Raw genomic sequence first — 108,329 nt, forward strand, 5'->3', positions numbered from 1 at the left:
ACGGATAAAAGGTACTCCGGGGATAACAGGCTGATACCGCCCAAGAGTTCATATCGACGGCGGTGTTTGGCACCTCGATGTCGGCTCATCACATCCTGGGGCTGAAGCCGGTCCCAAGGGTATGGCTGTTCGCCATTTAAAGTGGTACGCGAGCTGGGTTTAGAACGTCGTGAGACAGTTCGGTCCCTATCTGCCGTGGACGTTTGAGATTTGAGAGGGGCTGCTCCTAGTACGAGAGGACCGGAGTGGACGAACCTCTGGTGTTCCGGTTGTCACGCCAGTGGCATTGCCGGGTAGCTATGTTCGGAAGAGATAACCGCTGAAAGCATCTAAGCGGGAAACTTGCCTCAAGATGAGATCTCACTGGAGCCTTGAGCTCCCTGAAGGGCCGTCGAAGACTACGACGTTGATAGGTGGGGTGTGTAAGCGCTGTGAGGCGTTGAGCTAACCCATACTAATTGCCCGTGAGGCTTGACCATATAACACCCAAACAATTTGCTGTTTGTGTGCTCGATGGTTGAAGTCGACAACAAACCGAAAATTTGCCAGAACACGCAAAACCAGACATCACATACCCAATATGGAGAGGCGACTCAACACCGACTCTCCAACCGAATTGCTTGACGACCATAGAGCGTTGGAACCACCTGATCCCATCCCGAACTCAGTAGTGAAACGATGCATCGCCGATGGTAGTGTGGGGCTTCCCCATGTGAGAGTAGGTCATCGTCAAGCACCTATCCCAAACCCCCGACCCGCATATGCAGGTCGGGGGTTTGCCTTTTAGTGAAAGCCTTAGATTTTGATCTAAGGTTTAGACTCCAAGTGATGAAAGTCCTGGAGTCGCCCGCAAGCGGTTGAGTTTGAAAAGAAATTTTCGAAACTGCTTGACGAAAGATGAGGCTGCTGTAGAATGCGCGCCTCGGTTGAGACGAAAGACTTAACCAACTGTTCTTTAACAACTGAATCAAGCAATTCGTGTGGGTGCTTGTGAGGTAAGACTGATAGTCAACTGATTATCAGCATCACAAAGCAACACTCGTTAATTCGAGAGTTAACTCTTTTAAGTAAGAGATTTGCGATTGCTGAGCCAAGTTTAGGGTTTTCTCAAAACCCAAGCAGTATTGAACTGAAGAGTTTGATCATGGCTCAGATTGAACGCTGGCGGCAGGCCTAACACATGCAAGTCGAGCGGATGAGTGGAGCTTGCTCCATGATTCAGCGGCGGACGGGTGAGTAATGCCTAGGAATCTGCCTGGTAGTGGGGGACAACGTTTCGAAAGGAACGCTAATACCGCATACGTCCTACGGGAGAAAGCAGGGGACCTTCGGGCCTTGCGCTATCAGATGAGCCTAGGTCGGATTAGCTAGTAGGTGAGGTAATGGCTCACCTAGGCGACGATCCGTAACTGGTCTGAGAGGATGATCAGTCACACTGGAACTGAGACACGGTCCAGACTCCTACGGGAGGCAGCAGTGGGGAATATTGGACAATGGGCGAAAGCCTGATCCAGCCATGCCGCGTGTGTGAAGAAGGTCTTCGGATTGTAAAGCACTTTAAGTTGGGAGGAAGGGCAGTAAGTTAATACCTTGCTGTTTTGACGTTACCAACAGAATAAGCACCGGCTAACTCTGTGCCAGCAGCCGCGGTAATACAGAGGGTGCAAGCGTTAATCGGAATTACTGGGCGTAAAGCGCGCGTAGGTGGTTTGTTAAGTTGGATGTGAAAGCCCCGGGCTCAACCTGGGAACTGCATCCAAAACTGGCAAGCTAGAGTACGGTAGAGGGTGGTGGAATTTCCTGTGTAGCGGTGAAATGCGTAGATATAGGAAGGAACACCAGTGGCGAAGGCGACCACCTGGACTGATACTGACACTGAGGTGCGAAAGCGTGGGGAGCAAACAGGATTAGATACCCTGGTAGTCCACGCCGTAAACGATGTCAACTAGCCGTTGGAATCCTTGAGATTTTAGTGGCGCAGCTAACGCATTAAGTTGACCGCCTGGGGAGTACGGCCGCAAGGTTAAAACTCAAATGAATTGACGGGGGCCCGCACAAGCGGTGGAGCATGTGGTTTAATTCGAAGCAACGCGAAGAACCTTACCTGGCCTTGACATGCTGAGAACTTTCCAGAGATGGATTGGTGCCTTCGGGAACTCAGACACAGGTGCTGCATGGCTGTCGTCAGCTCGTGTCGTGAGATGTTGGGTTAAGTCCCGTAACGAGCGCAACCCTTGTCCTTAGTTACCAGCGGGTCATGCCGGGAACTCTAAGGAGACTGCCGGTGACAAACCGGAGGAAGGTGGGGATGACGTCAAGTCATCATGGCCCTTACGGCCAGGGCTACACACGTGCTACAATGGTCGGTACAAAGGGTTGCCAAGCCGCGAGGTGGAGCTAATCCCATAAAACCGATCGTAGTCCGGATCGCAGTCTGCAACTCGACTGCGTGAAGTCGGAATCGCTAGTAATCGTGAATCAGAATGTCACGGTGAATACGTTCCCGGGCCTTGTACACACCGCCCGTCACACCATGGGAGTGGGTTGCACCAGAAGTAGCTAGTCTAACCGCAAGGGGGACGGTTACCACGGTGTGATTCATGACTGGGGTGAAGTCGTAACAAGGTAGCCGTAGGGGAACCTGCGGCTGGATCACCTCCTTAATCGACGACATCAGCTTCCTTGTAAGCTCCCACACGAATTGCTTGATTCATTGCGAAAGACGATTGGGTCTGTAGCTCAGTTGGTTAGAGCGCACCCCTGATAAGGGTGAGGTCGGCAGTTCGAATCTGCCCAGACCCACCAATTGTTGTGGGGTTTGGCCTTGGTAGAATATGGGGCCATAGCTCAGCTGGGAGAGCGCCTGCCTTGCACGCAGGAGGTCAGCGGTTCGATCCCGCTTGGCTCCACCACCGACAGCCCGTTTAGAGTTCAGAAATGAGCGTTCCAGGTGTGACCTGCTGAATGTTGATTTCTGGTCTTTGATCAGTACGAAAATCGTTCTTTAAAAATTTGGGTATGTGATAGAAGTGACTGATTGACTGCTTTCACTGGCAGTTGATCAATCAAGGTAAAATTTGCGTTGTTCTCAAGTGCAAATTTTCGGCGAATGTCGTCTTCACGTTCGAGGCCGTAACCAGATTGCTTGGGGTTATATGGTCAAGTGAAGAAGCGCATACGGTGGATGCCTTGGCAGTCAGAGGCGATGAAAGACGTGGTAGCCTGCGATAAGCTTCGGGGAGTCGGCAAACAGACTTTGATCCGGAGATCTCTGAATGGGGGAACCCACCCAGCACAAGCTGGGTATCCTGCACTGAATACATAGGTGTAGGAGGCGAACCAGGGGAACTGAAACATCTAAGTACCCTGAGGAATAGAAATCAACCGAGATTCCCTTAGTAGTGGCGAGCGAACGGGGACTAGCCCTTAAGCTTCTTTGATTTTAGCGGAACGCTCTGGAAAGTGCGGCCATAGTGGGTGATAGCCCTGTACGCGAAAGGATCTTAGAAGTGAAATCGAGTAGGACGGAGCACGAGAAACTTTGTCTGAATATGGGGGGACCATCCTCCAAGGCTAAATACTACTGACTGACCGATAGTGAACCAGTACCGTGAGGGAAAGGCGAAAAGAACCCCGGAGAGGGGAGTGAAATAGAACCTGAAACCGTATGCGTACAAGCAGTGGGAGCCTACTTGTTAGGTGACTGCGTACCTTTTGTATAATGGGTCAGCGACTTATATTCAGTGGCGAGCTTAACCGAATAGGGGAGGCGTAGCGAAAGCGAGTCTTAATAGGGCGTTTAGTCGCTGGGTATAGACCCGAAACCGGGCGATCTATCCATGGGCAGGTTGAAGGTTAGGTAACACTGACTGGAGGACCGAACCGACTACCGTTGAAAAGTTAGCGGATGACCTGTGGATCGGAGTGAAAGGCTAATCAAGCTCGGAGATAGCTGGTTCTCCTCGAAAGCTATTTAGGTAGCGCCTCGTGTATCACTGCTGGGGGTAGAGCACTGTTTCGGCTAGGGGGTCATCCCGACTTACCAAACCGATGCAAACTCCGAATACCAGCAAGTGTCAGCACGGGAGACACACGGCGGGTGCTAACGTCCGTCGTGAAAAGGGAAACAACCCAGACCGTCAGCTAAGGTCCCAAAGTTATGGTTAAGTGGGAAACGATGTGGGAAGGCTTAGACAGCTAGGAGGTTGGCTTAGAAGCAGCCACCCTTTAAAGAAAGCGTAATAGCTCACTAGTCGAGTCGGCCTGCGCGGAAGATGTAACGGGGCTCAAACCATACACCGAAGCTACGGGTTCAACGTAAGTTGAGCGGTAGAGGAGCGTTCTGTAAGCCTGTGAAGGTGAGTTGAGAAGCTTGCTGGAGGTATCAGAAGTGCGAATGCTGACATGAGTAACGACAATGCGAGTGAAAAACTCGCACGCCGAAAGACCAAGGTTTCCTGCGCAACGTTAATCGACGCAGGGTGAGTCGGCCCCTAAGGCGAGGCAGAAATGCGTAGTCGATGGGAAACGGGTTAATATTCCCGTACTTCTAGTTACTGCGATGGAGGGACGGAGAAGGCTAGGCCAGCACGGCGTTGGTTGTCCGTGTTTAAGGTGGTAGGCAGAGTGCTTAGGTAAATCCGGGCGCTTAATGCCGAGAGCTGATGACGAGTTGTCTTTTAGACGACGAAGTGGTTGATGCCATGCTTCCAGGAAAAGCTTCTAAGCTTCAGGTAACTAGGAACCGTACCCCAAACCGACACAGGTGGTTAGGTAGAGAATACCAAGGCGCTTGAGAGAACTCGGGTGAAGGAACTAGGCAAAATGGCACCGTAACTTCGGGAGAAGGTGCGCCGGTGAGGGTGAAGCATTTACTGCGTAAGCCCATGCCGGTCGAAGATACCAGGCCGCTGCGACTGTTTATTAAAAACACAGCACTCTGCAAACACGAAAGTGGACGTATAGGGTGTGACGCCTGCCCGGTGCCGGAAGGTTAATTGATGGGGTTAGCTAACGCGAAGCTCTTGATCGAAGCCCCGGTAAACGGCGGCCGTAACTATAACGGTCCTAAGGTAGCGAAATTCCTTGTCGGGTAAGTTCCGACCTGCACGAATGGCGTAACGATGGCGGCGCTGTCTCCACCCGAGACTCAGTGAAATTGAAATCGCTGTGAAGATGCAGTGTATCCGCGGCTAGACGGAAAGACCCCGTGAACCTTTACTATAGCTTTGCACTGGACTTTGAGCTTGCTTGTGTAGGATAGGTGGGAGGCTTTGAAGCGTGGACGCCAGTTCGCGTGGAGCCATCCTTGAAATACCACCCTGGCAACCTTGAGGTTCTAACTCTGGTCCGTTATCCGGATCGAGGACAGTGTATGGTGGGTAGTTTGACTGGGGCGGTCTCCTCCTAAAGAGTAACGGAGGAGTACGAAGGTGCGCTCAGACCGGTCGGAAATCGGTCGTAGAGTATAAAGGCAAAAGCGCGCTTGACTGCGAGACAGACACGTCGAGCAGGTACGAAAGTAGGTCTTAGTGATCCGGTGGTTCTGTATGGAAGGGCCATCGCTCAACGGATAAAAGGTACTCCGGGGATAACAGGCTGATACCGCCCAAGAGTTCATATCGACGGCGGTGTTTGGCACCTCGATGTCGGCTCATCACATCCTGGGGCTGAAGCCGGTCCCAAGGGTATGGCTGTTCGCCATTTAAAGTGGTACGCGAGCTGGGTTTAGAACGTCGTGAGACAGTTCGGTCCCTATCTGCCGTGGACGTTTGAGATTTGAGAGGGGCTGCTCCTAGTACGAGAGGACCGGAGTGGACGAACCTCTGGTGTTCCGGTTGTCACGCCAGTGGCATTGCCGGGTAGCTATGTTCGGAAGAGATAACCGCTGAAAGCATCTAAGCGGGAAACTTGCCTCAAGATGAGATCTCACTGGAGCCTTGAGCTCCCTGAAGGGCCGTCGAAGACTACGACGTTGATAGGTGGGGTGTGTAAGCGCTGTGAGGCGTTGAGCTAACCCATACTAATTGCCCGTGAGGCTTGACCATATAACACCCAAACAATTTGCTGTTTGTGTGCTCGATGGTTGAAGTCGACAACAAACCGAAAATTTGCCAGAACACGCAAAACCAGACATCACATACCCAATATGGAGAGGCGACTCAACACCGACTCTCCAACCGAATTGCTTGACGACCATAGAGCGTTGGAACCACCTGATCCCATCCCGAACTCAGTAGTGAAACGATGCATCGCCGATGGTAGTGTGGGGCTTCCCCATGTGAGAGTAGGTCATCGTCAAGCACCTATCCCAAACCCCCGACCCGCACACGCAGGTCGGGGGTTTGCTTTTGCGCGGCGGAAATAGCCAGTTGGCTTTGTAGGCAATGGCTTGGCGCATCGTTATCATGCGTGCCTTACTGCGCGGGGAGGCGGCATGCTGCCATTGTTAAGGCTTCTTCAAGATGGGCGCTTCCATTCGGGCGAGGCGCTCGGAGCTGCGCTCGGGGTCAGTCGTGCTGCGGTGTGGAAGCAGTTGCGCGCTCTTGAGGCCGAGCTCGGTCTGCCTATCCATAAGGTTCGGGGGCGCGGATATCGTCTGGAAAGCCCGCTGCGACTTCTGGATGAAAGCATCTTGGCGGCGAGTGGCGCGCGACCGCACTGGCCTGTAATGGTGTTGCATTCGGTCGATTCGACCAACTCCGAGGCCTTGCGGCGACTCGAGCGTCAGCTGCCGGCGCCTTTTGTCGTGTTGGCCGAGCAGCAGACTTCGGGTCGTGGGCGACGAGGGCGTACCTGGGTGAGCCCGTTTGCAGAGAACCTCTATTACAGTCTGGTGCTGCGGGTCGAGGGGGGCGTGCGGCAATTGGAAGGGCTCAGTCTGGTGGTGGGGTTGGCCCTGCTTCACGCTATCCGGGCTATGGGTGTGGTGGGGGCGGGTCTAAAGTGGCCTAACGACTTACTGGTGAATGGCCGCAAGCTTGCCGGAATCCTCCTGGAGCTGTCCGGTGACCCGGCGGATGTTTGCCATGTGGTTATAGGCATTGGCATCAACGTCAACATGCTACCGGGCGCCCTTCAGGTCATCGATCAGCCGTGGACTTCTATGCGAGCAGAGCTCGGGCACGGGGTCGATCGCAACGAGTTGGTTTCGCTGCTCAATGAGCGGCTGTCTATCTACCTCGAGCGGCATCGGAAGGAAGGTTTTTCAAGGTTGCTCGAAGAGTGGCAGAGCAATCATCTCTGGCAGGGGCGTGCAGCCATACTCACTGCCGGGGCGCAGCAGATCGAAGGCGTGGTTCAGGGCGTGGATTCGACCGGAGCGCTGCGTTTGTTGGTGGATGGAGTGGAGCGGCTCTTCAGTGGTGGTGAGCTCAGTTTGAGGTTGCGCAATGATTCTTGAGCTCGATTGTGGGAATAGCTTTATCAAGTGGCGGGTGATTCCCCGGGAGGGAGTGGGCGCTCTCTGTGGTGGGGTGGTGGGGGCTGATGTCGAGCTCTTGCAGGTCGTTCGCAGCAAGGTGTCGAGTCTGGACGCCTGTCGCTTGGTTAGCGTGCGTACCGATGAGGAAACGCTGCAACTGGTTGCCCCCCTGGAGTCGGCCTTCGCCATGGCGTGCAGCTGGGCGCGCCCGGCTGCGGAGCTGGCTGGGGTGCGCAATGGTTATGAGCAGCCCGAGCGGCTGGGGCTGGATCGCTGGCTGGCTTTGGTCGGGGCCTATCACCAGGCGAAGGGGGCCTGTCTGGTCCTCGATTTGGGAACCGCGGTGACCGCCGACTTTGTCGGGGGAGACGGTCAGCACCTGGGGGGGTTCATCTGTCCGGGGGTGCCTCTCATGCGCAATCAGTTGCGAACCCATACGCGGCGGATCCGTTATGACGATGCCGCGGCGGAGCGGGCTCTCCACGGGCTTGGCCCGGGACGTTCGACCGCGGAGGCGGTCGAACGTGGCTGCTCGCTGATGCTGCAGGGCTTCGTGCAGACCCAGTTGGCGCTTGCGCGCGAGTATTGGGGGGGGGCGTTCCGGGTCTTCCTCACGGGCGGGGATGCGGGGCTGGTGGCGGACCTGGTGCCTGATGCCAAGGTCGCACCCGACCTGGTGTTTACCGGCCTGGCTATCGCCTGTCCCCTGGATTGAGGTTGCGCATGCGCTGGATGTTTCTGTTGTTGCTGGTCCTGAACCTGTTCTATTACGTGTGGCATCAGCAGCAGGCGCCCATGCGGGCTAAAGAGGTGGCCCCCCTGGCGCTGGCGCGAGGCGGCGAGGGCGATATTCGCCTGTTGAGCGAGTCCGAGGTGTCGGTGCTGCGAAAGCCACCAGTCGCCGAGGTCAAGGCCGGGGAGGCGGTCTGTCTGTTTCTAGGCAGCTTCGAGCAGAGGGCGACGGCTGCAGTACTGGAACAGCGCCTGCTCAGTCTGGATATTCGCTCCAGCATCCAGGCCGTCGATGCCGCGGCTGGGGTCGACTATTGGGTATATTTGCCGCCCCTGGCGTCGCGGCAAGCCTCATTGCGGCAGCTGAAAGAGCTGCAAGCGCGGAAAATCGACAGCTACATCATCGCCGAAGGTGAATTGGCGAATGGCATCTCTCTAGGGATATTTCCACGGAGTGACTCGGCGGAGAGCGTGCTCCAGAGGTTGAGGGGGGCTGGATACGAGCCCTTGCTCAAGGAACTGTCGCGTGCTCACCGTAGTTATTGGGTGCGAATCGCCCCGGAGAGCAGGCGCCTGGCGGAGGAATCCTTGCTGGAGCGTTTGGCTTTTGATTTCAAAGGCTTAAAACATCAATTAATGCCGTGCGAAGGCGTTGCAAGGTCGAGAAAGATTGACTAGAATGGCGCCCGCTTCACAGGGTGGTACCAGCGATGGATCTGTGAGGCTGCTGTCGATGTAGCTAAGCTCAGGTTTTTAAATGAGAAAATGCTTGACAGTAGGGTGGCATGAAACGAGAATGCCGCCTCCTTTTGGAGGGATTCCCGAGTGGCCAAAGGGATCAGACTGTAAATCTGACGTCATCGACTTCGAAGGTTCGAATCCTTCTCCCTCCACCAGATTTAGCGTGAGCTGAAGGCTCCGCGGGTATAGTTCAGTGGTAGAACCTCAGCCTTCCAAGCTGATGATGCGGGTTCGATTCCCGCTACCCGCTCCAGGTCTTCAGTCGTTGTAAAGTGTTTCGCTCATGTAGCTCAGTTGGTAGAGCACACCCTTGGTAAGGGTGAGGTCAGCGGTTCAAATCCGCTCATGAGCTCCATTTAATAAAGGCAGATATGAAAGTATCTGCCTTTGTTTTAATGGGCAGTGTGACTTGCTCAATTCTTCGTTGGGAGACGGTCAAAATGGCTAAAGAGAAATTTGAACGTAACAAGCCGCACGTCAACGTCGGCACCATCGGTCACGTTGACCACGGTAAAACCACTCTGACCGCTGCTCTGACTCGCGTTTGCTCCGAAGTATTCGGCAGCGCCAAGGTCGACTTCGACAAGATCGACAGCGCTCCGGAAGAGAAGGCTCGTGGTATCACCATCAACACCGCGCACGTAGAGTACGATTCCAATATTCGTCACTACGCGCACGTTGACTGCCCGGGTCACGCTGACTATGTGAAGAACATGATCACCGGTGCTGCGCAGATGGACGGCGCTATCCTGGTTTGCTCCGCTGCCGACGGCCCGATGCCGCAGACTCGCGAGCACATCCTGCTGTCCCGCCAGGTAGGCGTTCCGTACATCGTCGTGTTCCTGAACAAGGCCGACATGGTTGACGACGCCGAACTGCTGGAACTGGTCGAGATGGAAGTTCGCGACCTGCTGTCCACCTACGACTTCCCGGGCGACGACACGCCGATCATCATCGGTTCCGCGCTGATGGCGCTGAACGGCGAAGACGCCAACGAGATGGGCACCACTGCCGTCAAGAAGCTGGTCGAGACTCTGGATACCTACATCCCTGAGCCGGTTCGCGCCATCGACAAGCCGTTCCTGATGCCGATCGAAGACGTGTTCTCCATCTCCGGTCGCGGTACCGTGGTAACCGGTCGTGTCGAGCGCGGCATCGTCAAGGTCCAGGAAGAAATCGAGATCGTTGGTCTGCGTGACACCACCAAGACCACCTGCACCGGTGTCGAGATGTTCCGCAAGCTGCTCGACGAAGGTCGCGCCGGTGAGAACTGTGGCGTCCTGCTGCGCGGCACCAAGCGTGACGACGTAGAGCGTGGTCAGGTTCTGGCCAAGCCGGGCACCATCAAGCCGCACACCAAGTTCGAAGCCGAAGTGTATGTGCTGTCCAAGGAAGAAGGTGGTCGTCACACCCCGTTCTTCAAGGGCTACCGTCCACAGTTCTACTTCCGCACCACCGACGTAACCGGTTCTTGCGAACTGCCGGAAGGCGTTGAGATGGTAATGCCGGGCGACAACGTGAAGATGGTTGTTACCCTGATCAAGCCGATCGCCATGGAAGACGGCCTGCGTTTCGCGATTCGCGAAGGTGGTCGTACCGTTGGTGCCGGCGTGGTTGCCAAGATCGTCGAGTAATCGGTTGATCTGTCTCTGTCAGGTCGGCATAATGGTCGGCCTGATTTTCCTCTAGGTCAGTAGCTCAATTGGCAGAGCGGCGGTCTCCAAAACCGCAGGTTGGGGGTTCGATTCCCTCCTGACCTGCCATATTCTCAGCGAATGTGGCGTGTCTTTCACAGGATCCTCGTAAATGATTGATAAGGCTGAGGCCAAAGGCTCGCGCTTCGATCTGCTCAAGTGGCTGGTTGTAGTCGCTCTGGTCGTGGTGGGTGTTGTCGGTAATCAGTACTTCTCTGCCGAGCCGATTCTGTATCGTGTTCTGGTGTTGCTGGCTTTGGCAGGTGTCGCGGGCGCAGTTGCGCTGCAGACGGCCAAGGGGCAGGCGTTCACTGGGCTGGCGAAGGAAGCGCGCGTCGAAATTCGCAAGGTCGTCTGGCCGACTCGTCAGGAAACCACGCAGACCACGTTGATCGTGGTGGCTGTCGTCCTCGTGATGGCGCTTTTGCTGTGGGGCCTCGATTCGCTGCTGGGTTGGCTCGTTTCGTTGATTGTGGGTTAAAGGGTGTCCCGTGGCTAAGCGTTGGTACGTTGTGCATGCTTACTCGGGTTACGAGAAGCATGTGATGCGTTCTCTGATCGAGCGCGTCAAGCTCGCCGGCATGGAAGACGGTTTTGGCGAGATTCTGGTTCCTACCGAAGAAGTGGTAGAGATGCGTAATGGCCAGAAGCGCAAGAGCGAGCGCAAATTCTTCCCGGGCTATGTTCTGGTGCAGATGGACATGAACGAAGGGACTTGGCACTTGGTCAAGGATACCCCGCGTGTCATGGGCTTTATCGGTGGTACGGCCGACAAGCCGGCGCCTATTACCGATAAGGAAGCCGAAGCCATTCTGCGTCGTGTTGCCGACAGCGGTGACAAGCCGAAGCCGAAGACGTTGTTCGAGCCGGGCGAGATGATTCGTGTGATCGATGGGCCGTTCGCTGATTTCAGTGGCGTCGTCGAAGAAGTCAATTATGAGAAGAGCCGAATCCAGGTGGCGGTGACCATTTTCGGTCGCTCGACACCGGTCGAGCTGGAGTTCAGTCAGGTCGAAAAGGCATAACTGACACAAGCATCCCATACCCCGCAGTCCTGGGCTGCGGGGTTTTGTCGTCACTGGGATAAATATGTAATCACCGGGGAGCCGCGAGGCGTTAGAACCCGTAATTGGAGTAGCTCATGGCTAAGAAGATAACGGCTTATATCAAGCTGCAAGTAAAGGCTGCGCAGGCCAACCCGAGCCCGCCCGTAGGTCCGGCCCTCGGTCAGCATGGCGTGAACATCATGGAGTTCTGCAAGGCGTTCAACGCCAAGACCCAGGGCATGGAGCCCGGTCTGCCGACCCCGGTGATCATCACTGTTTACAGCGACCGCAGCTTCACCTTTGAAACCAAGAGCACCCCGGCTTCGGTTCTGCTGAAGAAGGCGGCAGGTCTGACCAGCGGTTCGGCGCGCCCGAACACCGTCAAGGTCGGTACCGTGACCCGTGCTCAGCTGGAAGAGATCGCCAAGACCAAAGAGGCTGATCTGACTGCCGCTGACCTGGATGCGGCCGTGCGTACCATCGCCGGTTCCGCTCGTAGCATGGGCCTGAACGTGGAGGGTGTGTAAGTGGCTAAGTTGACTAAGCGTCAAAAGGCGATCGCCGCAAAGGTCGAAGCCGGTAAGGTTTACAGCTTCGTCGAAGCCGCCGCTCTGCTCTCCGAGCTGTCGGCCGTCAAGTTCGCCGAATCCGTTGACGTCGCGGTGAACCTGGGCGTCGATCCGCGCAAATCGGATCAGGTCGTGCGTGGTGCCACCGTTCTGCCGAACGGTTCCGGTAAGAGCGTTCGCGTCGCCGTGTTCACCCAGGGCCCAGCGGCCGAAGCCGCTCTGGCTGCTGGCGCCGACCGCGTTGGCATGGACGACCTGGCTGCCGAAATGAAAGGCGGCGACCTGAACTACGACGTGGTCATCGCTTCTCCGGACGCCATGCGTGTCGTCGGTCAGCTGGGCCAGGTGCTCGGTCCGCGCGGCCTGATGCCGAACCCGAAGGTCGGTACCGTAACCCCGGACGTGGCCAATGCCGTGAAGAACGCCAAGGCCGGTCAGGTGCGCTTCCGTACCGACAAGAACGGCATCATCCATGGTTCCGTCGGCAAGGTCAGCTTCGAGCCCGAGAAGCTGAAGCAGAACGTCGAAGCCTTGATCGCCGACCTCAAGCGCCTGAAGCCGTCGACCTCCAAAGGTATCTACGTCAAGCGTGTGACCCTGAGCACCACCATGGGCCCGGGTCTGGTCATCGATCAGGCATCGCTGGACGCGTAATGAATTAGGCCGGCGGAAGCGATTCCGCCGGCCGGCAAGATTGGGGTCCCTGCCTGGCGGGGGCTGTCCAAGACCGTAGGCGGCGCGAGCCTTAAACCCGGGGAGCGATCTTCGGCAGCCTACGCAGATGGTGCTCCCGATTCGTACCGAATCAGACACCAAAACGCCGTCCGGCTTCGGCTGGACGAAACGGTAACATCCAGGAGTAAACCCGTGGCAATTAAACTCGAAGACAAGAAGGCCATCGTCGCTGAAGTCAACGAGGCTGCCAAAGCTGCCCTGTCCGCTGTCGTGGCCGATGCCCGTGGCGTGACCGTAGGTGCTATGACCGGACTCCGTAAAGAGGCCCGCGCATCTGGTGTGTACGTGAAAGTCGTACGTAACACCCTGCTGCGCCGCGCCGTTGAAGGCACTCAGTTCGACGTGCTCAACGACGTGTTCAAAGGCCCGACCCTGATTGCGTTCTCCAACGAGCATCCGGGCGCTGCTGCCCGCATCTTCAAGGAGTTCTCCAAGGGTCAGGACAAGTTCGAGATCAAGGCAGCTGCGTTCGAGGGTCAGTTCCTCGCAGCCAATCAGATCGACGTACTGGCAACCCTGCCGACTTACAACGAAGCGATTTCTCAGCTGATGAGCGTGATGCAAGGCGCTACCAGCAAGTTCGTTCGTACTTTGGCGGCTGTTCGCGACCAGAAAGAAGGCGCGGCTGCCTGATCCAGGCCGCCTAATCCCCTTTCACGCATATTTGTTTAATTTGATGGCCGCGAAGGCTGTCCCCCAATACAGGAATTAGAGTCATGGCTCTGACCAACGAAGACATCATCAACGCCGTATCCGAAATGTCCGTGATGCAGGTTGTTGAACTGATCAAGGCAATGGAAGAGAAGTTCGGCGTGACTGCCGCCGCCGCTGTTGCTGCTGGCCCGGCTGCCGGCGCCGCTGCCGCTGTAGAAGAGCAGACCGAGTTCAACATCATCCTGGCTTCCGCCGGCGAGAAGAAAGTGAACGTGATCAAGGTCGTTCGCGAGCTGACCGGTCTGGGTCTGAAAGAAGCCAAGGCAGTCGTTGACGGCGCCCCGGGCGTGGTCAAGGAAGGCGCTTCGAAAGAAGAAGCCGAAGCTGCCAAGAAGGCACTGGAAGAAGCTGGCGCCACTGTCGAGCTCAAGTAAGCGACGACTTTGCGTCTGCAGCCCAAGCGATTCGCGGAAGGCTGATGGCTGGTGGCTTTTGCCACCGGCCTTTTTCCGTTCTAGGTCGACTAATCAACGCTCGGCCTAGGCGGAAATTCCCACCCACGAGGGTGGCGCAAACCGAGGGTTTGCAAGATTTTCTGGCTGCTCCCGTCGGAGAGGCCAAATAAGCAGGTGACCAAGCTGGGGAACGCTGATGGCTTACTCATACACTGAGAAAAAACGTATCCGCAAGGACTTTAGCAAGTTGCCGGATGTCATGGATGTGCCTTATCTCCTGGCCATCCAGCTGGATTCGTATCGCGAATTCCTGCAGGCGGGAGCGACCAAGGACCAGTTTCGCGACATCGGCCTGCATGCGGCCTTCAAGTCCGTTTTCCCGATTATCAGCTATTCCGGCAATGCTGCTCTGGAGTATGTCGGTTATCGCCTGGGCGAGCCGGCCTTTGACGTCAAGGAATGCGTGCTGCGCGGCGTGACTTTCGCCGTACCGTTGCGGGTGAAGGTGCGCCTGATCATTTTCGACAAAGAATCGTCGAACAAAGCGATCAAGGACATCAAAGAGCAAGAAGTCTACATGGGGGAAATCCCCCTGATGACCGAGAACGGTACCTTCGTGATCAACGGTACCGAGCGCGTCATCGTTTCCCAGCTGCACCGCTCGCCGGGCGTGTTCTTCGACCACGACCGCGGCAAGACCCACAGCTCCGGCAAGCTGCTGTACTCCGCGCGGATCATTCCGTACCGCGGCTCCTGGTTGGATTTCGAGTTCGATCCGAAGGACGCCGTGTTCGTGCGTATCGACCGTCGCCGCAAGCTGCCGGCCTCGGTGCTGCTGCGCGCCCTGGGTTACAGCACCGAAGAGATGCTGGATGCCTTCTACGACACCAACGTCTTCCACGTGAAGGGCGAGGCCCTGAGCCTGGAGCTGGTGCCGCAGCGCCTGCGCGGCGAAGTCGCCGTGCTCGACATCAAGGACGGCAACGGCAAGGTCATCGTCGAGCAGGGCCGTCGTATCACCGCGCGCCATATCAACCAGCTGGACAAGGCTGGCATCAAAGAGCTGGACGTTCCGCTCGATTACCTGATCGGCCGCACCACGGCCAAGGCGATCGTGCACCCGGCTACCGGCGAGATCATCGCCGAGTGCAACACCGAGCTGACCCTGGACCTGCTGGTCAAGATCGCCAAGGCCCAGGTGGTGCGCATCGAGACCCTGTACACCAACGACATCGACTGCGGTCCGTTCATCTCCGATACCCTGAAGATCGATTCGACCACCAACCAGCTGGAAGCACTGGTCGAGATCTACCGCATGATGCGTCCTGGCGAGCCGCCAACCAAGGACGCCGCCGAGACGCTGTTCAACAACCTGTTCTTCAGCGCCGAGCGCTACGACCTGTCCGCCGTAGGTCGGATGAAGTTCAACCGTCGTATCGGTCGTACCGAGATCGAAGGTTCCGGCGTGCTGAGCCGCGAAGACATCGTCGAGGTCCTCAAGACCCTGGTCGACATCCGTAACGGCAAGGGCATCGTCGACGACATCGACCACCTGGGTAACCGCCGCGTGCGTTGCGTCGGCGAAATGGCCGAGAACCAGTTCCGCGTGGGCCTGGTGCGCGTCGAGCGTGCGGTCAAGGAACGCCTGTCGATGGCCGAAAGCGAAGGCCTGATGCCGCAGGACCTGATCAACGCCAAGCCGGTGGCGGCGGCGGTGAAGGAGTTCTTCGGTTCCAGCCAGCTCTCGCAGTTCATGGACCAGAACAACCCGCTCTCCGAGATCACCCACAAGCGCCGTGTCTCCGCACTCGGCCCGGGCGGTCTGACCCGCGAGCGCGCCGGCTTCGAGGTGCGCGACGTGCACCCGACCCACTACGGTCGCGTGTGCCCGATCGAGACCCCTGAAGGTCCGAACATCGGTCTGATCAACTCCCTGGCGGCCTATGCCCGCACCAACCAGTACGGCTTCCTCGAGAGCCCGTATCGGGTGGTCAAGGAAGGCCAGGTCACCGACGAGATCGTCTTCCTCTCGGCCATCGAAGAGGCCGATCACGTGATCGCCCAGGCGTCGGCCACCCTGAACGACAAGGGTGAGCTGATCGACGAACTGGTGGCCGTGCGTCACCTCAACGAGTTCACCGTCAAGGCGCCGGAAGACGTCACCCTGATGGACGTCTCGCCGAAGCAGGTGGTTTCGGTCGCGGCCTCGCTGATCCCGTTCCTCGAGCACGACGACGCCAACCGCGCCCTCATGGGTTCGAACATGCAGCGTCAGGCCGTGCCGACCCTGCGTTCGGACAAGCCGCTGGTCGGTACCGGCATGGAGCGCAACGTCGCCCGCGACTCGGGCGTCTGCGTGGTCGCGCGTCGCGGCGGGGTGATCGACTCGGTCGACGCCAGCCGCATCGTGGTACGGGTCAACGACGACGAAGTCGAAACCGGTGAAGCCGGGGTCGACATCTACAACCTGACCAAGTACACCCGTTCCAACCAGAACACCTGCATCAACCAGCGTCCGCTGGTGAGCAAGGGCGACAAGGTCGAGCGCAGCGACATCCTGGCCGACGGCCCGTCCACCGACATGGGTGAACTGGCCCTGGGCCAGAACATGCGCGTCGCGTTCATGCCGTGGAACGGCTACAACTTCGAGGACTCCATCCTCCTGTCGGAGCGCGTGGTCCAGGAAGACCGCTTCACCACCATCCACATCCAGGAACTGACCTGTGTGGCCCGTGACACCAAGCTCGGCCCGGAGGAGATCTCCGCGGATATCCCGAACGTCGGCGAGGCTGCACTGAACAAGCTGGACGAGGCCGGTATCGTCTACGTCGGCGCCGAGGTCGGCCCGGGCGACATCCTGGTCGGCAAGGTCACGCCGAAGGGCGAGACCCAGCTGACCCCGGAAGAGAAGCTGCTGCGGGCGATCTTCGGCGAGAAGGCCAGCGACGTGAAGGACACCTCCCTGCGCGTGCCGACCGGCACCAAGGGCACGGTGATCGACGTCCAGGTGTTCACCCGCGATGGCGTCGAGCGCGACTCCCGCGCCCTGGCCATCGAGAAGATGCAGCTGGACGAGATCCGCAAGGATCTGAACGAGGAGTTCCGCATCGTCGAGGGCGCGACCTTCGAGCGTCTGCGTGCGGCCCTGGTCGGCAAGGTCGCCGAGGGCGGCGCCGGCCTGAAGAAGGGCAGCGAGGTCACCGACGAGTTCCTCGACGGCCTCGAGCGCGGCCAGTGGTTCAAGCTGCGCATGAGCGACGATGCGCTGAACGAGCAGTTGGAGAAGGCTCAGGCCTACATCTCCGACCGCCGCCAGTTGCTCGACGACAAGTTCGAGGACAAGAAGCGCAAGCTGCAGCAGGGCGACGATCTGGCGCCGGGCGTGCTGAAGATCGTCAAGGTCTACCTGGCCATCCGCCGCCGCATCCAGCCGGGCGACAAGATGGCCGGTCGTCACGGTAACAAGGGTGTGGTCTCGGTGATCATGCCGGTCGAGGACATGCCGCACGATGCCAACGGCACGCCGGTGGACATCGTCCTCAACCCGCTGGGCGTACCGTCGCGTATGAACGTCGGGCAGATCCTCGAAACCCACCTGGGCCTCGCGGCCAAGGGCCTGGGCGAGAAGATCAACCGCATGCTCGAAGAGCAGCGCAAGGTCGCCGAACTGCGGCAGTTCATGCAGCAGATCTACAACGAGATCGGTGGGCGTCAGGAAAACCTGGACGAGCTGAGCGACCAGGAAGTGCTGAACCTGGCGAAGAACCTGCGCGGCGGTGTGCCGATGGCCACCCCGGTGTTCGACGGCGCCAAGGAAAGCGAGATCAAGGCGATGCTCAAGCTCGCCGATCTGCCGGAGAGCGGCCAGATGCGCCTGTTCGACGGCCGTACCGGTAACCAGTTCGAGCGTCCGACCACCGTCGGCTACATGTACATGCTGAAACTGAACCACCTGGTGGACGACAAGATGCACGCGCGTTCCACCGGTTCCTACAGCCTGGTGACCCAGCAGCCGCTGGGTGGTAAGGCGCAGTTCGGTGGTCAGCGCTTCGGGGAGATGGAGGTCTGGGCACTGGAAGCCTACGGCGCCGCCTACACCCTGCAGGAAATGCTGACCGTGAAGTCGGACGACGTGAACGGCCGGACCAAGATGTACAAGAACATCGTGGACGGCGATCACCGTATGGAGCCGGGCATGCCCGAGTCCTTCAACGTACTGATCAAAGAGATCCGTTCGCTCGGCATCGACATCGATCTGGAAACCGAATAACACGTGACGCGAATCGGGAGTGGGGCGGTGCTGCCCACTCCCTGCTCCGCCAGGAGGAAAGGCCTTGAAAGACCTACTGAATTTGCTGAAAAACCAGGGTCAGATCGAAGAGTTCGACGCCATCCGTATCGGGTTGGCCTCGCCTGAGATGATCCGTTCGTGGTCGTTCGGTGAAGTTAAAAAGCCGGAAACCATCAACTACCGTACCTTCAAGCCCGAGCGCGATGGTCTGTTCTGCGCCAAGATCTTTGGCCCGGTGAAGGACTATGAGTGCCTGTGCGGCAAGTACAAGCGCCTCAAGCATCGCGGCGTGATCTGCGAGAAGTGCGGCGTCGAAGTGGCCCTGGCCAAGGTGCGCCGCGAGCGCATGGCGCACATCGAACTGGCCTCGCCCTGTGCCCACATCTGGTTCCTCAAGTCGCTGCCGAGCCGCATCGGCCTGCTGATGGACATGACCCTGCGCGACATCGAGCGCGTGCTCTATTTCGAGAGCTACGTGGTGATCGACCCGGGCATGACCACCCTGGAGAAGGGCCAGCTGCTGAACGACGAGCAGTACTTCGAAGCCCTCGAAGAGTTCGGTGACGACTTCGACGCGCGCATGGGCGCCGAGGCCGTGCGCGAGCTGCTGCACGCCATCGACCTGGAGCACGAGATCGGTCGCCTGCGCGAAGAGATTCCGCAGACCAACTCGGAAACCAAGATCAAGAAGCTGTCCAAGCGCCTCAAGCTGATGGAAGCCTTCCAGGGCTCCGGCAACCTGCCGGAGTGGATGATCCTCACCGTGCTGCCGGTGCTGCCGCCGGACCTTCGTCCGCTGGTACCGCTGGACGGTGGGCGCTTCGCCACCTCCGACCTGAACGACCTGTACCGTCGGGTGATCAACCGTAACAACCGCCTCAAGCGCCTGCTCGATCTGTCCGCGCCGGACATCATCGTGCGCAACGAGAAGCGCATGCTGCAGGAAGCGGTCGACGCCCTGCTCGACAACGGCCGTCGCGGTCGCGCCATCACCGGCTCGAACAAGCGTCCGCTGAAGTCCCTGGCCGACATGATCAAGGGCAAGCAGGGCCGCTTCCGTCAGAACCTGCTGGGTAAGCGCGTGGACTACTCCGGTCGTTCCGTGATCACCGTGGGCCCGACCCTGCGCCTGCACCAGTGCGGCCTGCCGAAGAAGATGGCCCTGGAGCTGTTCAAGCCGTTCATCTTCGGCAAGCTGGAAATGCGCGGTCTGGCGACCACCATCAAGGCCGCCAAGAAGATGGTCGAGCGCGAGCTGCCGGAAGTCTGGGACGTGCTCGCCGAGGTGATCCGCGAACACCCCGTGCTGCTCAACCGTGCACCGACCCTGCACCGTCTGGGTATCCAGGCGTTCGAGCCGGTGCTCATCGAAGGCAAGGCGATCCAGCTGCACCCGCTGGTCTGCGCCGCGTACAACGCCGACTTCGACGGCGACCAGATGGCCGTGCACGTGCCGCTGACGCTGGAAGCCCAGCTGGAAGCGCGCGCGCTGATGATGTCGACCAACAACATCCTCTCGCCGGCCAACGGCGAGCCGATCATCGTGCCGTCCCAGGACGTGGTACTGGGTCTGTATTACATGACCCGTGAAGCCGTCAACGCCAAGGGCGAAGGCCGCGTGTTCGCCGACCTGCAGGAAGTCGACCGCGTGTTCCGCGCCGGCGAAGCCTCGCTGCATGCCCGCGTCAAGGTACGGATCAACGAGACCATCAAGGAGAAGGACGGCTCGATCACCCAGAACACCCGCATCGTCGACACCACCGTCGGCCGCGCGCTGCTGTTCCAGATCGTTCCGGCCGGCATGCCTTACGACGTGGTCAACCAGTCGATGAAGAAGAAGGCGATCTCCAAGCTGATCAACCAGTGCTACCGCACCGTTGGCTTGAAGGACACCGTGATCTTCGCCGACCAGCTGATGTACACCGGTTTCGCCTACTCGACCATTTCCGGTGTGTCGATCGGCGTCAACGACTTCGTCATCCCGGACGAGAAGGCGCGGATCATCGACGCCGCCACCGAGGAAGTGAAGGAGATCGAGAGCCAGTACGCCTCCGGCCTGGTGACCCAGGGCGAGAAGTACAACAAGGTGATCGACCTGTGGTCGAAGGCCAACGACGAAGTGTCGAAGGCGATGATGGGCAACCTGTCGAAAGAGAAGGTCATCGATCGCGACGGCAAGGAAGTCGAGCAGGAGTCCTTCAACTCCATGTACATGATGGCCGACTCCGGTGCGCGGGGTTCCGCTGCGCAGATCCGCCAGCTCGCCGGTATGCGTGGCCTGATGGCCAAGCCGGACGGCTCGATCATCGAGACGCCGATCACCGCGAACTTCCGTGAGGGTCTGTCGGTTCTGCAGTACTTCATCTCCACCCACGGTGCCCGTAAGGGTCTGGCGGATACCGCCCTGAAGACCGCGAACTCCGGTTACCTGACCCGTCGTCTGGTCGACGTGGCCCAGGACCTGGTGGTGACCGAGGTCGACTGCGGCACCGAGCAGGGTCTGTTGATGACCCCGCACATCGAAGGCGGCGACGTGGTCGAGCCCCTGGGTGAGCGCGTGCTGGGCCGAGTGATCGCCCGTGACGTGTTCAAGCCGGGCACCGACGACGTGATCGTCCCGGCCGGCACCCTGGTCGACGAGCAGTGGGTCGAGTTCATCGAGCTGAACAGCATCGACGAAGTGATCGTGCGTTCGCCGATCAGCTGCGAGACCCGCTACGGCATCTGCGCCAAGTGCTACGGTCGCGATCTGGCCCGTGGTCACCAGGTGAACATCGGTGAAGCGGTCGGTGTCATCGCCGCCCAGTCGATCGGTGAGCCGGGTACCCAGCTGACCATGCGTACCTTCCACATCGGTGGTGCGGCCAGCCGGACCTCCGCGGCCGACAGCGTCCAGGTGAAGAACGGCGGTGCCATCCGCCTGCACAACCTCAAGCACGTCGAGCGCCTGGACGGCGCGCTGGTCGCGGTATCGCGTTCCGGCGAGCTGGCGGTGGCCGACGAGTTCGGTCGCGAGCGCGAGCGCTACAAGCTGCCGTACGGTGCGGTGATCTCGGTCAAGGAAGGCGACAAGGTCGAGGCGGGCGCCATCGTCGCCAAGTGGGACCCGCACACCCACCCGATCGTCACCGAGATGATGGGTACCGTGACCTTCGTCGGCATGGAAGAAGGCATCACCATCAAGCGCCAGACCGACGAACTGACCGGTCTGACCAACATCGAGGTCCTCGATCCGAAGGATCGTCCGGCGTCCGGCAAGGACATCCGTCCGGCGGTCAAGCTGGTCGACGCCTCCGGCAAGGAGCTGCTGCTGCCGGGCACTGACGTGCCGGCGCAGTACTTCCTGCCGGCCAACGCCTTGGTGGGTGTGGCCGATGGTGGTCAGGTCAACGTGGGTGACGTCATCGCACGTATCCCGCAGGAAACCTCGAAGACCCGCGACATCACCGGTGGTCTGCCGCGCGTGGCCGACCTGTTCGAGGCGCGCCGGCCGAAAGAGCCGTCGATTCTCGCGGAGATCAGCGGCACCATCTCCTTCGGCAAGGAAACCAAGGGCAAGCGCCGCCTGGTGATCACGCCGACCGATGGCAGCGATCCGTACGAGGAGCTGATTCCGAAGTGGCGTCACCTCAACGTCTTCGAAGGCGAACAGGTGAACAAGGGCGAGGTCATCTCCGACGGCCCGAGCAACCCGCACGACATCCTGCGTCTGCTCGGCGTCAGCGCGCTGGCCAAGTACATCGTCAACGAGATCCAGGACGTTTACCGCCTGCAGGGCGTGAAGATCAACGACAAGCACATCGAGACCATCCTGCGCCAGATGCTGCGCAAGGTCGAAGTGTCCGAGTCGGGCGACTCCAGCTTCATCAAGGGCGATCAGGTCGAACTGACCCAGGTGCTGGAAGAGAACGAGCGCCTGTCGGGCGACGATCGCTTCATCGCCAAGTTCGACCGCGTGCTGCTGGGTATCACCAAGGCCTCGCTGTCCACCGAGTCGTTCATCTCGGCGGCATCGTTCCAGGAGACCACCCGTGTCCTCACCGAGGCCGCGGTCACCGGCAAGCGCGATTTCCTCCGCGGTCTGAAGGAAAACGTGGTGGTCGGTCGCTTGATCCCGGCCGGTACCGGTCTGGCCTATCACAGCGAGCGCAAGCGCAAGCGTGATGCCGACAAGCCGGTCCGTGTCAGCGCCAGTGAGGTGGAAGCCGCACTGACCGAGGCGCTGAACTCCAGCGGGAGCTAATCGAGGGGAGGGTCCCGTGACTCCGGTCGCGGGGCTTCGTCTTGACGAGGGGTGCCAGTCTCTTTAGACTCATGCACCCCTAAATTTGGCAGGGCGTCACGCCCTGCCATTTTGCTTTTTTAGGGCAATAGCGTCGAAAGACAACAGTGGAGCTTATAGATGGCAACGATCAACCAGCTGGTACGCCAGCCGCGCAAGCGTCTCGTCGAGAAATCCGACGTGCCTGCGCTGCAGAACTGCCCGCAGCGTCGTGGCGTGTGCACTCGCGTGTACACCACTACGCCGAAAAAACCTAACTCGGCACTGCGTAAAGTATGCCGCGTGCGTCTGACCAACGGTTTCGAGGTTTCCTCGTACATCGGCGGTGAAGGCCACAACCTGCAAGAGCACAGCGTGGTGCTGATCCGTGGCGGTCGTGTAAAGGACCTTCCGGGTGTGCGTTACCACACCGTGCGCGGTTCGCTGGATACCACCGGCGTTAAGGACCGTAAGCAGGGTCGTTCGAAGTACGGTACCAAGCGTCCGAAGTGATTCGGTAGCTGACAGATTTTCTATTTATTGAGTCGATAAGAGTAAGGTCGGGCGTAACTCGAATGTTGCAGTCCCGGGCTAACCTGAAGACCGTTTGAGGGCTTATCAATGCCAAGACGTCGTGTAGCAGCCAAGCGTGAGATCCTGGACGATCCGAAATACGGAAGCCAGATCCTCGCCAAGTTCATGAACCACGTGATGGAAAGCGGCAAGAAGGCCGTGGCCGAGCGCATCGTTTACGGTGCTCTGGACACTGTCAAAGCACGCAAGAACAGCGATCCCCTGGAGATCTTCGAGAAAGCTCTCGACGCCATCGCTCCGCTGGTCGAAGTAAAATCGCGCCGTGTTGGTGGTGCGACTTACCAGGTTCCGGTCGAAGTTCGCCCGTCCCGTCGTAACGCTCTGGCCATGCGCTGGCTGGTGGACTTCGCCCGTAAGCGTGGCGAGAAGTCCATGGCTCTGCGCCTGGCTGGCGAGTTGCTGGATGCCGCCGAAGGCAAGGGTGCTGCAGTCAAGAAGCGTGAAGACGTGCACCGCATGGCAGAAGCCAACAAGGCGTTCTCGCACTACCGCTTCTAATTCTGGCAACACTAATTTTGCGAGGGCTTTATGGCTCGTACCACAGCAATTAACCGCTACCGTAACATTGGTATCTGTGCCCACGTTGACGCGGGCAAGACCACCACTACCGAGCGGATCCTGTTTTACACAGGCCTCAGCCACAAGATGGGCGAAGTGCACGACGGCGCTGCCACCACCGACTGGATGGTGCAGGAGCAGGAGCGCGGTATCACCATCACCTCCGCTGCCGTGACCACCTTCTGGCAGGGTTCCCGTGGCCAGTACGACAAGTACCGCGTCAACGTCATCGATACCCCCGGCCACGTAGACTTCACCATCGAAGTAGAGCGCTCCCTGCGCGTACTCGACGGCGCCGTCGTAGTGTTCTGCGGCACTTCGGGCGTAGAGCCGCAGTCCGAAACCGTATGGCGTCAGGCCAACAAGTACGGCGTTCCACGTGTCGTTTACGTGAACAAGATGGACCGTGCGGGTGCCAACTTCCTGCGCGTTGTCGGTCAGATCAAGAACCGTCTGGGCCACACTCCGGTGCCGATCCAGTTGGCCATTGGTGCGGAAGATAACTTCCAGGGTCAGGTCGATCTGATCAAGATGAAGGCTATCTACTGGAACGATGACGACAAAGGCACCAGCTATCGTGAGGAGGAGATTCCTGCCGATATGCTGGCGCTGGCTGAAGAGTGGCGCTCGAACATGGTCGAGGCGGCTGCCGAAGCCAACGAAGAGCTGATGAACAAGTACCTTGAAGAAGGTGAGCTGACCGTCGAAGAGATCAAGGCAGGCCTGCGTGCGCGCACCCTGGCTAGCGAGATCGTTCCGGCTGTCTGCGGTTCTTCCTTCAAGAACAAGGGTGTTCCTCTGGTTCTCGATGCTGTCATCGACTTCCTGCCTGCTCCGACCGAGATCCCGGCGATCAAGGGTATTCATCCTGATCTCATCGAGAAGCCGAAAGAAGAGCTGGTTGATGCTGACTATGATGAGCGCCATGCAGACGACAGCGAGCCGTTCTCGGCCCTGGCGTTCAAGATTGCTACCGACCCGTTCGTTGGTACTCTGACTTTCGTGCGCGTCTACTCGGGGTTCCTGACCTCGGGCGACTCCGTGATCAACTCGGTCAAGGGCAAGAAAGAGCGCGTCGGTCGTATGGTGCAGATGCACGCTAACCAGCGTGAAGAGATCAAAGAAGTGCGCGCTGGTGACATCGCTGCTCTGATCGGCATGAAGGACGTCACTACTGGTGACACGCTGTGCAACGCTGACAAGCCGATCATCCTCGAGCGTATGGACTTCCCAGAGCCGGTTATCTCGGTAGCCGTAGAGCCGAAGACCAAGGCCGACCAGGAGAAGATGGGTATCGCACTGGGCAAGCTGGCCCAGGAGGACCCGTCGTTCCGCGTCAAGACCGACGAAGAAACCGGCCAGACCATCATCTCCGGTATGGGCGAGCTGCACCTGGACATCCTCGTTGACCGCATGAAGCGCGAGTTCAACGTCGAGGCCAACATCGGCAAGCCGCAGGTTTCCTACCGCGAGAAGATCACCAAGAACTGCGAGATCGAAGGCAAGTTCGTGCGCCAGTCCGGTGGTCGTGGTCAGTTCGGTCACTGCTGGATTCGCTTCGCGCCGGCTGACGAAGGTCAGGAGGGTCTGGTGTTCGTCAACGAGGTCGTGGGCGGTGTGGTTCCGAAGGAATACATCCCGGCCATCCAGAAGGGTATCGAGGAGCAGATGAAGAACGGCGTCGTCGCCGGCTATCCGCTGATCGGCCTGAAGGCGACCGTGTTCGATGGTTCCTACCATGACGTCGACTCCAACGAGATGGCGTTCAAGGTGGCGGCCTCCATGGCGACCAAGCAGCTGGCCCAGAAGGGCGGCGGCGTAGTGCTTGAGCCGATCATGAAGGTGGAAGTGGTAACCCCTGAGGACTACATGGGTGACGTGATGGGTGACCTGAACCGTCGTCGTGGTCTGATCCAGGGTATGGAGGACTCGGTGTCCGGCAAGGTTATCCGTGCCGAAGTGCCGCTGGGCGAGATGTTCGGTTATGCGACCGACGTCCGTTCCATGTCCCAGGGGCGCGCAAGCTACTCCATGGAATTCTCCAAGTACTCGGAAGCTCCGGCGAACATCGTCGAAGCCCTCGTTAAAAAACAAGGCTGATTCAGTCCTTTAGGCAAGAGGTTCACTGTCGTGGCTAAAGAAAAATTTGAACGTAACAAACCGCACGTCAACGTCGGCACCATCGGTCACGTTGACCACGGTAAAACCACTCTGACCGCTGCTCTGACTCGCGTTTGCTCCGAAGTATTCGGCAGCGCCAAGGTCGACTTCGACAAGATCGACAGCGCCCCGGAAGAGAAGGCTCGTGGTATCACCATCAACACCGCGCACGTAGAGTACGATTCCAACATTCGTCACTACGCGCACGTTGACTGCCCGGGTCACGCTGACTATGTGAAGAACATGATCACCGGTGCTGCGCAGATGGACGGCGCTATCCTGGTTTGCTCCGCTGCCGACGGCCCGATGCCGCAGACTCGCGAACACATCCTGCTGTCCCGCCAGGTAGGCGTTCCGTACATCGTCGTGTTCCTGAACAAGGCCGACATGGTCGACGACGCCGAACTGCTGGAACTGGTCGAGATGGAAGTTCGCGACCTGCTGTCCACCTACGACTTCCCGGGCGACGACACGCCGATCATCATCGGTTCCGCGCTGATGGCGCTGAACGGCGAAGACGCCAACGAGATGGGCACCACTGCCGTCAAGAAGCTGGTCGAGACTCTGGATACCTACATCCCTGAGCCGGTTCGCGCCATCGACAAGCCGTTCCTGATGCCGATCGAAGACGTGTTCTCCATCTCCGGTCGCGGTACCGTGGTAACCGGTCGTGTCGAGCGCGGCATCGTCAAGGTCCAGGAAGAAATCGAGATCGTCGGTCTGCGTGACACCACCAAGACCACCTGCACCGGTGTCGAGATGTTCCGCAAGCTGCTCGACGAAGGTCGTGCCGGTGAGAACTGTGGCGTCCTGCTGCGCGGCACCAAGCGTGACGACGTAGAGCGTGGTCAGGTTCTGGCCAAGCCGGGCACCATCAAGCCGCACACCAAGTTCGAAGCCGAAGTGTATGTGCTGTCCAAGGAAGAAGGTGGTCGTCACACCCCGTTCTTCAAGGGCTACCGTCCGCAGTTCTACTTCCGCACCACCGACGTAACCGGTTCTTGCGAGCTGCCGGAAGGCGTTGAGATGGTGATGCCGGGCGACAACGTGAAGATGGTTGTTACCCTGATCAAGCCGATCGCCATGGAAGACGGCCTGCGTTTCGCGATTCGCGAAGGCGGCCGTACCGTTGGTGCCGGCGTGGTTGCCAAGATCGTCGAGTAATCGGTTGATCTAGAAAAGCCCCCGCTTGCGGGGGCTTTTTTATTGGGTTGACACTCCTGGGGGGCGTCTATAGAATTGCGCCTCCTTTTAACGGGCGTATTGCGTCCGTTGGGAATAGCAGCTTGGAATCTGAGGTCAAAATGCAAAACCAACAAATCCGTATTCGGTTGAAGGCTTTTGACCATCGCCTGATCGATCAATCTACCCAGGAAATCGTGGAAACCGCGAAACGTACTGGTGCTCAGGTGCGTGGTCCGATTCCTCTGCCTACCCGCAAAGAGCGGTACACCGTACTGACTTCTCCGCACGTCAACAAAGATGCGCGGGATCAGTATGAAATTCGTACCCACAAGCGTGTTCTGGACATCGTCCAGCCGACGGATAAAACCGTCGACGCGCTGATGAAGCTCGATCTTGCGGCTGGCGTGGAAGTGCAGATCAGCCTCGGCTAAAACCCTGGGGTTTTAGTCGTGTAACGCTCTGAAATGGGCGGCCATAGCGGGTGAAAGCCCCGTACACTCATGAGGTTTACAACATGACTATTGGTGTAGTCGGTCGTAAGTGCGGCATGACCCGCATTTTCACCGAAGAAGGTGTCTCCATTCCGGTCACGGTCATCGAGATCGAGCCGAATCGCGTCACCCAGTTCAAGTCCGAGGAGTCCGATGGCTACCGTGCAGTGCAAGTCACTGTCGGCGAGCGCCGCGCCTCTCGTGTCAGCAAGGCTCAGGCCGGTCACTTCGCCAAGGCGAACGTCGCGGCGGGTCGTGGTGTTTGGGAATTCCGCCTGGAAGAGGGCGAGTACCAGGCCGGCGACCAGATCAACGCTGAAATTTTCCAAGCTGGTCAGCTGGTGGATGTCACCGGTCAGTCCAAGGGTAAAGGCTTTGCCGGTACCATCAAGCGTTGGAACTTCCGCGGCCAAGACAACACTCACGGTAACTCCGTGTCCCACCGCGTTCCGGGTTCCATTGGCCAGTGCCAGACTCCGGGTCGCGTCTTCAAGGGCAAGAAAATGTCCGGTCACATGGGTGCTGAGCGTGTGACTGTGCAGTCCCTCGAAGTTGTGCGCGTCGACGCTGAACGCAACCTGCTGCTGGTCAAGGGTGCCGTGCCTGGCGCTACTGGCGGCAACCTGGTTGTGCGTCCGGCAGCCAAGGCTCGCGGTTAAGGGGAAGCTGACATGCAATTAAATGTAAATGGCGCTCAGGCGATCGAAGTTTCCGAAGCGACCTTCGGTGGCGAGTTCAACGAGACCCTGGTTCACCAAGCAGTTGTGGCCTACATGGCTGGCGGCCGTCAGGGCAGCAAGCAGCAGAAGACCCGTTCCGACGTGTCTGGCGGCGGCAAGCGTCCATGGCGTCAGAAGGGCACCGGTCGTGCCCGTGCCGGTACCTCCCGTGGTCCGATCTGGCGTGGCGGTGGTGTGACCTTCGCGGCTCGCCCGCAGAATCACGACCAGAAGCTGAACAAGAAGATGTATCGCGCTGCGCTGCGTTCCATTCTTGCCGAGCTGGTACGTACCGATCGTCTGGTCGTGGTCGAGGACTTCTCCGTAGAGGCGCCGAAGACCAAGGCCTTGTTGAGCAAGCTGAACGGCATGGGTCTGAACGACGTTCTGATCGTGTCCGACGCTGTTGACCAGAATCTGTACCTGGCCGCACGCAACCTGCCGCATGTCGATGTTCGCGACGTGCAGGGTTCCGATCCGGTCAGTCTGATCGCGTACGAAAAGGTGCTGGTCACCGTTTCTGCCGTGAAGAAATTCGAGGAGCTGCTGGGATGAACCAGGAACGCGTATTCAAAGTGCTGCTTGGCCCGCACATCTCCGAGAAGGCCACACTTCTGGCTGACAAGAAAAGTCAGTTCGTTTTCAAGGTTGCAACCGATGCAACCAAGCTGGAAATCAAGAAGGCCGTCGAAAGCCTGTTCAGCGTGAAGGTCGAGCGCGTGACTACTCAGAACGTTCTGGGTAAGAGCAAGCGCACCGCTCGCGGTCTGGGCAAGCGTAACGACTGGAAGAAGGCGATTATCTCCCTTCAGCCGGGCCAAGATCTCGATTTCGCCAGCAGTGCTGAGTAAGGAAGGGGTGCATCATGGCAATCGTTAAATGCAAACCGACTTCCGCTGGCCGCCGTTTTGTGGTCAAGGTGGTCAACCAGGAGCTGCACAAAGGCGCTCCTTACGCTCCGCTGCTCGAGAAGAAGTCGAAGTCTGGCGGTCGTAACAACAATGGCCGTATCACCACCCGTCATATCGGTGGTGGCCACAAGCAGCATTACCGTCTGGTCGACTTCCGTCGCAACGACAAAGATGGCATTCCGGCCACTGTCGAGCGCATCGAGTACGATCCGAACCGTACTGCTCACATCGCTCTGCTGAAGTACGCCGACGGCGAGCGCCGCTACATCATCGCCCCGAAGGGCGTGAGTGCCGGCGATCAGCTGGTGTCCGGTGCAATGGCGCCGATCAAGGCCGGTAACAGCCTGCAGCTGCGCAACATTCCGGTGGGTTCGACCGTTCACGGTATCGAGCTGAAGCCGGGCAAGGGCGCTCAAATCGCACGTTCCGCTGGTGCTTCGGCTCAGCTGATCGCTCGTGAAGGCGTCTATGTAACCCTGCGTCTGCGCTCCGGCGAAATGCGCAAAGTGCTGGCCGAGTGCCGTGCGACCCTGGGCGAAGTCTCGAACACCGAGCACAGCCTGCGTTCGCTGGGTAAGGCCGGTGCCAAGCGCTGGCGTGGCGTTCGCCCGACCGTTCGTGGTGTTGCCATGAACCCGGTCGACCACCCGCACGGTGGTGGTGAAGGTCGTACCTCTGGTGGTCGTCATCCGGTGTCTCCATGGGGCTTCCCGACTAAGGGCGCGAAGACTCGTGGTAACAAGCGCACCGATAACATGATCGTCCGTCGTCGCAAGTAAATAGAGGGATACGACAGTGCCACGTTCTCTGAAAAAAGGTCCTTTTATTGATCTTCACCTACTGAAGAAGATCGAAGTGGCGGTGGAGAAGAACGATCGCAAGCCGGTGAAAACCTGGTCGCGCCGTTCCATGATCCTGCCGCAGATGGTCGGTCTGACCATCGCTGTGCATAACGGTCGCCAGCATGTCCCGGTTCTCGTGAACGAAGACATGGTCGGCCACAAACTGGGCGAGTTCGCCGCTACCCGCACCTACCGTGGGCATGTGGCTGACAAGAAAGCCAAGCGTTAAGGGGTAAGGAAAGATGGAAGTAGCCGCTAAGTTGTCGGGCGCTCGAATCTCCGCCCAGAAAGCCCGCTTGGTCGCCGACCAGATCCGCGGGAAGAAGGTGGGCGAAGCGCTCAACCTGTTGGCTTTCAGCAGTAAGAAAGCCGCGGAAATCATGAAGAAGGTGCTGGAGTCGGCCGTTGCCAACGCCGAGCACAACGAAGGCGCAGACGTTGATGACCTGAAGGTCAGCACCGTGTTCGTCAACGAAGGGCGTTCGCTGAAGCGCATCATGCCGCGTGCCAAAGGCCGCGCTGATCGCATCGTCAAGCGGTCTTGCCATATCACTGTCAAGGTTGCGGACAAGTAACGGAGTCGATCAGATGGGTCAGAAAGTACATCCCACTGGCATTCGCCTGGGAATCGTCAAGGATCACACCTCCGTCTGGTACGCAGACGGTCGGACTTATGCGGACTACCTGTTCGCTGATCTGAAGGTGCGTGAGTATCTCCAAGACAAACTAAAAAGCGCGTCCGTAAGCCGTATCGACATTGCTCGCCCGGCTCAAACCGCACGCATCACCATCCACACCGCCCGTCCCGGTATCGTGATCGGCAAGAAAGGTGAAGATGTTGAGAAGCTGCGCCAGGACCTGACCAAGCAAATGGGTGTGCCGGTACACATCAACATCGAAGAGATCCGCAAGCCGGAGCTCGACGCGATGCTGGTTGCCCAGAGCGTCGCCCAGCAGCTGGAGCGTCGTGTGATGTTCCGTCGCGCCATGAAGCGCGCCGTACAGAACGCCATGCGCATTGGTGCCAAGGGCATCAAGATCCAGGTAAGTGGTCGTCTCGGCGGTGCGGAAATCGCACGTACCGAGTGGTATCGCGAAGGTCGTGTGCCGCTGCACACCCTGCGTGCCGACATTGACTACAACACCTACGAAGCGCACACCACCTACGGTGTGATCGGTGTCAAGGTTTGGATCTTCAAGGGCGAGGTCATCGGTGGCCGCCAGGAAGAGCTGAAGCCGCAGGCGCCCGCTCCTCGTAAAAAAGCTGCCAAGTAAGGGGTACGCCAAATGTTGCAACCAAAGCGTACGAAGTTCCGCAAGCAGATGACCGGCCACAACCGTGGCCTGGCTCAGCGCGGTAGCAAGGTCAGCTTCGGCGAGTTCGCGCTGAAGTCTGTTGCCCGCGGTCGTCTCACCGCCCGCCAGATCGAGTCCGCTCGTCGTGCTCTGACTCGTCACGTTAAGCGTGGCGGCAAGATCTGGATTCGCGTGTTCCCGGACAAGCCGGTCACCAAGAAGCCTCTCGAAGTGCGGATGGGTAAAGGTAAGGGTGGCGTTGAATATTGGGTAGCCCAGATCCAGCCAGGCAAGGTCCTGTACGAGATCGAAGGCGTTTCCGAAGAGCTGGCGCGTGAGGCTTTCGCCCTGGCTGCTGCAAAGCTGCCGCTCGCCACCACCTTTGTTAAGCGGACGGTGATGTGATGAAAGCGAATGAGCTTCGTGAAAAATCAGCACAGCAGCTGAACGAGCAACTGCTCGGCCTGCTGCGCGACCAGTTCAATCTGCGCATGCAGAAGGCAACTGGCCAGTTGGGGCAGTCTCACCTGCTCTCGCAAGTTAAGCGCGACATCGCTCGTGTGAAAACTGTGCTCAACCAGCAGGCAGGTAAGTGATCATGGCTGAAGCCGAAAAAACAGTCCGTACGCTGACCGGCCGTGTTGTCAGCGACAAGATGGACAAGACCATCACCGTACTGATCGAGCGTCGCGTCAAGCACCCGATCTACGGCAAATACGTCAAGCGTTCGACCAAGCTGCACGCGCACGACGAGAACAATCAGTGCCACATCGGCGACAAGGTTTCCATCCGTGAAACCCGTCCGCTGGCCAAGACCAAGTCTTGGGCCCTGGTTGAAGTCCTCGAACGCGCAGTCGAAGTCTAAGGGCTAGGGGTCGGAGAAATTTTATGATTCAGACTCAATCCATGCTCGATGTGGCTGACAACAGTGGTGCACGCCGTGTCATGTGCATCAAGGTGCTGGGCGGCTCCCATCGTCGCTACGCCGGCATCGGCGACATCATCAAGGTCACCGTCAAGGAAGCAATTCCGCGCGGCAAAGTGAAGAAAGGTCAGGTCATGACCGCGGTCGTGGTTCGTACCCGTCATGGCGTTCGCCGTGCCGACGGTTCGATCATCCGCTTCGACGGCAACGCTGCTGTTCTGCTGAACAACAAGCAAGAGCCGATCGGTACCCGTATCTTCGGGCCCGTGACCCGTGAACTGCGTTCCGAGAAGTTCATGAAGATCGTCTCGCTCGCCCCTGAAGTGCTGTAAGGAGATCCGACATGCAAAAGATTCGTCGTGACGACGAGATCATCGTGATCGCCGGCAAAGACAAGGGTAAGCGCGGTAAGGTGCTGAAGGTTCTCGCTGACGACCGTCTGGTCGTTGGTGGGATCAACCTGGTCAAGCGCCATACCAAGCCGAACCCGATGTCGGGCGTTCAAGGCGGTATCGTCGAGAAGGAAGCGCCGCTGCACGCTTCTAACGTGGCCATTTTCAACAGCGAGACCAACAAGGCTGACCGCGTTGGTTTCAAGGTTGAAGACGGTAAGAAAATTCGTGTCTTCAAGTCGACCCAAAAAGCGGTTGATGCTTGAACACTGCTAGGTAGAAGACCATGGCACGACTAAAAGAGATTTATCGGAAAGAAATCGCGCCGAAGCTTAAGGAAGAACTTAAGCTCGCGAACGTGATGGAAGTTCCGCGTATCACCAAGATCACCCTGAACATGGGCCTGGGCGAAGCGATCGGCGACAAGAAAGTCATCGAGAACGCGGTTGCCGACCTGGAAAAGATCACCGGTCAGAAAGTCGTTGTGACTCATGCCCGTAAGTCGATTGCAGGCTTCAAGGTTCGTGAAGGCTGGCCGATCGGCGTCAAGGTAACCCTGCGCCGCGAGCGTATGTACGAGTTCCTGGATCGTCTGCTGTCCATCTCCCTGCCGCGCGTGCGTGACTTCCGCGGCCTGAATGCCAAGTCCTTCGACGGTCGTGGCAACTACAGCATGGGCGTGAAGGAGCAGATCATCTTCCCGGAAATCGATTACGACAAGATCGATGCGCTGCGTGGTCTGGACATCACCCTGACCACCACTGCCCGTACGGATGACGAGGGTCGCGCCCTGCTGCGTGCCTTCAAATTCCCGTTCCGCAACTGATTGGAGTTGGATCATGGCCAAAATGAGCATGAAGAACCGTGAGCTGAAGCGTCAGCAAACGGTAGCCAAGTACGCGAAGAAGCGTGCCGAGCTGAAGGCTATCATCGCCAACCCGAACTCCGCTCCGGAAGCGCGTTGGGAAGCCCAGGTAGCCCTGCAGAAGCAGCCGCGTGATGCCAGCGCCTCGCGCCTGCGCAACCGCTGCCGCGTTACCGGTCGTCCGCACGGCGTGTATCGCAAGTTCGGTCTGTCCCGTATCAAGCTGCGCGAAGCAGCCATGCGTGGCGATGTGCCGGGTCTGGTGAAAGCCAGCTGGTAAAAAGCGAAGCCGGCCTAGCGCCGGCTTTGTCTTTCTGTGAATCAGGCCCCTCTGGGGCTTGATTCATTTTTGAGCAGTCTCTAGAATGCTCGGCTCGCCTGAGCCTGGGCTGTATTTTGCCCGGAGCATTCGGTGACTCTTAGCCGAAAGGCTAATTCTTTTTGTATCAGGAGCGTCTAGCCCATGAGTATGCAGGACCCGTTAGCGGACATGCTAACTCGTATCCGTAATGCCCAGATGGCTGAAAAGTCCGTCGTAAGCATGCCGTCTTCCACGCTGAAGGTGGCTGTAGCCAAAGTTTTGAAAGACGAAGGTTATATTGCGGGTTATCAGATCAGCGGCGAAAGCAAGCCGCAGCTGTCCATCGAGCTGAAGTACTTCGAAGGCCGTCCGGTCATCGAGGAAGTGAAGCGCGTGAGCCGTCCAGGCCTTCGCCAGTACAAGTCCGTCGATGATCTGCCGAAGGTTCGTGGCGGTCTCGGCGTATCCATCGTCTCCACCAACAAGGGTGTGATGACGGATCGCGCTGCGCGCGCTGCCGGTGTCGGCGGCGAAGTGCTCTGCACTGTGTTCTAAGGGGGGATAGCCATGTCTCGCGTTGCTAAGAACCCCGTCAAGCTGCCCTCCGGTGTCGAGATCAAACTCGCCGGCCAGCAGCTTTCGGTAAAGGGTGCCAAGGGTACTCTGGAGCTGAAGGTCCACTCGTCTGTTGAAGTGATTCAGGAAGCCGATGAGCTGCGTTTCGCCGCGCGCAACGGCGACCAGCAGAATCGTGCAATGGCCGGTACCACCCGCGCCCTGGTCAACAACATGGTGATCGGTGTTAGCGCAGGCTTCGAGCGCAAGCTCCAGCTGGTCGGCGTCGGTTACAAGGCGCAAGCCAAGGGTCAGGTGCTGTCCCTGGCGCTGGGCTTCTCCCATCCGATCGACTATCAGTTGCCGGAAGGCGTGACCGCCGAAACCCCGAGCCAGACCGATATCCTGATCAAGGGTGTCGACAAGCAATTGGTTGGTCAGGTTGCCGCGGAAATTCGTGACTTCCGTCGTCCTGAACCTTACAAGGGCAAAGGTGTTCGTTACGCAGACGAAGTCGTCCGCCGTAAAGAAGCCAAGAAGAAGTAGGGCTAGCACATGACCGCCAAGAAAGAAACAAGACTGCGTCGCGCGCGCAAAGCACGCCTGAAAATGCACGAGCTCGAAGTCGTGCGTCTGTGCGTGTACCGCTCCTCGCAGCACATTTACGCCCAGGTCATTTCGGCCGACGGCAGCAAGGTTCTGGCTAGCGCCTCGACCTTGGACAAAGCACTGCGTGATGGCGCCACTGGCAACGTCGACGCGGCCACGAAAGTTGGTCAGCTGGTTGCTGAGCGTGCGAAAGCCGCTGGTGTGACTCAGGTCGCATTCGACCGTTCTGGCTTCAAGTACCACGGTCGCGTCAAGGCGCTGGCCGATGCTGCTCGTGAAGGCGGGCTGGAGTTCTAAGTTATGGCAAATAACGACCAAAAGCGCGACGAAGGCTATATCGAGAAGCTGGTACAGGTTAACCGCGTTGCCAAAACCGTTAAGGGTGGCCGTATCTTCACCTTCACCGCGTTGACCGTGGTGGGTGATGGCAAGGGTCGCGTCGGTTTCGGCCGTGGCAAGTCCCGTGAAGTGCCGGCCGCCATCCAGAAGGCGATGGAAGCCGCGCGTCGCAACATGATCCAGGTTGACCTGAACGGCACCACCCTGCAGTACGCCATGAAGGCCGCCCACGGCGCCTCCAAGGTGTACATGCAGCCGGCCTCCGAGGGTACCGGTATTATCGCCGGCGGCGCCATGCGTGCCGTGCTGGAAGTGGCGGGTGTGCAGAACGTTCTGGCCAAGTGCTACGGCTCGACCAACCAAGTGAACGTGGTGCATGCCACCTTCAAGGGTCTGAAGGCTATGCAGTCTCCGGAGTCTGTTGCGGCCAAGCGTGGCAAGAGCGTCGAGGAGATTCTCTAACCATGGCTAATACCGTAAAAGTCACGCTGATCAAGAGCGTGAACGGCCGTCTGGCCAACCACAAAGCTTGCGTCAAGGGCCTGGGCCTGCGCCGCATCAATCACACCGTTGAGGTTCTGGATACTCCGGAAAACCGCGGCATGATTAACAAGGCTTACTATCTGCTGCGCGTGGAGGGTTAATCCATGTACCTGAACGATTTGAGTCCTGCGCCGGGTTCCCGTCGCGAGAAGCACCGTCCGGGCCGTGGCATCGGTAGCGGCTTGGGCAAGACCGGTGGCCGCGGCCACAAGGGTCAGACCTCGCGCTCCGGCGGCACCATTGCTCCGGGTTTCGAAGGCGGCCAGCAGCCTCTGCACCGTCGTCTGCCCAAGTTCGGCTTCGTATCCCTGAAGGCTATGGACCGCGCGGAAGTGCGCACCTCCGAGCTGAACAAGATCGAAGGCGACGTCGTCACTCTGCAGGCGCTGAAGGATGCCAACCTGATTAACCAAAACGTGCAGCGTGTGAAAGTCATGCTGTCCGGTGAGGTTACTCGCGCGGTCACCCTTAAAGGTATCGCCGCCACCAAGGGTGCGCGCGCGGCTATCGAAGCAGCTGGCGGTAAGTTCGAGGACTAAATGGCTAAGCAAGGTGCTCTCTCAGCGCTCAGCAATGGCGGGTTATCCGAGCTCTGGGCTCGACTGCGCTTCCTGTTCATGGCGATCATCGTCTACCGGATCGGCGCACACATCCCAGTTCCGGGTATCAACCCCGACCGGCTGGCGGACCTGTTTCGACAGAATGAGGGGACCATTCTTAGCCTGTTCAACATGTTTTCCGGCGGCGCGCTGGAGCGGATGAGCATCTTTGCACTGGGGATCATGCCGTACATCTCGGCCTCGATCATCATGCAGCTGATGACCGCCGTCAGCCCGCAGCTGGAGCAGTTGAAGAAGGAAGGTGAGGCTGGTCGTCGCAAGATCAGTCAATACACCCGCTACGGCACTCTCGTCCTGGCATTCGTCCAGGCCATCGGCATGTCCGTGGGCCTGGCGAGTCAGGGCGTGGCGTTCTCGGTCGATTTCGGCTTCCACTTCGTTGCGGTCACCACCTTCGTGGCGGGCGCGATGTTCATGATGTGGCTGGGCGAGCAGATCACCGAACGCGGTGTTGGCAATGGCATCTCGATGCTGATTTTTGCCGGCATCGTGGCCGGTCTGCCGGCGGCGATCGGGCAGTCCTTCGAGTCTGCGCGTCAGGGCGATATCAACATTTTCGCGCTGATCGCCATCGGTTTGTTGGCAGTAGCGATCATCGGTTTCGTGGTGTTCATTGAGCGTGGCCAGCGTCGCATTGCGGTGCATTACGCCAAGCGTCAACAGGGTCGCAAGGTGTTCGCCGCGCAGACCAGCCACCTGCCGTTGAAGGTGAACATGGCGGGGGTCATCCCGGCTATTTTTGCCAGCAGCCTTCTGTTGTTCCCGGCCTCGCTGGGTTCCTGGTTCGGTCAGTCCGAGGGTATGGGCTGGCTGCAGGATATTTCGCAGGCTATCGCTCCTGGTCAGCCGTTGAACATTTTGCTGTTTAGTGCAGGGATCGTTTTCTTCTGCTTCTTCTATACGGCGCTGATGTTCAATCCGAAAGACGTAGCGGAAAACCTGAAGAAGTCCGGTGCCTTTATTCCGGGTATCCGTCCGGGCGAGCAGTCCGCACGCTATATCGATGGCGTGTTGACCCGTTTGACCATGTTCGGTGCTCTGTACATGACGGCCGTATGCTTGTTGCCCCAGTTCCTGGTGGTGGCGGCCAACGTACCGTTCTACCTTGGCGGGACCTCGTTGCTGATCGTGGTGGTGGTTGTGATGGACTTTATGTCGCAAGTACAATCGCACCTCGTTTCGCACCAGTACGAATCCCTGATGAAGAAAGCCAACCTGAAGGGCTACGGCAGCGGCATGCTCCGCTGATGTGTCCATAAGGTTCGAGGAGTTGGTGATGAAAGTTCGTGCATCGGTGAAAAAGCTGTGCCGCAACTGCAAGATTATTCGTCGCGACGGCGTCGTACGAGTGATCTGCAGCGCGGAGCCGCGTCACAAGCAGCGCCAAGGCTGAGTGTGAGTGAAGCGTGATAAGCCCGGCAGCTAGTGCGCTGCCGGGTTGATTATTTGTTTTTACAGCGTTAATATCTCGCGCCCTATTTCTTGGCTTCCGGGGCGTAGGTAGCTGTCAATTGGAGTTCCACTGAATGGCCCGTATTGCAGGCGTTAACATTCCGGATAACAAGCACACTGTTATCTCGCTGACCTACATCTTCGGTGTCGGTCGCACCACCGCGCAGAAAATCTGTGCAGCTGCCGGCGTGAATCCGGCGGTAAAGATCAAGGATCTCTCTGACGAGCAGATCGAGCAGCTGCGTGGCGAAGTTGCCAAGGTGAACACCGAGGGTGACCTGCGCCGCGAAGTGAACATGAAAATCAAGCGCTTGATGGACCTGGGTTGCTACCGCGGCCTGCGCCATCGCCGTGGTCTGCCGGTTCGCGGTCAGCGCACCAAGACCAACGCCCGCACCCGCAAGGGCCCGCGCAAGCCGATCCGCAAGTAATCGCATTGGCGAATCGACAGGAATTTAGTCATGGCAAAACCTGCTGCTCGTACTCGTAAGAAAGTCAAAAAGACAGTGGTTGATGGCATCGCCCACATCCATGCGTCTTTCAACAACACCATCGTGACCATCACCGACCGTCAGGGCAATGCCCTGTCCTGGGCTACTTCCGGTGGTTCGGGCTTCCGTGGCTCGCGCAAGAGCACCCCGTTCGCTGCCCAGGTGGCTGCCGAGCGTGCTGGTCAAGCTGCGCTGGAGTACGGCCTGAAGAACCTCGACGTGAACGTCAAGGGTCCCGGTCCGGGTCGTGAGTCCGCTGTCCGTGCTTTGAACGGCTGCGGTTACAAGATCGCCAGCATCACCGATGTGACGCCTATCCCGCATAACGGGTGCCGTCCTTCGAAGAAGCGTCGCGTGTAATCAGGAGACAGTGAGAAATGGCTCGTTACATTGGTCCCAAATGCAAACTGTCTCGTCGTGAAGGCACCGATCTGTTCCTGAAGAGCGGCGTTCGCGCTCTGGAATCGAAGTGCAACATCGAAGCAGCCCCGGGTATTCACGGCCAGCGCCGTAGCCGTCAGTCCGACTACGGCACCCAGCTGCGCGAAAAGCAGAAAGTTCGCCGTATCTACGGCGTGCTGGAGCGTCAGTTCAGCGGTTACTACAAGCAAGCTGCCAGCCAGAAGGGCGCCACCGGCGAAAACCTGCTGCAGCTGCTGGAGTGCCGTCTGGATAACGTGGTTTACCGTATGGGCTTTGGTGCTACCCGCGCCGAATCCCGTCAGCTGGTTTCGCACAAAGCGATCAGCGTCAACGGTCAGACTGTAAACGTCCCGTCCTACCAGGTTAAAGCTGGCGACGTCGTTGCTGTTCGCGAGAAGTCGAAGAATCAGCTGCGCATTGTTCAGGCTCTTGAGCTGTGCGCCCAGCGTGGCCGCGTTGAATGGGTAGAAGTGGACACTGAGAAGAAGTCCGGCGTGTTCAAAAGCGTTCCGGCTCGCAGTGACCTCTCCGCCGACATCAACGAAAGCCTGATTGTCGAGCTCTACTCCAAGTAAGGGCTAGAAAATAGGTGCATCCATGCAGATTTCGGTAAATGAGTTCCTGACCCCTCGTCACATTGATGTGCAGGTGGTCAGTCCGACCCGCGCCAAGATCACCCTCGAGCCTCTCGAGCGTGGTTTCGGCCATACCCTGGGCAACGCGCTGCGCCGCATCCTGTTGTCCTCCATGCCTGGCTGTGCAGTAGTCGAGGCCGAGATTGACGGTGTGCTCCATGAGTACAGCGCCATCGAAGGTGTGCAGGAAGATGTCATCGAGATCCTGCTCAATCTTAAAGGCCTGGCTGTCAAGCTGCACGGTCGCGACGAAGTGACGCTGACTCTGGCGAAGAAGGGCTCGGGTGTAGTGACCGCTGCCGATATTCAGCTGGATCACGATGTCGAAATCGTCAACGGCGACCACGTAATCGCCAACCTGGCTGCCAATGGCGCGTTGAACATGAAGCTCACCGTGGCCCGTGGCCGCGGTTACGAGCCGGCCGACGCGCGCCAGAGCGACGAAGACGAGAGCCGCAGCATCGGTCGCTTGCAGCTCGACGCTTCGTTCAGCCCGGTGCGCCGTGTGTCCTACGTGGTGGAAAACGCTCGTGTCGAGCAGCGTACCAACCTGGACAAGCTGGTTATCGACCTGGAAACCAACGGTACCCTGGATCCGGAAGAGGCTATCCGCCGTGCCGCGACCATTCTGCAGCAGCAGCTGGCCGCGTTCGTCGACCTCAAGGGTGACAGTGAGCCTGTGGTAGTCGAGCAGGAAGACGAGATCGATCCGATCCTGCTGCGCCCGGTCGACGACCTGGAGCTGACCGTACGTTCGGCCAACTGCCTCAAGGCAGAAAACATCTACTACATCGGCGATCTGATTCAGCGCACCGAAGTAGAGCTGTTGAAAACCCCGAACCTGGGCAAGAAATCCCTGACTGAGATCAAGGATGTTCTGGCTTCTCGCGGTCTGTCCCTCGGTATGCGCCTCGACAACTGGCCGCCGGCAAGTCTGAAGAAAGACGATAAGGCGACTGCCTGATCGTCATCATCACCGAACGTGAGTTTGGTAAGGAATTGAATCATGCGTCATCGTAAAAGTGGCCGTCACCTCAGCCGTACCAGCGCCCACCGCCAGGCCATGTTCCAGAACATGGCGGTTTCGCTGTTCGAGCACGAGCTGATCAAAACTACTCTGCCGAAAGCCAAAGAGCTGCGTCGCGTCGCCGAGCCGTTGATCACTCTGGCTAAAGTAGACAGCGTTGCCAACCGTCGTCTGGCCTTCGACCGTACCCGTTCGAAAGCCATCGTCGGCAAGCTGTTCAACGACCTGGGCAAGCGCTACGCCACCCGTCAGGGCGGTTACCTGCGCATCCTCAAGTGCGGTTTCCGTGCTGGCGACAACGCTCCGATGGCTTACGTTGAGTTGGTCGACCGTCCGGTCGCCGGCGCAGTGGAAGCAGCCGAGTAAGTTGCAGGTTGTGAGAAGAACCGGGCCTAGGCCCGGTTTTTTGTTTCTGCTGTGAATAATATTCCGCACGTCGCGTTTGATATTGTGTGCATGTGTCGGCTCGGGTAAGGTTCGTCTGTCTTCGATCCCGCCGTGACCCGGCTCTTATAAGAACAACTGCACATCATGTCCGAACCTACCGCTCTTAGTCTGCTTCCCCCCGTCGTTGTCCTGGTTCTCGCCATTTTCCTGCGTCGCCCCATTCTGGCACTGGTGCTCGGTGCGCTCAGTGGCTTGCTGCTGCTCGGCCCCCAGGCCGCCCTGGGCGGTTTTGCCGAGATCTCCCTCAAGGTCATGCAGGACGAAACCATCGGCTGGCTGATCCTGGTCTGTGGCAGCTTCGGCGCGCTGATCGCCCTGCTGGTGCGTACCGGTGGTGCGCTGGCCTTCGGTCGCGCCGCGCTGAAGCTGGCCAAGGGGCGCCGCTCCTCGTTGCTGATGACCTGCGTGCTGGGCCTGGTGATCTTCGTCGACGACTACCTCAATGCCCTCACCGTGGGCGAGACCATGAAGCGGGTCACCGACCGCTTCAAGGTCTCCCGTGAGATGCTCGCCTATGTGGTCGACTCCACTGCGGCGCCGGTCTGTGTGCTGGTACCGCTGTCCACCTGGGCGGTGTTCTTCGGCGGTCTGCTGGAAAGCAACGGTATCGCCGAAACCGGGCGGGGCATCGGTGTCTACATGGAGGCGATCCCCTATATGTTCTATGCCTGGCTGTCGGTCCTGCTTGTGGTGCTGGTGGCCGCCGGTCTGGTGCCGGCCATAGGGCCAATGCGCAAGGCCGAGATGCTCGCCCGCCATGGTTCGGCTGGCGCCATGCATGTCGGCGAGCTGAGCGTACAGGCCGTGGAGCAGGAGCTGGCACAGGCGGACAAGGAGGGCGGCAAGCTGCACAACTTCCTCGTGCCCTTGCTGTTGCTGGTCGGTTTCACCATCTACTTCGATATCGACGTGTGGATGGGCATGCTGGCGACCCTGGCCTTGGTCGTGCCCTTCTACCTGGTGCAGGGGCTGATGCCCCTGGACGAGATGCTCGAGCAGATGATGGAGGGCTTCAAGACCATGTTGCCGGCCATCGGAACGGTGATCGCGGCCTTTATCTTCAAGGATGTGTGCGACCAGCTGCTGCTGCCGCAGTATGTCGTCGAGTCGCTCAAGCCCTACATGACGGCGCAGCTGTTGCCGGCATTGGTGTTCGTGGCCATGGCGCTGCTGGCGTTCGCCACCGGCTCCTCCTGGGGCATCTTCGCCGTCACCATTCCTATCGTCATGCCGCTGGCCTATGCCCTGGATGCCAATATTCCGCTGGTGATCGGTGCCTTGCTCTCGGCTTCGGCCTTCGGCAGCCAGGCCTGCTTCTACAGCGACTCCACGGTGTTGGCTGCCCAGGGCTCGGGGTGCAACCTGATCAGCCATGCGCTGACCCAGTTGCCCTATACCCTGATCGCGGCGGGCCTGGCCTTTATCGGCTTCCTGCTGATCGCCTGAGGGCGTGAGGGATAACCGAGCGGGCCGTAAGGCCCGTTTTTTATGGGGACAACAAAAGAAATTCTCTATCGATCAATTGCTCTTAATGCATTGGTTCTGTTTCTGGGCTCGGTCTAGGCTGTTTCTATCGATGGCGCAGGCCAGTCGATTCGACCCGATTAGGGGGGGCAGCGCGTATGAGCCAGATGGCTGGCGGGCAAGCCGTGGCGGCGATCCGATCGCCGGCTTGGCGCCGCACGACTGTCGGCTGATCGAGACGCCGGCCCGGCGCTAGGCGCCCCGGTTCATCTATCACCACCCGGCCGTGAAATTGGGGCGGCTGATTGAATCTGAATAAGGAAGGTAGAGACGATATGACGACCGAAACCAAGTGCCCGTTCTCGGGCAGCGCTCTCAAGCACAGTGCCGGCGGTGGCACCTCGAACCGGCACTGGTGGCCGAACCAGCTGAATCTGCACCCCCTGCACCAGCACTCGTCACTGTCCAGCCCGTTGGACGAGGGCTTCAACTACGCCGAAGCATTCAAGAGCCTCGACCTGGATGCGGTGGTCAAGGACCTCACCGTGCTGATGACCGACTCCCAGGACTGGTGGCCGGCGGACTGGGGCCATTACGGCGGCCTGATGATTCGCATGGCCTGGCACGCCGCCGGCACCTACAGGGTGGCGGATGGTCGTGGCGGCGCGGGCACCGGCAACCAGCGCTTCGCGCCCCTGAACAGCTGGCCGGACAACGGCAACCTCGACAAGGCCCGTCGCCTGCTGTGGCCGATCAAGCAGAAGTACGGCAACAAGCTGTCCTGGGCCGACCTGATGATCCTCGCCGGCAACGTCGCCCTGGAATCCATGGGCTTCAAGACCTTCGGCTTCGCCGGCGGTCGTCCCGACATCTGGGCGCCGGAGGAGGACACCTACTGGGGGGCTGAGACCGAGTGGCTGGCCACCAGCGACAAGGCCAACAGCCGCTACTCCGGTGACCGCCAGCTGGACAACCCACTGGCGGCGGTGCAGATGGGCCTGATCTACGTGAACCCCGAAGGCCCGGACGGCAACCCCGATCCGGTGGCCTCGGGACGCGACGTGCGCGAGACCTTCGCCCGCATGGCGATGAACGACGAGGAGACCGTGGCGCTGGTGGCCGGCGGCCATACCTTCGGCAAGGCCCACGGCGCCGGCGATCCGGCCCTGGTCGGCGCCGAACCGGAAGGCGCGGATATCGCCGAGCAGGGCCTGGGCTGGATCAACAAGCTGGGCAGCGGCAAGGGCGCGGACACCACCACCAGCGGTATCGAGGGGGCCTGGAAGCCCAACCCGACCCAGTGGGACATGGGCTACCTCGACATGCTGTTCGGCTACGAGTGGGAGCTGACCAAGAGCCCGGCCGGCGCCCACCAGTGGACGCCGAAGAACTGCAAGGCGGAAGACCTGATTCCCGACGCCCACGATCCGTCGAAGAAGCACCCGCCGATGATGACCACCGCCGACCTGTCGCTGCGCATGGACCCGGCTTACGAGAAGATCGCCCGGCGCTTCCATCAGGACCCGCAGGCCTTCGCCGACGCTTTCGCCCGCGCCTGGTTCAAGCTGACCCATCGCGACATGGGGCCGCGCGCCCGTTACCTGGGCAAGCTGGTGCCCCAGGAAGAGCTGATCTGGCAGGACCCGATTCCGGCCCTCGACCACACCTTGGTCGATGCGCAGGACCTGTCTGCGCTCAAGGCCGAGGTGCTCGCCTCCGGCCTGTCGATCGCCGAGTTGGTGTCCACGGCCTGGGCCTCGGCCTCGACCTTCCGCGGCAGCGACAAGCGCGGCGGGGCCAACGGCGCGCGGATCCGCCTGGCGCCGCAGAAGGACTGGGCGGCCAACCAGCCGGCTCAGCTGGCCAGGGTCCTGGCGGCGCTGGAGCGCATCCAGAAGGACTTCAACGCCTCGGCCGCCGGTGGCAAGAAGATCTCCCTGGCCGACCTGATAGTGCTGGCCGGTTGCGCCGCGGTGGAGGCCGCCGCCCAGCAGGCCGGGCAGCAGGTGACGGTGCCCTTCAGTCCGGGGCGCATGGACGCCACGCAGGAGCAGACCGACATCGAGGCCTTCGCGGTGCTCGAGCCCAAGGCCGACGGCTTCCGCAACTACGCGATGCCGGGGCTGGAGGGTTTCACGGCCGAGTTGCTGGTCGACAAGGCCCAGCTGCTGACCCTGACCGCGCCGGAGATGACGGTGCTGGTCGGTGGCCTGCGCGCCCTCGACGCCAATGTCGGCAAGAGCCCGCACGGCGTGTTCACCCAGCGTCCGGGAGTCCTGAGCAACGACTACTTCGTCAATCTGCTCGACATGGGCACCCAGTGGCAGCGCTCGGCGGGGGATGCGAACGTGCTCGAAGGCCGCGCCCGCAAGAGCGGTGAGTTGAAGTGGACCGGCACCGTGGTCGATCTGCTGTTCGGCTCCAACTCCCAGCTGCGTGCCCTGGCCGAGGTCTATGCCCAGGGCGATGGCCAGGAGAAGTTCGTCCGAGACTTCGTCGCGGCCTGGACCAAGGTGATGAACCTGGATCGCTTCGACCTGGTGTAACGCTAGGCGCCTCGGTAAACGCCAAAGCCCCGGTCTTCCGGGGCTTTGGCGTGCTCGGTGGCGACCGGGTCAGGCCTCGGCGGCGGTCGCGGGCGTGCGCTCGCGCTGCAGCAGCGGACGGAGGAAGTGGCCGGTGTGCGACTGGGGCATCTCGGCCACCTCTTCCGGGGTGCCGGTGGCGATGATCATGCCGCCCTTGGAGCCCCCCTCGGGGCCGAGGTCGACCAGCCAGTCGGCGGTCTTGATCACGTCCAGGTTGTGCTCGATCACCACCACGGTGTTGCCGTGGTCGCGCAGGCGATGGAGCACGTCGAGCAGCTGCTGGATGTCGGCGAAGTGCAGGCCGGTGGTCGGTTCGTCGAGGATGTACAGGGTCTTGCCGGTGTCGCGCTTGGACAGCTCGCGTGACAGCTTGACCCGCTGCGCCTCGCCGCCGGACAGGGTGGTCGCGCTCTGTCCCAGCTTGATGTAGGACAGGCCGACGTCCATCAGGGTCTGCAGCTTGCGGGCGATGGCCGGCACCGCGTCGAAGAAGGCGCGGGCCTCCTCGATGGTCATGTCGAGCACCTCGGTGATGCTCTTGCCCTTGTACTTCACCTCCAGGGTCTCGCGGTTGTAGCGCTTGCCCTTGCACACGTCGCAGGGCACGTAGATGTCGGGCAGGAAGTGCATCTCCACCTTGATCACGCCGTCGCCCTGACAGGCCTCGCAGCGTCCGCCCTTGACGTTGAAGGAGAAGCGCCCCGGGCCGTAGCCGCGCGAGCGCGACTCCGGCACCCCGGCGAACAGCTCGCGGATCGGGGTGAACAGGCCGGTGTAGGTGGCCGGGTTGGAGCGCGGCGTGCGGCCGATCGGGCTCTGGTCGATGTCGACCACCTTGTCCAGGTGTTGCAGGCCGTCGAAGCCGTCGTGGGACGCGGCTTCCAGGGTGGTGGCGCCGTTCAGCGCGGTGGCCGCGAGGGGGAACAGGGTGTTGTTGATCAGGGTCGACTTGCCCGAGCCGGACACTCCGGTGACGCAGGTGAGCAGCCCGACCGGAATCTCCAGGTCGACGTTGCGCAGGTTGTTGCCGCGGGCGCCCTTGAGCTTGAGCAGCCTCTTGCGGTCGACGGGCGTGCGGGTTTCCGGGTAGCGGATGCGCTCGCGCCCCGAGAGGTATTTGCCGGTCAGCGAGTCCGGGTGGCTCATGACCTGGTCCGGGGTGCCCTCGGCGACTATCTGGCCGCCGTGCACGCCGGCGCCCGGGCCGATATCGACCACGTAGTCGGCCAGGCGGATGGCGTCTTCGTCGTGCTCCACCACTATGACCGTGTTGCCCAGGTTGCGCAGGTGGGTGAGGGTGCCGAGCAGACGCTCGTTGTCGCGCTGGTGCAGGCCGATGGACGGTTCGTCGAGGATGTACATCACCCCCACCAGGCCGGCGCCGATCTGGCTGGCCAGGCGGATGCGCTGGGCCTCGCCGCCGGACAGGGTGTCGGCGCTGCGGTCCAGGGTCAGGTAGTCGAGGCCGACGTTGACCAGGAACTGCAGGCGCTCGCGGATTTCCTTGAGGATCTTCTCGGCGATCTCGCCGCGGCGGCCGGAGAGATGCAGCTCGCCGAAGTAGTCGCAGGCCTCGCCCACCGGCAGGCCGGTGACCGCCGGCAGGGTGCGTTCGCCGATCCATACGTGGCGGGCCTCGCGGCGCAGGCGGGTGCCGCGGCAGTCCGGGCAGGGCTGGGTGCTGAGGAACTTGGCCAGTTCCTCGCGTACGCTGGCCGACTCGGTCTCGCGGTAGCGCCGCTCCAGGTTCGGCACTATGCCCTCGAAGGGGTGGGAGCGCTTGACGATATCGCCGCGGTCGTTGAGGTACTTGAAGTCGACGTTCTGCGCGCCGCTGCCGAACAGGATGACCTTCTGCTGCTCGGCGGCCAGCTCGTCGAAGGGAATCTCCAGGCTGAAGCCGAAATGCGCGGCCAGGGAGCCGAGCATCTGGAAGTAGTAGACGTTGCGCCGGTCCCAGCCGCGGATCGCGCCTTCGGCCAGGGTCAGCTCGCCGTTGATCAGGCGCTTGGCGTCGAAGAACTGCTTGACCCCCAGGCCGTCGCAGGTGGGGCAGGCGCCGGCCGGGTTATTGAAGGAGAACAGCTTGGGCTCCAGCTCGCTGATCGAGTGGCCGCAGTGGGGGCAGGCGAAGCGCGCGGAGAAGATGATCTCCTCGCCTTCTTCCCCGTCCATGGGCGCCACCAGGGCGATGCCGTCGGCCAGGCCGAGGGCGGTCTCGAAGGACTCGGCCAGGCGCTGCTGCAGGTCCTCGCGGACCTTGAAGCGATCCACCACCACGTCGATGGAGTGCTTCTTCTGCTTGTCCAGCTTGGGCAGCTCGTCCAGCTCAAAGAGCTTGCCGTCGACCCGGGCGCGGACGAAGCCCTGGGCGCGCAGTTCCTCGAACACCGACAGGTGCTCGCCCTTGCGCTCGCGTATGACCGGGGCCAGCAGCATCAGCTTGCGGCCCTCGGGCAGGGCCAGCACCTGGTCGACCATCTGGCTGACGGTCTGCGCCTCCAACGGCACGTCGTGGTCCGGGCAGCGCGGGATGCCGACGCGGGCATAGAGCAGGCGCAGGTAGTCGTAGATCTCGGTGATGGTGCCGACGGTGGAGCGCGGGTTGTGCGAGGTGGATTTCTGCTCGATGGAGATGGCCGGGGACAGGCCCTCGATGGTATCGACATCGGGCTTCTCCATCATCGACAGGAACTGCCGGGCGTAGGCCGACAGGGATTCGACGTAGCGGCGTTGGCCCTCGGCGTAGAGGGTGTCGAAGGCCAGGGAGGACTTGCCGGAGCCGGACAGGCCGGTGATCACGATCAGTTTGTCGCGCGGCAGGGTCAGGTCGATGTTCTTCAGGTTATGGGTACGTGCCCCACGGATCAGAATCTTGTCCACAAACAGCGGCCTCGCATGGCGGGCGGAAACCCGCGAGTATAGGGCCTGGCGTCGCCCTGCGGCAAAGTGCGCGCCTGTGCCGCGGACGGGATGGCTGCTAGAATCGCCGCCTTGTTTCGGTAGGGCTTTGGTAAATGCACGATTCGCACAGCGAGCGCATGAGTGGCGGCGAAACCCGCGCGGCCGGTGGTCTGGCGCTGGTGTTCGCCTTCCGCATGCTCGGCATGTTCATGGTGTTGCCGGTGCTGGCGACCTACGGCATGGAGCTGGCCGACAGCACGCCGGCGCTGATCGGCCTGGCCATCGGCGCCTACGGCCTGACCCAGGCGCTGCTGCAGATTCCCTTCGGCATGCTCAGCGACCGCATCGGCCGGCGCCCGGTGATCTATGCCGGGCTGCTGATCTTCGCCGCCGGCAGCGTGCTGGCGGCCAACGCCGACTCCATCTGGGGAGTGGTCGCCGGGCGCGTGCTGCAGGGCGCCGGCGCCATCTCCGCGGCGGTGATGGCGCTGCTCTCGGACCTGACCCGCGAGCAGCACCGGACCAAGGCCATGGCCATGATCGGCATGAGTATCGGCCTGTCCTTCGCCGTCGCCATGGTGGTCGGGCCGTTGCTGACCCGCGCCTTCGGCCTGTCCGGGCTGTTCTGGGCCACCGCGGCCATGGCCCTGCTGGGCATCCTGATAGTCGCCGGCCTGGTGCCGCGCACGGCCGGGCCGCTGCAGCACCGCGAGTCGGGGGTGGCCAAGCAGGCGCTGTGGCCGACGCTCAAGCACGCCGACCTGCTGCGTCTGGACTTCGGCATCCTGGCCCTGCATGCCATCCTCATGGCCAGTTTCGTCGCCCTGCCGCTGGCCCTGGTGGAGCAGGGTGGGCTGGCCAAGGAAGAGCACTGGTGGGTGTACCTGACCGCGCTGCTGATCGGTTTCTTCGGCATGGTGCCCTTCATCATCTACGGCGAGAAGAAGCGCCGGATGAAGCGGGTGCTGCTCGGTGCGGTGGCCGTGCTGCTGGCCTGCGAGCTGTACTTCTGGGCGTTCGGCGACAGCCTGCGCGCGCTGGTGCTGGGCACCGTGGTGTTCTTCACCGCCTTCAACCTGCTGGAGGCCTCGCTGCCCTCGCTGATCAGCAAGGTCGCCCCGGCCGGCGGCAAGGGCACGGCGATGGGGGTGTACTCCACCAGCCAGTTCCTCGGCGCGGCCCTGGGCGGCATCCTCGGTGGCTGGCTGTATCAGCACTACAGCCTGTCGGGTGTGTTCCTCGGCTGCGCCCTGCTGGCCCTGCTTTGGCTGGTCTTTGCTGTTACTATGCGCGAACCGCCTTATGTCACCAGCCTGCGCCTGCCGCTTTCAGCCGCGGCCTTGCAAGAAGCGGGGCTGGCCGAGCGATTACTGGCCGTGCCCGGAGTGGCGGATGCCGTGGTGGTGCGTGACGAGGCCGCCCTCTACATCAAACTGGATACCCAACAATTGGATCGCACGTCCCTGGAACGCCTGATCGAAGCGGCGCCGGCGACGTGCTGAAAGCCTAGGAGAACGTTATGGCCCGTGGGGTTAACAAAGTCATTCTGGTCGGCACCTGCGGACAGGACCCGGAAACCCGCTACCTGCCCAGCGGCAACGCGGTGACCAACCTGAGCCTGGCCACCAGCGAGCAGTGGACCGACAAGCAGACCGGACAGAAGGTCGAGAAGACCGAGTGGCACCGCGTGGCGCTGTTCGGCAAGGTCGCCGAGATCGCCGGCGAGTACCTGCGCAAGGGCTCCCAGGTGTACATCGAGGGCAAGCTGCAGACCCGCGAGTGGGAGAAGGACGGCGTCAAGCGCTACACCACCGAGGTCATCGTCGACATGCAGGGCACCATGCAGCTGCTCGGCGGCCGCCCGAGCGGCGACAGCGGCGACAACGCACCGCGTCAGCAGCGTCCGGCACCGCAGCGCGCCCCGCAGCAGCCGGCTTCGCGCCCGGCCCCGCAGCAGCCGGCCCAGCCGGCGGCGGACTTCGACAGCTTCGACGACGACATCCCCTTCTGATCGCCTGAGTTCAGCCTAAATCATGCGAATGCGCCTGATGCTGCTGGGGGGCGGTAACGCGCTGGGGCAGACCCTGATCCGCCTCGGCGCCGAGGAAGACATCGGCTTTCTCGCGCCGCGCCCGCCGGAAGGCGGCTGGGATGCCGCCAGCCTGACCCAGCTGCTCGACGACACCCGTCCCGACGCCCTGGTCAACCTGGCCTACTACTTCGACTGGTTCCAGGCCGGGGCGGTGGACGTCGCGCGTCTGGCCGCCCAGGAGCGGGCGGTCGAGCGCCTGGCCGAGCTCTGCCGGCATCACGACATCCGCCTGGTGCAGCCTTCCAGCTATCGGGTATTCGACGGCTCGCGGGTGACCGCCTACAGCGAGAAGGAAGACCCGCAGCCCCTGGGCGGTCGTGGCCAGGCCTTGCTGCGTCTGGAGCAGAGCGTGCGCGCGGTCTGCCCCAAGCATGTGTTGCTGCGCTTCGGCTGGTTGCTGGACGACAGTCCCCAGGGCCTGCTGGCGCGCTTCCTGGCCCGGGCCGAGGCGGGCGGCGAGCTGAGCCTCGCCGACGACAGGCGCGGCAACCCGACGCCGGTGGACGATGCCGCCCGGGTGATCCTCGCCGTGCTCAAGCAGCTCGATTGTCAATCGCCGCTGTGGGGCACCTACCACTACGGCGGCCATGAGGCGACCACCGCCCTGGCCCTGGGGCAGGCGGTGCTCGGCGAGGCGCGCAACTACCGCCACGACCTGGTGGAGGAAATCAGCCCCCAGGCCCATGCCGCGCGCCCCGATGCGGCCGAAGAGCCGCAGCATGCGGTGCTGGCCTGCAAGAAGATCCTCCATACCTTCGGCATCAAGCCGCGCGCCTGGCGCGCCGGGCTGCCGAGCCTGCTGGACCGCTACTACCGCCATGTCTGACGCGCCCATCCTGATCACCGGCGGTGCCGGCTTCATCGGCTCGCACCTGGTCGACGCCCTGCTCGCCCAAGGCCAGGCCGTACGGGTGCTGGACGACCTGTCGATGGGCAAGCGCAGCAATCTACCGCTGGACAATCCGCGTCTGCAGCTGATCGAAGGCGACGTGGCCGACGCCGCTCAGGTGAACGAGGCCGTGGCCGGCTGTCGCGCGGTGGCGCACCTGGCGGCGGTGGCCTCGGTACAGGCTTCGGTGGATGATCCGGTGAGCACCCACAGGAGCAACTTCGTCGGCACCCTCAACGTCTGCGAGGCCATGCGCGTGCACGGCGTCAAGCGCGTGCTGTTCGCCTCCAGTGCGGCGGTCTATGGCAATAACGGCGAAGGCCAGGCCATCGACGAGGACACGCCGAAGGCGCCGCTGACGCCCTACGCGGCGGACAAGCTGGCCAGCGAGCATTACCTGGACTTCTATCGGCGCCAGCATGGCCTGGAGCCGGCGATCTTCCGCTTCTTCAACATCTTCGGGCCGCGCCAGGACCCGTCCTCGCCCTATTCCGGGGTGATCAGCATCTTCACCCAGCGCGCCCAGCAGGGGCAGCCGATCACGGTGTTCGGCGATGGCGAGCAGACCCGCGACTTCTTCTACATCGCCGACCTGATCGCGGTGCTGCTGCAGGCGCTGTCCGCGCCTGCAGCCGTGCCGGGGGCGGTGAACGTCGGCTGGAACCAGGCCACCAGTCTCAACCAGCTACTGGCCGAGATCGGCGGGCTGTTCGGCGGCCTGCCGGCGGTCAGTCATGAGGCGCCGCGGGCTGGTGACATCCGCCACTCGCGGGCGGACAACCGGCGCTTGCAGGACGGTTACCGGCTGCCGCCGCCCACCCCGCTGCGCCTGGGGCTGCAGCGCCTGTTGGGCCTCGCCTGAGGCGTGCACTGAATAAAAAAGCCGGCGCAATGCCGGCTTTTTCGTGGGGGCAGGACTCAGAATCGGTAGCCCAGGCCGACCATATAGACCCAGGGATCGACTTCCACATCGACCTTGACCTTCTGTCCGGCAAAGGAGGTGGTGCCCGTGGTGTCGATGTCGATATAGCGCACCTGGCCGTTGATCAGCAGGTTTTCGCCGAGCATGTAGTCCATGCCCAGTTGGGCGGCCAGGCCCCAGGAGTCCTCCATGTCCAGGCCACGGAAGCCCTTGGTCTCGGCTTCGCTGCTCAGCTTGTCGTCGAAGAACCAGGTGTAGTTGATGCCCGCGCCTACATAGGGCTGGAAGCGCGAACCGCCGTCCAGCGGGTAATACACCAGGCTCAGGGTCGGCGGCAGCTGCTTGAGCTCGCCCAGCTTGCCGTTCAGGCCGGCGAAGGCGCCCGGCATGCCTTTCACGCCGACATCATGGGTGAAGGGCGTCGCCGCCAGCAGTTCGATGCCGAGGTGATCGTTCAGCATATAGGCGAAGTTCAGGCCCAGCTGGGTGTCGCTGTTGAGCGAGGCCTTGGTGCCGGCTACGTTGCTGTTCAGTGCACCCACCCAGATATCGCTGCTGTTCTCTTGCGGATCGACGGTGATGGCGCCGGCACGGACCAGGATATCGCCGGCCTGGTAGGCCTGGGCGAGGGGGGCGGCCACTGCCATGGCCAGGAGGGAGAGGGTGAGCAGGGACTTGCGCATGGTGGCTCCGGTCGAGTCATCGAGGGCTGTTGGTTGCGAATGATGTTAGGGAGCTAAGAAAATCGACACTTGATCCAGCTCAATAAAAGCCCCCGGCCTTCTGCGGCCTTTTGTCCGTTGCTTTCGCCCTATTCGCGGATGATAATGTTTCTCTTTTTGATCTGAGCCCTTTGGACGAGGACAGTCCCCATGCCCCCTCATACCCTTCGCGCGCTGGCCGCTGCCTTGCTGCTCGGCAGCACGCCGCTGTTGGCGGCGCCGTTGGACGCCGCGCTGGACGAAAGCCAGCGCCTGGCCGCCGAGGCCAAGGCCTCGCAGGCGCGCATCGAGCAATTGGATGACGCCAGCCGGGCGATGCTCGGCGAATACCGCAATGCCCTGCAGCAAGCCGAGGCGCTGAAGGGTTACAACGCCCAGCTGCGCGAGTTGGTGGCGGCCCAGCGCAAGGAACTGGCGGGCTATCAGCAGCAGCTGGATGGCATCGAGCGTACCCAGGAGGCGGTCACGCCGCAGATGCGCCGGATGGTCGAGGTGCTCGGCCAGTTCGTCGCCGCCGACCTGCCGTTCCTGCCCGAGGAACGCAGCGACCGCCTGGCCCAGCTGCAGGAGCTGCTGCCACGGGCCGACGTCAGCCTGGCGGAGAAGTACCGGCGCATCCTCGAGGCCTACCAGGTCGAGAGCGACTATGGCCGCACCCTGGAGGCCTGGCGCGGCGAATTGGCGAGCGAAGCCGGTGCCCGCAGCGTCGAGTTCCTCCGGCTCGGCCGCACCATGCTCTACTACCAGACCCTCGACGGTCACGAGAGCGGCTGGTGGAACCCGCAGAGCGGCAGCTGGCAGCTGCTCGACGGCGCTGCCCGGCGCCCGCTGCACCAGGCCATCGCCATCGCCCGCCAGGAGCAGGCTCCGGCGCTGCTCGAACTGCCGGTGCGCCCGCTGAACCAGGAGGCTGTCCGATGAACCGCCGTTTTCTCGCCGTCGTGCTCCTCGGTCTGTTGCCGACGCTGGCCGGCGCCGCCGAGCCGCTCAATCCCGATCAACTGCTGCAGCGCATCCGCAGCGAGCGTGCCGCCGAGGCTTCGGCCATGGCCGCGCGCGAGCAGGCCTTCGTCGCCGAGCGGGGCGAGCGGGCCCGCTTGCTGGCCACGGCCAAGGCCGCCTTGCAGGTGCAGGAAGCCGAAGCCGCGCGGCTGAAGGCCGAGTTCGATCGCCTGGAGGCCGAACTGGCCGCGCAGGAAAAGCTGCTGGCCCAGCGCGCCGGCCACCTCGGCGAGCTGTTCGGCGTGGTCCGGCAGAGCGCCGGCGATGTCGCCGGCCAGTGGCAGGACAGCCTGCTCAACGCCCAGTACCCCGAGCGCCTGCAGCGCCTCGAGGCCCTGGCCGAGAGCCGCAGCCTGCCGTCGGCCGAAGACCTCGACGGCTACTGGATGCTGCTGCTCGAAGACCTGGCCGCCAGCGGCCGCATCGAGCGCCTGGAACTGCCGGTGGTGGCCGCCGACGGCGTGCGCCGGGTGCAGCCGGTGCTGCGCGTCGGCAGCTTCGCCGCCTTCGGCGAGGACGCCTTCCTGCGCTACGACGCCGATGCCGGCGAGCTGCTGGCGCCGTTGCGCCAGCCCTCCGGCCTGGGCCTGGTGAACGATTACCTGGAGAGCGCAAACGCCCTCGCCCCTCTGCCGATCGACCCCAGCCGCGGCAACCTGCTGGCGCAGTTGCAGCGCCAGCCGAGCCTGTGGGATCGGGTGCAGCAGGGGGGGCTGGTCGGTGGCCTGATCCTGGCATTGGGGGCGCTGGGCCTGATCCTGGCGCTCTGGCGCCTGGTGTACCTGGCCGGCGTCGGCCGCGGGGTCGGTGCGCAGATCCGCGAGCTGGGCACGCCGCGCGCCGACAACCCCCTGGGCCGGGTGATCGGCGTGCTGGGGCCCAAGCCGCAGCTGGCCGATCTGGAGACCCTGGAGCTGAAGCTGGACGAGGCGATCCTGCAGGAGACCCCGCCGCTGGAGAAGGGCCAGGGGCTGCTCAAGCTGCTGGCCGCGGTGGCGCCGCTGCTCGGCCTGCTGGGCACCGTGACCGGCATGATCGTCACCTTCCAGGCCATCACCCAGAGCGGTGGCGGCGACTCGCGGCTGATGGCCGACGGCATCTCCCAGGCCCTGGTGACCACGGTGCTGGGCCTGGTGGTGGCGATCCCGCTGCTGTTCCTGCACAGCCTGCTGGCCAGCCGCAGCAAGGGCCTGATCCAGCTGCTCGAGCAGCAGAGCGCCGGGCTGATCGCCCTGCACCTGTCCGGGGCGCCGCGCCGTGACTGACGGCTTCGGCCTGTGGCTGCGGCTGCTCGACGGCGGTCATGCGCTGTTCGACCTGATGGCCGCCGGCGGCGTGGTGATGTGGGGCCTGGCCGGGCTCTGCGTGCTGTTCTGGACCCTGGTGTTCGAGCGCTTCTGGTTCATGCGCCGGGTCTTCCCGCGCTGGGTGCGTGAGCGCCGCCGGGCCTGGCAGCAGCTGCTGGCCGAGGAGGCCGGCAGCTGGCAGCGGGCGGTGCGCAGCGCCTGGCTGGCCCAGGCCCGGCAGCAGCTGGCCGGGCCCCTGCGCCTGGGCAAGACCCTGGTGGCGCTGTACCCGCTGCTCGGCCTGCTCGGCACCGTCAGCGGCATGGTCGCGGTGTTCGACGTGCTGGCCATCAACGGCACCGGCAATCCCCGTGCCATGGCCGCGGGCGTGTGGCAGGCGACCCTGCCGACCCTGGCCGGGATGGTCCTGGCCATCAGCGGATTGTTCAGCCTGGCGCGTCTGGAACGCGACGCCCGCCGGGCCCTCGAGCGGCTGGCCGACCAGCTGCGTCACGACTGAGAGCTGCAACCATGAGAATGCGTCGCCATCACCAGCAAGACGAGGACACCGGCATCGACCTGACGCCGATGCTCGACGTGGTCTTCATCATGCTGATCTTCTTCATCGTCACCAGCTCCTTTATCAAGGAGTCGGGGGTCGAGGTGCAGCGCCCCCAGGCGCAGACCGCCAGCCCCCAGGACAAGGGCAATATCCTCATCGCCATCACCGCCGACGGCCAGGTCTGGCTGGATAAGCAGGTGGTCGACGTGCGCAGCGTACGCGCCCATGTCGAGCGCCTGCGCGTCGATCAGCCGGACGGCGCGGTGGTGGTGCAGGCCGACCAGGACGCGCGCACCGGCCTGGTGGTGCAGGTGATGGACCAGGCGCGCCTGGCCGGGGTGCAGGACGTGGCCCTGGCCGCCAGTTCGGGAGCGCTCTGATGCGCCTGGCGCTGTCGTTCCTGGGGGCTTGCCTGATGGCCCTGGCGTTGTTCGCGCTGATGCTCTACATGGTGGCGCCGCCGCGCAGTCAGCCGTCCGACGAGCCGCTGGTGGTGGCCAACTTCGTGCGTCTGGCCGGCGAGTCCAGCAGCAGCGCGCCGCGCAGTCGACAGCAGGCGCCACAGCCGCCCCAGGCGCAGCCGCCGCAGCCGCCGATGCCCAGTGCCCCCACGGCCATGGCGCCGAGCCCCAGCCTGCCGACCCTGGACCTGCCGCTGCCGAACCTGAGCAGCGCGGTCAGTCTGGCCAGCGCCCCGGCGCCGAGCCTCAGCGGCCTGGTGGCCGGTGCCACGGCGCCCGGCGCGGAGGCGCCGAGCGAGTCCGCAGGCCGCCCCGGCGGCCCGGAAAGCGAGGTGATGCCGCTCAACGACGTCAGCCCCGAGTATCCGCGCTACGCCCTGCAGCGCGGCATCCAGGGCCATGTCAAGCTGGCCTTCACCATCAACCGCGCCGGCGCGGTGGAGAACCTGCGGGTGCTCGAGGCCAGCCCGCAGAACGTCTTCGAGCGCGAGGCGCGCCGCGCCGCGGTGCGCTGGCGCTTCGCCCCGCGTACCGAGAACGGCCTGGCAGTGGCCCGCGAGGCGGTCAAGACCCTGTATTTCCGCCTGGAAGGAGGGCGCTGAGATGTCCCGTCTATTGCTGTCGTTGCTGCTCTGCGCGGCCGGTGCCGTGCAGGCCGCCACCCAGAGCATCGAACCCGGGGTGTTTCGCGCCCTGAACCAGGCCCAGACGGCCCAGCAGCAGGGCGACTACGCCACGGCCCGGCGCGCCCTGGACGGCGCCAAGGCCCGGCCCGGCAGCCTGGAGCAGGCCCTGCTGTGGCGCAGCCGTGGCTACCTGGCCTGGGCCCAGGGACAGAATGTCCAGGCCATCGACTGGCTGGACAAGGCCCTAGCCAGCGGCCGCCTGGATGCCGAGTCGCAGGCCAACGAGCGGCTCAATCTGGCCCGCCTCAACCTGCTCGAGCGCCGCTATGCCCGGGTCGTCGAGCTGCTCGCGCCACAGCAGGCCGGCGCCGCCGAGGAGGTGTTGCAGCTGCTGGTGCAGGCCTACCAGGGCCAGGGGCAGCCGGCCAAGGCCCTGCCCCTGGCCGAGCGCTACGTGCAGGCCAACCCGCGAGCGGCCGACAGCTGGCTGCAGTTCCTGGTGGCGGTCAATGCCGACCTCAAGCGCTATCCGGCCGCGGAGCGCTGGCAGCGCCAGCTGCTGGCACGCAAGCCCGACGACAGCCGGCAATGGCGACAACTGGCCGCCCTGCAGCAGATGGCCGGCCGTTATGACCGGGCCCTGGCCACCCTGCGCGCGGCCTATGCCAAGGGCCTGCGCTTCAGTGCCGCGGAACTGGACAACCTGGTGGTCCTGGCCGGCGCCGCCGGGCAGCCCTGGCAGGGCGCCCAGCTGCTGGCCGGGCTGCTCGACAGTGGCCTGCTCGCCAATAGCCGTCAGCGCCAGGAGCGCCTCGGCCTGTTCTGGTGGCAGGCCCGTGAGCGCAGCCGGGCGGCCGCGGTGTTGCGACCGCTGGCCGAGCGCACCGGTAGCGGCGAGCTGTGGCTGCAGGTCGCCCAGTTGGAGCTGGAGCAGCACCACTGGAAGGCCGGGCTGGCGGCGTTGAACCGGGCCGAGGGCGCCGGCGCCCCGCGCAGCCAGGTGCGCTCCTGGCGCCAATGGGCCGAGAACGAGTTGCGCTTCGAGCGGGACAATCGTCTGGCCAGCCGCAACTGACGGGCCGGCGGGACACGCAGAAGCCAGGCCCTCGGGCCTGGCTTTGGCGTTTCAGCTGTCGGGCAGCTCGTAGGGGTAGATCTTGTCGGCGGCCATCCGGTAGCCGGCCTCGGCCAGCTCGCTGCTGCTCGCCTCGACCCGCAGCGGCCCCTCGATCCAGAAGGGCTGGTACAGGGCATCGAGGCGCACGCCCAACTCGGCGGTGACATGCACGATCTGGTTGGACGGCGGTGGCGGCACATGGATGCAGGCGCCGAAGTAGGGCACCAGGAGGAACTCGGTGACGCGCCCCTCGTCGGTCACGTCCAGCGGCACTATATAGCCGGGCAGCTTCACCGCCTGGCCATCCAGGGCCGCGACCACCGGGGCGGCGGGAGCTTGCTGTTTAGCCGCCGGGCCCGACTCGGCGGCCAGGGCGTCGGCCAGTTGCGACAGGTCGTGCACGGGTGCCGGTGCGCTGATTGGCGGCGGGGCGTCGGCGGGGACCAGTTCGCCCCAGGTCAGTTCACGTACCACGCCGGCCCAGGACGGCAGGACCAGGGTGAGCAGCAGGGCGGCGAGCAACGGGCGGGGCATGGAACAACCTCATAGGCGAATGGACAGGCCGTCGGCCAGCGACTGGCGGTAGGCGCGCCAGGCCGGCACACCGCCCATCAGCAGGGCGGCGGCCAGGATAGCGCCGAGCAGCGTCCACTCATAGAGCGTCGGCACCGTCAGGGCCAGGTACAGACCATAGTGGGCCTGCACCGGCCCCTGGGCGGCGGCGATGCCCAGGTACAGCAGGGCCAGGCCGAGCAGGGCGCCGGCCAGGGCCAGCGCCAGGGCTTCGAGTACCAGCAGGCCGGCGATCTGCCAGGGGCGGGCGCCGACCGAGCGCAGGATCGCCATCTCCCGGCGGCGCTCGTTGAGGCTGGTGAGGATCGCCGTGAGCATGCCGATCAAACCGGTCAGCACGACGAACAGCGAAACCACGAACAGCGCCTGTTCCGCCGTGCCCATCAGGCTCCACAACTCCTGCAGGGCGACCCCGGGGAGGATCGCCAGCAGCGGCTCGCCGCGGTACTCGTTGATCTCCCGTTGCAGGCTGAAGGTGGCGATCTTGCTGCGCAGGCCCAGCAGTACGGCGGTGATCTGCTCGGGCTGCAGGTCCATGGCGCGGGCCTGTTCGGCGCTGACCCGGGCCGCGCCGCGGGCCGGCATGCCGCCCTGCCAGTCGACATGCAGCGCCTGCATGCCGGCCAGGGAGATGTGCAGGGTGCGGTCCACCGGCGTGCCGGTGCGGGCGAGTACGCCGACCACGCGGAACGGCTTGTCGTCGTGCTTGAGCAGGCTGATGCTGGCCACGCCATGGGCCAGCACCAGGTCGTCGCCGAGGCGGTAGTGCAGGGCCTCGGCCACCTCGGCGCCGAGCACCACCTCGAACGGGTCGTCGGCGAAGGGGCGGCCCTCGCGCAGGCGCAGGGGCTGGCTGCGGGCGTAACGGTAATGCTCGAAATACCCCTGGCTGGTACCCAGCACCCGGTAGCCGCGGTGCGAGTCGCCGAGGGAAAGGGGGATGGCCCACTTGACCTGGCGGTGCGCGGCGAGCTGCTCGTAGCTGGTCCAGCGGATGTTGTTGGTGGCGTTGCCGATGCGGAACACCGAGTACAGCAGCAAATTCAGGCTGCCGGCGCGGGCGCCGACTATCAGGTCGGTGCCGCTGATGGTGCTGGCGAAGCTGGCGCGGGCCTCGTGGCGTACCCGCTCCACGGCCAACAGCAGGCAGACGGACAGGGCGATGGCGAACACCGTGAGCAGCGCGGTGAAACGGCGGTTGGCCAGGCTGGCCAGGGCGATGCGCAGCAGGTGCATCTCAGGTCTCCCGGGGCATGGTGGCGCGGTTGAGGTCGGCCAGCGACAGGCTGCGGTCGAACAGCGGTGCCAGGCTCTGGTCGTGGCTGACGAACAGCAGGCTGGCGCCGGCCGCGCGGCATTCGGCGAACAGCAGCTGGAGGAAGGCCTCGCGGCTGTCGGCATCCAGCGCCGAGGTCGGCTCGTCGGCGATCACCAGCTCCGGTTGGCCGATCAGTGCGCGGGCCGCGGCGACCCGCTGCTGCTGGCCGATCGACAGCTGGTCGGCACGCCGCCCGAGCAGCTCGGGGGCCAGGCCCAGGTGTTCGAGCAGGGCCGCGGTGGCGCCATCGATGCTGCCGTGGCGCTGCACCGCGCGCTGGGCGCGCAGGCGCGAGAAGCGGCAGGGCAGTTCGACGTTCTCGCGCACCGAGAGAAAGGGCAGCAGGTTGAATTGCTGGAAGATATAGCCGGTGTGGTCGACCCGGAAGCGGTCGCGGGCCGCGGGCGACAGTGCGTCGAGGGCCTGGTCGAGCAGGCGGACGGTGCCGCGCTGGGCCAGCTGCACGCCGCCGAGCAGGCCCAGCAGGGTGGTCTTGCCGCTGCCGCTGGGGCCCTTGAGGAACAGGCTTTCGCCGCGTTGCAGGGTGAAACTGGGGATGTCCAGCAACTCGGCCTGGCCGGGCCAGGCGAAGCCGAGGTCGGCGAGTTCGATCAGAGGTCGGGTCATGGTCCGGCTATCGGCGGGTTCGTGGGCCAGGGTTGCGGTAATGGGGGCGGTTCTCCGCCCCGCAAGGGGTCAGAAGCTCAGGCGCGGCTGCGCGGGGGTCAGTTCGGCCCCCTGCTGGCCGCTCGGGCCGATCAGTTGTACCTGAATTTTCGTGGTGGTGGGGAAGCGTTCGAACAGTTCGGCCAGGTTCAGCTGCTTGAGTTCGTCGGGCTTTTTGCAGTCGAGTTGGTAATGCGCATGGATTTCGCTGTGTTCGCCGTGTGTTTCGTCGCCGTGATGTCCTTCATGCTCATGTTCGCCATCTTCGAACAGCGGGCTCTCCAGTTCCGTCTCGCTCAGACTGCAATCGCCTGCATTCAGGCCGAACAGGGCCTGCGGGTTTTGCAACTGACTGCGCGCGGCGGCGACCTTGGCCTTATCGGCGGCGCTCTTGGCGGCGTGCTCGAAACCCACCAGGTTCATCGCAGGGCTTTCCAGTTGCAATTCCAGCAGCTGGCCATCGAGCACCAGGTTGAGGCTGGCGACGCCGTGCTCGTGGGCGCCCAGGCTGCCATGCGCCTGGTCGTGCTCATGGTGGTGGCCGTGATCGTGGTGGTGTTCGTTGGCTTGGGCGATGGCCTGGGGGAGGAGTGCGAAGGGCAGGGCGAGCAGCAGGTGACGCATGGTGAGGGACTCCTGTCGATATTTGGTTATGTTATAACAACTTTTGCCGGCGCTCGACCAGTCCCTTGGCCGGACGAGTGCGACATGGGAGCATGGTCGCCTCTATAGCGAGGGCGACGAGATGCTGCGTATTCGTGGACGCATCGGCGACTGGCCGGTGGACCTGACAGTGGAGCTGGGCCCCGAGGACTGGGCGCAGCTGGCCGCCCAGCTGCCAGCCGCCGTGGCGCCGGAGCCTGTCGAGGCCACGCCGGTCGGGGCGGCGGTGCAGAGCGATGCCCGGTGGCAGACTTGCTTGGCGCTGGTGCGCCAGGCCGGACGGATCGAGGGCCCGCAGCTGCTCGAGCAGTTGGCCGGGCTGGCCGGGGGGGAGGCGGCGGGCAAGCGCCTGCTGGTGCGTCTGCGCCATTGCGCGCAGGTGCGCGTGGAGGCGGGGGAGGATGCGCCGGTCTACCACTGGATAGGCGGCTAGGCCGGAGTTCCCCGGTCTGTATCCAGCCGGGGGCGGCGGGCTCAGTAGATCGCCTGGTACAGCTTGCGCCGGTAAACGGTGACCAGCGGGTGGTCGTTGCCCAGCAGGTCGAACACCTGCAGCAGGCTCTTGTGGGCCACGCCGTCGGCATAGCCGCGATTGCGCACGAACAGCTTGAGCAGGGCATCCAGCGCCGCCTCGTACTGCTGGCGCGCCAGTTGCTGGATGGCCAGCTGGTAGGCCGCCTCGTCGTCTTCGCCGTTCTGCGCCAGGCGGCTCTTCAGGCTGGCGACCTCCGGCAGGTCGGCGGCCTGGCGCAGGAAGGTCAGCTGGGCGCGGGCGCCGGCCAGGGCCTGCTTGTGTTCGTCGCCCTGGATCGCGTCGAGCACGGTCTCGGCTTCGCCGAGCTCGCCGCGCTCGGCCAGGCAGCGGGCATAGAGGATCAGCGCGGCGGCGTTTTCATTGTCCTCGACGAGCAGCTGCTTGAGCAGGTTCTCCGCCTCGCCGATGCGGCCGTCGGCGAACAGTGCCTGGGCGTCCTGCAGCAGGTCGGCCTGGGGCGCCGGCGGTTCGGCGACATGGGGCTGGAGCATGGCGCGGATCGCCGACTCCGGCTGGGCCCCGGCGAAGCCGTCGACCGGCTGGCCGTCCTTGAACAGCACCACGGTGGGCAGGCTGCGGATGCCGAAGCGCATGACGATGTCCTGTTCGGCGTCGCAGTCGACCTTGGCCAGCAGCAACTCGCCCTGGTAGCCCTCGGCGATCTGCGCCAGCAGCGGCATCAGCGCCTTGCACGGCGCGCACCATTCGGCCCAGAAGTCCACCAGCACCGGTTTGTGGAAGGAGTTCTGGATGACCAGCTGTTCGAAGTTGGCGGCGCCGGATACGTCGAAGATATAGGGGGTGTCGCTCATGATCGGTCTCGGGCAGGGACAGGGAGGGTAGGACTATAGATGCGGCCGCGGGCGCGCGGATACAAGGGCGCGCGCCTCAATCGCGTCGCGCGTGATACAGGCTGACCCGGCGAAACTCCGCCGGCTCGGCCAGGTCCGGCCAGGTGCAGGCCTCCAGCATGGCGAGGCGGCGGTACAGTGGGTGCTGGAAGTCGCGCACCCGCGAGTCGGCGACCAGGGCCTGGCGGCCGCGGCCGAGGAACTGGTCGAGCAGCGGCAGGTTGGCGCGGTCGTAGAGCACGTCGGCGACCAGAATCAGGTCGAAGCGGTCGGCCTCGGCGAAGAAGTCGGCCGAGTAGCCCAGCTCGACGCCGTTGAGTTCGGCGTTGGCCCGGCAGGCGGCGAGCGCCAGTGGGTCCAGGTCGCAGGCCACCACCTCGCGGGCGCCGGCTCTGGCCGCGGCGATCGCCGCCACCCCGGAGCCGGCGCCGAAATCCAGCACGCGCTTGCCGCGCACCCAGTCCGGCTGCTCGGCCAGCCAGCGGGCCAGCACCAGGCCACTGGCCCAGCAGAAGCACCAGTAGGGCGGCTCCTCGAGGATGCGCCGGGTCTCCTCGGGGCTGAAGGCGCGGTCCATGTTGCTCGCTTCGATCAGCCACAGGCGCAGCGCCGTGCCGGGCAGCGGCGTGGCGGCCAGGCGGGCGTCGCCGAGCCGTTCGCCCAGCGCCGCCTGCAGCTCGCGGGGCGGGATCATGGCGCGGGCACCAGGCGCAGGGTGCCGACGGCCTGGCTGCCGGCGTGGCGGATGGTCAGCGGCGGCAGGCGCAGGATCAGCTGGCCGGAGCGGTGGGCGCGGCCGCGCAGCTCGACGCGCAGGGATTGGGGAAAGGATTGCGGGTTGAAGATCAGGCGGAAGGGCAGGGCGCCGCCGTTGCCGCTGAGCTGGATATTGCCCAACAGGCCCTGGGGCAGGCCGCGTGGGTCCAGGGTCAGCAGGGCCAGCTCGACCTCGGCGCCGCTGGGCACGCCGAGCAGCTGGCCGCTAAGCTCGCGCAGGTGCTCGGGCACCGGTGGCGGGGGTGCGGCCGGCTTGGGGCTGGCCGCTGGCGGCGCGGCGGTGTCGGGGGCGCTCGCACAGGCAGCGAGCAATACGGCCAGGGCAAGTGCGGCAAGCGGTCTCGGCGACATGGAGAGGTCCATCGGCACGGGTGCCATGAAGCTTAGTTGCAGGCGCGCCTGTATACCCTAAAGTCCGCGGCTTGTCTTGCCGGCGGGATGCGCTACCATGGCGCCTTCCCGTTCAAGGCGACTGCCCTCTATGCACTGTCCGTTCTGCGGTGCCAACGACACCAAGGTCATCGATTCGCGCCTGGTCGCAGAGGGCGAGCAGGTGCGCCGCCGGCGCGAGTGCCTGGCCTGCGAGGAGCGCTTCACCACCTTCGAAACCGCCGAGCTGGTGATGCCGCGGCTGATCAAGCAGGACGGCAGCCGTCAGCCCTTCGACGAGGAGAAGCTGCGTGCCGGCATGCAGCGCGCCTTGGAGAAGCGGCCGGTGAGCATCGAGCGCCTGGAGGCGGCCATCGCCCATATCAAGCACAAGCTGCGCGCCACCGGCGAGCGCGAGATCAAGTCGCTGGTGCTCGGCGAACTGGTGATGGGCGAGTTGCAGAAGCTCGACGAGGTCGCCTATATCCGCTTCGCCTCGGTGTACCGGCGCTTCCAGGACCTCAACGAATTCCGCGAGGAGATCGACCGGTTGTCCCGCGAACCGTCGAAAGACTGATGCACAACACCGATCAGGGCTTCATGGCCCGTGCCCTCGAGCTGGCCCGCAAGGGCCTGTACTCCACCCATCCCAATCCGCGCGTCGGCTGCGTCATAGTCGTCGACGGACGCATCATCGGTGAGGGCTGGCATGCCCGGGCCGGGGAGCCCCATGCCGAGGTGCATGCGCTGCGCCAGGCCGGCGACCGGGCCCGGGGCGCCACCGCCTATGTCACCCTGGAGCCCTGCAGCCATCATGGCCGCACCCCGCCCTGCGCCGATGCGCTGATCGCCGCCGGCGTCGCGCGAGTGGTCGCGGCCATGCGCGACCCCAACCCGCAGGTGGCCGGCAACGGCCTGGCGCGCCTGCAGCAGGCCGGCATCGAGGTGCACTGCGGCGTGCTCGAGGCCGAGGCGCGCAGCCTCAACGCGGGCTTCGTCAAGCGCATGGAGCAGGGGCTGCCACTGGTGCGAGTCAAACTGGCGATGAGCCTGGACGGTCGCACCGCCATGGCCAGCGGTGAGAGTCAATGGATCACCGGCCCGGCGGCACGGTCGGCGGTGCAGCGCCTGCGCGCCCGCTCCAGCGTGGTCTTGAGCGGCGCCGACACGGTGCTGGCCGATGGCGCGCTGTTGACCGTGCGCCCGGACGAGCTGGGCCTGGGCGCCGAACTGACCGCCCTGGCCGCGGCCCGTCCACCGCTGCGGGTGCTGGTCGACGGGCGCCTGCGGGTGCCGCTGGACGTGCCGTTCTTCCAGGCCGGGCCGGCGCTGGTGGCCACCTGTGCCGCGGCCGCGGCGCGCGAGCGCTTCCTCGAGGAGGGGCACGAGCTGCTGGCCGTGCCCGGCAGCAACGGTCATGTACACCTGGGCAAGTTGCTGGCCGAGCTGGCCGCCCGCGGCGCCAACGAGGTGCTGGTCGAGGCCGGGCCACGCCTGGCCGGCGCCTTCGCCCGCCAGGGGCTGGTCGACGAATACCAGTTGTTCGTCGCGCCCAAGCTGCTCGGCTCCAGCGCCCGCCCGCTGCTCGACCTGCCCCTGGCGCGCATGGCCGAGGCCCTGGAGCTGAAGATCGTCGACCTGCGCGCCGTGGGCGATGACTGGCGGATCGTCGCCGTGCCCAAGGGCAGGGACTGAGCGGCCGGGTGCGGGCCTCGGACCATGCAGGGCGGGGGCAATTGTGGTACAACGCGTCTCGGCCATTTGGGTGGCCGCAACGTTCTCAGGGCGGGGTGCGATTCCCCACCGGCGGTAATGGCGCGCAAGGCGCCTAGCCCGCGAGCGCTTGCCGAGGGTCCTGTCGCAGGGCGCCGGCAAGGTCAGCAGACCCGGTGCGATTCCGGGGCCGACGGTCACAGTCCGGATAAAGAGAGAGCGGGATTGTCTGCAAGGGGGCCGTAGCCGGCGCCTGCCAGATCCCTTTCGATCAGTCACGCCCTGTTTTTGATAAACAGGAGTTCGTCCAGATGTCACAGACTTATCACTCGACTCCGGCGCGCGGCGTGTTCCATCCGCCTCGTGTCGTTTCCGAGTCCGCGGAGGCGCTATGTTCACCGGCATAATCGAAGCCATCGGCAGCATTCGGGCGCTGAGCCCCAAGGGCGGTGACGTGCGCGTCTACGTCGAGACCGGCAAGCTCGACCTGGGCGACGTCAAGCTGGGCGACAGCATCGCGGTCAATGGCGTCTGCCTGACCGCGGTGGAGCTACCCGGCGACGGCTTCTGGGCCGATGTCAGCCGCGAGACCCTGGCGCGCACCGCCTTCGTCGACCTCAAGCCCGGCAGCCGGGTCAACCTGGAGAAGGCCCTGACCCCCAGCAGCCGCCTGGGCGGGCACCTGGTCAGCGGCCATGTCGACGGCGTCGGCGAGGTGCTGTCGCGCGAGGACAATGCCCGCGCCGTGCAATTCAAGATTCGCGCGCCGCGCGAGCTGGCCAAGTACATCGCCCACAAGGGTTCGATCACGGTCGACGGCACCAGCCTGACGGTCAATGCCGTGAGCGGCGCCGAGTTCGAGCTGACCATAGTGCCGCACACCCTAGCCGAGACCATCATGGTCGACTACCGTCCGGGGCGACTGGTCAACCTCGAGGTGGACCTGCTGGCGCGTTACCTGGAGCGCCTGCTGCTCGGCGACAAGGCCGCCGAACCCAAGGCCGCCGGCCTGACCGAAAGCTTTCTGGCCGAACACGGCTACCTGAAGAATTAAGGAACCGCCAGCATGGCACTCAACAGCATCGAAGAACTGATCGAAGACATCCGCGCCGGCAAGATGGTCATCCTCATGGATGACGAGGACCGCGAGAACGAGGGCGACCTGATCATCGCCTCCGAGGCGGTCACCGCCGAGCACATCAACTTCATGGCCCGTTTCGCCCGCGGGTTGATCTGCATGCCGATGACCCGCGAGCGCTGCGAGCTGCTCAAGCTGCCGCTGATGGCGCCGCGCAACGGCTCCGGCTTCGGCACCAAGTTCACCGTGTCCATCGAGGCCGCCGAAGGCGTCACCACCGGCATCTCCGCCGCGGACCGGGCGCGCACCGTGCAGGCCGCGGCGGCGAAGAACGCCAAGGCCGACGACATCGTCAGCCCCGGCCACATCTTTCCGCTGATGGCCCAGCCGGGCGGCGTGCTGGCCCGGGCCGGGCATACCGAGGCGGCCTGCGACCTGGCGCGCATGGGCGGCTTCGAGCCGAGCGGGGTGATCTGCGAGATCATGAACGACGACGGCACCATGGCCCGTCGCCCGGAGCTGGAGGAGTTCGCCGCCGAGCACGGCATCAAGATCGGCACCATCGCCGACCTGATCCACTACCGGCTGATCCACGAACGCACCGTCGAGCGCATCAGCGAGCAGGAGCTGGACACCGAGTTGGGTCACTTCAATCTGGTGACCTACCGCGACGCGGTGGAGGGCGACGTGCATATGGCCCTGACCCTGGGCAGCATCAGCCCCGAGGAGCCGACCCTGGTGCGGGTGCACAACATGGACCCGCTGCGCGACCTGTTCATGGTCAAGCAGGAGGGGCGCTGGAGTCTGCGCGCGGCCATGGCCGAGGTGGCCAAGGCCGGCAGCGGCGTGGTGCTGCTGTTGGGCAACCCGCTGACCGGCCCGGATCTGTTGGCCCATCTGGAGCGTCAGCTCGGCCACGAGCACAGGGCGGCCAATCCGACCACCTACAGCACCGTCGGCGCCGGCTCGCAGATCCTCCGCGATCTGGGCGTGCGCCAGATGCGCCTGATGAGTTCGCCGATGAAGTTCAACGCAATATCCGGTTTCGACCTGGAAGTTGTAGAATACCTGCCCTCTGAATAACCCCATGGGGCGCAGGCTCGCGCCCCGGCTCTTTCCCAGACGAGATCCGCTATGACCCTGAAGACCATCGAAGGTACTTTCATCGCCCCCAAGGGCCGTTTCGCCCTGGTGGTCGGCCGCTTTAACAGCTTCGTCGTCGAAAGCCTGGTAAGCGGTGCCGTCGATGCCCTGGTGCGCCACGGTGTGAGCGAAAGCGACATCACCCTCATCCGCGCCCCGGGTGCCTTCGAGATTCCCCTGGTGGCGCAGAAGGTCGCTCAGCGCAGCGAGTTCGACGCCATCATCGCCCTTGGCGCGGTGATCCGCGGCGGTACCCCGCACTTCGAATACGTCGCCGGCGAGTGCACCAAGGGCCTGGCCCAGGTGTCCATGGAGTTCGGCGTGCCGGTGGCCTTCGGCGTGCTGACCGTGGATTCCATCGAACAGGCCATCGAGCGCTCCGGCACCAAGGCCGGCAACAAGGGCGCCGAAGCCGCCCTGTCCGCCCTGGAAATGGTCAGCCTGCTGGCGCAGTTGGAGGCCAAGTGAGCCAGCACGACAGCCAGGGCCAGAAGCCGGCGAAGAAGGGCCCCAGCGCCAAGACCCTGGCGCGCCGCGAGGCGCGCACCCTGGCCATGCAGGCGTTGTACTCCTGGCACATCGCCGGCCAGGCGCTGAACGAGATCGAAGCGCAGTTCCGTGTGGACAACGACTTCGGTGCCGTCGACGGCGCCTACTTCCACGAGATCCTGCACGGCGTGGCGCGGCAGAAGACCGAGATCGACGGGGCCTTCGCGCCGCTGCTCGACCGCCCCATGGAGGAGATCGACCCGGTCGAGCTGGCGATCCTGCGCCTGTCCACCTACGAGCTGAAGAACCGCATCGATATCCCCTATCGCGTGGTGATCAACGAAGGCATCGAGCTGGCCAAGGTGTTCGGCGCCACCGATGGACACAAGTTCGTCAATGGCGTGCTGGACAAGCTGGCGCCGCGCCTGCGCGCCGACGAAGTTCGCGCCCACAAGCGCTGATCCCGGCGCGCCTGCCTTGGGTGAGTTCGAGCTGATCCGTCACTACTTCGCCGCCGCGTCCTGTGCGCGGGGCGGCGAAGGCGTGGCCCTGGGCATCGGCGACGACTGCGCCCTGCTGGAGCTGCCGGCCGGCGAACAGCTGGCCGTGTCCACCGATACCCTGGTCGAGGCCGTGCATTTCCCCGCCTCGGCCGATCCCTACCGGCTCGGGCAGCGCGCCCTCGGCGTGTCGCTCAGCGACCTGGCCGCCATGGGCGCGACGCCCATCGGCTTCACCCTGGCCCTGACCCTGCCCCGTGCCGAGCCGGCTTGGCTCGAGGCCTTCGCCCGCGGCCTGGACCGCATGGCGCAGCAGTGCGGCGCACGCCTGATCGGCGGCGATACCACCCGCGGGCCGCTGAGCCTGACCCTGACCGTATTCGGCCGAGTGCCGGCCGGCCAGGCGCTGACCCGTGCCGGCGCACGGGTCGGCGACCTGCTCTGCGTCGGCGGTTGCCTGGGCGAAGGTGCCGGCGCCCTGGAGCTGGTGCTGGGGCGGCGGCAGGCCGTGGCGGAGGTCGCCGAAGCGCTACTGGCGCGCTACTGGTCACCGCAGCCGCAGCTGGCCTTGGGCCAGGCGTTGCTGGGCAAGGCCACGGCCGCGCTGGACATCTCCGACGGCCTGCTGGCCGACTGCGGGCACATCGCCGCGGCCTCCGGGGTGGCATTGTCGGTCGAACAGGCGCGCCTGCCGATCTCGGCAGCCCTGCTGGAGTTGCTCGGGGAGCAGGGCGCCCGCCGCTGCGCGCTCGGCGGCGGCGACGACTACCTGCTGGCCTTCACCCTGCCGCCGCCGCAGCTGGCCGGGCTGCAGGCCGCGGGCTGGCCGGTGCAGGTGGTCGGCCGGGTCGAGTCCGGCCAGGGCGTGCGGCTGCTGGACGAGCAGGGGCGCAGCATCGCCGCGCCGGCGCAGGGCTATCAGCATTTCGGAGCCGCCGGTGTCTGAGACTTCGCGAGTGCCGCCCTCGGTCTGGCGCAACCCCTGGCACTTCCTGGCCTTCGGTTTCGGCTCCGGCACCCTGCCGAAGGCGCCGGGCACCTGGGGTTCGCTGGTGGCCCTGCCGTTCATTCCGCTGTGGCAGATGCTGCCGGACTGGGGCTACTGGCTGATGCTCGGTCTGACCATGCTGTTCGGCTTCTGGCTGTGCGGCAAGGTCGCCGAGGATCTGCGCGTACATGACCACGAGGGCATCGTCTGGGACGAGATGGTCGGCATGTGGATCACCCTGTGGCTGGTGCCCGAGGGCTGGCTCTGGCTGCTGCTAGGCTTCGTCATGTTCCGCCTGTTCGATATCCTCAAGCCCTGGCCGATCCGTTGGGTCGACAGGCATGTGCACGGCGGTGTCGGCATCATGCTCGACGATGTGCTGGCCGGGGTCTTCGCCTGGCTGGCCATGCAGCTGGTGGTCTGGGGCTGGGCCAACGGTCTGGCGGCGGGACTGGGCTTCTAGCGAGACCGGAGGGCGGAGATGCGCGGCTTCTGGCTGACGATATTGATAGGGCTGTTGGCCTGGACCGGCGCTCGGGCCGAGCCGGTCGTGCCGACGCAGGTGCGCCTGGCCAGCGAGGTCTGGGAGGATGACACCGAGGCGGACGGTAGCGGCCTGGCCTGGGATATCCTGCGCCAGGTGTTCGAGCCGGCCGGCGTCGAACTGGTGATCCAGAGCGTGCCCTACACCCGCTCCATCGGCCTGGTGCAGCGCGGTCAGGCCGATGCCTGGGTCGGCTCTTACAAGGACGAGATCGATCAGGGGGTGATCTACCCGCGCTGGCACTACGATGCCGACCGGATCAGCGCGCTGGGCCTGGCCGAGCGCCCGGCGCCGACCCTGGCCAGCATCGGCGCCACGCAGCTGGTGTGGATGCGTGGCTATGCCTTGCAACGCTATCTGCCAAACTTGACGCGCTACCGGGAAGTTCAGCGTGATAGCGATATCCTGCAGATGCTGCAGTATCGACGGGCCGACTTTTTCCTCGACGCCCACGACGAGCTCGAGGTCCTGCTCGGGCGCGCCGCCGAGCCGGCGCGCTTTCGCCTGACGCCGTTGACCCATCTGCCGCTGTACCTGGGCTTCGCCGATACGTCCCGGGGGCGCGCCCTGGCTGCGCTGTTCGACAGGCGCATGGACGAGCTGGTCAGGCGTGGCAGCCTGCGGCCGGTGTTCAAGCACTGGCAACAACCCTATCCCTTCGACTAAGGAGAGCAGCGAGCGTGAAACAGGGATCGAAATGGTTTGCGGCCGGCGTGCTGCTGGCTGCCGCCGGATGCGTCTGGGCCGAGCCGCAGGTGCGGGTGGTCGGCCTGTTCCCCGGGGCGGCGGTGCTCAATGTCGACGGTCAGCGCAAGCTGGTTAAGGTCGGCCAGACCGGGCCGGGCGGCGTGCAGGTGGTCAGCGCCGACAGCCGTGGCGCGGTGCTGCGGGTCGGTGGTGTCGAGCGCAGCTATGGTCTGAGCCGCGAGTACAGCGACGGCTTCGCCGAAGCGAGCAAGCGTCAGCTGAGCATCGCCAAGGGCATAGGCGGGCACTACTGGGCCGCCGGTTCGGTAAACGGCCACCCGGTGCAGTTTCTGGTCGATACCGGCGCCACCTCGATCGCCCTCAACGGCGGTCAGGCCCGCCGCCTGGGCATCGACTACCGGGTGGAGGGCCGGCCCCTGCAGGTCAGTACGGCCAGCGGCACGGCGCGAGGCTGGAAGGTCAACCTCAAGAGCGTCAAGCTCGGTAGCCTGGAGGTGCTGGGGGTCGAGGCCGTGGTGCTGGAGGGCGACTCGCCGACCGAGGCGCTGCTCGGCATGAGCTTTCTCAGCCGGGTCGGCTGGAAGGTCGAGCAGGATGTGCTGGTACTGGAGTCCAAGCACTGAGGCGGGCCGATCCTTATCATCGGTAATTCAGGCTGACCCCCTGGCGGGGGCTGCTGTTACAATGCCGCTCTTGTCACTTTCCCGGCCTTATCTTCTTAGGAGCATCCGGTGCCTGTCGTGTTCGTCGCCGCCTCCCAACTGCCTACGCCGTTCGGCGTGTTCACCATGCATGGCTTTCTCGAGGAGGCCACCGGCAAGGAGCACGTCGCGCTGACCTTCGGCGATGTCGCCGACGGCGAGCCGGTGCTGGGGCGCCTGCATTCCGAGTGCCTGACCGGCGACGCGCTGTTCAGCCTGCGCTGCGACTGCGGCTTCCAGCTCGAGGCGGCGCTGCGTGCGATCGCCGCCGAGGGCCGCGGCGTGCTGCTCTACCTGCGTCAGGAGGGCCGTGGCATCGGCCTGCTGAACAAGATCCGCGCCTACGAGTTGCAGGACGGCGGCGCCGACACGGTCGAAGCCAACGAGCGCCTGGGCTTCGGCGCCGATCAGCGCGACTACGCGATCTGCCGGCCGATGCTCGAGCACCTGGGCATTCGCGCGCTCAAGCTGATGACCAACAACCCGCGCAAGGTCAATGCCCTGGGCGATATGGGCGTGGCCGTGGCCACCCGCGTACCGCTGCAGATCGACCACAACCCGCACAACAAGAAGTACCTGGCGACCAAGGCCGGCAAGCTCGGCCACCTGCTCGGCAACCTGCATCAGGGCGAGGTCGAGGACTCCCTGTGAACCGTGGCGAGATGCGCCGCCGCCTGGCGCTGGCCTGGTGGGTGCGGGTGGCGCTGGCCCTGACGCCCTTGTTCTGCCTCAACCTGCTGTTCGGCGCCGGTCGCCAGCCGGGCGTGCTGGCCATGCCGCTGTTCATCGCCGGGCTACTGGCGATGTTCGCCAGCCTGCCGTTGTTCGGGGCCTACAAGCGCGCCCTGGTGGCGACCGAGAAAGCCCTCGACAGCCCCCAGGAGGCGGATGCCTGGCAGGCCTTGGGCCTGTGCCGGGGCCGCGCCATGTGGGTGGCCGCACTGCCGGCCTGGATTGCCGCCGTTGCCGTCTTCGCCGGCCTGGAGGGGATACCGCTGCTGCTGCTCGGCCTGTCCAGCCTGGTACTGCTCTACCTCTACCGCATCCCCCGCCAACTCGGCTGATGCCTCGCCTGGCGCTGTTTCTGCTCGGGTTGCTGGCCTGGCCGGCACTGGCGGTCGAGCGGGTGGTCAGTCTGGCGCCTTCGCTCAGCGAAATCGTCGTGGAGCTGGATGCCGTCGACCTGCTGGTCGGGGTGCTGGACGGTGGCGAACGGCCGGCCGCGCTGCGCCACCTGCCGTCGGTGGGGCGCTATGGCCAGCTGGAGATGGAGAGCCTGATCGGTCTGCAGCCCGACCTGGTGCTGCTCTGGCCCGATAGCATCAGCCCGGCCCAGCGCCGGCAGCTGCGGGATTTCGGCATCCCCCTGCTGATCGCCGAACCGCGCGATCTGGACAATCTGGCCGAGCAGTTCGCCGAGATCGGGGAGCGCCTCGGGCGCGCCGAGCAGGGCCGCCAGCTGCGCCGGCGCTTCGGCGAGCGGCTCACCGAGCTGCACGCCCATTACCGCCGCGAGCGGCCGCTGCGGGTGTTCTACCAGATCTGGGACAAGCCGCTGTACACCATAGGCGGGCGGCAGATCATCAGCGATGCCCTGCGTCTGTGCGGTGCCGAAAACGTCTTCGCCGACCTCGCCCTGCCGGCGCCGCAGGTCAGCGTCGAGGCGGTACTGCAGCGCGACCCCGAGGTGATACTCGCCGGCTCAGGCGCCCAGCTGGATATCTGGCGCAGCTGGCCGGGGCTGGCCGCGGTGCGCCGCAACCAGCTCTATCCGGTGCCGGACAAGGGCCTGGAGCGGCCCAGTTTTCAGATGCTGGCGGCCACCGAGAAACTCTGCGCGCTGTTGGCCGAGGCTCGGTAGTGCTCTGAGTGCGCCAGGACCCGCGATCGCGGGGCCTGGCTGCCGATGCTGGGGGATTAGAAGCGGTAGCCGACGCTCAGTTGCACTTCTTCTTCCGGTGCTGGATAGAGCGCCTTATTGCCTGCAATAAAGGCATTGTGGCCGGCATGGCTGTCGTAGCGTTTGCCGGTCAGGTTGTTGACCCTCAACTTGCTGCTGAACTGTCGATAGTCGTAGCTCAAGCCGAGATTGAGCAGGGTATAACCACCTTCGCGGGGCAGGGCATGGGCGTCGTCGCTGGCGAGGTAACGTGGGCCGGTGTAGTTGGCCTCGACGTAGCCGGCCAGCCCCTTCACTAGCAGGTAGCTCAGGCTCAGGCTGGCCGTGTGCCGGGCGACCCAAGGCACGTCGTTGTCCTTGAAGTTACCCCCTCGGTAGCGTGCGTCGGTGAAGCTGTACTGGCCATTGAGGCTCAGGCGGTCGTTGAATTGGCGCCGCCCTTCGAGCAGCAGGCCGTCGCGACGGGTGTCATCCAGATTCACGTTGGCGCCCGGGCCGAAGGGGCCGGGCGCGGCACTGTCGAAGGCGATTTCGTTCTTCAGGTCGAGACGATAGAGGCTCAGCTGGTAGCGCTGCACGGCATCCTGCCATTCGATCCCGCCTTCCCATGACACCCCCGTCTGCGGCTCGAGGAAGCGAGTGCCGGGAGAGGTGAAGCCGTTGTCGTCGACGTTGGCGAAGCGCAGTACGTCCTCGCGCTTGAGAAACAGGCGGGTGTGGGTATCGGCTTGCCAGCTCAGGCCCAGGCTGGTGCTGTCCTCCCGATCGGTGTGACGCAGGCCAAGACCTTGATTGCGATCCTCCGCCTCGCTGGCGCGATAGCCCAGGGTCAGGGTCAACTCGTGGCCCAGGGGCTGGCTGAGCTGGCTGTACCAGTCGCGCAGGGTCTGGCGGAAGCGGGTGGTGCCGAAGGCGGACGCCAGTTCGTAGTCGCTGGTGATGTGGTCGTGGCCGAGCAGCCATTCGCTGCGCCCGAGCGCGCTGTCCCAGTGCGCGGTCAGGCGTGGACTCAGGGTCTCGACGCGGGTGCCCTGGGTGAAGGGGGCGGAGAGGAAGCCTACGCTGTCGCTGTCGCGGTAGCTGTAGTCGAAGTCGGCCGTCCAGGTGTCATCGAGTGCCTGGCGGGCGGCGAAGCGATTGACCTGGGTCTTGCTGTCGCTGAAGTCCCGCGGTTTGAAGCTGGTCTTGCGGTCGGCGCGGCGCTGGTTCTCGCTCAGGGCGCCGGGCAAGCGCAACTCGTCATCGATGGTTTGGTACTCGGCCAGCAGCCAGCCGCCCTCGTGGTCGTGACGTAAGCGGGCGAAGGCGTTGCTGTAGCTGGCGTGGTTGTTGTCGCGGTAGCCGTCGGCATGCCGCGCTTCGCCGTTGGCGTAGAGCGAGAAACCGCCGCCCAGTTGGCGGAAGGCATGACCACGATAGGCTTCCAGGTCATGGCTGCCGTGACTGGTCTCCACATAGGCTTCGTTCTCCAACGGGGTGCGGGTGATGATGTTGACCACCCCGCCGACGGCCTGGTCGCCGTAAAGAATGCTGCCGGCACCGCGAATGATCTCGATGCGCTCGATATTGGCCAGGGGCACGCTGTTGAGATCGGCTGCCTGCTGGCTGGGGTTGTTCAGGCGTCGGCCGTCGACCAGCACCAGGCTGTTGTTGGCCGCGTTCTCGCCGAAACCGCGCAGGCTGATGGCGACTCGGTTGCCGTCGCCGAGGGTGTCGCGGATCTGCAGGCCGGCCTGGGTGCGCAACACTTCCACCAGGCTGCTGGCGGCACTGGTTTCGATCTGCTTGCGGGTGATCACCGCCACGCTGCTAGGCGCGGGAGTGCTTAGTGGAGTGCCGCGGGTCACCACCAGCGGCGGCGCCTGATAGGGTTCGGCGGGACTTGCGGCCTGGGTCAGGCCGGGCGTCAGGGTCACGGCCAGGGCGAGGCGGGACAGTTTCATCGATCAATCCTCAAAAGTTAGAAGTCTTTCGAGGAGGGCAGGGACAAGCACGGGCGAGGAGGCGGCCGCCGGTGCTTGACGGTGATGCCCTCCGCAACACCAGTCAGATCGCGCCGAGGCAGGTCTCCGGGCTGCCGACTGGGGTCTTCCCACCTTCCCGGGCGAGCCCAGTGGTGTGTCGGGAAAACCCGTGCTCGCAGGCGAGCACCGTCGGTTACCGTTGCGGGGGCAGCGCAGGCCTTGTGGCGGTCGAACTGGCCGGCCACGCACCTGCTTCCCTTTTCACGCGGTTGTTACCGCGACCTCGGACAAACGAAGCGCCGCGCAGCATCAGCGCCGCGGCGGCTAATACAATGCAGCCTGTCGACTGCTCAGCCCTGCAGCCTGGTCAGGCGCTGGCGCACCGATTCCTCGATGCCGGCGGCGTCCAGGCCGCACTCGGCGAGCATCTGCGCCGGCTTGGCGTGTTCGACGTAGTAGTCCGGCAGGCCCAGGTGCAGCACCGGCTTGAGCAGGTTCTCCTGGGCCAGGAACTCGCTGACCGCGCTGCCGGCGCCGCCCATGATGCTGTTTTCCTCGACGGTCACCAGCAGCTCGTGTTCGGCCGCCAGCTGGCGCACCAGGGCCTCGTCCAGGGGTTTGACGAAGCGCATGTCCACCACCGTGGCGTCCAGCGCCTCGCCAACCTTCAGCGCCTCGGCCAGTTGCACGCCGAATACCAGCAGGGCGACCCGGCTGCCCTGGCGACGGACCACGCCCTTGCCGATCTCCAGGGGTTCCAGGCCCGGTTCGGTGGGGGCGTTGGGGCCGCTGCCGCGCGGGTAGCGCACCGCCGCCGGGCCCAGGTGCCGGTAGCCGGTAGTGAGCATGCGGCGCAGCTCGTTCTCGTCGCTGGGGGTCATCACCAGCATCCCGGGGATGCAGCGCAGGTAGGACAGGTCGAAGCTGCCGGCGTGGGTCGGGCCGTCCTCGCCGACCAGGCCGGCGCGGTCGATGGCGAACAGCACGTCGAGATTCTGCACCGCCACGTCGTGGATCAGCTGGTCGTAGGCGCGCTGGAGGAAGGTCGAGTAGATCGCCACCACCGGCTTGGCGCCGTCGCAGGCCATGCCGGCGGCCAGGGTCACGGCGTGCTGCTCGGCGATGGCCACATCGAAGTAGCGCTCGGGGTAGCGTTCGCTGAAGGCCACCAGGTCCGAGCCTTCCTTCATCGCCGGGGTGATGCCGACCAGGCGCCGGTCCTGCGCGGCCATGTCGCACAGCCACTGGCCGAACACGCTGGAGTACTTCGGCCCCCCGGCTTTCTTCGGCGCGGCCTTGGCGTCTATCGGTTCCAGCTTGGTGATGGCGTGGTAGCCGATCGGGTCGACCTCGGCGGGGGCGAAGCCCTTGCCCTTCTTGGTGATCACGTGGAGGAACTGCGGGCCTTCCAGGTCGCGCATGTTACGCAGGGTGGCGAGTAGGGTCGGCAGGTCGTGGCCGTCGATCGGGCCGATGTAGTTCCAGCCCAGTTCCTCGAACAGGGTGCCGGGTACCAGCATGCCCTTGGCGTGTTCCTCGGTCTTGCGGGCGATCTCCCAGGCCCCGGGCAGGCGCGACAGCACCTTCTTGCTGCCCTCGCGCATGCTCGCGTAGGTGCGGCTGGAGAGCAGCTTGGCCAGGTAGTTGGACAGGCCGCCGACGTTGCGCGAGATCGACATGTCGTTGTCGTTGAGCACCACCAGCATGTTGGCCCCCACGTCGGAGGCGTGGTTCAACGCCTCGAAGGCCATGCCGGCGGTCAGCGCGCCGTCGCCGATCACCGCCACCGACTTGCGCGTGCTGCCCTGCATGCGGGCGGCGATGGCCATACCCAGGGCGGCGCTGATGCTGGTGCTGGAGTGGCCGACGCCGAAGGTGTCGTACTCGCTCTCGCTGCGCCGCGGGAAGGCGGCGATGCCGTCCTTCTGGCGCAGGCTGTTCATCTGCTCGCGGCGCCCGGTGAGGATCTTGTGCGGATAGGCCTGGTGGCCGACGTCCCACACCAAACGGTCGTCCGGGGTGTCGAAGACGTAGTGCAGGGCGATGGTCAGCTCGATCACCCCGAGGCCGGCGCCGAAGTGCCCGCCGGTCTGGCCGACCGTGTAGAGCAGGTACTGGCGCAGCTCGTCGGCCAGGGCCTCCAGTTCGGCCTCGCCCAGGCGCCGCAGTTCGTCCGGCGTGTTCGCGCGGTCGAGCAGGGGCGTCAGCGGGCGCTCGCGGGGAATCTCATCGAAGGTCGTCGGCATCGGGCGAATCGTTATAGGCAAAAAGATGCGGCAGTTTACCCGAAAGCGATGCCAGGCTTTAAGCCATAAGTCCGTGGCGTCGGGGGAGTCGGCCCAGCCCCATGGGCGGGCGCCGGACGGCCGGCGCCTGCCTCAGTGGCGCCGTGCGACTATATAGCGGGCCAGCTCGCGCAGCGGCTCGGCGCCGCTGTCGAACGGGCGCAGGGCATGCAGGGCCTGGTCGCGCAGCTCCAGGGCGTAGGCCTTGGCCTGTTCGAGGCCGAGCAGGGCCGGGTAGGTCGGCTTGTGGTTGGCCTGGTCCTTGCCCTGGGTCTTGCCCAGGGTGGCGGTGTCGCTCTCCACGTCGAGGATGTCGTCCTGCACCTGGAACGCCAGGCCGATGGCTCGGGCGTAGGCCTGCAGGGCCAGCAGGGCACGCTCGTCGGCGCGGCCGCTGGCCAGGGCGCCGAGGTGCACGCTGGCCTCGATCAGGGCGCCGGTCTTGTGCCGGTGCATGGATTCCAGGGCCGCCTGGTCGAGGCGCTGGCCGACCGAGCCGAGGTCGATGGCCTGGCCGCCGACCATGCCCGCGGGGCCTGCGGCCTGGGCCAGGCAGGCGACCATCGCCAGGCGCAGTTCGGCGGCGTGCGGGTTGCAGCGCTCGTCGGCGAGCACCGCGAAGGCCAGGCTCTGCAGGCCGTCGCCGGCGAGGATGGCACTGGCTTCGTCGAAGGCCTTGTGGGTGGTGGGCTGGCCGCGGCGCAGGTCGTCGTCGTCCATCGCCGGCAGGTCGTCGTGGACCAGGGAGTAGGCATGGATCAGCTCCACCGCGCAGGCGGCGCCGTCGGCCTGCTGGGCCTCGCCGCCGAGGGCCTCGCAGGCGGCGTAGACCAGCAGCGGGCGCACCCGCTTGCCGCCGTTGACCACGCTGTAGCGCATGGCCTGGTAGAGCCGTTGCAGCGCTTCGCTGGGTGGCTGCAGCAGGTCGTTCAGTGCGGCATCGACGCGCCTTTGGCACTGCGCCTGGTAGTCCGCGATCATGCCGGCCGCTCCGGGTCGAAGGGCGCCTGCTCCAGTTCGCCATCGCGCTCCAGGAGCATCTGCACCTTCTGTTCGGCCTGGGTCAGGGCGGCCTGGCAGTCGCGGGTCAGGCGGATGCCCTGCTCGAAGGCGGTCAGCGAATCTTCCAGCGACAGCTCGCCGCTTTCCAGGCGTTCGACCAGGTTCTGCAGGTCGGTGAGGGACTGCTCGAAGTCGAGCGCGGCTTTCTTGCGGGCCATGGCGGACGGTCTCTGGCGGGGGCTCTGGCAGGGTGTGTAACCGCCGCGACACTAGCAGAGCGGCGGCCTGCGGGCAAACCGGCCGGTCCTGTCTGGCCGCGCGAAGCCCCGGCGCCGCTCAGCCGGCGAAGTAGGTGGCCCAGAAGTAATAGGCCGTCATGCCGCCGCCCACGGCGATCACCAGGCTGCGCAGCAGGGCCGGCGGCAGGCGCTGGCCGAGGGCGCCGCCGGCATAGCCGCCGAGGGTGGCGCCGCTCAGCAGGATCGCCAGCTCTGCCCAGCTGACCCGCCCGGCGACCACGAAGGTCACCGTGGCGATGCTGTAGATCACCGCCGAGATCAGGTTCTTCAGGGCGTTGGCCCGGGCCAGGGGGTGGCCCTCGATGGCGAATGCCGCCAGCTGCAGGATGCCCATGCCGGCGCCGAAGTAGCCGCCGTAGATCGACACGCCGACATGGGCGCCGAGCGACAGCGGGCCGTGCGGCGGCTGTGCGGCGGGCGGGCGGCGGGCGGCCAGGGCGCGGCTGAGCCAGGGGCTGGCGGCGAACAGCGCGGTGGCCGCCAGTAGCAGCCAGGGGATCAGGTTACGGAAGATCTCGTCGCCGCCGGCCAGCAGCAGCAGGCCGCCGCCCAGGCCGCCAAGCAGGCCGGCCAGTAGCAGCGGCAGCAGGTAACGCCCCAGTGGGCGCAGGCTGCCGCGGGCGGCCCAGGCCGCGGCCAGGCTGGCCGGCCACAGCGCCACGGCATTGGTGGCGTTGGCGGTGACCGGCGGCAGGCCGGCGGCGAGCAGGGCCGGGAAGGAGAAGAAGGTGCCGCCCCCGGCCAGGGCATTCATGCCGCCGGCGGCGAAACCGGCGAGGATCAGCAGCAGGATATCGCTCGGGCTCATGGGGCTGTCCGTGGCAAAAGAGTGGAGCTTACCCAGCCCGGTGCCGTCGGCCAAGCGGGCTCGGCTCGCGTGAATCGCAGGCATAAAAAAGCCGGCTTGTGGCCGGCTTTTAGGGGGTGGGCAGGGCTTATTTTTGGTAAGCCGCGACCGCCTTGTTGATCAGGCCGCGGGCCTCTTCGGCGCCGCCCCAGCCTTCGACCTTGACCCACTTGCCCTTCTCCAGATCCTTGTAGTTCTCGAAGAAGTGCTTGATCTGCTCGATCAGCAGGGCCGGCAGGTCGGTGTATTCCTGAACGTCCTTGTACAGCACGGTCAGCTTGTCGTGGGGCACGGCGACCAGCTTGGCGTCGCCGCCGGCTTCGTCGCTCATGTGCAGCACGCCCACCGGGCGGGCACGGATCACCGAGCCCGGCGCCACCGGGTAGGGGGTGACCACCAGCACGTCGAGCGGGTCGCCGTCGTCGGCCAGGGTGTGCGGGATGAAGCCGTAGTTGGCCGGGTAGAACATCGGGGTGGCCATGAAGCGGTCGACCATCAGGCAATCGGTGTCGTGGTCGATTTCGTATTTGATCGGCGCGTGGTTGGCCGGGATCTCGATGGCGACGTAGATGTCGTTCGGCAGGTCCTTGCCTGCTGGAATCTTGCTGTAGCTCATGGGGCGACTCCCGGGGGTGGCCAAAAAAGTGGCGCGATTATAGGCACATTCCCCGGCGCTTGCTACGCCGAGATGCCTAGCCATTGGTCGCGGTCGGCCTCTCTTTGGCGCTGCTCCGGTAGTCCGGGTGAGTGCCTTGCAGGTGGCGCAGGCGCGCCAGTGGGTCCTGGCGGTAGAAGTGCGCGAGCTGGGCGTAGACGGCGGGAAAGGATTCGCTGAGCAGGTCCGGGGCGCTGAAGAAGTATTCGCTGGTCACCGCGAAGAATTCCGCCGGGTCTTCGGCGGCATAGGGGTCGATGGCGGTCTCGGCATCGGGATCGGCGTCCAGCTGGGCGTTGAGGCGGTCGTAGGCGTCCTGCATGGCGCCGGCCCAGTCGGCCACGCGCATGTCGGCGTGCAGCGGTGGCAGGCCGTTGGCGTCGCCGCCGAGCATGTCCAGCTTGTGCGCCAACTCGTGGATCACCAGGTTGTAGGCGTCCCAGTCGCCGCTGCTCTGCACCCCCGGCCAGGCGAGGATCACCGGGCCCTGCTGCCAGGCCTCGCCGCTGTGTTCGGCGTCCCACTCGTGGACCACGCCGCTGGCGTCGCGATGGCGCTGGGGACTGACGAAGTCGTCGGGGTAGAGGACGACCTCGTGGAAGCCGCCGTACCAGTCCAGTTCGTCCAGGTGCAGCAGCGGCAGCACGGCCTGGGCGGCCAGGCTCAGGCGATCGAGGCTGTCCAGTTCGACGCCGGGCAGGGCGGTGAGGCGCTTGCCATGCAGGAACAGCACGGCGCGCTCGCACAGGCGCTGGAGTTCGGCTGCGCCGAGACCGTCGAGAATCGGCAGGCGTTGCAGCACGGAAGCCCAGATGGCGGGCTCGACCGGATGGCGGGCAAGGATGCGCCGGCGGCGCCAGGCGCGAAAGGACCACATGGAGAGTCGGCTCGGGTTGGCTGATGGCCTACCTTAAGCGGCGCCCGGCCGGGCGGCAAGCCGGCAGCGGCCACGCCTGCGTCGGGCTAGCGCCTGGGGGCTCAGTCGCCGTTGACCGGCAGCACGTAGTTCTTGAACTGGGTGTCTTCGCGAAAACCGATGGACTCGTAGAGCGCCTGCGCCACGGCATTGTCGCTGCTGGTGGACACGCGCATGCGCACCGCGTTGGTGTCCTTGGCCATCTTCTTGGCGGTCTGCAGCAGGCGGTCGGCGACCAGCTGGCGGCGGGCGTCCTCGGCGACATAGATGTCGTTGAGAATCCACACGCGCTTGAGCGACAGCGAGGAATAGCTCGGGTACAGCTGGCAGAAGCCGAGCAAACGGTCGTCATCGTCGGCCAGGGCCAGGTAGATCACCGACTCCTGGCGGCGCAGGCGGGTCTCCAGGAACTTGCGCGAGGAGTCGGGATAGGGCAGCTCGCCATAGAACTCGCGGTACTTGACGAACAGCGGGGTCAGCAGGTCCAGGTGCTCCAGGGTGGCAGTGACGATGCGCATTGGCGGCCTCGACTTCAAGGGCGTGGGCGGATACAGGCAATGCAGGTGCGATGCCGGCGGACGTGGCGATGCTGCCTAAGGGGATTGGAAAGCGCAATCCAAGCGAGCGTTTGATCGATTATCCGAAGGTCTGCTCATAAGCGCACCGGGTAGCGGGATTTGCGACTTTTATCGCGCGGCGTCGGTCTTATCCGCGCGGCCGGGCGAGGGCCGCACAACGGCCGCTGTGCTAACCTGCGGCGAGTTTCCACCGGGCCCGCTCGGGCCTGCTTCAGGGGTTATTCATGCATATCCATATTCTCGGCATCTGCGGCACCTTCATGGGGTCGCTGGCCGTCCTGGCCAAGGAGCTGGGCCATCGGGTCACAGGTTCCGACGCCAATGTCTACCCGCCCATGAGTACTCAGCTTCAGGCCCAGGGCATCGAGTTGACCCAGGGCTACGACCCGGCACAACTCGACCCGGCACCGGATCTGGTGGTGATCGGCAACGCCCTGTCGCGCGGCAACCCGGCGGTGGAGCAGGTCCTCAACCAGGGCCTGCCCTATGCCAGCGGGCCGCAGTGGCTGGCCGACCATGTGCTGCAGGGACGCTGGGTGCTGGCGGCGGCCGGCACCCATGGCAAGACCACCTGCAGCAGCATGCTCGCCTGGGTGCTGGAGCACGCCGGCATGAGTCCGGGCTTTTTGATCGGCGGGGTGCCGCAGAATTTCGGGGTGTCCGCGCGCCTCGGCGGTACGCCGTTCTTCGTGGTCGAGGCGGACGAGTACGACAGCGCCTTCTTCGACAAGCGCAGCAAATTCGTCCACTACCGCCCGCGCACCGCCATCCTGAATAACCTGGAGTTTGACCACGCGGACATCTTCCCGGACCTGGCGGCCATCGAGCGGCAGTTCCACCATCTGGTGCGGACCATCCCCGGCGACGGCCTGATCATCCATCCCCGGGACGACGAAGCGCTGCAGCGGGTGATCGGCATGGGCTGCTGGACCAGGGTCGAAACCACGGGCGAGGGCGGTCAATGGCAGGCGCGCCTGCTCAGCGAAGACGGTTCGCGCTTCGAAGTGCGGTTCGACGGCCAGGCGGTCGGGACGGTCGACTGGCCGCTGACCGGCCGGCACAACGTCGCCAATGCCCTGGCGGTGCTGGCGGCGGCGCGCCATGTCGGCGTAGTGCCGGCGCTGGGTTGCGCGGCCCTGTGCCTGTTCGTCAACGCCAAGCGGCGCATGGAGAAGGTCGCCGAGGTCAGGGGCGTGACGGTCTACGACGACTTCGCCCATCACCCGACGGCCATCGCCACCACCCTCGACGGCCTGCGCAAGCGCATCGGCGACGCCCGGCTGATCGCGGTGATCGAGCCGCGCTCCAACTCGATGAAGCTCGGCGCCCACCGCGACGGCCTGCCGGCCTCGGTGACCCAGGCCGATTCGGTGTACTGGTACGCGCCGGCCAACCTCGGCTGGGACCTGGCGGCGACCGTGGCTGCGAGCACGGTGCCGACCCGGGTCTGCGACTCGCTGGAGGCGATCATCGAAGGGGTCAAGGCCGAGGCCGCGCCCGGCACCCAGGTGGTGATCATGAGCAACGGCGGCTTCGGCGGCCTGCACGGCAAGCTGGCCCAGGCCCTGGAGGACTGAACATGTCCGGTCCCGAACGCGTCACCCTGGCCATGACCGGCGCCTCCGGCGCCCAGTACGGCCTGCGCCTGCTCGACTGCCTGGTGCAGGAGGAGCGCGAGGTGCATTTCCTGATCTCCAAGGCCGCGCAGCTGGTCATGGCCACCGAAACCGACGTGACCCTGCCGGCCAAGCCTCAGGCCATGCAGGCCTTCCTGAGCGAATACACCGGCGCCGCGCCGGGGCAGATCCGCGTCTACGGCAAGGAGGACTGGATGGCCCCGGTGGCCTCCGGCTCCGGCGCGCCGACCGCCATGGTGGTGGTGCCCTGTTCCACCGGCACCCTGTCGGCCATCGCCACCGGCGCCTGCAACAACCTGATCGAGCGTGCCGCCGACGTGGTGCTGAAGGAACGTCGCCAGCTGATCCTGGTGCCACGGGAGACGCCGCTGTCGAGCATCCACCTGGAGAACATGCTCAGGCTGTCCAACCTGGGGGCGGTGATACTGCCGGCGGCGCCGGGCTTCTACCACCAGCCGCAGACGCTCGACGACCTGATCGACTTCGTCGTCGCGCGCATCCTCAACTGTCTGGACATCCCCCAGGACATGCTGCCGCGCTGGGGCGAGCACCATCAGGTCAGTGGCGATGACTGAAGGGGAGCGGCCGGGCGGCAGCCGTCGGCTTACGCCCGTGGCTCGTCCGTCCCGCTGCCGCTTGGCGGGTCTGCTGCTGCTCGTCCTGCTGGGCAGCGGCTGCGCCAGCGTGCGCACCCTGGATGCGGCCAAGCCCGGCGCCCCGGTGATCTATGCCGGCACCCGCCTGGACTGGTATGCGATCGAGGGTGGCTGCTGCCCGCTGGAGCGCTTCGGCGCCGAGGCGCCCGCGTATCCGGCGCTCGACCTGCCGGCCAGTGCCGTGCTGGATACCCTGCTGTTGCCCTTCGCCCTGGCGGTCGAGCTGGGCGTGAGCCTGGGTGTCAGCGGCGGACTCTAGCCGCGATCACCAGTGCTTCAGCCAGCGATTCCAGCGGTACAGTCCGCGGGCGAACAGGTTGTAGCCCCAGCGCGCCAGCGGCTGCAGGCCGGGCAGGCGCAGCAGCCGGCCCAGCCAGCGCTGGCCGCGGGTGTGCTGGAAGAGTTCGGCGAAGGCGTCCACGCCGATCGCGATATGCCCGCTTTCATCCTTCAGATACAGGCGCTCGCGCACCTGCTCCAGGTCGCTGTCCAGTTCCGCCACCGAGTCGGGGCGCTGGTGCACGTCGATCCATTCCACCGGGCAGCTGGCGCCTGCCTGCATGCGCCGCCGCTGGCCCTCGATGCCGGCTTTGCACACCGGGCAGGCACTGTTGTAGAAGACCTTGATCTTGCTCATGGCGCCATCACCTGAGTCGGGGCCGCCGCGGCGGGGTGGGTGTAACTCGCCGATGCAGCGTCTGGCCACGGGCTCGGCGCGGACGGGTTCGCGGTTCAGGGTGGCCGTCTCTGCGCAGGCCAGCCCATCGTCGACCCGCCGGCTGGCGAGGTCAAGCGGCGCGGCCCGGATGCCTAGTCGGCCCAGCCGGAATAGACGTAGGTCATCGGCCTGGGGCCTTTCAGGTAGCGGGCTTCCAGCGTGCCGAGACGAAAGCCGCCGGCGCTGATCAACGCCGGGATGTCGCGATCGAGGTGGCAGCCGCCGGCCAGGGGCTTCCAGTAGGGCGTGAGGCGGTTCTGCCAGCGCGCCACGGCGGCATCCGGGGCCAGGCCGTGTTCGCAGAACAGCAGGCGGCCGCCGGGTTTCAGCACCCGGCGCATCTCCAGCAGCGCTGCCCGCGCATCGGGGATGGTGCACAGGGTGAAGGTGCAGACGATGTCGTCGAAGCTGGCGTCGGCGGCCTGGATCTGCCCCAGTTCCAGGGCGATCATCTCGACCGGGATGCTGATCCGCGCGGCACGCCCCCGGGCCAGCTTCTGCATGGCGGCGCTGGGGTCGACGCCGACGATGGCGCTGACCCTGGCGGCATCGTAGAGCGCCAGGTTGAGGCCGCTGCCGATGCCGATCTCCAGCACCCGCCCCCGGGCCAGGGGCACGACCTGCGCGCGGGCCTGCATCACCTCGCCCAGGCCGCAGGCCAGGTCGATCAGCCGTGGCAGCAGGTAGCGGTCATACAGTTGCATCGCGAGGATCAGGCGTCGTCATCGTCAGGGGCCTGCGCCTCATCCTCATCGTTGTCGCCGCTGACCGCCGCGAAGCACTTGATCAGGTGGCGCTCGTCGCCCTCGGTCAGGTTCCAGCCGTCGCGTTCGGGGTCGAAACCGGCCGCCATCACCGCGGCCAGGGAAAACTGCCAGTGGCGGCGGGTGCGGCCGTCGAGGCCCTCGGCCTTGAGCAGGGGTTTCTGTTGGCTGCCGGCGTCGGCCGAGCCGGCGCTGACCTGGGCCAGCAGTTCCTTGTCCAGGCTGAACTGCCAGGCATACAGGCCGTCGACTTCGAGCATGTCGGCGTCCTGCAGGGCATCGATCAGGCTGTTGTGGGGGGTACTCATAGGGGGCTCGCCTTCAGCATTGGGGGTCAGCGACCGAGGCGGCGCAGGCGGTCGGACTCGATCACGCGTACGCCGCGGTCTTCTTCCAGGGCCAGGCGCCAGAGTGCGCGGGCCAGGGCGGTGGCCTCGATGCCGCCGTATTTGCCCGGTAGCCAGCGCAGCAGCGGTGCAGCCAGGCGCTCGCCCAGGCGGAACTCGCGACGTGGACCGAACAGCAGGGACGGTCGCGCCAGGGTCAGTTGTGGCCAGTCCTGAGCCTTCAGGGCCGCTTCCATTTCACCCTTGATGCGGTTGTAGAACACCGAGGATTGCGGGTTTGCGCCCAGGGCGCTGACCACCAGCAGGTGGCGGGCGCCGAGCTCGCGGGCGCGTTGGGCGAAGGCCACGACCAGGTCGAGGTCGATGGTGCGAAAGGCTTCCTGGGAGCCGGCTTGCTTGATGGTGCTGCCCAGGCAGCAGAAGGCGGTGTCGACCGGCCCGCTCAGCTGCGGCAGTAGCTCGAGCAACTCGCCGACCGGGTTTTCCAGATGCGGGTGTTCGGCCAGCGGCCGCCGGCTCGGCGCCAGGACGCGCTCGACCGTGGGCTCGCTGAGCAGGCGATCCAGCAGGTGCTCGCCGGTCAGTCCGGTGGCGCCGGCGAGGAGGATGCGCTGGGGCGTCAAATACATAGATGTCGAATCTCCGCTGGTTATCGCTCAGCTTAGTGGCTGCTCGTCGATTTGTCGGTGGGGGCGGCGCTCAGGGCCTGGGTGGCCTGCTGCCGGCGCCACTCACGCCAGTGCGCGAGGACGGCCTGCGGCGCCCAGATCTGCGGTTCGGACGGTTCGAAGCCGTCGGCCGCCTCGCGCTCGGCGACCCGCGCCTTGGCCAGTTCGAAGGCGCGCTGCAGGTCATCGGTCTGTTGCAGGGCCTCGGCGAACAGCGCTCGGCCGAAATAGGTGAAGTCGTTCTCTTCCGAGCAGCCGAAGGACACCCGGTCGGCGCGGGCGGCGGCCATCACCAGGGTCTTGTCGTCCTGCAGCTTGGGGATGAAGCCGCCGGCATAGCAGGCCGAGATCACCAGCACCTTGTGCCGTTCACGCAGCGGTTGCAGCAGCGTGGCCAGTTCGTCGGCGGCCAGGTCGGCCAGTTGCAGGCGCGGCTGGTCGAGGTTCAGCTCATGCTGGGGCGAGCCGTGGCTGGTCAGGTAGAGGAATACCAGGTCTTCCGGCCCGCTGCGCTCGGCCAGGGCCTGCACCGCGCGGCGCAGGCTCTCGCGGGTGGCCAGCGGACGGTCGGCGAGGTGATCGCGATGGTTGACCAGGGTCAGGCTGCCGCGGGCGGCGAAGCGTTCGCCGAGCAGGCGGGCGACATAATCGGCTTCGCGCTGGAACACGCTCTGCTTGCCGTCGCCGGCCAGGGTCAGGGCATAGAGTTCGATCCGCGGGGTGGACGGCGGAACCGCGGCGATGGCCTCGGCGAGCAGGCGGCCCTGCTCCAGCAGGCCGAGTTCCAGCGGGTCGGGCAGCAGCTGCCCCTGTTCGTCGCGCACCCGCCGGCCGCGCTGCCAGGTGCCGCCTTGCTGGCCGCCGTCGGCCAGGGTCAGGGTGCCGTCGCCGGCATACTCGCCCAGGGCGAACTGGCCGTCGTAGTGACTGCCGTCCGCCAGGCGCAGGCGGCCCTGGCCGTGGTAGCGCCAGTCGCGGAAGCGGCCCTGGTAGTGGGTGCCGTCGCTACCCTGGTACTGGCCGGCGCCGCTCAGCGCGCCCTCGACGAAGCGTCCGCTCCAGGCGTCGCCGGCGGCACTCTGGTAACGGCCCTTGCCGTGGAACTGGCTGTCGCGGAAGCCGCCGCTGTAGCGATCGCCGTCGGCGCCTTCGAAGCTGCCCTGGCCGTGCAGTTGGCCGCGGACGAACTCGCCACTGAAGCTGCTGCCGTAGGCATCGCGGCGCACGCCCTGGCCATGGGGCCGGCCGCGACGGAACTGGCCCTGGTAGCTACTGCCGTCGGCCCATTCGAGGTGCCCCGCACCGTCGAACAGGCCGCGCTTGAACTCGCCGCGGTAAACCTGTCCGGCCTGCTCGAGGGTGCCTTCGCCGGAGAAGCGGCCCTCGCGGAAACCGCCCTGGTAGCGGCTGTCGTCGCCCTGGCGCAGGCTGCCCTGGCCGTGAAAGACGCCGAAGCGGAAGTCGCCGAGGTAGTGTTCGCCCTGGGCCCCTCGCCACTCGCCGGCGCCGTGCAGCTGACCATCCTTGAAGGCGCCGGCGAACCAGCTGCCGTCGCGGTAGTCGAGGCGGCCGGGGCCCTGCAGCAGACCGTCGACCACCTCGCCACGGTAGCGGCTGCCATCGGGCAGTACGGCATCAGGCGGCAGCAAGGACTCCGCGTCGCCGCAGGCGGCGAGGAGCAGGGCGAGGCCGAGTGGGGCCAGGTGGGTGAGGCGGCGCATCACGAGCATCCCGTTCTAAGCACTGTCGGCAGTATGCCGCAAAGTACGGTGCGCGCGGTGCCCTGGTGCACAGCTTGGCAGTCCGCCGGGGTGTCCGGGGCTCGGCCCGAACGCCCCGGCGCGAGGCCGCTCAGACGAAGCAGAGGGTCAGCGGCTCGGCGATATAGGCCGGTTTCTCCTGGCCCTCGATCTCCAGCACGACGCGGGCCTTGAGTAGCCACTGGCCGGGATTCTTCTCATGGGCGTCGACCAGGGTCACCGCCAGGCGCACCTTGGCCCCGACCTTGACCGGCTGGATGAAACGCACGCTGTCGAGGCCGTAGTTGACGGCCATCTTCAGCCCTTCGGGCATGATCATCAGGCCTTCCATCAGCTTGGGGATCAGCGACAGGGAGAGAAAGCCATGGGCGATGGTGCCGCCGAAGGGGGTCAGCTTGGCCCTCTCCGGGTCGACGTGGATGAACTGGTGGTCGCCGGTGCATTCGGCGAATTGGTTGATGCGCTGCTGGTCGATGGTCAACCAGTCGGAGCGTCCGAGCTCCTTGCCTACATGATCTTTGAGCTGTGCGACGGGTACTGACGACATACTTCCTCCTTGATGGGACAGGCGCGTTGTTCTGGCGAATCGAAACGCACGTACCAAGATCATCACGACACGGATGCCGGGTCAAGCATGCCGCGCGGCTGAATGCCGGGGTATAGCCGACGGCATGCCGTCCCTATAATGGCCGCGGTTCGCCCGGGCGCCGCTGGCGTCTGGCCCTGTGCATTGCGGTTTCGGCTGCGTCACTGCGGTGCTCGTCGATTCCCGGTTTGGAGATTGCCCATGTTGTTACGCGGCCTGTCCTGGCTGGTGCTGTGCCAGTTGCTCGGTACCGCCCTGAATGTCCTGCTGCTGCCGATGCTGCCGGGGCCGATCATCGGCATGCTGTTGTTGTTCGGTTTCCTGCTGCTGCGTGGCGAGGTCGGCGAACCGGTGCGGCTGGCCGCCGGCAGCCTGCTCAAATACCTGCCGTTGCTGCTGGTGCCGCCGGCCGTGGGGGTGATGGCCTATGCCGAGGCGATAGTCGCCGATTTCTGGGCGGTGGTCGGCGCCCTGGTGCTGTCGGTGGTGCTGTCGTTGCTGTTCGCCGGCTGGTTGATGCAGAAGCTGATCGCGCGCCAGCAGCGCCGTCGGGAGGGGGCATGAGCTTGGACTGGTACGGCGCCTGGCAGGCGGTGACCCACCATCCGCTGTTCGGCGCCGGGGTGACCCTGGGGGCCTATCAGCTGGGAGTGGCGGTTTACGAGAAGACCCGCTGGGTCTTCCTGCAGCCGGTGCTGGTGTCGATGCTGATCGTCATCGCCGTGCTCCTGCTGTGTGGTCTGAGCTTCGCCGAGTACCGGGCCAGCGCCGAGGCGGTGAGTCTGTTTCTCGGTCCGGCCACCGTGGCCCTGGCGGTGCCGCTGTATCTCAACCTGCGGCGTATTCGCCAGCTGTTCTGGCCGACCGTGCTGACCCTGCTGGTCGCCGGCGTGCTGGCGACGCTGCTCGGGGTCGGCCTGGCCTGGCTGTTCGGTGCCGAGCGGATCATCCTGATGAGCATGGCGCCGAAGTCGGTGACCTCGCCGATCGCCATGCTGGTGGCCAGCCAGATCGGCGGCATCGCCGCCCTGGCGGCGGTGTTCGTGATGATCACCGGGGTGATCGGGGCCATCGTCGGCCCTGCGTTGCTGCGCCTGTGCGGCGTCAGCCATCCTGCGGCGCAGGGCATGGCGCTGGGCATGACCGCCCATGCCGTGGGCACGGCGCAGGCGATGCAGCTGAGCGAGGAGTGCGGCGCCTTCGCCGCGCTGGCCATGAGCCTGATGGGCATGCTGACGGCGGTGTTGTTACCCTTGGTAGTAGCGCTGGTCTGAGGAGGGCACCATGACTCTACCCCTGTTTCCGTTGAATACCGTGTTGTTCCCCGGTTGCCTGCTCGACTTGCAGATCTTCGAGGCGCGCTACCTGGACATGATCAGCCGTTGCATGAAGCGGGGCGAGGGCTTCGGCGTGGTCTGCATCGTCGAAGGCGGGGAGGTCGGCGAGGCCGCCAGCCGGTTCGCCGCGATCGGTTGCGAGGCGTTGATCCGCGACTTCCAGCAGCGGCCCAATGGTCTGTTGGGCATCCGGGTGGAGGGCGGTCGGCGCTTCCGGGTGCAGCGTGCCCAGGTGTTGCCGGACCAGCTGACCCTGGCGGAGGTCGATTGGTTGGAGGACGACCCGCAGCGGCCCCTGCTGGCCGAACATGCCGATCTGGCGGCGCTGCTCGGCGCCCTGGCCGAGCACCCCTTGGTCGAGGGGCTCGGCATGGGGGGGGCGGTCGGCGACCAGGCGGCCCTGGCCAACCAGCTGGCCTACCTGCTACCGCTGGCCGCCGAGCAGAAGCTGCAGGTGCTCGCCCTCGACGAACCCCGGGCGCGCCTGCAGCTGCTGCAGGCGGCACTCGCCCAGCTGCAAGGCGAACTGGGCGCCTGAGCGCCGGTCTGGCCACTCAATAGCGGTACTGCAGCAGGCCCTCCGACAGGTGCCAGGTGGCGACGGTGCCGAGCAGCGCCAGGCAGGCCGGCAGCACCAGCCACCAGACCTGGGCCGGCAGCGCCGCCAACGGCCTGCGCCATTCCGCCAGGCCCAGGGTCAGGCCGCAGATGCCGGCGGCCAACAGGGCGCCGGCGATGATGTCGCTCGGCCAATGCACCCCCAGGTAGACCCGCGACAGGGCGATCGCCACCGCCGGCAGGCCGGCCAGCAGCAGCCAGCTCAGGCGCAGGCGCGCCGGCTGGCCGCGGCCGGCGAGAATGCCGAGCAGCAGGAAGAAGGCGAACGCCGCCGAGCTGTGGCCGCTGGGGAAGCTGAAACTGTCCAGCGGCTCGAGCAGCACCTCGGGGCGCTGGCGGGCGAACAGGCTCTTCAGTGCGGCATTGGCCAGCGCCGTGGCGAGCAGGGCGCTGCCGACGAGCAGGGTCGGGCGCCACTGCCGGGTCAGCAGGAGCAGCAGGCAGAGCAGCAGGCCGGCGGCCAACTGGGTGGTGAAGTCGCCGAGGCGGGTGACCAGCACCATCAGTCCGTCGAGGCTGCCGCTGCGCTGCTCCTGCAGCAGGGCCAGCAGACCCTGGTCGAGTGAGCCCAGGTGCGGCCAGCCGAGAATCACCCCGAGCAGCAGTGTCAGGCTCAGGCCGGCGGCGACCAGGCTGCTGTGGCCATAGCCGCGCAGGCTGCAGTGGGCGCTGACGACCAGCAGCAGCCCCAGCCCGCCGGCGAGCATCAGGGTCTGGGGCCAGAAGCCCGGTGGCAGTGGCAGGCGCAAGGCCGCGCCGGTGGCCCAGCCAGGCAGCAGGTAGGCCACCGCCCAGCCGGCGGCGGCGACCAGGCTCACCGCGGCGAAGCGTCCGGCCGGCATGTTGAACATGCCGGCCACCATCGGCAGCATCGGTCGCAGCGGACCGATGAAGCGGCCGACCAGCAGGCTGGCGACGCCGTAGCGCTGGAAGTAGTTCTCCGCGCCGGCCAGCCATTGCGGGTGCTGGCGCAGCCCCGGCAGGCGCCGGATGTCCTGGTGGAAATAGCGCCCCGCGGCATAGGACAGGGCATCGCCGAGCAATCCGCCGCAGAAGGCCAGGGCCAGGGTCTGCCAGAGGCCCAGGGCGCCGTTGCCGGCCAGCACCGCGACGGCGAACAGCAGCACGGTGCCGGGCACTATGATCCCGGCGATCGCCAGGCACTCGATGCAGGCGATCAGGAACACCGCCAGCCCCAGCCACTGCGGATGACCCGCGAGCCAGGCGGTCAGGTTGTCGAGCCACGCCATCATGCCGGCACCTGGGCGCCGTCGAGCAGGCTGTAGTCGCGGCCTTCGACCTGGCCGCGACGCAGCGGGTTGCGCGTGCAGCAGCGGGCGAAGGCCGCATCGACGAAGCGGTAGGGCAAGTGTTCGTCACGGCCGGCAGGGATGCCCAGGCGGGTGGTCTGGATGATCCGCTCGGGGCGCGCGCCGACGTCTTCGACGAACAGGCGGCGCGGGTCGAAGCGCCGGGCGTCCCAGTCCGGCACCTTCAGGCCCAGCGCCCGGCACAGCAGGGTCTGGCCGGCGCACAGGCGCTCGGCCGGGCGCGGCCGGCCCTGGGCGTCCGGGTTGTTGGCCTGCATCCGCGCCAGACTGGCGGCGCCGGAGTGGTTGTCCAGCCAGGGGCGGGCGGACTTGATCAGCACGGCATTGCCCGGTCCCTGGGCGCTGAAGTTCAGCGAGTCGCCGCCGCGGGCGTAGTACATATAGATGTGGCCGCCATCGGCGAACAGGGCGCGACGCTTGTGGGTGTAGCCGAGCGAGGCGTGGCTGCCCTTCTCTGCGCAGTAGTAGGCCTCGGTCTCGATGATCTGCGCGCTCAGCCAGAGTTCGCCGATGCGGTGGCGGATCACCTTGCCGAGCAGTTCGCGGGCCAGCGTCAGGGCGTCGCGGTCGAAGAAGGCGTCGCCCAGGGGGCGGGCGTCGGTCCAGGGCAGGTCGGGATGGCTGTGGTCGGGCATGGCGTGTCGGCAGGTCCGCAGAAAGCAAATGCCCGACATGATAATGAGTAAGTCCGCCGCGTGGTGCGGCGAATGCGTGGAACGGTCCCCTGTGCCTGGGCTCAGGTCACTGCGCGCAGCAGCACTTCTTCGACCGCATCGGCGCGGGCAAACAGGGGTTCGCCGGTCAACTCGCTGATCAGTCGGAGGTGCTGGTCCAGCTCCTTGCTGACCGACTCCATCCTGGCGATCATCCGCGAGCCGGCTCCGCGTATGCTGGGGTCGGTGCTGCGCAGCAGGTCGAACGACAGCGAGGTCATCGCCGCGGTCATGTGGGTCAGGCTGCGTGAGGTGAGCGTGAGCAGCTCGGTGAGTTGCTGTTCCTTATGGTTCATGTCGGTCTTCCTTGGCCGGTATGCGGAGATCGGGGTCGCGCCCCGGGCGGGTACGATCGCGCATGGCGATATGCTATCACGCGCGTGCGGGTGTCTGGCAAGTGACCGGCCCGCGGCGCCGGGCCGCCCGCCGGGTGTCGAGCGATCCGCATGCCATCTGCCCAGCGCCGCTGTGCGCGGGGCGGCGGCGCCGCTATAATCAGCGGCTTTCCCTACTGCCAGGCTCCCGAGACCATGACAGAGTCCGTGCTCGACTATATGACCCGTCTGGGCCGCGCGGCCCGCGAAGCCTCGCGGATCGTCGCCCGCGCCAGCACCGCGCAGAAGAACCGCGCCCTGTTGGCGGCGGCCGAGGCGCTGGATGCCGCCCGCGGCGAACTGGCCGAGGCCAACGACCAAGACCTCGCCGCCGGCCGTGCCAATGGCCTGGACGCGGCGCTGCTGGATCGCCTGGCGCTGACCCCGGCGCGCATCGACGGCATGATCGAGGGCCTGCGGCAGATCGCCGGCCTGGCCGATCCGGTCGGCGCGATCCGCGACATGAGCTACCGCCCGTCGGGTATCCAGGTCGGCAAGATGCGCGTGCCCCTGGGGGTGATCGGCATCATCTACGAGTCGCGGCCCAACGTGACCATCGATGCCGCCAGCCTGTGCCTGAAGTCCGGCAACGCCACCATCCTGCGCGGCGGCTCCGAGGCGATCCACTCCAACCGCGCCATTGCCGCCTGCATCCAGCGCGGCCTGGCCGCCGCCGAACTGCCGGCCGCCGCCGTGCAGGTAGTGGAGACCACCGACCGCGCCGCGGTCGGCGCGCTGATCGCCATGCCGGAGTTCGTCGACGTGATAGTGCCGCGCGGCGGCAAGGGCCTGATCGAACGCGTCAGCCAGGATGCCCGGGTGCCGGTGATCAAGCACCTGGACGGCATCTGTCACGTGTATGTCGATGCACTGGCCGACCTGGCCAAGGCGCAGCAGGTCGCCTTCAACGCCAAGACCTACCGTTACGGCATCTGCGGGGCCATGGAGACCCTGCTGGTGGACCAGGCGGTGGCTGCGGCCTTCCTGCCGGGCATGGCGCAGATGTTCGCCGAGAAGGGCGTCGAGTTGCGTGGCTGCGAACGCACCCGGGCGCTGATCGAGGCCAAGGCGGCGACCGAGGAGGACTGGAGCACCGAGTACCTGGCGGCGATCCTCTCGGTCCGCGTGGTCGACGGCCTGGATGCGGCCATCGTGCACATCAACCGCTACGGCTCGCACCACACTGACAGCATCGTCACCGAACACCAGGGCCATGCCCGGCGCTTCCTTGCCGAGGTCGACTCCAGCTCGGTGATGCTCAACACCCCGACCTGCTTCGCCGACGGCTTCGAGTACGGCCTGGGCGCGGAGATCGGCATCTCCACCGACAAGCTGCACGCCCGCGGCCCGGTCGGCCTGGAGGGCCTGACCTGCGAGAAGTATGTGGTGATCGGCGACGGTCAGCTGCGCGGGCAGAATGCCTAAGCGAGGCGACGCCCGGCGTAGCGACGCCCGACGCATCGGCATCTTCGGCGGCACCTTCGATCCGGTGCATATCGGCCATCTGCGCAGCGCCCTGGAAGTGGCGCAGTTCATGGCCCTCGACGAGTTGCGTCTGGTGCCCAGCGCGCGGCCGCCGCATCGCGATGCGCCGCAGGTGAGGGCCCATGATCGCCTGGCCATGGTCGAACTGGCCGTGGCCGGCCTGGCGCCGCTGCGGGTGGACGACCGCGAGCTGGCTCGCGACAAGCCGTCCTACAGCATCGACACCCTGGAGTCGCTGCGTGCCGAGTTGGCGACGGACGACCAGCTGTTCCTGCTGTTGGGTTGGGATGCCTTCTGCGGGCTGCCCAGCTGGCACCGCTGGAACGAACTGCTGGAGCACTGTCATATCCTGGTGCTGCAACGACCGGATGCCGACAGCGAGCCGCCGGAAGCGCTGCGCAACCTGATGGCGGCGCGCAGCCTCAACGACCCCTTGGCCCTGAGTGGGCCGGGTGGGCAGATTTCCTTCATCTGGCAGACCCCCCTGGCGGTGTCGGCCACGCAGATCCGCGCCTTGTTGGCGCGCGGCGAGTCGGCGCGCTACCTGGTGCCCGACTCGGTACTGACCTATATCCACGCGCACGGACTGTACCGTGCGGCGAACTGAACACGAGGCAGATGAGTTACCTATGAGCACCCAAGCAATGCGCAGCGACGAGCTGGTCAAACTGGCGATCGCCGCCCTGGAAGACATCAAGGCGCAGGACATCACCACCATCGATGTACGCGATAAGACCAGCATCACCGACTTCATGGTGATCGCCAGCGGTACCTCCAGCCGCCACGTCAAGTCGCTGGTCGACAACGTGCTGGAGAAGGTCAAGGAGCAGGGCGTGCGTCCGCTCGGCAGCGAAGGCCTGGACAGCGGCGAGTGGGCGCTGCTCGACCTGGGCGACATCGTCGTTCACGTGATGCTGCCGACCGCCCGCCAGTTCTACGACCTCGAGCGTCTGTGGCAGGGGGCCGAGCAGAGCCGCGCGCAGCACGGCACGGACCACGAATAAGGACCGCCCGCGGTGCGCATCAAGTTGATCGCCGTCGGCTCGCGCATGCCGCGCTGGGTGGAGGAGGGCTGGCAGGAGTACGCCAAGCGCATGCCCGCCGAGCTGGCCCTGGAACTGGTGGAGATCCCCCTGACCACCCGCGGCAAGAATGCCGACGTGGCGCGGATGATCCGCCAGGAGGGCGAAGCCATGCTGGCCAAGGTGCAGCCCGGGGAACGCATCGTCACCCTGGAAGTCCAAGGGCGGCCGTGGAGCACCGAGCAGCTGGCCGCCGAGCTGGACAAATGGCGCCTGGATGCGCGCAGCGTCAACCTCATGGTCGGCGGCCCGGAAGGCCTGGCGCCGGAGGTGCAGGCGCGCAGCGAGCAGCGCTGGTCGCTGTCGCCGCTGACCCTGCCGCATCCGCTGGTGCGCATCCTCATCGGCGAACAGATCTACCGAGCCTGGACAGTGCTGTCCGGTCACCCCTACCACAAGTAGTCAGCAGTCGCCGATGCCGCAGCCGATCCGCCTCAAGGACCACGAAAAAGACGCGCGCCTGATCCGTGCGCGTGCGCTGGTCGGTGCTCTGGTGGTGCTGTTGCTCACCGCGGTGCTGGTGGTTCGTCTCTACTACCTGCAGGTGGTGCAGTACGAGTACCACTCGACCCTGTCGGAAAACAACCGGGTGCACGTGCAGCCGATCCCGCCCAGCCGCGGGCTGATCTTCGATCGCAACGGGGTGATCATCGCCGACAACCGGCCGAGCTTCAGCCTGACCCTGACCCGCGAGCGGGCCGGGGACTGGGAGCAGGTGCTGGACGTCATAGTCGAGGTGCTGGAGCTGGGCACGGACGAGCGGGCGCTGTTCGAGAAGCGCGTGCGCCAGGGACGGCGGCCGTTCGAGCCGGTGCCGGTGCTGTTCGAGCTCACCGAGGAGCAGATCGCCCGCGTCGCCATCAACCAGTTCCGCCTGCCCGGGGTCGAGGTGGTCGCCCGTCTGGTGCGCCACTACCCGCTGGGCGAGCACTTCGCCCATTCGGTGGGCTATGTCGGGCGGATCAACGAGAAGGAGCTCAAGGAGCTCGATCCGGTGGCGTACAGCGGCACCCACCATATCGGCAAGACCGGCATCGAGCGCTTCTACGAGGCGCAGCTGCATGGCGAGGTGGGTTACGAGGAGGTCGAGACCAACGCCCGCGGCCGGGTGCTGCGGGTACTCAAGCGCACCGACCCGCTGCCTGGCAAGGACATCGTGCTGACCCTCGATGCGCGCCTGCAGCGGGCCGCCGAGGAGGCCCTGGGCGGTCGCCGCGGCGCCATCGTGGCGATCCAGCCGGCCACCGGCGAGGTGCTGGCCATGGTCAGTCAGCCGAGCTTCGACCCCAATCCCTTCGTCACCGGCATCGGCTTTCAGGCCTATGCCGACCTGCGCGACTCCATCGACCGGCCGCTGTACAACCGGGTGCTGCGCGGTCTCTACCCGCCGGGCTCGACCATCAAGCCGATGGTGGCGGTGGCCGGTCTGGATGCCGGGGTGGTGACGCCGACCAGCCGGGTGTTCGACCCGGGCTTCTATCAGCTGCCGGGGCACAGCCACAAGTACCGCAACTGGAACCGCAGCGGCGATGGCTGGGTGAGTCTGGAACTGGCCATCGCCCGTTCCAACGACACCTACTTCTACGACCTGGCGCACAAGATGGGCATCGACCGCATGCACGACTACATGACCCGCTTCGGCCTGGGCCAGCGGGTGGCCCTGGACATGTTCGAGGAGACCGCCGGGCTGATGCCGTCGCGCGACTGGAAGCGCGCGCGCTATCGCCAGCCCTGGTACCCGGGGGAGACCCTGATCCTCGGCATCGGCCAGGGCTACATGCAGACCACGCCGCTGCAGCTGGCCCAGGCCGTGACCCTGATGGCCAACCGCGGCAAGTGGATTCGCCCGCACCTGGCCAAGAGCATCGAGGGGCGGCCGCCGGTCGACGACGAGCCCATGGCGGACATCGTGCTGCGCGATCCCAAGGCCTGGGACTATGCGCGCTTCGGCATGGAGCAGGTGATGCACGGGGCCCGCGGTACCGCGCGCAAGGTCGGCGACAGCGCCGTCTACCGCATCGCCGGCAAGAGCGGCACGGCCCAGGTGGTGGCCATCAAGCAGGGCGAGAAGTACGACCGCAACAAGGTGGCCGAGCGCCACCGCGACCACGCCCTGTTCGTCGCCTTCGCCCCGGCGGAGAGCCCGCAGATCGCCGTGGCGGTGATGGTGGAGAACGGCGAGTCCGGCTCCGGGGTGGCGGCACCCGTGGTCAAGCAGGTGATGGACGCCTGGCTGCTGGATGAAGACGGCCAGCTCAAGGCCGAATATGCGCCGCCGCTGAGTGCGGAGGCCGGCCAGCGATGAACAGCAGCTTCGACCGCACCCTGTCCAGCGAAGACGTGCTGCGCCGCCGTGCCAGCCTGCTGCAGCGCCTGCACATCGACGGCATCCTGCTGTTGCTGTTGCTGACCCTGGCGGCCGGCAGCCTGTTCATCCTCTACTCGGCCAGTGGCAAGAACCTGGATCTGCTGATCAAGCAGGCCAGCTCCTTCGGCATCGGCCTGGTCGGCATGCTGATCATCGCCCAGTTCGAGCCGCGCTTCATGGCGCGCTGGGTGCCGCTGGCCTATGTCGGCGGCGTCGGCCTGCTGGTGGCGGTGGATGTCATGGGCCACAACGCCATGGGCGCCACGCGCTGGATCAACATCCCCGGGGTGATCCGTTTCCAGCCCTCGGAGTTCATGAAGATCATCATGCCGGCGACCATCGCCTGGTACCTGTCCACGCGCAGCCTGCCGCCGAGTCTCAAGCACATCGCCATCAGCCTGGCGCTGATCGGCGTGCCCTTCGTGCTGATCCTGCTGCAGCCGGACCTGGGCACCTCGCTGCTGGTGATCGCCTCGGGGGCCTTCGTGCTGTTCATGGCCGGCCTGCAATGGCGCTGGATCATCGGCGCGGCGGCGGCGCTGGTGCCCATCGCGGTGGGCATGTGGTTCTTCGTGTTGCGCGAGTATCAGAAGCAGCGGGTGCTGACCTTTCTCAACCCGGAGAGCGATCCCTTGGGCAGCGGCTGGAACATCATCCAGTCGAAGGCGGCGATAGGTTCGGGGGGCGTGCTGGGCAAGGGCTGGCTGCTCGGCACCCAGTCGCACCTGGACTTTTTGCCGGAAAGCCATACGGACTTTATCATTGCCGTGCTCGCCGAGGAGTTCGGCCTGGTCGGCGTCTGCCTGCTGCTGCTGCTCTACCTGCTGTTGATCGCCCGTGGCCTGGTGATTACCGTGCAAGCGCAGACGCTCTTCGGTAAGCTCCTCGCCGGGGCTTTGACCATGACCTTCTTCGTCTATGTATTCGTCAATATCGGCATGGTCAGCGGGCTGCTGCCGGTGGTGGGGGTGCCACTGCCGTTCATCAGCTACGGCGGCACCTCGTTGATCACGCTGCTATCGGGATTTGGGATTTTGATGTCGATCCACACCCACCGTAAGTGGATTGCACAGGTTTGATTGGGGGCAGTATTTCAATGCACAGATTGCGCGGCTGGGCTGCACGGCACGCCCCCTGGCTAGGATTGGCCGGGGTTTTCGGACTCGCTCAGCCGGCGCTCGGCGCCGCTTACGAGGGCTCGCCGCAGGTGGCCGAGTTCGTCGCCGAGATGACCCGCGACTACGGCTTCGCCGACGAGCAGCTGCATCAGCTGTTCGCCCAGGTCGAGCGCAAGCAGGCGATCATCGACGCCATCTCGCGCCCGGCGGAGAAGGTCAAGCCCTGGAGTGCCTACCGGCCGATCTTCATCACCGAGGCCCGCATCACCCGCGGCGTCGAGTTCTGGAAGCAGCACCAGGCGACCCTGGAGCGGGCCGAGCAGGAATACGGCGTGCCGGCTCAGGTGATAGTCGCGATCATCGGCGTGGAAACCTTCTACGGCGGCAATACCGGCGGTTACCGGGTGGCCGACGCCCTGTCGACCCTGGCCTTCGACTACCCGCCGCGGGCGCCCTTCTTCCGCAAGGAATTGCGCGAGTTCCTCATGCTGGCGCGCGAAGAGCAGGTCGACCCGCTCAGCGTCACCGGCTCCTATGCCGGTGCCATGGGCCTGCCGCAGTTCATGCCGAGCAGCTTCCGCGCCTACGCGGTGGATTTCGACGGCGACGGCAAGATCAATATCTGGAGCAATCCGGTGGATGCCATCGGCAGCGTCGCCAGCTACTTCAAGCGCCACGGCTGGCAGCCCGGCGGGGCGGTGGCGAGCCGCGCCAGCGTCACCGGGGCACAGGCCGAGCAGGGCCTCAGCCCGGGGCTCGACCCCGTGCACAAGGTCGGTGAGTTGCGCGCGCTCGGCTGGTCCAGCGCCGACGCCCTGGACGACGCGCTGGCGGTGACCGCCTTCCGCCTGGAGGGCGCCGAGGGCGCCGAGTACTGGCTGGGCCTGCCGAACTTCTTCGTCATCACCCGCTACAACCGCAGCGTCATGTATGCCATGGCGGTGAACCAGTTGGCCGAACTGCTGGTCGATGCGCGGGGGGCGCAATGATGCCGACATTGCCACTGAGGATCGCCGCCTATGGCGCCCTGGCGCTGCTGCTGGCGAGCTGTTCGAGCACCCGCGCGCCGCAACCGGTGGCACCGGTAAAGGCGGGCGGGGCGATTTCCGGGCCCGGCGACTACAACCGTCCGCACAAGGACGGCGCGCCCTGGTGGGACGTCGACGTCTCGCGCATTCAGGACGCGGTGCCGATGCCCCACTATGGCCCGGTCAAGGCCAGCCCCTATACGGTGTTCGGCAAGCAGTACTATCCGATCAGCGATGCCCGTCGCTACACCGCCGTGGGCACGGCCTCCTGGTACGGCACCAAGTTCCACGGCCAGGCCACGGCCAACGGCGAGGCCTACGACCTGTACGGCATGACCGCCGCGCACAAGACCCTGCCGCTGCCCAGCTACGTGCGCGTCACCAACCTGGATAACCAGCGCAGCGTGATACTGCGGGTCAACGACCGCGGGCCGTTCTATTCCGACCGCATCATCGACCTGTCCTTCGCCGCGGCGAAGAAGCTCGGCTATGCCGAAAGCGGCACGGCCCGGGTCAAGGTCGAGGGTATCGACCCCCACGAGTGGTGGGCGCAGCAGGGGCGGCCGGTGCCGCTGGTGCTCGCCGCGCCGCAGCAGGCGGCCAAGCCGCAGGTGATCGCCCAGCCAGTTGCGCAGCCGGTGGCCGAGCCGCTGGAGCAGTATTCGCCACCGCCGCAGCAGCACGCCGCGGCGGTTCTGCCGGTGCAGATCGACGCAAAAAAAAACGCTTCAGTCGGAGCCTCTGGCCTGTATCTCCAGGTGGCCGCCTTCGCCAATCCGGACGCTGCGGAGCTGCTCAAGGCCAAGCTGAGCGATACCGTGGCTGCTCCGGTGTTCATCAGCTCAGTGGTGCACAACCAGCAGATTCTGCACCGCGTGCGCCTGGGGCCGATCGCCAGTCGGGGCGAGGCTGAGCAGCTGCAGGACAGCGTGCGCCTGGCCAACCTCGGCCAGCCGCGGTTGGTCAAGGCGGATTGATGCGGCACTAATCGGCCGGACACCTGACTAAGCACTGAACCGCCGTCGGCCCTTGGCCGGCGGCTTCGACAATTTGCCCTCCCGGGCCTGTTCCACCCCTAGCCACCTCGAGAGACGGATGAATACCACCAGCTTTGCCCAACGCCTTTTCCTGTCCCTTCTGCTGCTCATCGCACCGGCCACCTGGGCCAGCCAGATGGTGATCCCGGCGCCGCCGCAGCTGGCCGCCAAGTCCTATGTGCTGATGGATGCCGCCAGCGGCAACGTGCTGATCGAGCAGAACGCCGACGAGCGCCTGCCGCCGGCCAGCCTGACCAAGCTGATGACCGCCTACCTGGCGACCCTGGACATCAACCGCGGCCAGATCAAGGGCAGCGACCTGGTGCGCATCAGCGAGAAGGCCTGGCGCATGGGGGGCTCGAAGATGTTCATCGAGGTCGGCAACGAGGTCGCGGTCGACGACCTGCTGCGCGGCATCATCATCCAGTCCGGCAACGACGCCAGCGTGGCCATCGCCGAACACATCGCCGGCAGCGAAGAAGCCTTCGCCGACATGATGAACGCCACCGCCGAGCGCCTGGGCATGGCCAACAGCCAGTTCCGCAACGCCACCGGCTGGCCGGACCCGGAGCACTACTCCTCGGCCAAGGACATGGCCAAGCTGGCCCGGGCGATCATCTACGAGGATCCCCAGCACTATGCGATCTATGCGCAGAAGGAGTTCCTCTGGAACGGCATCAAGCAGCCCAACCGCAACCTGCTGCTGTGGCGCGACAAGACCGTCGACGGCCTGAAGACCGGGCACACCGAGGAAGCCGGCTACTGCCTGGTGTCCTCCGCGGTGCGCGACGGCATGCGCCTGATCTCCGTGGTGTTCGGCACCAACAGCGAACAGGCCCGCGCCGCCGAGACCCAGAAGCTGCTGACCTACGGCTTCCGCTTCTTCGAGACCCGCACCTTCTACCAGAAGGGCGCCGAACTGGCCCAGGCCCAGGTGTGGAAGGGCACCGCTCGTCAGCTCAAGGCCGGCCTGGCCGACGACCTGACCCTGACCCTGCCCAAGGGCCAGCTGGACAAGCTGCAGGCCGGCATGACCCTCAATCCGCAGCTGATGGCGCCCATCGAGCAGGGCCAGGTGATCGGCAAGGTCGAGGTCAAGCTGGGCGAGGAGGTGGTGCACAGCGCCGACCTGGTGGCCCTGGAGTCCGTGGAGGAGGGTGGCCTCTTCCGGCGTCTGTGGGATAGCATTCGCCTGTTCTTCTATGGACTGTTCAACTGATTTCGCCCATGGACGGGCCACAAGCCCGCTGACCCTATGACCGATACCGACGTACAAGCCCCGAAAATCGAATTTCCCTGCGAGCGCTACCCGATCAAGGTGATCGGCGATGCCGGCGAGGGTTTCGCCGACCTGGTGCTGGAGGTGGTGCAGCGCCATGCCCCCGACCTCGACGCCTCGACCCTGGTGGTGCGCGACAGCCGCAACGGCCGTTTCCTCTCGGTGCAGGTGCTGATCACCGCCACCAGCGTCGACCAGCTGCAAGCCATCCATGTCGACCTGCGCGCCACCGGCCGCGTGCACATGGTGCTCTAGTGTCCGAGCTCGTCGTGCGCCGTCTCGGCGTCGTGGATTATCTGCCGACCCTGGAAGCGATGCGCCGGCTCACGGCCGAGCGCGACGAGTCGACGCCCGACGAAATCTGGTTGCTGCAGCATCCGAAGGTGTTCACCCAGGGCCAGGCCGGCAAGGCCGAGCATCTGCTGGCGCCGGGCGATATTCCGGTGATTCAGGTCGAGCGCGGCGGGCAGGTGACCTACCACGGCCCGGGCCAGCTGGTGGCCTATCTGATGCTGGACCTGCGCCGCCTGAACCTGGGCGTGCGCGAGCTGGTGACGGCGATGGAGCAGAGCCTGGTGGATGTGCTGGCCGGCTACGGTATCGAGGCCTCCCCCAAGGCCGATGCGCCGGGCGTCTACGTCAAGGGCGAGAAGATCGCCTCGTTGGGGCTGCGGGTCAGCCGCGGCTGTTCGTTCCACGGCCTGGCGCTCAACGTGGACATGGACATGTCGCCCTTCTGGCGGATCAACCCCTGCGGCTATGCGGGGCTGAAAATGGTGCAGTTGCGGGACCTGCTCGACGCGCCGCCGGCGTTCGACGAGGTGGCGCAGCGTCTCGAGCAGGCGCTACGCCGGCGCCTGGGTTACGCGACCCCGTAGCCCGGATCAGCCGAAGGCGTAATCCGGGGAGGGCAGGCGACTAGTTCAGGTTGAGTGCCGGAATGAGGCTCGGGTCGCTCTCCTGGCCCGGCACCGGAACCGGTGCGGCCAGGCCCAGGTTGTTCTTCTCGAAGACCTTGTCGGCCCGGTAGCTGGAGCGCACCAGCGGGCCGGCAGCCACTTCCATGAAGCCCTTTTCCAGGCCGATGTCGCGGAACCTATTGAACTCTTCCGGGCTGACCCAGCGCTTGACCGGCAGGTGGTTGCGGGTGGGCTGCAGGTACTGGCCGAGGGTGAGGATGTCCACGCCGATGGCGCGCAGGTCGTCCATGGTCTCGACGACTTCCTCGTCGGTCTCGCCCAGGCCCAGCATCAGGCTGGTCTTGGTCAGCACGTCCGGGCGGTGGCGCTTGGCATGCGCCAGCACGTGCAGGGTCTTCTCGTAGCCGGCACGGGGGTCGCGCACCACATGGGTCAGACGCTTGACCGTCTCGACGTTCTGCGCGAACACCTGCAGGCCGGAGTCCACCACCCGCTCGATGGCCGGCAGGTCGCCGTCGAAGTCGGGGGTCAGGGCTTCCACCACCACCTGCGGCGTATTCGCCTTGATGGCGCGCACGCAGGCGGCGTAGTGAGCGGCGCCGCCATCGTCCAGATCGTCGCGATCCACCGAGGTCAGCACTATATAGCGCAGCGCCATCAGCTCGACCGACTTGGCGGTGTTCTGCGGTTCTTCCAGGTCCAGCCAGCCGTTCGGGTTGCCGGTGTCCACCGCGCAGAAGCGGCAGGCGCGGGTGCATACCGAGCCCATCAGCATGATGGTGGCGGTGCCGTTGGACCAGCACTCGCCCATGTTCGGGCAGTGCGACTCCTGGCACACGGTGCTCAGGCGGTGCTCGCCGACATTGCGCTTGACCGCCTCGAAGCGGCTGCCGCCGGGCGCCTTGACCCGCAGCCACTTGGGCTTGGGTTCGAAGACCTGGGGTTCGGCCGAGGCACGGCGCTTCTGGCCATCCTTGATCGCGGTGATGCCCTGAACGGTGCGGAATTTGTCGCCGCTGGCAACGGGTTTGGGCGAGGACGTGTCTGACATCGGAAATCTGGACTCCGGTAGAGGCTCCATTGGCGAGAGGCTTGTGGCCGCCGCGCAGTCTACCACAGAAGGTGTTTTCCCGAGCCGGCGGCCGTCTGCCGGTCGCTCGGTCCCTTGCGCCGCTGCTGTCCGGCCGATCCTGGGCCCCGCGCGCAACGAAAAAGGCGACCCTAGGGTCGCCTCATGATTCGCCTGGCGGTTCAGCGCTTGCGCAGTTGCTGCAGCAGCTCATAGCTCGGGTAGCCGTCGGCCGGCTGACCGAGGCGTTGCTGGAAGGCGCGTACGGCTTTGCGCGTGTTGGCGCCGATGATGCCGTCCGCCGGCCCCGGCTCGAAGCCGTTCTGGGTCAGCAGCGCCTGCAGCTCGACACGTTCGCTGCGGCCCAGTTGGCGGTCGGAACGCGGCCAGGCGGCTTGCACGCCAGGCTGACCGTCGAGGGCATCCGAGAGCAGGCCGATGGCCAGGGCGTAGGCCGTGGAGTTGTTGTACTTGAGGATGCTGCGGAAGTTGTTGAGCAGCAGGAACGCGGGGCCCCGGTGGCCGGCGGGCAGCAGCAGGCTGGCCATGTTGTCTTCCCGGGCGTCTACCGGGTTGACCGGTTCGATGCCCAGCGCTCGCCATTGCGCCAGGCTGAGGCGCACCTCCGGGTCGGCCAGGGCGTAATCGAAGGGCGACGGCAGGCGCACCTCGAAGCCCCAGGGCTGGCCATTGTCCCAGCCCGAGTCGTGCAGGTAGTTGGCGGCAGAGGCCAGTGCATCGGGGGCCGAGCGCCACAGGTCGCGGCGGCCGTCGCCGTCGAAGTCCACCGCGTACAGGTTGAAGGTGGTCGGCATGAACTGGGTCTGCCCCATGGCTCCGGCCCAGGAGCCAATCAACTGCTGCGTCGTGCTGTCGCCGGCCTGCAGGATCTGCAAGGCTGCCAGCAACTGGCTGCGCCAGAACACCTGACGGCGGCCGTCGTAGGCCAGGGTCGCCAGCGAGCGGATCACGTTGTTGCTGCCGATGTTGCTGCCGAAGTTGCTTTCCATGCCCCAGATGGCGATCAGCACTTCGTGGTCGACGGCGTAGGCGCTGCGAATGGCCTTGAGGGTCGGCCGGTGCTGGGCCTTGAGCAAGCGGCCCTGGGCCACGCGCGCGGTAGAGAGGGCGCCATCGATGTAGTCCCAGATCGGGCGGCTGAACTCGGGCTGGTTGTTGTCGGCGGCGATGACCTTGGGGTCGAGGGTGACACCGGCAAAGGCCCGGTCGAACAGCCCGGCATCGATGCCGGCGGCTATGGCGTCGCTGCGCAGCAGGCTGCGCCACTCGTCGAAACTGAGCAGCGGGGCGGCGATGGCCGCGGTCGGACTCGTGGTGGTGACTGCCGTTGCCGGAGCGGACGCCAGGGGCTGCGCGGGGGCCTCGGCGCAGGCCGTCAGCAACAGAAGCAGGCAGGCCGTGGCGGTATGACTCAGGCCACGAAGAAGCAGGTAGGGCATGGTGGTCTCGGGGCGTTTTGCAGGCCGTTACCTTAGCATGAATGGGCCGGCATGCGGGCTGTGGCGGGCCTTTCAGGCGGCCACAAAGAACGAAGCCTCCCAGTTTGTCTGGGAGGCTTCGCGGCGGTAACTGCCTTTGCCCTTGCGCGGTTTTTCCTGGCGGCAGCGAAACAGCGGCTGGGCGATCAGGGACTTGGCCCGGTTCGGGCCATGGGGTCTTTTCTTGCTCATGGCGTGGCCTCGTGCGGCGCCCGCCGGTTGCGGGCTGGCCGATGATGGCGGCTGGGGGCGGGGAAGTCCAGCGCCAGGCCGAACCTTGTAGCCGGCTTAGCGGTCGGGCTCGTCGGCGAGGCCCAGGCGCTGGCCGCAGAGGGTGAGGGTCAGCAGGCTCAGGCCGCTCCAGGGATCGCCGGCGGCCTGGCCCTTGATCTGCGCGTCGATGCGCTGGGCGACCTGCAGCAACTGTCCCCAGCGCGCCGCCGAGTGGCGTTGCAAGGCCTTGCTCACCAGGGGGCGGCGCTTGTCCCAGACCGGTGGGCGCGCCGCGCTGAACGCCTTGTCCAAGGGCATGCCCTGGGCGTATTGCTGGGCGATGGTGGCGAGCAGGCGGATCTCCCGGGCCAGGGCCCAGAGAATCACCGGCGGCTCGACCCCTTCGCCGCGCAGGCCCTCGAGCATGCGCAGGGCGTGGGCGGCTTCGCCAGCCAGCGCCGCATCGATCAGGCCGAACACGTCGTAGCGGGCACTGTCGGCCACGGCGGCGAGCACGGTGTCGGCGTCGACCTGGCCACCTTCGGCGAGCAGCTTGAGTTTCTCGATCTCCTGGGCGGCGGCCAGCAGGTTGCCTTCCACCCGCGCGGCGATCATCTCCACCGCCTCCTGGCTGGCGCTCAGGCCGGCCTGGGCCAGGCGCTGGCGAATCCATTGCGGCAGCTGGGCGGCATCGACCGGCCAGATCTGCAGGTACTGGGTCTGGGCGCCGTCGATCAGGGCCTTGGCCCACTTGGTCTTCTGGGTGCTGCCGTCGAGCTTGGGCAGGCTGATCAGCAGCACGGTGTCGTCGGCCGGGCGGGCCAGGTATTCCAGCAGCGCGGCGGCGCCCTTGTCGCCGGGCTTGCCGTTGGGGATGCGCAGTTCCAGCAGGCGCTTTTCGGCGAACAGCGACAGGCTGGCGCCGGCCTGCAGCAGCTGGCCCCAGTCGAAATTGTTCTCGGCGTTGAACACCTGGCGCTCGCCGAAGCCCTGCTGGCGGGTCGCGGCGCGGATGGCGTCGCAGGCCTCCTGGCAGAGCAGGGCCTCATCGCCGCTGACCACGTAGATCGGGGCCAGGCTGCCTTGCAGGTGCTTGTTGAGTTGTGCGGGGTTGAGCTTCATCGGCAGGGGCGGGCGGGGCCATGGGCGGCCCCGCCGGGCGCATCAGGGGTAGCTTGGCAGCGATATGGGCGACTGCTGCGGCTGTGCGGCCTGGCGCTGACGGGCCGCCTCCAGTGCCTCGGCTTCGGCCTTGGCCTTGGCTTCGGCGGTCTGCTGCAGCTGGTCGAGCTGGTCCGGGCTGATCTGTTGCAGGCGCTGCACCAGCTGCTGCACCAGGTCGCGGCGCATCTCGTTGCGCAGTTGGCTGGCTTCCTGGCTGGAGCCGATCAGGTTGTTGCCGTCCTGCACATAGAAGCTCTGCGCCTCCAGGCTGTTGCTCAGCAGCAGCAGGTTGCGCGCGCCGCGGATCTCGTAGTCGAGGGTGGTGGTCAGCTCGTACTCGGCGCTGCGGGCGGCGCTGGTGTAGCTGGCGGCGCGCTGGCTCTCGCGTTCGTCGCTCAGCACCAGCTTATAGGGCGCGCCGGTGTAGACCCGCACCTGATTGCTTTCGAGGACCTGGCGCAGCTGCTTGAGGGTGTCGCCGTAGGCATTGCGCGCGCTGACGTCCAGCTCCTTGAGGGCGAACTGCACGTCGCCGGTGCCGCGCAGCTGGAAGCCGCAGGCGCCGAGCAGCAGGCTCAGGCCCATAACCAACAGATTCCGTTTCATCATCTTCGTATCCCCTTGTCGAGCGTGCCGGCGCGCCGCGTGACGGTCGCGCCGAGCCTAATCAGTTGGCGACTATGTTGACCAGCTTGCCGGGCACCACGATGACCTTGCGGATGGCGAGGCCTTCGGTGAAGCGCAGCACGTTCTCGTTGCCGCGGGCGGCGGCCTCGACCTCTTCGCGGCTGGCGCTGGCCGGCACCTCGATCTGGCCGCGCAGCTTGCCGTTGACCTGGACCACCAGGGTCAGGCTGTCCTGCACCAGGGCGGACTCGTC

At 64.9% G+C, this 108,329-nt stretch carries 119 protein-coding genes, 6 tRNA genes, 5 rRNA genes and 2 riboswitches (2 of these 132 cut by a window edge); of the genes, 98 read left to right on the top strand and 32 right to left on the bottom strand.

All coding sequences use genetic code 11. From position 1 onward, the window contains the following. The 57 genes from ACSX1C_RS18375 to katG all read left to right on the top strand — a co-directional run. Window positions 1-479 (top strand): 23S ribosomal RNA (locus ACSX1C_RS18375); it begins 2,411 nt to the left of the window's first position. 140 nt (window positions 480-619) lie between these two features. Next, window positions 620-735 (top strand): 5S ribosomal RNA (gene rrf / locus ACSX1C_RS18380). 391 nt (window positions 736-1,126) lie between these two features. Then, window positions 1,127-2,663 (top strand): 16S ribosomal RNA (locus tag ACSX1C_RS18385). 65 nt (window positions 2,664-2,728) lie between these two features. Then, window positions 2,729-2,805: transfer RNA gene (locus ACSX1C_RS18390), tRNA-Ile, on the top strand. Between the two features lie 31 nt (window positions 2,806-2,836). Continuing rightward, a tRNA-Ala gene (locus tag ACSX1C_RS18395) sits at window positions 2,837-2,912 on the top strand. A 245-nt stretch (window positions 2,913-3,157) separates the two neighbouring features. After that, a 23S ribosomal RNA gene (locus ACSX1C_RS18400) occupies window positions 3,158-6,047 on the top strand. Window positions 6,048-6,187: 140 nt separating this feature from the next. Further along, a 5S ribosomal RNA gene (rrf, locus tag ACSX1C_RS18405) occupies window positions 6,188-6,303 on the top strand. The 16S, 23S and 5S rRNA genes sit together here with 2 tRNA genes alongside, the layout of an rRNA operon. A 133-nt stretch (window positions 6,304-6,436) precedes the next feature. Next, window positions 6,437-7,402: a bifunctional biotin--[acetyl-CoA-carboxylase] ligase/biotin operon repressor BirA gene (gene birA / locus ACSX1C_RS18410; protein ID WP_439887353.1), complete on the top strand. Its 966-nt coding sequence runs from the start codon at window positions 6,437-6,439 to the stop codon at window positions 7,400-7,402. Next, window positions 7,392-8,138, top strand: coding sequence for a pantothenate kinase (locus ACSX1C_RS18415; RefSeq protein WP_439887354.1), 747 nt, complete (start codon window positions 7,392-7,394; stop codon window positions 8,136-8,138). The genes birA and ACSX1C_RS18415 overlap by 11 nt, the downstream gene beginning before the upstream one ends. A gap of 8 nt (window positions 8,139-8,146) precedes the next feature. Further along, a complete protein-coding gene (locus ACSX1C_RS18420) occupies window positions 8,147-8,833 on the top strand; it encodes an SPOR domain-containing protein (RefSeq protein ID WP_439887355.1) in 687 nt (228 codons plus the stop codon). Between the two features lie 133 nt (window positions 8,834-8,966). Beyond that, window positions 8,967-9,051 (top strand) — tRNA-Tyr (locus ACSX1C_RS18425). 24 nt (window positions 9,052-9,075) lie between these two features. After that, window positions 9,076-9,149, top strand: a tRNA-Gly gene (locus tag ACSX1C_RS18430). Window positions 9,150-9,175: 26 nt separating this feature from the next. Beyond that, window positions 9,176-9,251, top strand: a tRNA-Thr gene (locus ACSX1C_RS18435). An 85-nt stretch (window positions 9,252-9,336) separates the two neighbouring features. Then, on the top strand, window positions 9,337-10,530 hold the full coding sequence (gene tuf / locus ACSX1C_RS18440) for an elongation factor Tu (protein WP_318643776.1): 1,194 nt from the start codon (window positions 9,337-9,339) through the stop codon (window positions 10,528-10,530). A 53-nt stretch (window positions 10,531-10,583) separates the two neighbouring features. After that, window positions 10,584-10,659: transfer RNA gene (locus tag ACSX1C_RS18445), tRNA-Trp, on the top strand. A gap of 43 nt (window positions 10,660-10,702) precedes the next feature. Further along, the gene (secE, locus tag ACSX1C_RS18450) at window positions 10,703-11,071 is read left to right on the top strand and encodes a preprotein translocase subunit SecE (protein ID WP_439887356.1); all 369 of its coding nucleotides are present in this window, start codon (window positions 10,703-10,705) and stop codon (window positions 11,069-11,071) included. Window positions 11,072-11,081: 10 nt separating this feature from the next. Then, window positions 11,082-11,615: a transcription termination/antitermination protein NusG gene (gene nusG, locus ACSX1C_RS18455; protein ID WP_439887357.1), complete on the top strand. Its 534-nt coding sequence runs from the start codon at window positions 11,082-11,084 to the stop codon at window positions 11,613-11,615. A gap of 116 nt (window positions 11,616-11,731) precedes the next feature. Next, window positions 11,732-12,163: a 50S ribosomal protein L11 gene (gene rplK / locus ACSX1C_RS18460; protein WP_213641507.1), complete on the top strand. Its 432-nt coding sequence runs from the start codon at window positions 11,732-11,734 to the stop codon at window positions 12,161-12,163. Next, window positions 12,164-12,859 (top strand): 50S ribosomal protein L1, encoded by a 696-nt coding sequence (gene rplA / locus ACSX1C_RS18465; protein ID WP_318643784.1) that lies wholly within the window; start codon window positions 12,164-12,166, stop codon window positions 12,857-12,859. A gap of 213 nt (window positions 12,860-13,072) precedes the next feature. Continuing rightward, window positions 13,073-13,573 (top strand): 50S ribosomal protein L10, encoded by a 501-nt coding sequence (gene rplJ, locus ACSX1C_RS18470; RefSeq protein WP_439887358.1) that lies wholly within the window; start codon window positions 13,073-13,075, stop codon window positions 13,571-13,573. Window positions 13,574-13,656: 83 nt separating this feature from the next. Further along, complete coding sequence (gene rplL, locus ACSX1C_RS18475; RefSeq protein WP_318643781.1) at window positions 13,657-14,028, top strand: 50S ribosomal protein L7/L12; 372 nt, start codon at window positions 13,657-13,659, stop codon at window positions 14,026-14,028. A 217-nt stretch (window positions 14,029-14,245) separates the two neighbouring features. Then, window positions 14,246-18,319 (top strand): DNA-directed RNA polymerase subunit beta, encoded by a 4,074-nt coding sequence (gene rpoB / locus ACSX1C_RS18480; protein WP_439887359.1) that lies wholly within the window; start codon window positions 14,246-14,248, stop codon window positions 18,317-18,319. Between the two features lie 64 nt (window positions 18,320-18,383). After that, window positions 18,384-22,583 carry a DNA-directed RNA polymerase subunit beta' gene (gene rpoC, locus ACSX1C_RS18485; RefSeq protein WP_439887360.1) on the top strand — a complete coding sequence of 1,400 codons (4,200 nt, stop codon included), beginning with the start codon at window positions 18,384-18,386 and terminating at the stop codon, window positions 22,581-22,583. Between the two features lie 159 nt (window positions 22,584-22,742). Then, window positions 22,743-23,114 carry a 30S ribosomal protein S12 gene (gene rpsL / locus ACSX1C_RS18490; RefSeq protein WP_318643778.1) on the top strand — a complete coding sequence of 124 codons (372 nt, stop codon included), beginning with the start codon at window positions 22,743-22,745 and terminating at the stop codon, window positions 23,112-23,114. A 108-nt stretch (window positions 23,115-23,222) separates the two neighbouring features. Further along, complete coding sequence (rpsG, locus tag ACSX1C_RS18495) at window positions 23,223-23,693, top strand: 30S ribosomal protein S7 (protein WP_009397350.1); 471 nt, start codon at window positions 23,223-23,225, stop codon at window positions 23,691-23,693. A 30-nt stretch (window positions 23,694-23,723) separates the two neighbouring features. Continuing rightward, on the top strand, window positions 23,724-25,853 hold the full coding sequence (gene fusA / locus ACSX1C_RS18500) for an elongation factor G (RefSeq protein WP_439887361.1): 2,130 nt from the start codon (window positions 23,724-23,726) through the stop codon (window positions 25,851-25,853). A gap of 30 nt (window positions 25,854-25,883) precedes the next feature. Then, a complete protein-coding gene (gene tuf / locus ACSX1C_RS18505) occupies window positions 25,884-27,077 on the top strand; it encodes an elongation factor Tu (protein ID WP_318643776.1) in 1,194 nt (397 codons plus the stop codon). A gap of 140 nt (window positions 27,078-27,217) precedes the next feature. Continuing rightward, on the top strand, window positions 27,218-27,529 hold the full coding sequence (gene rpsJ / locus ACSX1C_RS18510; RefSeq protein WP_213641498.1) for a 30S ribosomal protein S10: 312 nt from the start codon (window positions 27,218-27,220) through the stop codon (window positions 27,527-27,529). 83 nt (window positions 27,530-27,612) lie between these two features. After that, entirely contained in the window at window positions 27,613-28,248 is a 636-nt protein-coding gene (gene rplC, locus ACSX1C_RS18515) for a 50S ribosomal protein L3 (RefSeq protein WP_318643775.1), read from the top strand. Between the two features lie 12 nt (window positions 28,249-28,260). Further along, window positions 28,261-28,863 (top strand): 50S ribosomal protein L4, encoded by a 603-nt coding sequence (gene rplD, locus ACSX1C_RS18520; RefSeq protein ID WP_439887362.1) that lies wholly within the window; start codon window positions 28,261-28,263, stop codon window positions 28,861-28,863. Further along, a complete protein-coding gene (rplW, locus tag ACSX1C_RS18525) occupies window positions 28,860-29,159 on the top strand; it encodes a 50S ribosomal protein L23 (RefSeq protein ID WP_069901955.1) in 300 nt (99 codons plus the stop codon). Before rplD ends, rplW begins: the two co-directional genes overlap by 4 nt. 14 nt (window positions 29,160-29,173) lie before the next feature. Then, on the top strand, window positions 29,174-29,998 hold the full coding sequence (gene rplB, locus ACSX1C_RS18530; RefSeq protein WP_318643773.1) for a 50S ribosomal protein L2: 825 nt from the start codon (window positions 29,174-29,176) through the stop codon (window positions 29,996-29,998). 16 nt (window positions 29,999-30,014) lie between these two features. Further along, entirely contained in the window at window positions 30,015-30,290 is a 276-nt protein-coding gene (rpsS, locus tag ACSX1C_RS18535; RefSeq protein WP_090444963.1) for a 30S ribosomal protein S19, read from the top strand. A gap of 13 nt (window positions 30,291-30,303) precedes the next feature. Continuing rightward, window positions 30,304-30,636, top strand: coding sequence for a 50S ribosomal protein L22 (gene rplV / locus ACSX1C_RS18540; RefSeq protein ID WP_003103908.1), 333 nt, complete (start codon window positions 30,304-30,306; stop codon window positions 30,634-30,636). A 13-nt stretch (window positions 30,637-30,649) separates the two neighbouring features. Next, a complete protein-coding gene (gene rpsC / locus ACSX1C_RS18545; protein WP_318643766.1) occupies window positions 30,650-31,336 on the top strand; it encodes a 30S ribosomal protein S3 in 687 nt (228 codons plus the stop codon). A gap of 12 nt (window positions 31,337-31,348) precedes the next feature. Next, a complete protein-coding gene (gene rplP, locus ACSX1C_RS18550; protein ID WP_003243901.1) occupies window positions 31,349-31,762 on the top strand; it encodes a 50S ribosomal protein L16 in 414 nt (137 codons plus the stop codon). Beyond that, window positions 31,762-31,953 carry a 50S ribosomal protein L29 gene (gene rpmC, locus ACSX1C_RS18555; RefSeq protein WP_002555481.1) on the top strand — a complete coding sequence of 64 codons (192 nt, stop codon included), beginning with the start codon at window positions 31,762-31,764 and terminating at the stop codon, window positions 31,951-31,953. Before rplP ends, rpmC begins: the two co-directional genes overlap by 1 nt. A 2-nt stretch (window positions 31,954-31,955) precedes the next feature. Then, window positions 31,956-32,222 (top strand): 30S ribosomal protein S17, encoded by a 267-nt coding sequence (rpsQ, locus tag ACSX1C_RS18560; protein ID WP_031303185.1) that lies wholly within the window; start codon window positions 31,956-31,958, stop codon window positions 32,220-32,222. A 23-nt stretch (window positions 32,223-32,245) separates the two neighbouring features. Then, entirely contained in the window at window positions 32,246-32,614 is a 369-nt protein-coding gene (gene rplN / locus ACSX1C_RS18565) for a 50S ribosomal protein L14 (RefSeq protein WP_003243907.1), read from the top strand. Window positions 32,615-32,625: 11 nt separating this feature from the next. Continuing rightward, a complete protein-coding gene (rplX, locus tag ACSX1C_RS18570; protein ID WP_318643709.1) occupies window positions 32,626-32,940 on the top strand; it encodes a 50S ribosomal protein L24 in 315 nt (104 codons plus the stop codon). A gap of 20 nt (window positions 32,941-32,960) precedes the next feature. Continuing rightward, the gene (rplE, locus tag ACSX1C_RS18575; RefSeq protein WP_013789764.1) at window positions 32,961-33,500 is read left to right on the top strand and encodes a 50S ribosomal protein L5; all 540 of its coding nucleotides are present in this window, start codon (window positions 32,961-32,963) and stop codon (window positions 33,498-33,500) included. A gap of 13 nt (window positions 33,501-33,513) precedes the next feature. Next, complete coding sequence (rpsN, locus tag ACSX1C_RS18580) at window positions 33,514-33,819, top strand: 30S ribosomal protein S14 (protein WP_318643707.1); 306 nt, start codon at window positions 33,514-33,516, stop codon at window positions 33,817-33,819. A gap of 183 nt (window positions 33,820-34,002) precedes the next feature. Then, the gene (gene rpsH / locus ACSX1C_RS18585) at window positions 34,003-34,395 is read left to right on the top strand and encodes a 30S ribosomal protein S8 (protein WP_160347652.1); all 393 of its coding nucleotides are present in this window, start codon (window positions 34,003-34,005) and stop codon (window positions 34,393-34,395) included. Window positions 34,396-34,407: 12 nt separating this feature from the next. Further along, the gene (gene rplF / locus ACSX1C_RS18590; RefSeq protein WP_318643706.1) at window positions 34,408-34,941 is read left to right on the top strand and encodes a 50S ribosomal protein L6; all 534 of its coding nucleotides are present in this window, start codon (window positions 34,408-34,410) and stop codon (window positions 34,939-34,941) included. 9 nt (window positions 34,942-34,950) lie between these two features. Continuing rightward, window positions 34,951-35,301 (top strand): 50S ribosomal protein L18, encoded by a 351-nt coding sequence (rplR, locus tag ACSX1C_RS18595; RefSeq protein WP_213641492.1) that lies wholly within the window; start codon window positions 34,951-34,953, stop codon window positions 35,299-35,301. Window positions 35,302-35,304: 3 nt separating this feature from the next. Continuing rightward, window positions 35,305-35,805 (top strand): 30S ribosomal protein S5, encoded by a 501-nt coding sequence (rpsE, locus tag ACSX1C_RS18600; RefSeq protein WP_255837040.1) that lies wholly within the window; start codon window positions 35,305-35,307, stop codon window positions 35,803-35,805. A 2-nt stretch (window positions 35,806-35,807) separates the two neighbouring features. Beyond that, complete coding sequence (gene rpmD / locus ACSX1C_RS18605) at window positions 35,808-35,987, top strand: 50S ribosomal protein L30 (RefSeq protein ID WP_298118328.1); 180 nt, start codon at window positions 35,808-35,810, stop codon at window positions 35,985-35,987. Between the two features lie 3 nt (window positions 35,988-35,990). Next, the gene (gene rplO, locus ACSX1C_RS18610; RefSeq protein ID WP_318643704.1) at window positions 35,991-36,425 is read left to right on the top strand and encodes a 50S ribosomal protein L15; all 435 of its coding nucleotides are present in this window, start codon (window positions 35,991-35,993) and stop codon (window positions 36,423-36,425) included. Beyond that, the gene (secY, locus tag ACSX1C_RS18615) at window positions 36,426-37,754 is read left to right on the top strand and encodes a preprotein translocase subunit SecY (protein WP_318643703.1); all 1,329 of its coding nucleotides are present in this window, start codon (window positions 36,426-36,428) and stop codon (window positions 37,752-37,754) included. It abuts the gene before it with no gap. Between the two features lie 28 nt (window positions 37,755-37,782). Next, window positions 37,783-37,899, top strand: coding sequence for a 50S ribosomal protein L36 (gene rpmJ / locus ACSX1C_RS18620; RefSeq protein ID WP_003281814.1), 117 nt, complete (start codon window positions 37,783-37,785; stop codon window positions 37,897-37,899). A gap of 133 nt (window positions 37,900-38,032) precedes the next feature. Further along, window positions 38,033-38,389 (top strand): 30S ribosomal protein S13, encoded by a 357-nt coding sequence (gene rpsM, locus ACSX1C_RS18625; RefSeq protein ID WP_213641487.1) that lies wholly within the window; start codon window positions 38,033-38,035, stop codon window positions 38,387-38,389. Window positions 38,390-38,419: 30 nt separating this feature from the next. Further along, a complete protein-coding gene (rpsK, locus tag ACSX1C_RS18630) occupies window positions 38,420-38,809 on the top strand; it encodes a 30S ribosomal protein S11 (protein WP_013789773.1) in 390 nt (129 codons plus the stop codon). Between the two features lie 17 nt (window positions 38,810-38,826). Continuing rightward, window positions 38,827-39,447 (top strand): 30S ribosomal protein S4, encoded by a 621-nt coding sequence (gene rpsD, locus ACSX1C_RS18635; RefSeq protein ID WP_213641486.1) that lies wholly within the window; start codon window positions 38,827-38,829, stop codon window positions 39,445-39,447. Between the two features lie 22 nt (window positions 39,448-39,469). Beyond that, complete coding sequence (locus ACSX1C_RS18640; RefSeq protein WP_213641485.1) at window positions 39,470-40,471, top strand: DNA-directed RNA polymerase subunit alpha; 1,002 nt, start codon at window positions 39,470-39,472, stop codon at window positions 40,469-40,471. Between the two features lie 42 nt (window positions 40,472-40,513). Next, window positions 40,514-40,900: a 50S ribosomal protein L17 gene (rplQ, locus tag ACSX1C_RS18645; protein ID WP_439887363.1), complete on the top strand. Its 387-nt coding sequence runs from the start codon at window positions 40,514-40,516 to the stop codon at window positions 40,898-40,900. Window positions 40,901-41,065: 165 nt separating this feature from the next. Then, on the top strand, window positions 41,066-42,427 hold the full coding sequence (locus ACSX1C_RS18650) for a Na+/H+ antiporter NhaC family protein (protein WP_369958648.1): 1,362 nt from the start codon (window positions 41,066-41,068) through the stop codon (window positions 42,425-42,427). A gap of 353 nt (window positions 42,428-42,780) precedes the next feature. Then, window positions 42,781-44,991 (top strand): catalase/peroxidase HPI, encoded by a 2,211-nt coding sequence (gene katG, locus ACSX1C_RS18655; protein ID WP_439887364.1) that lies wholly within the window; start codon window positions 42,781-42,783, stop codon window positions 44,989-44,991. 69 nt (window positions 44,992-45,060) lie between these two features. Here katG and uvrA read toward each other — a convergent pair whose 3' ends face one another. Continuing rightward, a complete protein-coding gene (gene uvrA, locus ACSX1C_RS18660; protein WP_439887365.1) occupies window positions 45,061-47,916 on the bottom strand; it encodes an excinuclease ABC subunit UvrA in 2,856 nt (951 codons plus the stop codon). 134 nt (window positions 47,917-48,050) lie between these two features. Between uvrA and ACSX1C_RS18665 the strand changes: the two genes are divergently transcribed. The 4 genes from ACSX1C_RS18665 to ACSX1C_RS18680 are packed head-to-tail and all read left to right on the top strand — an operon-like array spanning window position 48,051 to window position 51,780. After that, entirely contained in the window at window positions 48,051-49,439 is a 1,389-nt protein-coding gene (locus ACSX1C_RS18665) for an MFS transporter (RefSeq protein WP_439887366.1), read from the top strand. Window positions 49,440-49,456: 17 nt separating this feature from the next. Next, window positions 49,457-49,948 (top strand): single-stranded DNA-binding protein, encoded by a 492-nt coding sequence (locus tag ACSX1C_RS18670; RefSeq protein WP_369958652.1) that lies wholly within the window; start codon window positions 49,457-49,459, stop codon window positions 49,946-49,948. A gap of 22 nt (window positions 49,949-49,970) precedes the next feature. Then, window positions 49,971-50,855 carry a sugar nucleotide-binding protein gene (locus ACSX1C_RS18675; protein WP_439887367.1) on the top strand — a complete coding sequence of 295 codons (885 nt, stop codon included), beginning with the start codon at window positions 49,971-49,973 and terminating at the stop codon, window positions 50,853-50,855. After that, a complete protein-coding gene (locus ACSX1C_RS18680; protein WP_439887368.1) occupies window positions 50,848-51,780 on the top strand; it encodes an NAD-dependent epimerase/dehydratase family protein in 933 nt (310 codons plus the stop codon). Before ACSX1C_RS18675 ends, ACSX1C_RS18680 begins: the two co-directional genes overlap by 8 nt. Before the next feature lie 56 nt (window positions 51,781-51,836). On the opposite strand, the gene ACSX1C_RS18685 is transcribed toward ACSX1C_RS18680, so the two are convergent. Beyond that, window positions 51,837-52,523: an OmpW/AlkL family protein gene (locus tag ACSX1C_RS18685; protein ID WP_318643691.1), complete on the bottom strand. Its 687-nt coding sequence runs from the start codon at window positions 52,521-52,523 to the stop codon at window positions 51,837-51,839. Between the two features lie 189 nt (window positions 52,524-52,712). On the opposite strand from ACSX1C_RS18685, the gene ACSX1C_RS18690 reads away from it, so the two are divergent. From ACSX1C_RS18690 to ACSX1C_RS18715, 6 genes are read left to right on the top strand one after another with little or no spacing between them, the layout of a single operon-like run. Next, window positions 52,713-53,483: a DUF3450 domain-containing protein gene (locus ACSX1C_RS18690; RefSeq protein WP_439887369.1), complete on the top strand. Its 771-nt coding sequence runs from the start codon at window positions 52,713-52,715 to the stop codon at window positions 53,481-53,483. Beyond that, window positions 53,480-54,829 (top strand): MotA/TolQ/ExbB proton channel family protein, encoded by a 1,350-nt coding sequence (locus tag ACSX1C_RS18695; protein ID WP_439887370.1) that lies wholly within the window; start codon window positions 53,480-53,482, stop codon window positions 54,827-54,829. Before ACSX1C_RS18690 ends, ACSX1C_RS18695 begins: the two co-directional genes overlap by 4 nt. After that, the gene (locus ACSX1C_RS18700) at window positions 54,822-55,370 is read left to right on the top strand and encodes a MotA/TolQ/ExbB proton channel family protein (protein WP_318643688.1); all 549 of its coding nucleotides are present in this window, start codon (window positions 54,822-54,824) and stop codon (window positions 55,368-55,370) included. The genes ACSX1C_RS18695 and ACSX1C_RS18700 overlap by 8 nt, the downstream gene beginning before the upstream one ends. 11 nt (window positions 55,371-55,381) lie before the next feature. Further along, complete coding sequence (locus ACSX1C_RS18705) at window positions 55,382-55,792, top strand: ExbD/TolR family protein (RefSeq protein ID WP_318643686.1); 411 nt, start codon at window positions 55,382-55,384, stop codon at window positions 55,790-55,792. Continuing rightward, the gene (locus ACSX1C_RS18710) at window positions 55,792-56,475 is read left to right on the top strand and encodes an energy transducer TonB (protein ID WP_439887371.1); all 684 of its coding nucleotides are present in this window, start codon (window positions 55,792-55,794) and stop codon (window positions 56,473-56,475) included. The genes ACSX1C_RS18705 and ACSX1C_RS18710 overlap by 1 nt, the downstream gene beginning before the upstream one ends. Window position 56,476: 1 nt before the next feature. Further along, window positions 56,477-57,574: a tetratricopeptide repeat protein gene (locus ACSX1C_RS18715; protein ID WP_439887372.1), complete on the top strand. Its 1,098-nt coding sequence runs from the start codon at window positions 56,477-56,479 to the stop codon at window positions 57,572-57,574. 51 nt (window positions 57,575-57,625) lie between these two features. Here the strand turns inward: ACSX1C_RS18715 and ACSX1C_RS18720 are convergent, their stop codons facing one another. The 4 genes from ACSX1C_RS18720 to ACSX1C_RS18735 form a co-directional block, all read right to left on the bottom strand. Next, window positions 57,626-58,150, bottom strand: coding sequence for a DUF3299 domain-containing protein (locus tag ACSX1C_RS18720; RefSeq protein WP_439887373.1), 525 nt, complete (start codon window positions 58,148-58,150; stop codon window positions 57,626-57,628). A 9-nt stretch (window positions 58,151-58,159) separates the two neighbouring features. Beyond that, window positions 58,160-59,425, bottom strand: a complete 1,266-nt coding sequence (locus ACSX1C_RS18725; protein WP_439887374.1) for an ABC transporter permease — start codon at window positions 59,423-59,425, stop codon at window positions 58,160-58,162. 1 nt (window position 59,426) lies between these two features. After that, entirely contained in the window at window positions 59,427-60,134 is a 708-nt protein-coding gene (locus tag ACSX1C_RS18730) for an ATP-binding cassette domain-containing protein (protein WP_439887375.1), read from the bottom strand. Window positions 60,135-60,203: 69 nt separating this feature from the next. Continuing rightward, window positions 60,204-60,797: a DUF2796 domain-containing protein gene (locus ACSX1C_RS18735; protein WP_439887376.1), complete on the bottom strand. Its 594-nt coding sequence runs from the start codon at window positions 60,795-60,797 to the stop codon at window positions 60,204-60,206. A gap of 121 nt (window positions 60,798-60,918) precedes the next feature. Here ACSX1C_RS18735 and ACSX1C_RS18740 point away from each other — a divergent pair, with 121 nt between their 5' ends. Further along, window positions 60,919-61,269, top strand: coding sequence for a hypothetical protein (locus ACSX1C_RS18740; protein ID WP_439887377.1), 351 nt, complete (start codon window positions 60,919-60,921; stop codon window positions 61,267-61,269). Between the two features lie 41 nt (window positions 61,270-61,310). On the opposite strand, the gene trxA is transcribed toward ACSX1C_RS18740, so the two are convergent. The 3 genes from trxA to ACSX1C_RS18755 form a co-directional block, all read right to left on the bottom strand. Next, window positions 61,311-62,183 (bottom strand): thioredoxin, encoded by an 873-nt coding sequence (trxA, locus tag ACSX1C_RS18745; RefSeq protein WP_439887378.1) that lies wholly within the window; start codon window positions 62,181-62,183, stop codon window positions 61,311-61,313. A gap of 76 nt (window positions 62,184-62,259) precedes the next feature. Further along, window positions 62,260-62,916 carry a class I SAM-dependent methyltransferase gene (locus ACSX1C_RS18750; protein ID WP_439887379.1) on the bottom strand — a complete coding sequence of 219 codons (657 nt, stop codon included), beginning with the start codon at window positions 62,914-62,916 and terminating at the stop codon, window positions 62,260-62,262. After that, window positions 62,913-63,350, bottom strand: a complete 438-nt coding sequence (locus ACSX1C_RS18755) for a hypothetical protein (protein ID WP_439887380.1) — start codon at window positions 63,348-63,350, stop codon at window positions 62,913-62,915. The genes ACSX1C_RS18750 and ACSX1C_RS18755 overlap by 4 nt, the downstream gene beginning before the upstream one ends. Window positions 63,351-63,480: 130 nt before the next feature. Here ACSX1C_RS18755 and nrdR point away from each other — a divergent pair, with 130 nt between their 5' ends. From nrdR to ACSX1C_RS18820, 13 genes are all read left to right on the top strand, one after another. After that, window positions 63,481-63,945, top strand: coding sequence for a transcriptional regulator NrdR (nrdR, locus tag ACSX1C_RS18760; RefSeq protein ID WP_318643675.1), 465 nt, complete (start codon window positions 63,481-63,483; stop codon window positions 63,943-63,945). Then, the gene (gene ribD, locus ACSX1C_RS18765; RefSeq protein WP_439887381.1) at window positions 63,945-65,063 is read left to right on the top strand and encodes a bifunctional diaminohydroxyphosphoribosylaminopyrimidine deaminase/5-amino-6-(5-phosphoribosylamino)uracil reductase RibD; all 1,119 of its coding nucleotides are present in this window, start codon (window positions 63,945-63,947) and stop codon (window positions 65,061-65,063) included. The genes nrdR and ribD overlap by 1 nt, the downstream gene beginning before the upstream one ends. Before the next feature lie 77 nt (window positions 65,064-65,140). After that, a riboswitch (FMN riboswitch) is annotated at window positions 65,141-65,306 on the top strand. A gap of 166 nt (window positions 65,307-65,472) precedes the next feature. Continuing rightward, the gene (locus tag ACSX1C_RS18770) at window positions 65,473-66,135 is read left to right on the top strand and encodes a riboflavin synthase (RefSeq protein WP_439887382.1); all 663 of its coding nucleotides are present in this window, start codon (window positions 65,473-65,475) and stop codon (window positions 66,133-66,135) included. 12 nt (window positions 66,136-66,147) lie between these two features. After that, a complete protein-coding gene (gene ribBA / locus ACSX1C_RS18775; protein WP_439887383.1) occupies window positions 66,148-67,242 on the top strand; it encodes a bifunctional 3,4-dihydroxy-2-butanone-4-phosphate synthase/GTP cyclohydrolase II in 1,095 nt (364 codons plus the stop codon). Window positions 67,243-67,293: 51 nt separating this feature from the next. After that, window positions 67,294-67,770 carry a 6,7-dimethyl-8-ribityllumazine synthase gene (gene ribH / locus ACSX1C_RS18780; RefSeq protein ID WP_439887384.1) on the top strand — a complete coding sequence of 159 codons (477 nt, stop codon included), beginning with the start codon at window positions 67,294-67,296 and terminating at the stop codon, window positions 67,768-67,770. Beyond that, window positions 67,767-68,252, top strand: coding sequence for a transcription antitermination factor NusB (nusB, locus tag ACSX1C_RS18785; RefSeq protein WP_439887385.1), 486 nt, complete (start codon window positions 67,767-67,769; stop codon window positions 68,250-68,252). Before ribH ends, nusB begins: the two co-directional genes overlap by 4 nt. A gap of 16 nt (window positions 68,253-68,268) precedes the next feature. Then, window positions 68,269-69,237 carry a thiamine-phosphate kinase gene (gene thiL / locus ACSX1C_RS18790; protein WP_439887386.1) on the top strand — a complete coding sequence of 323 codons (969 nt, stop codon included), beginning with the start codon at window positions 68,269-68,271 and terminating at the stop codon, window positions 69,235-69,237. Continuing rightward, entirely contained in the window at window positions 69,215-69,742 is a 528-nt protein-coding gene (locus ACSX1C_RS18795) for a phosphatidylglycerophosphatase A family protein (protein WP_369960423.1), read from the top strand. Before thiL ends, ACSX1C_RS18795 begins: the two co-directional genes overlap by 23 nt. A gap of 18 nt (window positions 69,743-69,760) precedes the next feature. Continuing rightward, complete coding sequence (locus ACSX1C_RS18800; RefSeq protein ID WP_439887387.1) at window positions 69,761-70,489, top strand: substrate-binding periplasmic protein; 729 nt, start codon at window positions 69,761-69,763, stop codon at window positions 70,487-70,489. Window positions 70,490-70,503: 14 nt separating this feature from the next. Then, window positions 70,504-71,154, top strand: coding sequence for a retropepsin-like aspartic protease family protein (locus tag ACSX1C_RS18805; RefSeq protein WP_439887388.1), 651 nt, complete (start codon window positions 70,504-70,506; stop codon window positions 71,152-71,154). A 108-nt stretch (window positions 71,155-71,262) separates the two neighbouring features. After that, window positions 71,263-71,883 (top strand): GTP cyclohydrolase II, encoded by a 621-nt coding sequence (gene ribA, locus ACSX1C_RS18810; RefSeq protein ID WP_439887389.1) that lies wholly within the window; start codon window positions 71,263-71,265, stop codon window positions 71,881-71,883. Further along, entirely contained in the window at window positions 71,880-72,296 is a 417-nt protein-coding gene (locus ACSX1C_RS18815) for an MFS transporter (protein WP_439887390.1), read from the top strand. Before ribA ends, ACSX1C_RS18815 begins: the two co-directional genes overlap by 4 nt. Continuing rightward, window positions 72,296-73,093 carry a cobalamin-binding protein gene (locus ACSX1C_RS18820; RefSeq protein ID WP_439887391.1) on the top strand — a complete coding sequence of 266 codons (798 nt, stop codon included), beginning with the start codon at window positions 72,296-72,298 and terminating at the stop codon, window positions 73,091-73,093. The genes ACSX1C_RS18815 and ACSX1C_RS18820 overlap by 1 nt, the downstream gene beginning before the upstream one ends. A 56-nt stretch (window positions 73,094-73,149) precedes the next feature. Here ACSX1C_RS18820 and ACSX1C_RS18825 read toward each other — a convergent pair whose 3' ends face one another. The 8 genes from ACSX1C_RS18825 to ACSX1C_RS18860 all read right to left on the bottom strand — a co-directional run bounded on the left by ACSX1C_RS18825 (window position 73,150) and on the right by ACSX1C_RS18860 (window position 81,618). Next, window positions 73,150-75,075, bottom strand: coding sequence for a TonB-dependent receptor family protein (locus ACSX1C_RS18825; RefSeq protein WP_439887392.1), 1,926 nt, complete (start codon window positions 75,073-75,075; stop codon window positions 73,150-73,152). 100 nt (window positions 75,076-75,175) lie between these two features. Continuing rightward, a riboswitch (cobalamin riboswitch) is annotated at window positions 75,176-75,397 on the bottom strand. A gap of 49 nt (window positions 75,398-75,446) precedes the next feature. Then, on the bottom strand, window positions 75,447-77,342 hold the full coding sequence (dxs, locus tag ACSX1C_RS18830; RefSeq protein ID WP_439887393.1) for a 1-deoxy-D-xylulose-5-phosphate synthase: 1,896 nt from the start codon (window positions 77,340-77,342) through the stop codon (window positions 75,447-75,449). A 132-nt stretch (window positions 77,343-77,474) separates the two neighbouring features. Continuing rightward, entirely contained in the window at window positions 77,475-78,362 is an 888-nt protein-coding gene (gene ispA, locus ACSX1C_RS18835; protein WP_439887394.1) for a (2E,6E)-farnesyl diphosphate synthase, read from the bottom strand. Next, window positions 78,359-78,601, bottom strand: coding sequence for an exodeoxyribonuclease VII small subunit (locus ACSX1C_RS18840; RefSeq protein ID WP_318643661.1), 243 nt, complete (start codon window positions 78,599-78,601; stop codon window positions 78,359-78,361). Before ACSX1C_RS18840 ends, ispA begins: the two co-directional genes overlap by 4 nt. A 118-nt stretch (window positions 78,602-78,719) precedes the next feature. Next, complete coding sequence (locus ACSX1C_RS18845) at window positions 78,720-79,490, bottom strand: sulfite exporter TauE/SafE family protein (protein ID WP_439887395.1); 771 nt, start codon at window positions 79,488-79,490, stop codon at window positions 78,720-78,722. A 127-nt stretch (window positions 79,491-79,617) separates the two neighbouring features. Next, window positions 79,618-80,145 carry an inorganic diphosphatase gene (ppa, locus tag ACSX1C_RS18850; RefSeq protein ID WP_013717208.1) on the bottom strand — a complete coding sequence of 176 codons (528 nt, stop codon included), beginning with the start codon at window positions 80,143-80,145 and terminating at the stop codon, window positions 79,618-79,620. 76 nt (window positions 80,146-80,221) lie between these two features. Further along, window positions 80,222-81,061: a zinc-dependent peptidase gene (locus tag ACSX1C_RS18855; protein WP_439887396.1), complete on the bottom strand. Its 840-nt coding sequence runs from the start codon at window positions 81,059-81,061 to the stop codon at window positions 80,222-80,224. Between the two features lie 101 nt (window positions 81,062-81,162). Continuing rightward, complete coding sequence (locus ACSX1C_RS18860) at window positions 81,163-81,618, bottom strand: GNAT family N-acetyltransferase (protein ID WP_318643658.1); 456 nt, start codon at window positions 81,616-81,618, stop codon at window positions 81,163-81,165. 284 nt (window positions 81,619-81,902) lie between these two features. On the opposite strand from ACSX1C_RS18860, the gene mpl reads away from it, so the two are divergent. The 3 genes from mpl to ACSX1C_RS18875 are packed head-to-tail and all read left to right on the top strand — an operon-like array spanning window position 81,903 to window position 84,230. After that, entirely contained in the window at window positions 81,903-83,255 is a 1,353-nt protein-coding gene (gene mpl / locus ACSX1C_RS18865; protein WP_439887397.1) for a UDP-N-acetylmuramate:L-alanyl-gamma-D-glutamyl-meso-diaminopimelate ligase, read from the top strand. Window positions 83,256-83,257: 2 nt separating this feature from the next. Continuing rightward, window positions 83,258-83,890 (top strand): flavin prenyltransferase UbiX, encoded by a 633-nt coding sequence (gene ubiX / locus ACSX1C_RS18870; RefSeq protein ID WP_369958666.1) that lies wholly within the window; start codon window positions 83,258-83,260, stop codon window positions 83,888-83,890. Between the two features lie 37 nt (window positions 83,891-83,927). Next, window positions 83,928-84,230: a YceK/YidQ family lipoprotein gene (locus ACSX1C_RS18875; protein ID WP_439887398.1), complete on the top strand. Its 303-nt coding sequence runs from the start codon at window positions 83,928-83,930 to the stop codon at window positions 84,228-84,230. A 6-nt stretch (window positions 84,231-84,236) separates the two neighbouring features. Here the strand turns inward: ACSX1C_RS18875 and ACSX1C_RS18880 are convergent, their stop codons facing one another. The 6 genes from ACSX1C_RS18880 to ACSX1C_RS18905 all read right to left on the bottom strand — a co-directional run bounded on the left by ACSX1C_RS18880 (window position 84,237) and on the right by ACSX1C_RS18905 (window position 88,775). Continuing rightward, entirely contained in the window at window positions 84,237-84,608 is a 372-nt protein-coding gene (locus ACSX1C_RS18880) for a thiol-disulfide oxidoreductase DCC family protein (protein WP_439887399.1), read from the bottom strand. Window positions 84,609-84,781: 173 nt separating this feature from the next. Further along, entirely contained in the window at window positions 84,782-85,393 is a 612-nt protein-coding gene (locus tag ACSX1C_RS18885; protein WP_439887400.1) for a class I SAM-dependent methyltransferase, read from the bottom strand. An 8-nt stretch (window positions 85,394-85,401) separates the two neighbouring features. Beyond that, on the bottom strand, window positions 85,402-85,761 hold the full coding sequence (locus ACSX1C_RS18890; protein WP_369958667.1) for a DUF5629 family protein: 360 nt from the start codon (window positions 85,759-85,761) through the stop codon (window positions 85,402-85,404). A 26-nt stretch (window positions 85,762-85,787) separates the two neighbouring features. After that, window positions 85,788-86,429, bottom strand: a complete 642-nt coding sequence (locus tag ACSX1C_RS18895; protein ID WP_439887401.1) for an oxidoreductase — start codon at window positions 86,427-86,429, stop codon at window positions 85,788-85,790. A gap of 32 nt (window positions 86,430-86,461) precedes the next feature. Next, window positions 86,462-88,189: a C13 family peptidase gene (locus ACSX1C_RS18900; RefSeq protein WP_439887402.1), complete on the bottom strand. Its 1,728-nt coding sequence runs from the start codon at window positions 88,187-88,189 to the stop codon at window positions 86,462-86,464. Between the two features lie 130 nt (window positions 88,190-88,319). After that, a complete protein-coding gene (locus ACSX1C_RS18905; protein ID WP_318643648.1) occupies window positions 88,320-88,775 on the bottom strand; it encodes a MaoC family dehydratase in 456 nt (151 codons plus the stop codon). A gap of 240 nt (window positions 88,776-89,015) precedes the next feature. Between ACSX1C_RS18905 and ACSX1C_RS18910 the strand changes: the two genes are divergently transcribed. From ACSX1C_RS18910 to ACSX1C_RS18920, 3 genes are read left to right on the top strand one after another with little or no spacing between them, the layout of a single operon-like run. Then, on the top strand, window positions 89,016-89,378 hold the full coding sequence (locus ACSX1C_RS18910) for a CidA/LrgA family protein (protein WP_318643647.1): 363 nt from the start codon (window positions 89,016-89,018) through the stop codon (window positions 89,376-89,378). After that, on the top strand, window positions 89,375-90,088 hold the full coding sequence (locus ACSX1C_RS18915) for an LrgB family protein (protein WP_439887403.1): 714 nt from the start codon (window positions 89,375-89,377) through the stop codon (window positions 90,086-90,088). Before ACSX1C_RS18910 ends, ACSX1C_RS18915 begins: the two co-directional genes overlap by 4 nt. Window positions 90,089-90,098: 10 nt before the next feature. Continuing rightward, complete coding sequence (locus tag ACSX1C_RS18920) at window positions 90,099-90,689, top strand: LON peptidase substrate-binding domain-containing protein (RefSeq protein WP_439887404.1); 591 nt, start codon at window positions 90,099-90,101, stop codon at window positions 90,687-90,689. 16 nt (window positions 90,690-90,705) lie between these two features. On the opposite strand, the gene ACSX1C_RS18925 is transcribed toward ACSX1C_RS18920, so the two are convergent. The 3 genes from ACSX1C_RS18925 to ACSX1C_RS18935 form a co-directional block, all read right to left on the bottom strand. Beyond that, window positions 90,706-92,022, bottom strand: coding sequence for a bifunctional DedA family/phosphatase PAP2 family protein (locus ACSX1C_RS18925; RefSeq protein ID WP_439887405.1), 1,317 nt, complete (start codon window positions 92,020-92,022; stop codon window positions 90,706-90,708). After that, window positions 92,019-92,735, bottom strand: coding sequence for a DNA-3-methyladenine glycosylase (locus ACSX1C_RS18930; protein WP_439887406.1), 717 nt, complete (start codon window positions 92,733-92,735; stop codon window positions 92,019-92,021). Before ACSX1C_RS18930 ends, ACSX1C_RS18925 begins: the two co-directional genes overlap by 4 nt. Window positions 92,736-92,836: 101 nt before the next feature. Then, on the bottom strand, window positions 92,837-93,109 hold the full coding sequence (locus ACSX1C_RS18935; protein WP_439887407.1) for a hypothetical protein: 273 nt from the start codon (window positions 93,107-93,109) through the stop codon (window positions 92,837-92,839). A 234-nt stretch (window positions 93,110-93,343) separates the two neighbouring features. On the opposite strand from ACSX1C_RS18935, the gene ACSX1C_RS18940 reads away from it, so the two are divergent. The 11 genes from ACSX1C_RS18940 (at window position 93,344) to lipB (ending at window position 103,462) form a co-directional block, all read left to right on the top strand. Further along, window positions 93,344-94,612, top strand: coding sequence for a glutamate-5-semialdehyde dehydrogenase (locus ACSX1C_RS18940; protein ID WP_439887408.1), 1,269 nt, complete (start codon window positions 93,344-93,346; stop codon window positions 94,610-94,612). Next, window positions 94,605-95,279 (top strand): nicotinate-nucleotide adenylyltransferase, encoded by a 675-nt coding sequence (nadD, locus tag ACSX1C_RS18945; RefSeq protein WP_318643641.1) that lies wholly within the window; start codon window positions 94,605-94,607, stop codon window positions 95,277-95,279. Before ACSX1C_RS18940 ends, nadD begins: the two co-directional genes overlap by 8 nt. A 37-nt stretch (window positions 95,280-95,316) precedes the next feature. Beyond that, complete coding sequence (gene rsfS / locus ACSX1C_RS18950; RefSeq protein ID WP_318646370.1) at window positions 95,317-95,676, top strand: ribosome silencing factor; 360 nt, start codon at window positions 95,317-95,319, stop codon at window positions 95,674-95,676. Window positions 95,677-95,688: 12 nt separating this feature from the next. Beyond that, on the top strand, window positions 95,689-96,156 hold the full coding sequence (gene rlmH / locus ACSX1C_RS18955) for a 23S rRNA (pseudouridine(1915)-N(3))-methyltransferase RlmH (protein ID WP_318643640.1): 468 nt from the start codon (window positions 95,689-95,691) through the stop codon (window positions 96,154-96,156). 13 nt (window positions 96,157-96,169) lie between these two features. Further along, window positions 96,170-98,059, top strand: a complete 1,890-nt coding sequence (mrdA, locus tag ACSX1C_RS18960) for a penicillin-binding protein 2 (protein WP_439887409.1) — start codon at window positions 96,170-96,172, stop codon at window positions 98,057-98,059. A 38-nt stretch (window positions 98,060-98,097) separates the two neighbouring features. Next, window positions 98,098-99,201, top strand: coding sequence for a rod shape-determining protein RodA (gene rodA / locus ACSX1C_RS18965; protein WP_318646369.1), 1,104 nt, complete (start codon window positions 98,098-98,100; stop codon window positions 99,199-99,201). A gap of 17 nt (window positions 99,202-99,218) precedes the next feature. Next, complete coding sequence (mltB, locus tag ACSX1C_RS18970; protein WP_318643638.1) at window positions 99,219-100,229, top strand: lytic murein transglycosylase B; 1,011 nt, start codon at window positions 99,219-99,221, stop codon at window positions 100,227-100,229. Continuing rightward, window positions 100,226-101,245, top strand: a complete 1,020-nt coding sequence (locus ACSX1C_RS18975; protein WP_439887410.1) for a septal ring lytic transglycosylase RlpA family protein — start codon at window positions 100,226-100,228, stop codon at window positions 101,243-101,245. The genes mltB and ACSX1C_RS18975 overlap by 4 nt, the downstream gene beginning before the upstream one ends. A gap of 118 nt (window positions 101,246-101,363) precedes the next feature. Then, window positions 101,364-102,524 carry a D-alanyl-D-alanine carboxypeptidase family protein gene (locus ACSX1C_RS18980; RefSeq protein WP_318643636.1) on the top strand — a complete coding sequence of 387 codons (1,161 nt, stop codon included), beginning with the start codon at window positions 101,364-101,366 and terminating at the stop codon, window positions 102,522-102,524. Between the two features lie 36 nt (window positions 102,525-102,560). After that, entirely contained in the window at window positions 102,561-102,839 is a 279-nt protein-coding gene (locus tag ACSX1C_RS18985) for a DUF493 domain-containing protein (RefSeq protein ID WP_439887411.1), read from the top strand. Beyond that, a complete protein-coding gene (gene lipB, locus ACSX1C_RS18990) occupies window positions 102,839-103,462 on the top strand; it encodes a lipoyl(octanoyl) transferase LipB (protein ID WP_439887412.1) in 624 nt (207 codons plus the stop codon). The genes ACSX1C_RS18985 and lipB overlap by 1 nt, the downstream gene beginning before the upstream one ends. A 40-nt stretch (window positions 103,463-103,502) precedes the next feature. On the opposite strand, the gene lipA is transcribed toward lipB, so the two are convergent. The 6 genes from lipA to leuS all read right to left on the bottom strand — a co-directional run. Then, a complete protein-coding gene (gene lipA, locus ACSX1C_RS18995) occupies window positions 103,503-104,555 on the bottom strand; it encodes a lipoyl synthase (RefSeq protein WP_439887413.1) in 1,053 nt (350 codons plus the stop codon). A 200-nt stretch (window positions 104,556-104,755) separates the two neighbouring features. Further along, window positions 104,756-106,033, bottom strand: coding sequence for a lytic murein transglycosylase (locus ACSX1C_RS19000; protein ID WP_439887414.1), 1,278 nt, complete (start codon window positions 106,031-106,033; stop codon window positions 104,756-104,758). Window positions 106,034-106,105: 72 nt separating this feature from the next. Further along, window positions 106,106-106,264, bottom strand: coding sequence for an alternative ribosome rescue factor ArfA (arfA, locus tag ACSX1C_RS19005; RefSeq protein ID WP_439887415.1), 159 nt, complete (start codon window positions 106,262-106,264; stop codon window positions 106,106-106,108). Window positions 106,265-106,360: 96 nt separating this feature from the next. After that, window positions 106,361-107,407 carry a DNA polymerase III subunit delta gene (holA, locus tag ACSX1C_RS19010; protein WP_439887416.1) on the bottom strand — a complete coding sequence of 349 codons (1,047 nt, stop codon included), beginning with the start codon at window positions 107,405-107,407 and terminating at the stop codon, window positions 106,361-106,363. Between the two features lie 42 nt (window positions 107,408-107,449). Then, window positions 107,450-108,058 (bottom strand): LPS-assembly lipoprotein LptE, encoded by a 609-nt coding sequence (locus ACSX1C_RS19015; protein WP_318643629.1) that lies wholly within the window; start codon window positions 108,056-108,058, stop codon window positions 107,450-107,452. A gap of 58 nt (window positions 108,059-108,116) precedes the next feature. Next, window positions 108,117-108,329 carry the final stretch of a leucine--tRNA ligase gene (gene leuS, locus ACSX1C_RS19020; RefSeq protein WP_439887417.1) on the bottom strand. The gene runs 2,448 nt beyond the window's last position, so the window shows 213 of its 2,661 coding nt (coding positions 2,449-2,661); its start codon lies beyond the right edge, outside the window; the stop codon is at window positions 108,117-108,119.

Origin of the sequence: Pseudomonas sp. MBLB4123 (assembly GCF_051904775.1) — a bacterium.
Taxonomy (GTDB): domain Bacteria; phylum Pseudomonadota; class Gammaproteobacteria; order Pseudomonadales; family Pseudomonadaceae; genus Aquipseudomonas; species Aquipseudomonas benzenivorans_B.

Bases quoted from the DNA above. Each gene is read 5' to 3' on its own strand.
- ACSX1C_RS18650 (WP_369958648.1), top strand. From the start codon at position 41,066: ATGTCCGAACCTACCGCTCTTAGTCTGCTTCCCCCCGTCGTTGTCCTG.
- ACSX1C_RS18855 (WP_439887396.1), bottom strand. From the start codon at position 81,061: ATGTGGTCCTTTCGCGCCTGGCGCCGCCGGCGCATCCTTGCCCGCCAT.
- ACSX1C_RS18915 (WP_439887403.1), top strand. From the start codon at position 89,375: ATGAGCTTGGACTGGTACGGCGCCTGGCAGGCGGTGACCCACCATCCG.
- ACSX1C_RS18895 (WP_439887401.1), bottom strand. From the start codon at position 86,429: ATGTATTTGACGCCCCAGCGCATCCTCCTCGCCGGCGCCACCGGACTG.
- rplW (WP_069901955.1), top strand. From the start codon at position 28,860: ATGAACCAGGAACGCGTATTCAAAGTGCTGCTTGGCCCGCACATCTCC.
- nrdR (WP_318643675.1), top strand. From the start codon at position 63,481: ATGCACTGTCCGTTCTGCGGTGCCAACGACACCAAGGTCATCGATTCG.
- ACSX1C_RS18880 (WP_439887399.1), bottom strand. From the start codon at position 84,608: ATGAGCAAGATCAAGGTCTTCTACAACAGTGCCTGCCCGGTGTGCAAA.
- ACSX1C_RS18420 (WP_439887355.1), top strand. From the start codon at position 8,147: ATGCGCTGGATGTTTCTGTTGTTGCTGGTCCTGAACCTGTTCTATTAC.
- rplB (WP_318643773.1), top strand. From the start codon at position 29,174: ATGGCAATCGTTAAATGCAAACCGACTTCCGCTGGCCGCCGTTTTGTG.
- ACSX1C_RS18640 (WP_213641485.1), top strand. From the start codon at position 39,470: ATGCAGATTTCGGTAAATGAGTTCCTGACCCCTCGTCACATTGATGTG.
- rsfS (WP_318646370.1), top strand. From the start codon at position 95,317: ATGCGCAGCGACGAGCTGGTCAAACTGGCGATCGCCGCCCTGGAAGAC.
- ACSX1C_RS18940 (WP_439887408.1), top strand. From the start codon at position 93,344: ATGACAGAGTCCGTGCTCGACTATATGACCCGTCTGGGCCGCGCGGCC.
- ACSX1C_RS18725 (WP_439887374.1), bottom strand. From the start codon at position 59,425: ATGCACCTGCTGCGCATCGCCCTGGCCAGCCTGGCCAACCGCCGTTTC.
- rplC (WP_318643775.1), top strand. From the start codon at position 27,613: ATGACTATTGGTGTAGTCGGTCGTAAGTGCGGCATGACCCGCATTTTC.
- birA (WP_439887353.1), top strand. From the start codon at position 6,437: ATGCTGCCATTGTTAAGGCTTCTTCAAGATGGGCGCTTCCATTCGGGC.
- ACSX1C_RS18885 (WP_439887400.1), bottom strand. From the start codon at position 85,393: ATGCAACTGTATGACCGCTACCTGCTGCCACGGCTGATCGACCTGGCC.
- katG (WP_439887364.1), top strand. From the start codon at position 42,781: ATGACGACCGAAACCAAGTGCCCGTTCTCGGGCAGCGCTCTCAAGCAC.
- ACSX1C_RS18690 (WP_439887369.1), top strand. From the start codon at position 52,713: ATGCCCCCTCATACCCTTCGCGCGCTGGCCGCTGCCTTGCTGCTCGGC.
- mltB (WP_318643638.1), top strand. From the start codon at position 99,219: ATGCACAGATTGCGCGGCTGGGCTGCACGGCACGCCCCCTGGCTAGGA.
- rpmC (WP_002555481.1), top strand. From the start codon at position 31,762: ATGAAAGCGAATGAGCTTCGTGAAAAATCAGCACAGCAGCTGAACGAG.
- ACSX1C_RS18975 (WP_439887410.1), top strand. From the start codon at position 100,226: ATGATGCCGACATTGCCACTGAGGATCGCCGCCTATGGCGCCCTGGCG.
- ACSX1C_RS18695 (WP_439887370.1), top strand. From the start codon at position 53,480: ATGAACCGCCGTTTTCTCGCCGTCGTGCTCCTCGGTCTGTTGCCGACG.
- ACSX1C_RS19015 (WP_318643629.1), bottom strand. From the start codon at position 108,058: ATGATGAAACGGAATCTGTTGGTTATGGGCCTGAGCCTGCTGCTCGGC.
- rplD (WP_439887362.1), top strand. From the start codon at position 28,261: ATGCAATTAAATGTAAATGGCGCTCAGGCGATCGAAGTTTCCGAAGCG.
- ACSX1C_RS18735 (WP_439887376.1), bottom strand. From the start codon at position 60,797: ATGCGTCACCTGCTGCTCGCCCTGCCCTTCGCACTCCTCCCCCAGGCC.
- ACSX1C_RS18665 (WP_439887366.1), top strand. From the start codon at position 48,051: ATGCACGATTCGCACAGCGAGCGCATGAGTGGCGGCGAAACCCGCGCG.
- ACSX1C_RS18715 (WP_439887372.1), top strand. From the start codon at position 56,477: ATGTCCCGTCTATTGCTGTCGTTGCTGCTCTGCGCGGCCGGTGCCGTG.
- ACSX1C_RS18825 (WP_439887392.1), bottom strand. From the start codon at position 75,075: ATGAAACTGTCCCGCCTCGCCCTGGCCGTGACCCTGACGCCCGGCCTG.
- rpsL (WP_318643778.1), top strand. From the start codon at position 22,743: ATGGCAACGATCAACCAGCTGGTACGCCAGCCGCGCAAGCGTCTCGTC.
- nadD (WP_318643641.1), top strand. From the start codon at position 94,605: ATGCCTAAGCGAGGCGACGCCCGGCGTAGCGACGCCCGACGCATCGGC.
- ACSX1C_RS18905 (WP_318643648.1), bottom strand. From the start codon at position 88,775: ATGTCGTCAGTACCCGTCGCACAGCTCAAAGATCATGTAGGCAAGGAG.
- mrdA (WP_439887409.1), top strand. From the start codon at position 96,170: ATGCCGCAGCCGATCCGCCTCAAGGACCACGAAAAAGACGCGCGCCTG.
- rpmD (WP_298118328.1), top strand. From the start codon at position 35,808: ATGGCTAATACCGTAAAAGTCACGCTGATCAAGAGCGTGAACGGCCGT.
- secE (WP_439887356.1), top strand. From the start codon at position 10,703: ATGATTGATAAGGCTGAGGCCAAAGGCTCGCGCTTCGATCTGCTCAAG.
- ACSX1C_RS18705 (WP_318643686.1), top strand. From the start codon at position 55,382: ATGAGAATGCGTCGCCATCACCAGCAAGACGAGGACACCGGCATCGAC.
- ACSX1C_RS18685 (WP_318643691.1), bottom strand. From the start codon at position 52,523: ATGCGCAAGTCCCTGCTCACCCTCTCCCTCCTGGCCATGGCAGTGGCC.
- ribD (WP_439887381.1), top strand. From the start codon at position 63,945: ATGCACAACACCGATCAGGGCTTCATGGCCCGTGCCCTCGAGCTGGCC.
- rplQ (WP_439887363.1), top strand. From the start codon at position 40,514: ATGCGTCATCGTAAAAGTGGCCGTCACCTCAGCCGTACCAGCGCCCAC.
- ACSX1C_RS18740 (WP_439887377.1), top strand. From the start codon at position 60,919: ATGCTGCGTATTCGTGGACGCATCGGCGACTGGCCGGTGGACCTGACA.
- rpsH (WP_160347652.1), top strand. From the start codon at position 34,003: ATGAGTATGCAGGACCCGTTAGCGGACATGCTAACTCGTATCCGTAAT.
- ACSX1C_RS18710 (WP_439887371.1), top strand. From the start codon at position 55,792: ATGCGCCTGGCGCTGTCGTTCCTGGGGGCTTGCCTGATGGCCCTGGCG.
- rplL (WP_318643781.1), top strand. From the start codon at position 13,657: ATGGCTCTGACCAACGAAGACATCATCAACGCCGTATCCGAAATGTCC.
- rplP (WP_003243901.1), top strand. From the start codon at position 31,349: ATGTTGCAACCAAAGCGTACGAAGTTCCGCAAGCAGATGACCGGCCAC.
- ACSX1C_RS18800 (WP_439887387.1), top strand. From the start codon at position 69,761: ATGCGCGGCTTCTGGCTGACGATATTGATAGGGCTGTTGGCCTGGACC.
- ACSX1C_RS18845 (WP_439887395.1), bottom strand. From the start codon at position 79,490: ATGAGCCCGAGCGATATCCTGCTGCTGATCCTCGCCGGTTTCGCCGCC.
- ACSX1C_RS18770 (WP_439887382.1), top strand. From the start codon at position 65,473: ATGTTCACCGGCATAATCGAAGCCATCGGCAGCATTCGGGCGCTGAGC.
- ACSX1C_RS18860 (WP_318643658.1), bottom strand. From the start codon at position 81,618: ATGCGCATCGTCACTGCCACCCTGGAGCACCTGGACCTGCTGACCCCG.
- ubiX (WP_369958666.1), top strand. From the start codon at position 83,258: ATGTCCGGTCCCGAACGCGTCACCCTGGCCATGACCGGCGCCTCCGGC.
- arfA (WP_439887415.1), bottom strand. From the start codon at position 106,264: ATGAGCAAGAAAAGACCCCATGGCCCGAACCGGGCCAAGTCCCTGATC.
- fusA (WP_439887361.1), top strand. From the start codon at position 23,724: ATGGCTCGTACCACAGCAATTAACCGCTACCGTAACATTGGTATCTGT.
- ACSX1C_RS18670 (WP_369958652.1), top strand. From the start codon at position 49,457: ATGGCCCGTGGGGTTAACAAAGTCATTCTGGTCGGCACCTGCGGACAG.
- rplR (WP_213641492.1), top strand. From the start codon at position 34,951: ATGACCGCCAAGAAAGAAACAAGACTGCGTCGCGCGCGCAAAGCACGC.
- ACSX1C_RS18900 (WP_439887402.1), bottom strand. From the start codon at position 88,189: ATGCGCCGCCTCACCCACCTGGCCCCACTCGGCCTCGCCCTGCTCCTC.
- ACSX1C_RS18730 (WP_439887375.1), bottom strand. From the start codon at position 60,134: ATGACCCGACCTCTGATCGAACTCGCCGACCTCGGCTTCGCCTGGCCC.
- holA (WP_439887416.1), bottom strand. From the start codon at position 107,407: ATGAAGCTCAACCCCGCACAACTCAACAAGCACCTGCAAGGCAGCCTG.
- rpoB (WP_439887359.1), top strand. From the start codon at position 14,246: ATGGCTTACTCATACACTGAGAAAAAACGTATCCGCAAGGACTTTAGC.
- ACSX1C_RS18985 (WP_439887411.1), top strand. From the start codon at position 102,561: ATGACCGATACCGACGTACAAGCCCCGAAAATCGAATTTCCCTGCGAG.
- rplE (WP_013789764.1), top strand. From the start codon at position 32,961: ATGGCACGACTAAAAGAGATTTATCGGAAAGAAATCGCGCCGAAGCTT.
- ACSX1C_RS18980 (WP_318643636.1), top strand. From the start codon at position 101,364: ATGAATACCACCAGCTTTGCCCAACGCCTTTTCCTGTCCCTTCTGCTG.
- ACSX1C_RS18680 (WP_439887368.1), top strand. From the start codon at position 50,848: ATGTCTGACGCGCCCATCCTGATCACCGGCGGTGCCGGCTTCATCGGC.
- ACSX1C_RS19000 (WP_439887414.1), bottom strand. From the start codon at position 106,033: ATGCCCTACCTGCTTCTTCGTGGCCTGAGTCATACCGCCACGGCCTGC.
- rpsJ (WP_213641498.1), top strand. From the start codon at position 27,218: ATGCAAAACCAACAAATCCGTATTCGGTTGAAGGCTTTTGACCATCGC.
- rpsN (WP_318643707.1), top strand. From the start codon at position 33,514: ATGGCCAAAATGAGCATGAAGAACCGTGAGCTGAAGCGTCAGCAAACG.
- ACSX1C_RS18910 (WP_318643647.1), top strand. From the start codon at position 89,016: ATGTTGTTACGCGGCCTGTCCTGGCTGGTGCTGTGCCAGTTGCTCGGT.
- ACSX1C_RS18675 (WP_439887367.1), top strand. From the start codon at position 49,971: ATGCGAATGCGCCTGATGCTGCTGGGGGGCGGTAACGCGCTGGGGCAG.
- ACSX1C_RS18930 (WP_439887406.1), bottom strand. From the start codon at position 92,735: ATGCCCGACCACAGCCATCCCGACCTGCCCTGGACCGACGCCCGCCCC.
- rplF (WP_318643706.1), top strand. From the start codon at position 34,408: ATGTCTCGCGTTGCTAAGAACCCCGTCAAGCTGCCCTCCGGTGTCGAG.
- rplK (WP_213641507.1), top strand. From the start codon at position 11,732: ATGGCTAAGAAGATAACGGCTTATATCAAGCTGCAAGTAAAGGCTGCG.
- trxA (WP_439887378.1), bottom strand. From the start codon at position 62,183: ATGAGCGACACCCCCTATATCTTCGACGTATCCGGCGCCGCCAACTTC.
- ribH (WP_439887384.1), top strand. From the start codon at position 67,294: ATGACCCTGAAGACCATCGAAGGTACTTTCATCGCCCCCAAGGGCCGT.
- ACSX1C_RS18755 (WP_439887380.1), bottom strand. From the start codon at position 63,350: ATGTCGCCGAGACCGCTTGCCGCACTTGCCCTGGCCGTATTGCTCGCT.
- rpsQ (WP_031303185.1), top strand. From the start codon at position 31,956: ATGGCTGAAGCCGAAAAAACAGTCCGTACGCTGACCGGCCGTGTTGTC.
- rpsC (WP_318643766.1), top strand. From the start codon at position 30,650: ATGGGTCAGAAAGTACATCCCACTGGCATTCGCCTGGGAATCGTCAAG.
- rplN (WP_003243907.1), top strand. From the start codon at position 32,246: ATGATTCAGACTCAATCCATGCTCGATGTGGCTGACAACAGTGGTGCA.
- rpsE (WP_255837040.1), top strand. From the start codon at position 35,305: ATGGCAAATAACGACCAAAAGCGCGACGAAGGCTATATCGAGAAGCTG.
- ACSX1C_RS18820 (WP_439887391.1), top strand. From the start codon at position 72,296: ATGCCTCGCCTGGCGCTGTTTCTGCTCGGGTTGCTGGCCTGGCCGGCA.
- secY (WP_318643703.1), top strand. From the start codon at position 36,426: ATGGCTAAGCAAGGTGCTCTCTCAGCGCTCAGCAATGGCGGGTTATCC.
- ACSX1C_RS18935 (WP_439887407.1), bottom strand. From the start codon at position 93,109: ATGAACCATAAGGAACAGCAACTCACCGAGCTGCTCACGCTCACCTCA.
- rplV (WP_003103908.1), top strand. From the start codon at position 30,304: ATGGAAGTAGCCGCTAAGTTGTCGGGCGCTCGAATCTCCGCCCAGAAA.
- ACSX1C_RS18720 (WP_439887373.1), bottom strand. From the start codon at position 58,150: ATGCCCCGCCCGTTGCTCGCCGCCCTGCTGCTCACCCTGGTCCTGCCG.
- ribBA (WP_439887383.1), top strand. From the start codon at position 66,148: ATGGCACTCAACAGCATCGAAGAACTGATCGAAGACATCCGCGCCGGC.
- ACSX1C_RS18840 (WP_318643661.1), bottom strand. From the start codon at position 78,601: ATGGCCCGCAAGAAAGCCGCGCTCGACTTCGAGCAGTCCCTCACCGAC.
- rplO (WP_318643704.1), top strand. From the start codon at position 35,991: ATGTACCTGAACGATTTGAGTCCTGCGCCGGGTTCCCGTCGCGAGAAG.
- ACSX1C_RS18925 (WP_439887405.1), bottom strand. From the start codon at position 92,022: ATGATGGCGTGGCTCGACAACCTGACCGCCTGGCTCGCGGGTCATCCG.
- rpsG (WP_009397350.1), top strand. From the start codon at position 23,223: ATGCCAAGACGTCGTGTAGCAGCCAAGCGTGAGATCCTGGACGATCCG.
- lipA (WP_439887413.1), bottom strand. From the start codon at position 104,555: ATGTCAGACACGTCCTCGCCCAAACCCGTTGCCAGCGGCGACAAATTC.
- ppa (WP_013717208.1), bottom strand. From the start codon at position 80,145: ATGAGCTACAGCAAGATTCCAGCAGGCAAGGACCTGCCGAACGACATC.
- tuf (WP_318643776.1), top strand. From the start codon at position 9,337: ATGGCTAAAGAGAAATTTGAACGTAACAAGCCGCACGTCAACGTCGGC.
- rpsD (WP_213641486.1), top strand. From the start codon at position 38,827: ATGGCTCGTTACATTGGTCCCAAATGCAAACTGTCTCGTCGTGAAGGC.
- rplX (WP_318643709.1), top strand. From the start codon at position 32,626: ATGCAAAAGATTCGTCGTGACGACGAGATCATCGTGATCGCCGGCAAA.
- ispA (WP_439887394.1), bottom strand. From the start codon at position 78,362: ATGATCGCGGACTACCAGGCGCAGTGCCAAAGGCGCGTCGATGCCGCA.
- ACSX1C_RS18920 (WP_439887404.1), top strand. From the start codon at position 90,099: ATGACTCTACCCCTGTTTCCGTTGAATACCGTGTTGTTCCCCGGTTGC.
- rpsK (WP_013789773.1), top strand. From the start codon at position 38,420: ATGGCAAAACCTGCTGCTCGTACTCGTAAGAAAGTCAAAAAGACAGTG.
- ACSX1C_RS18415 (WP_439887354.1), top strand. From the start codon at position 7,392: ATGATTCTTGAGCTCGATTGTGGGAATAGCTTTATCAAGTGGCGGGTG.
- ACSX1C_RS18750 (WP_439887379.1), bottom strand. From the start codon at position 62,916: ATGATCCCGCCCCGCGAGCTGCAGGCGGCGCTGGGCGAACGGCTCGGC.
- ACSX1C_RS18890 (WP_369958667.1), bottom strand. From the start codon at position 85,761: ATGAGTACCCCCCACAACAGCCTGATCGATGCCCTGCAGGACGCCGAC.
- rpmJ (WP_003281814.1), top strand. From the start codon at position 37,783: ATGAAAGTTCGTGCATCGGTGAAAAAGCTGTGCCGCAACTGCAAGATT.
- rpsM (WP_213641487.1), top strand. From the start codon at position 38,033: ATGGCCCGTATTGCAGGCGTTAACATTCCGGATAACAAGCACACTGTT.
- mpl (WP_439887397.1), top strand. From the start codon at position 81,903: ATGCATATCCATATTCTCGGCATCTGCGGCACCTTCATGGGGTCGCTG.
- dxs (WP_439887393.1), bottom strand. From the start codon at position 77,342: ATGCCGACGACCTTCGATGAGATTCCCCGCGAGCGCCCGCTGACGCCC.